The organism is Vibrio sp. B1ASS3, from assembly GCF_905175355.1.
Classification (GTDB): Bacteria; Pseudomonadota; Gammaproteobacteria; order Enterobacterales; family Vibrionaceae; genus Vibrio; species Vibrio owensii.
On the sequence record NZ_HG992742.1, the window covers coordinates 3,229,602 to 3,344,944 of the forward strand.

A 115,343-nucleotide genomic window follows, 5' to 3' on the forward strand; every position below is an offset into this window, starting at 1 on the left:
GATTATGAACTGGCGCGTAAATTTGCAGAACAGCTCGGCGTTAAGCTCGAGATCAGGCCCGCTTTCCGCCAAGCAGAGTTATTCCCTGCCTTGAAAAAAGGCGATATCGATATTATCGCAACCGGTTTAAACCAAACCTCTCAAGCGGTGCAACGCTTCCGTCCTGGGCCTGCTTACTACTATGTGAGTCAGCAAGTGGTTTACAAAAAAGGCCAGCTTCGTCCTCGTGATATCAACCAACTCATCAACTACCAAGAGTCGAAAGATGAGAAAGCGGGCGATGAAGAGACGAACGCAGGAGCCGAGACGCTACAAATCGTAGAACAGTCTCAATTTGTTCCAACACTAACGGCACTACAAAAAGAGCACCCAGAACTGCAATTTGAAATTGTTGGTGACGCAGATACTCGAGATCTACTGAAACACGTGTCGACGGGTGAACTGCGTTTTACCGTTACAGACTCTGTGGAACTGTCTTTGGCTCAGCGCCTTTACCCAGATCTAGCTTTGGCTTTTGAGCTAACCGAAGACCAACCCGTTTCTTGGTTCACCCGTCGTTCTGAAGATGAAAGCTTGTATGCCATGTTGATCGAGTTCTTTGGCAACATTAAGCAGTCCGGTGAACTCGCGACGCTAGAAGAGAAATACATCGGCCACATTGAAGCTTTCGACTACGTTGACACGCGTGCCTTTATTCGCGCCTTGGATAACACCTTGCCGAAATGGTCACCACTGTTCCAAAAATACAGTGAAGAGTTTGATTGGCGCTTGATTGCAGCCTTGGCATACCAAGAGTCTCACTGGAAACCAAAAGCGAAATCACCAACAGGCGTGCGCGGAATGATGATGCTAACGCTGCCAACAGCGAAGAGCGTTGGGGTAACAGATCGCCTAGATCCAGAGCAGTCTGTGCGTGGTGGTGTGGAATACCTTCGCCGTATCGTGGCTCGAGTGCCAGACTCAATCAATGAGCATGAGAAGATTTGGTTTGCATTGGCCTCTTATAACGTGGGTTATGGCCATATGATGGATGCAAGACGCTTAACGAAAGCACAAGGTGGCGATCCAAATGCATGGGCAGATGTGAAAGAACGCTTACCATTGCTACGTCAGAAACGCTTCTACAGCCAAACTCGATATGGTTATGCTCGTGGTGATGAAGCTCGTAACTACGTCGAAAATATTCGTCGTTACTACCAGTCGATCATTGGTCACGTCAGTCAGAAACCAGCGATTGATGAAGACACAGAAGACCTACAAGTGATCCCGCCACTCAGTCCAGATTTGTTAATTTCTGGAGCGGTGGAAACTATCTCCAGTACTGAGGAAAGTTCACCTCCAGAGGCGGAACAAACACCCGAACCAAAAGCAGAATAAACCTTTCGAAAATAGCGAGCTCACAGCTCGCTATTTTTTTATTGAGTCAACAGATAAAGTTATCTAGAATCCATTCTTTCGGGCTAATCTAGCTTGTGCTGCTCCTTGGTGCCTTACCAAGATTGGGCTCGCATAACAGAGAGGCTCTTTTGGTCACCTCTCCTCGAACTGATGCCACCTTCGTCCGTAAGCGTGCCTCATCAGAATGTCATCGATTGATAATAAATCAGACACTTTGCCATGCGAGTGTCGGAGAGTGTGTTCGTTGTCTGCAAGAGGTTCTGATAATGAGAAAACGCAGAGTGCAGTCAAAACGTTTGAATAAGACAGTGGCTGCTAACCGCCGTAAGCGCAAGCTTACGTGTATGAAAAAGAAAGTCAGTGCACGTAACCGTGTTTTCGTTCACCTAGTGAATCACTGAGAACTTAAAGCAAACATCTACTGCGAAGTAGGTGTTTGCTAAAGGCAACCAGTAACTAAAAGCCCAAGTCCCCCCGCCTTTAAGAAGCCTTTTCCTTAAACTATTCGCCTTTTGTTTCCTGTTCATCATCGTTCGCTTTTTGCGCTTGCTTCTTCGCTTTAATCTCTTTGCGACGACGTTTGAAAAACGCTTGTAACTGCGAGCGACATTCATCCTCTAGCAACCCACTTTCGACTGTCGCGTAATGATACGCCGCTTGGCTTTCGAACAAGTTTAATACCGTCCCTGCCGCACCGGCTTTTAAATCAGGTGCACCGTAAACGACTCGTTTCACTCGGCTATGTAACAGCGCACCAGCACACATTGGGCAAGGCTCTAGCGTGACATACAAAGTCGTATCAAGCAGTCGATAGTTTCCTAAAGCCTCTCCTGCTTTGCGTAATGTCTGGATCTCGGCATGAGCAGTCGCATCATGAGCACAAATAGAACGGTTCCAACCTTCCGCAACGATCTCTCCGTCTTTCACTAAAACAGCACCAACCGGCACTTCCCCTTCTGCTTCTGCTTGCTCTGCAAGCTCCATCGCACGGCGCATAAATAGTTCGTCTTGAGGGGAAAACTGAGAATCTGACAAAAGGAGGCTCCGGTATTTTGGATAGGTCGTAATTTAAAGTGGATTTTAACCTTCAAAGAGAGGAAGGGAAAGAGACGAGAGACGAGAGACGAGAGACGAGAGACGAGAGACGAGAGACGAGAGACGAGAGACGAGAGACGAGAGACGAGAGACGAGAGACGAGAGACGAGAGACGATTTCATTTTGTCTATTTACGGCAAACACTGTCAACGCCTTTTGAGTCATTGCATTTACCTCTAATATCCCAGCACATACCTCTCGATTCCTAGAACGAAGCGTTCCCGACTATCGAAGCGCAGCGTCCTGTAGAACAAAGTCCGTTCTTCGATTCCCGAAAACAAAAAAGCGCCAGTCTCTCAACCAGCGCTTTTTAAATTTACTTAATAACTTCAGCGTTCTTACATTGTGTAAGTGTATGGCGCTTGGATACCTAGAGGAATACCGAGCATCCAGTAAGCAACTAGGAAGATAGACCAACCGATTAGCATAGCAATCGAGAATGGCATCATTAGAGACGCTAGCGTACCGATACCTGTCGACTTCACGTAACGTTGACAGTAAACCACTACTAGAGGGAAGAATACCATCAGAGGTGAAATGATGTTCGATACAGAGTCACCTACACGGTAAGCCGCTTGAGATAGCTCAGGTGAGATACCTACAGCCATTAGCATAGGAACTAGGATTGGACCGATAAGAGCCCATTTCGCTGATGCAGAACCGATTAGAAGGTTTACAGAAGCCGTTAGAAGAATCATACCGATGATAGTTGCTTCACCCGGTAGGTTCATCGCTTTAAGACCTTCGGCACCGTATAGCGCTAGCATCGTACCGATGTTTGATTGCGCAAATGCAGATAGGAACTGCGCACAGAAGAACGACATTACAATGTATGCGCCCATCGTAGACATAGTATCCGCCATCGCTTTGATGATGTCGTTACTTGTCTTGAACGTGCCAGAAACGCGACCGTAAACGTAACCCGGAATGATAAACAGGATGAAGATCAACGGAACGATAGACTTCATGATCGGCGCAGAGAACGCTGTGATTTCACCTTCAGGTGAACGCAGTGCAGAGTTTTCTGGGATAAGCGCTACAACAAGAAGTGCGATACCTGCCATCATAGCCCAACCAGCGTAACGGAACGCTTTTGATTCAGTTTCAGTGAAAGAACCAAGATCTGGTGCTTTTTCTGCATCTTCATCAACAGGCGTGTTCGCTAGACGAGGCTCGATGATTTTCTCAGTTACGTACCAACCAATAGCAACGATGATTACTGAAGATAGACCAGTAAAGAAGATGTTCGCTAGAGGGTTAACCACGTACTCAGGGTCTAGAACCTGTGCCGCGGTTTGCGTAAAGCCAGCTAGTAGAGGGTCGATACCTGAAGGGATGAAGTTTGCAGAGAAACCACCTGATACACCCGCGAACGCTGCCGCGATACCCGCTAGAGGGTGACGACCTGCTGCGTGGAAGATGATACCACCAAGAGGAATAACTAGAACGTAGCCCGCATCCGCAGCTGTATGCGATACGATTGCTACAAGAATTAGCATTGGAGTAAGAAGTTTTGCTGGCGTGAAGTTCAGCATCTTCTTAAGACCAGTTGTGATGAAGCCAGAAGAATCGGCAACACCTACACCCAACATCGCTACAAGAACGATACCAAGTGGCGCAAAGCCAGTGAACGTTGTCACCATGTTAGCAAGGAAACTTGCTAGTGCTTCACCTGTTAGAAGGTTAGTAATAGTAAGAGCTTCGCCAGTTCGAGGGTTTAGAAGGTCGAAAGAAACATTCGACAAAAGTGCAGACGCAGCCCAAGTAATGATTAGTGCCCAGAAGAACAGAATCGCTGGATCAGGAATTTTGTTACCCGCTCGCTCGATAAAGTTCAGAAAGCGATCCATACCGCTCGGCTTCGGTGACGGTGCTTTATTTACTGCTTGGTTACTCATGAGTAACTCCATATGAATGATGTTGGTGCCATGGCCTATTTGAATAATTATAACGGCCTATTTTCAACCGAGCATTCTATTAAATAGTGATTAAGAAAGCACAAGGTTCTACGTTTTTTTCCATATTTGGAGACATATTTTGCAAAAAAGCCATATCAATTAAACATAAAAAAAACAGTAGCACACCATTCGCGTTAACAGTTGCAAAACCACCTGTTAACCACCGAAATTAGCAATAAAAAGCGTCAATATTAACGATAAAAGTAATTATAAGCGGAATATAAAACACCTCAGTTTTCGAACTCACTATACCGCGAAATCATAGTTTTCAATTCAACAGATTGTGTTTCCCCCATCCGGTCTTGCCAGCTAGAAGTAATGGTAATGGTTTTGAGTGAACCAGAAACTGTTGCCGCTGGAACTTCCCATTCCATAGTGTAAGCTCCCGCAGTAGAAGATCCTGTCACGATCGAAGCAAAAGAGGCACTAGAAATCGTAGAAAGCGCATCAGAAGCGCCGCGAGTTCGAAACCACTCGAGTTGATCTTCCGCTAAACGTAGCGCCTCAATACTGTGAATCGCATATTCTGATTTGCGTTCCATGTAGATTTGCAGCTTTGTCAGGCCAAGTGCACCGATGCCGAGTAGCAAGAATGAAATGAGCACCTCAATTAAACTAAAACCTTGTTGTTTAGAGATCATTCCAAGAGCCCTTTTTCCATTCTAGTTTCTTAATATATTTACTGCTTTTTTCACCATTGTAAGCAGGAACTAAAGAGCCATTTAGGATAACCGTTCGCTCTTCAGCATCTAAACCTAAGCCACCATCGAACTTTAAGGCACCATCTATCCGAAACGCATATTTATTGAATTCATTATCTATATCATGCTTTTGAAAGCTCAATGGAGTAACACCTATGTGAGTATTGGAGTCAAATAGGTCAATCCATGCCTCTTTTGCATTGAAACTAGAGCTCTTAGGCACATACTGATAAAGCAAACCATCAAAGAAACTCATATCGTTAGTATACAGAAGGCCATTGTGAACAATTAATTGGTTGGCATTTTCCACTGACTGAGTACTGGTCCCAAAAATGCTCCCCGAAATGGCACAACTACCTTCAACCCAAAAACGACGCTTTCCTGATGAGTAAGCATTTGAGAGTTTTGTATGACAACCATAAACCCAACCTTTTGGCGTATAAAGAGTGTTTGAGGCATCCAATACAAAGCCTTTACTATCTTCTCTTATTTCTTGTTTTAACTTCGCTACATTAGCCGCGGAGTATTCCATAGAGAAGAGATCTTCAAATACAGAGATATCTGTTACATCCTCTTGAATATCTTCATTTTTAACTGAACCTGTCCCAGGGTGACTTGGAGGCCTACTCACATCATATAAATTAGACCTGTGAGTTGGCTTGCAAGTAAAACTAGGAGCTCCTACAGGCCCTGAAGCATGGCTGCTATTAGAGCTATCTACTGTTAAAAAGTGTTCATCGGATCCACTAGGACTTGAAATAAAGTCAACTGAGCCCCCCGAAATAATTGAAGTACACGTGCTTTCTGTGAGCCCCCCGACAGCGTGGGGTACAAAGTGCATGGAGCCAGTAAGTTCAACGGAAGCACTGGTTTTTATTGTTGCACCAAGACCAGAACCCGAAGCCAAAATTGTCTTAAATGCAGTCAGGTTCGAGTCTGTTGAAGATACGAGGTAATCCGTTCCACTTTGCTTTTCAACAGAAACACTAGCTAGGCACCCCACAACAGAAATAGCACCAGAGACAGGCAGGGAAATTTGCTTGGTTTTCACATTTGAATAAGCACACTCCAATCCCCCTTCAGCACGCCAATGCTCTTGCCGCGCTTCAATTTGGTTATTGGCACGTTTGATCTGATAAAAAAGAGACTTGTAGCTACCAAGCGACATCATTAACGCTGCGACAAGTAATACACTGACAACCAGTAACGCTGCTGCACCTTGTTGTTTATTCATTATTGCCAGTTCCTTTGTTTCACCGTAAAGGACTGCTCGGTACGAGTACCCGTCGCATCTTTTAACTCTGTCCCCAATGTAACCGTCACCAGAGCACTCTTAGCATCCGTGTTTTCTAATACCTCACTCACAAGGTCAAACCGATTAACATGAATCGCTTTTTTGTCGAAGAGTGTGTTACACGTCCCTGTACCGGAGAGGTTAGCCACATCATTGATATCCCAGATAGTGGCTTGCTTCTTTTCACACACAAAGAGCGACTCTGGCGTACCATCTCGCTGTTCATACACCACGTTTTTATAAAGAGACGTGGCACCAGAAACCCCCACGTTATAAACGTATGCAATAAGCGCAGAGTCAGCACCACTAATGGTGTAAAGCGTGTTGCTAGCACCAGAGATCTTGACCGAGTTCTCATCGCTACCATCAAATCCTGCACGCTGAATATCGCTTTTCATCATCTGTAAAACACTGGCCGTACTTTGCAATAGCATCAGCTCCTTTGAGCGTTCCATCGCTACCTTCTGCCCACTGATATAAAGCGAGCCGACAATACCCAAAGAGATCAGCCCTAAAGAAGAAGCAATCATGAACTCAACGAGGCTGGCACCTTTTTGGTTAAACATATTCACCTCTTAAGAACACGTTGAGTAACCGAAGAACTCGGTATTGTTGCTATCGCTGCATACACGAACGCGAGCAGAAAGAGTATGGGAGATGAGTTTGAGTGCTTTTGCAGATTCCCCTACCGGATAGAATTTGATATTGCCGGAAGAAGGACGACCATGAACGTCGTCGAAACTGATTTGGTCGGAAGCGTAGTTAGGTGTAACAACGATCCCTTCATAAGGCGCTCCTGAAAAAGAGAACAAAACCGTCCCAGCCCCCTCAGTTCCGTTATCAGTAAGATCGATGCGCCAGTAACCATCATTAGATGAACTACCGGACATGATAAAGTGCGCCCACAGCCTCTCTCGGCGTAAAACAGCTTCTGATTTTCCCTGAATAACAAAACCATGCAGTTCATCGGCTAGGCGCTGCATTTTGTTGGTTTCAAAAACATTTTGGAAAGATGGTGCTGCCACCGCCAGTAAAACACTCATTACTGCGATGGTGATCAGAAGCTCCAACAACGTAAACCCGCGAGGCATTTCCCAAATTCCTATGCAAACGGCAAAAGCGCCGTAATTCATCTTGCGCAGATGCTATCACCTGAGAAAAATAGGCGGAAAAGTGAAAAGGAAACTACTCGTCATGATTCGAATTTCTCGTTGCAACGGATACAACAAACGATTTAGAGGGATGACATTGATCGAATTACTGATAGCCGTTGTGATCGTCGGTATCATTGCCGCTATCGCCTATCCGTCTTATAGCAACCACAGTATCACTGCCCATCGCACCGTTGCGATCAGTGATATTGCTCGTCTTCAATTGGAACTCGAAACGTCTTATGACGGGGGCTACGACTGGAGTGGATTGGTATCTGGTGGGCATTGTACGATCTGCGATTCAGACTCAGACCGCTTTTCATTTAATATCGTCAGTTCAGCGACTTTAGCGTATAGAATTGAAGCAACAGCCAAGTCTGATTTAGGACAAGACAACGACAGTTGCTTCACTGGCCAAGACAAAAAAATAACACTCACTTCAACCAACATTGAATCGCCAAGCGATTGTTGGAACTAGAGCGCATTTGCTTGAATCCATCAAGCTATCAAGCGCTAAATGCAAAAAAGCCTGCATTGTTGCAGGCTTTTTATTGGATTCAGTTAACCGCGCAATTAGCTGGTTAGGTCATCAAAGAACTTCTTCACACCGTTGAAGAAACCTTCAGATTTTGGTTTGTGCTTAGTCGCAGCATCGCCACCACAAGACTCATCAAACTCTTTAAGTAGTTCCTTTTGACGAGAGCTTAGATTAACAGGTGTCTCAACCACTAGCTTAACGATTAGGTCACCCACACCGCCGCCACGAACACCTTTCACACCTTTACCACGCATGCGGAACATACGACCAGTTTGCGTTTCTGTCGGTACTTTAAGGTTCACACGGCCATCTAGCGTCGGAACCTCAACTTCACCACCAAGTGCAGCCATCGCAAAGCTTACAGGCACTTCACAGTACAGGTTGTTACCCTCACGTTCAAAGATGTGATGCTCTCTCACGTGAACTTGTACATATAGGTCACCTGCTGGTGCGCCCATTTCTCCCGCTTCACCTTCGCCAGATAGACGAATACGGTCGCCAGTATCAACACCAGCTGGGATCTTAACGTTAAGTGTCTTAGTTTTTTGCTTACGGCCTTGACCATGACATTCGTTACATGGGTCTTTGATGATCTTGCCTTTACCGTGACAGGTAGGACAGGTCTGCTGTACAGCAAAGAAGCCTTGACGCATCTGAACTTGACCGTGGCCATGACAGGTACCACACGTTTCTGCTGAAGAGCCTTTCTTCGCGCCGCTACCATCACAGGTATCACAGTGAACAAGCGTAGGTACTTCGATCTCTTTTGATACGCCACGAACCGCCTCTTCTAGCGACAGTTCCATATTGTAACGTAGGTCTGCGCCACGTTGCGCACGTTGCTGACCACCGCCACGACGACCGCCGCCAAAGATATCACCGAACACATCGCCAAAGATGTCGCCGAAGTCAGCACCACCGCCACCAAAACCGCCGCCGCCGAAGCCGCCACCGCCTTGTTCAAAAGCAGCATGGCCGTACTGATCGTACGCCGCTTTCTTTTGAGGGTCAGTGAGAATTTCGTACGCTTCTTTTACTTCTTTAAACTTGTCCGCAGCAGACTCATCACCCTGGTTACGGTCTGGGTGGAATTTCATCGCTAGACGCTTGTACGCCTTTTTGATATCGCGCTCAGAGGCATCACGGCCTACGCCTAATACTTCGTAAAAATCACGTTTTGACATGTTCTTCGTCACCAATTAATTACTGCAAACGGCATGATTTACCGCTTGGTGTTTGTATCGTTCTAGGTAAGTGCACTCATTGCAAAATACTTAACTAGAAAGACAGCTTGGACAAACAGACGGGCGTAAGAGTTACCCCAAACGCCCGCACACAAAAGTCTTATCGACTCTAGGCGACCATAAGTCGCCTAGTTAGAAATATTATTTCTTGTCGTCTTTAACTTCTTCGAACTCAGCATCAACTACGTCGTCTTCTTTAGACTGTTGAGCGTCAGCGTCAGCACCTTGTGCTTGTTGCGCTTGAGCTTGTTGTTGAGCGATTTCCATTAGCTTTTGAGCTGCCGTCATTAGCGCTTGAACTTTAGCGTCGATCGCTTCTTTGTCATCGCCTTTACGTGCAGTTTCTAGCTCAGAGATAGCTGCTTCAATCTTCTCTTTCTCTTCTGCAGGTAGCGCTTCACCAGCTTCTTCTACTTGCTTACGAGTACCGTGAATCATTTGGTCAGCTTGGTTACGTGCAGTCGCTAGCTCTTCGAACTTCTTGTCCGCTTCTTTGTTAGCTTCTGCTTCTTGAACCATTTTCTCGATGTCTTCGTCGCTTAGACCGCCAGAAGCTTGGATAGTGATCTTCTGCTCTTTACCAGTCTGCTTGTCTTTCGCTGAAACGTGTAGGATACCATCCGCATCTAGGTCGAAAGTAACTTCGATTTGTGGCATACCACGTGGTGCAGCTTGGATACCTTCTAGGTTGAATTGACCCAGAGATTTGTTGAAAGACGCTTGCTTACGCTCACCTTGAAGAACGTGGATAGTTACCGCGCTCTGGTTGTCTTCTGCTGTAGAGAAAACTTGGTTCGCTTTAGTTGGGATAGTTGTGTTTTTCTCAACTAGCTTAGTCATTACGCCGCCCATTGTCTCGATACCTAGAGACAGTGGAGTAACGTCTAGTAGAAGTACGTCTTTAACGTCACCAGCAAGTACACCACCTTGAACTGCAGCACCCATTGCTACTGCTTCATCAGGGTTTACGTCGCGGCGAGCTTCTTTACCAAAGAACTCAGCAACTTTCGCTTGAACCATAGGCATACGAGTCTGACCACCAACTAGGATTACGTCAGTGATGTCGTTTACAGATAGGTCAGCGTCAGCTAGAGCAACTTTTAGTGGCTCAAGAGAACGTTGTACTAGGTCTTCAACTAGAGATTCTAGTTTCGCACGAGTCACTTTCACGTTCATGTGCTTAGGACCAGTCGCGTCTGCAGTTACGTAAGGTAGGTTTACGTCAGTTTGAGAAGTAGAAGAAAGCTCGATTTTCGCTTTTTCTGCTGCTTCTTTAACACGTTGCATCGCTAGTGGATCGTTCTTAAGGTTGATGCCTTGCTCTTTGTTGAACTCGTCTACTAGGTAGTTGATTAGACGCGTATCAAAGTCTTCACCACCAAGGTGAGTGTCACCGTTAGTTGCTAGAACTTCGAACGTTTTCTCGCCTTCAACTTCATCGATTTCGATGATAGAGATATCGAATGTACCACCACCAAGGTCGTATACCGCGATAGTGCGGTCGCCGCCTGACTTGTCTAGACCGTATGCTAGAGCAGCCGCTGTTGGTTCGTTGATGATACGTTTAACTTCTAGACCTGCGATACGGCCAGCGTCTTTTGTAGCTTGACGTTGAGCATCGTTAAAGTAAGCAGGAACTGTGATAACTGCGCCAGTTACTTCCTCACCTAGGAAGTCTTCAGCAGTTTTCTTCATTTTCTTCAGGATTTCAGCTGAAACTTGAGGAGCCGCCATTTTTTGGCCTTGCGCTTCTACCCAAGCATCACCGTTGTCAGCCTTAACGATTTTGTAAGGCATGATTTCGATGTCACGTTGAACTTCTTCGTCTTCAAAACGACGACCAATTAGACGCTTAATTGCAAATAGCGTGTTAGTTGGGTTTGTTACTGCTTGACGTTTAGCAGGTTGGCCTACTAGCGTTTCGCCGTCTGTGTATGCAACAACAGATGCGGTTGTACGCTCGCCTTCTGCGTTTTCAATTACGCGTGGCTTGTCACCGTCTAGAACAGCAACACAAGAGTTAGTAGTACCTAAGTCAATACCAATGATTTTACCCATCAGGCTATCTCCGAATAAATTCTATTTTCGTTTTGCTATATCCCCTATGTGGGGACGTAGAATCGGGTTTCAACCCTTGCTCACAAACAAAAATAATGTTGTTTGCTTCTCTTATGCCCAATAGATAAGGGCTGCAAATAGCTTTTCAAGGGAGAGAGCAAAAAAAATTGAAAAAAGTTGCGCAAAAGGTGGAGGCGGGATTCTCGAATCTCGGAGCGAAGCGTTCCATAGGAGGAAGTCCGTTCCCGAAGCAAAGCGTTTCTAAAAAGAAAAAGCGAGGCCCTAAGACCTCGCTTTAAATTCAATTCAATTCAATTCAATTCAATTCAATGAAAATTATGAACTACGCACTTGCTTGTGCTGGTTCAGCATCTACGATTTCTTCTTTACCAATCTCGCCTTCAGACTTAGCAACAATCGTGTTTACTGCTGTATCGCCGACTACGTTAGATGATGTACAGAACATATCGTTAATACGGTCAACCGCTGCAACGATTGCTAGACCTTCTGGTGGTAGACCCAATTGGTGAAGGATAACGCCAACCATTACTACGCCGCCGCCAGGAACACCGCCTGCACCAATAGACAGTAGCAGAACCGTGAAGCCTAGAGTCACTAGGTCAGATACCGCGATAGGCTGACCAAATGCGTTTGCACAGAATACCGCTGCGATTGCGATGTAGATTGAAGCGCCTGCCATGTTCATAGTTGCACCTAATGGTACACCAAAACCAGCTACCGACTTAGACACACCAATCTTGTCAGTAAGAGTACGCATCGTTACCGGAATCGTCGCATTTGAACTTGCTGTAGATAGAGAGAACAACACTTGCTCACGTGTCTTACGAGAGAACTCACGAGCAGAAATACCCGTGAACATTTGAACCGCTAGTGGGTAAACCACGAAGATCCAAAGCACTAGCATTGAAACCACAAGAGCAACATAACCTGCTACTGATGCAAGCGTGCCGGCATCCAAGGTTGCGCCAAGTTGAATCATCAGAGCAAACACACCGTATGGCGCTAGGCTCATCACTAAGCCAATCAGTTTCATCATGATTTCGTTCGCCATCTTAAAAGTACGAACCGCTGGGCCGCCTTTTGAATCAAGCGCTTGAATTGCAAGACCTGTCAGAATTGCCATAAAGATAATTTGTAGCATGTCACCATTTGCAAACGCCTGAACTGGGTTGCTTGGGACAATGTTCACAACCATAGAGAAGATGTCTGGCGTTTCTGTTGACTTGAGTGCCACAGAATCAGAGATCGTACCCGCAAGGTTTGCACCTGCTCCAGGCTGAACAATCATAGCAACAGTAAGAGCAGCAACGATCGCGACGACGGTATTCAAAATGTAAAGAGTAAAGGTTTTACCACCTAAGCGACCAAAAGAACGAATGTCTTTAAGCTCCACGATGCCACATACAATTGATACATAAACCAGAGGAACAACCAGAAGTTTAATCAGCGAAACGAACATGCCGCCCGCACCTTCTGCTGTACCTAAGATATAGGTATCAAAAATCGCAATACCGCTAAATAAGTACTGAATAGCTGTACCCAGCACGAGGCCGGCGAACAAGCCGATAAAAATCTTACTAGAAAGCGATTTATCCATCATAAATCTCCGAAATGTTGTGTTTGCTATTTATATTTTTATAGTTACATCTGCTGATTTTTACGGCAGACCTCGCGAATAATACACATCAGAGTTACAAAATAAAGACTTTCTTTACAAGAATGTTAATAAATAACATTAAAGGTAAATCACCAGATTCACATTCATATTCAGAATTTAATTTTGAAGGCAAGTCATAACAGACACTTATAGACACAGCATTCCATAAGTACGCAAGATAAAGAAAGGATATCCCCTATAGGAAAATTATTTCCCAATAAGAAAAACTTTGAAGGGGATCAAATTTCAAATTTATCGCATATTCAGAGGGGTGAATATGTTTGAAGGGATGTTTGAAACAAAAACGCCCGCTGTTTAATAGCGGGCGTTTTAATATATTTATATCAATGATTTAGATGATTACTTAGCAACCATAACCATTGCAGGACGAATAACTCGGCCGTTTAGCTCGTAACCTTTTTGCATCACAAACATTACTGTGTTTGATTCATGGTCAGGGCTTTCTTGAATAGACATCGCTTGGTGGAACTCAGGGTTGAATGCTTCACCTTCTGGGTTGATCTCTTTCAAACCGAATTTCGATACTGCGTCTACAAATGTCTTGTGTGTTAACTCAACACCTTCAAGAATTGGCTTAACCACTTCGTGCTCTGCATCCACAGCTTGGATAGCACGCTCTAGGTTATCGATAACTGGAAGTAGTTCTTCAGCGAATTTGTTCAGAGCGTACTTACGAGCTTTATCGATTTCTTGCTCAGTACGACGACGCATGTTTTCTACTTCAGCTTTAGAGCGAAGAACCGCATCTTGCTGGTCTTTCACTTTTGTCTCGCTAGACAGTAGTGCTGCTTCTAGTTGAGCAATCTTAGCGTCTTTCTCATCACCAATGTCTTCAAGTTCTGCTTCAGCTTCTTGCGCTGCCGCTTCTACTTTCTCAGCTTCTTCGATGATTTGATCAAGCTCTTCTTCTGTAACTTTGTTTTCTTCGTTGCTCATGATATCTCCAGAATTCAACTTAATGTCCTTAAAGCCACTCACGTTTTGTGGGCTTTAACCACATAAAAATTCGCATATTTAGGTAACTTGCCATTATTATGGGGATGAAGATTCCTGATTCAAGCCTCTTTAATGCGGAAATGCTATGAAAAACCCATGTAACGTGATCGCGATTATCGGAAAACCACGAGATCAGCAGGCAATTCAAACTCATAGAGAGTTATACGAATGGCTGACCTCTGAAGGTTACCAAGTCTTTATCGATGATCGCCTTGCTGCAATTTTAGACGAAATCCCGCAAAACCAGTTTGCTAGCCTTGTTGAACTGGGTAAAAACGCCGATCTCGCTATTGTCGTTGGCGGTGATGGCAACATGTTAGGTGCAGCTCGCATCTTGTCTCGTTTTGATGTGGCTGTCATTGGGGTAAACCGAGGTAACTTGGGCTTCCTGACTGACCTTGATCCTGATGACTTTAAAGAAGCATTGAAGGCCGTATTAAAGGGCGAATACATTGAGGAAGAACGCTTTTTATTGGAAGCAGAAATCCATCGTCACGGTCAAATCAAGAGTCACAACGCAGCATTGAACGAAGCAGTCTTACACCCAGGCCAAGTCGCGCACATGATTGAGTTCGAAGTCTATATTGATAATAGCTTCGCGTTCTCACTGCGTGCCGATGGGTTGATTGTTTCCACTCCAACAGGCTCTACAGCTTACTCTTTGTCAGGTGGCGGCCCAATTTTGTCACCAAGCCTAAACGCGATTTCTCTGGTGCCAATGTTCCCACATACATTGTCTAGCCGACCGTTAGTTGTGGATGGAAAACGTCGTATCAAACTGGTTGTTTCTCCAGAAAACCGCGGCACGCAAGAAGTGAGCTGTGACGGGCAAGTCTCTCTACCAGTGTCTCCAGGCGATGAAATCCATATCTATCAGAGCCCGAACGTTCTCAAGCTGATCCATCCGAAGGACTACAGCTACTATCACGTACTAAGAAATAAGCTTGGTTGGTCAAGCAAACTGTTTTAGCAATCAAGGTTGGTGTGAAAGCATCAACCTTTTTTCTTCTCTGCCATAAAAGCCTCTCGTGAAAGCCAAACGACATTCAATCAAGCAACGTTAAAATTAATTTTATAAATTTAGATCTTGTGTGCAAATTTTATACAAACCTTAACGCTCGAATTGAATGCTCGATGTCCGATGATATTCTCGCCACGAATAGAATATAAACTCTATTTCATACCAGTTATCTCAAAGGACGCATTATGAAAAAAACAATTATATTGTCCGCTCTCAGTACGTTAGCGCTTATGGGCTGCCAATCTGAGGAGGCAAAGGTTACCGATATTTCAAACGCAAAAGCCGAGGACATCACCAACACTAAACGAGCGTTGGCACAACAACTCAGTGAGAGCTACACCGACATAGAACCGATGCTGCGCAGAGACATCACCGCAGAGCACATCAATGTCCCTGTTTCTTCTTTTGTTGAACAAACTCCCCTATCGGCTTTCAGTAAACAACTTGTACAAGCCGATACACAAATTCGCTCATGGAAAGGCATTTCAGAATACTCAGAACAGCTTCTCGAAGTTCGCCTTGCAAATGAAGCGATGCTAGATGTATGGCAAGAAGGCAAAATTAGCCCGCTATTTGCTTTTGAGCCAAGTGGCGATGATGAGCAATGGCAGTACATCGAAGCGTACGATGTCTATGGTCAAATCCACCAGTTAGACGTTTATCAACTTCCTGACGTACCGGTTTTGGTTATTGATAACAATAGCTCTGCAGAACTCAAAGCTGGCCTGCAAGCTATGCAAGCAGAGATGAAAAGCTTAGGCCAAGCAACCATAGTCCAGCCATATCTATCCGATAACCAGCGAGCTAATGCCCCTCTTCTGGCCAGTGCAGCAAGCTCCACTCAACCAATTCAAACCACGCAACTTAAGAAGATTCGTCTTTCAGATGATCAAGAACCTTGGATCTCGGGCAAAGCAGAAATCTACGCCATCGTTACTGGCGTCAATCCAAGCCGTGACGAGCCAGCGTTAGATTTGGTCGAACTTCCATATTTGGATTACGACAATCAAGATTACTATCCGAACCAAATCATCATTCACTGGTCTCGTTACCGTTGGGGGGCGGCGGATATCGTCTTGATGGAGCAAGATGACGGCACCGATTACAAACAGTTAGCCAAGCTGCTTGTTCAGGTTGCAGAAGAAGTCCTGAAGGCAATTCCAGATCCAGAAGTACAGGCATACGCCATCATTCCTCAAATCACGAACAAAATTATCGATGCGATCCCTGATGGAGCACTCACCAACGATGATGATTTTGTCGATGTTTACTACACGCTGATGCAAGACACTTCTTATGTCGACCATCCAGGTGCTGGCGTCAACGCAGTGGTTACTTTAGAGCCGCTCACAATTAACCCAACTCGCCCGTAACTTGTTCAATTTAAATAGGTCGTTGCATTTTCTGCGACCTATTTTTCCCTTCTCCCTCACAAAAAATCGCTTCTTTGAGAAAAAATACCCAACCCACCTTTACTGTATAAAGAAACAGTATATACTGTTTTCTTATACAGTATTGTTCAGTTATACAGGTAAATAAAAATGCTGGCTCATCTAAGTGTTAATAATTTTGCGATTGTTAAATCTTTACAGCTCGAGCTTTCAAAGGGCATGACCACCATCACTGGTGAAACAGGCGCAGGTAAATCTATTGCAATTGATGCATTAGGTCTTTGTTTAGGCGGACGTGCCGATGCAGGCATGGTGCGACAAGGCGAAGAAAAAACAGAAGTCAGCGCAGCCTTTTTACTGGACAACAATCTACACGCAACGCGTTGGCTAGAAGATAACGACCTGCTGGATGGCAGCGAATGTATCTTGCGTCGCATCATCACTAAAGAAGGCCGCTCTAGAGCCTTCATCAACGGCAGTCCAGTCCCACTTTCACAACTCAAATCTCTTGGGCAGTTGTTGATCAACATCCATGGACAGCACGCCCATCATCAACTGATGAAAAGCGAGCATCAAATGGCCATGCTTGACCAATATGCAGGACATTTAAACCTACTCAAAAGCACACGCAGTGCTTACCAGCATTGGCGTCAGGCAGACAATAACCTTAAGCAACTAAAAGAGAACAGCCAGCAAAACCAGGCGCAAAAGCAGTTGCTTGAATACCAAATCAAAGAACTGAATGAGTTATCGCTAGGTGAAGAAGAATTTGCAGAGCTCGAGCAAGAGCACAAACGACTGTCCAATAGCGGTGAACTTGCCGCTACCTGCCAGCAAGCCATCGAACTTATTTACGAAGGTGAAGAAGTCAATGCGCTTGGTATTTTGCAATCGGCCAATCACTCCCTAATCCAATTAGCGGAATTAGATGAGAAATTAGCTGAACTACCAAACATGCTGTCAGAAGCAATGATCCAGCTAGAAGAAACCAAAAACGAACTTCGCAGCTACCTTGACGGCATCGATGTCGATCCAGGTCGCATGGCTTATGTCGAAGAACGTTTTTCTAAAGTGATGTCGATGGCTCGCAAACACCATGTGATGCCTGATGAGCTCTACCAACATCACCAAGATCTGCTAGCACAAATTGAAGCACTAGATTGCTCTGATGAACGCTTGGATGAATTAGCACAAGAAGTGGAACAGAAATACCAAAGCTTCTTAACTCAATCAGAAAAACTGCACAAATCACGCAGCCGCTATGCTAAAGAATTGAACAAGCTGATCACGCAAAGCATGCACGAATTAAGCATGGAAAAGGCCGTGTTCAGCATCGAAGTGAACAACGAAAACGCACATCCATCTCCACTAGGCATGGACAGCGTATGCTTCTTGGTTTCAACCAACCCAGGACAGCCATTACAACCTATCGCTAAAGTCGCGTCTGGTGGTGAGCTATCGCGTATCTCCTTGGCTATCCAAGTGATCACTGCTCAGAAAGTCGACACACCAAGCTTGATCTTCGATGAAGTGGACGTAGGTATCAGCGGCCCAACAGCTGCCGTAGTTGGCAAGATGCTGCGCAAACTAGGTGAATCGACCCAAGTCATGTGTGTTACCCACTTGCCGCAAGTTGCTGGTTGTGGCCACCAGCAGATGTTTGTCGCAAAACACACCAAAAGCGGCCAAACTGAAACGCAAATGCGCTCACTGGATGAAGAGCAACGTGTGGCAGAACTCGCTCGCTTACTTGGAGGTAGCCAAATCACTGACTCTACACTGGCAAACGCAAAAGAACTGCTTATTGCAGCTTGACGACTTAGCCTTAATAAGGGGATGAAATATGGATATCAGGACAGTCGACCATGAAAGCTGCTTAGATCTCATCCCCATTTTTACCGAATTAGAGCAGTACTACTTCAAAGAACAAGCAGCCACTGAAAAGGAGTTGGCACATTATCTCAAGTACAAAGTCTTTTCAGAGTACTCAGGCGTCAAAGTTATTGCTGCATACAGTAACGACACCATAATGGGATTTGCGACCTACACCGTGATGTTTCCTGCACCGAAACTCTCCGGGCAAATGTATTTGAAGGACCTATTCGTGTCCTCTTCTGCGCGAGGAAAAGGCGTAGGACTAAAGTTGATGAAATATCTCGCGTCTCTTGCTGTCAATCATGGTTGTCATCGATTAGATTGGACAGCAGAAAGCACAAATCCTACCGCAGGTCGGTTTTACCAATCGATTGGTGCTGAGCGAGTCAACGAGAAAGAATACTATCGCTTTTCCGGCGATACTCTACTTGAGTTTTCACAAACCAAATAACCGCTGAATTTTCTCCTTCATTGGCCGGACAAAAATGTCATCATTGTGCGTGACAAACTATCCAGCTCTCGGTTTAAGCGAGTTTGTGAGTCATGTTCTGTCATTTAGCGTGCAATATCAGCGAATAAATGCAACTCAACTCAAAATTCGTTGTCAGATTTCCTACCATACGACGCATAGCTTTTTACATCTGCGTCGAGCTTGTTTATTATCAGCGCAGTATTTTAAAGGTTACTAAGAAATTATTATGCAATTAAAGAAGTGGTTAGTTGCCGTACCATTAGCAATGACATTGCTGACAGGATGTTCGGTATTGGAGAGACTGGTTTATCGTATTGATATCAACCAAGGCAACTATGTAGAACAAAGTGCGGTTGATAAATTAAAGTTTGGGATGACTAAAGCACAGGTTCGCTACGTTCTTGGTTCACCTATGTTGGTTGAAAATGGCTACCCGAACACGTGGTACTACATTTACCATCACACACCAGGTCACGGTGATTCCGTGCAGAAAGATCTGATCGTTCAATTTAACGATCAAGGTACGCTGGCCGATCTAACTGGCGACTACCCGAAAAGCGATGCGTTTTACGAGAAGATTCAGTAAAAAACCTTTATTTTCGCAATATTCCTAAAGCCTCCTCATGGCTGTCTCTTGATCACAAGTCTAGTGATCAAGAGACAGCCCAGCTGGGAGGTTTTGTTTTATATTTACGAGCGTTATTCCGCTGATTTTCTCAAGGAGTTTGGCTTCCCGCCCGTCACAGGGTCTGCACTGCCTGCCACTTTTGCTTGCTCAGCTCGTTTACGGCGAATCTCTTTTGGATCCGCCAGTAATGGACGGTAAATTTCGATTCGGTCTTTGTCTCGAACCGTCGCATCTAGTCGAACGTTGCGGCTGTAAACGCCGACTTTATTCTTCTTCAAATCAATCTCTGGGTACAATTCAAGCACACCAGACTGACGAATAATCTCTTCAACCGTTGCTTGGTTATTTACAACCAAATTGAACACACGCTGCTCCTGAGGAAGTGCATACACCACCTCAACATGAATCATATCCGACTCAATACTCATAGCACTCGTACACCTGTTTCGCACGTTTAGTAAAAGCGTTTACCATGTTGCTGGTTAGCTCATTAAAGATTTTGCCAAAAGCCATCTCAATCATTTTGCTTGAGAATTCAAACTCAAGTTTCAGCTCAACTTTACAAGCCTGCTCATCAAGTGCGGTAAAGATCCATCCACCACGAAGGGTCTTAAAAGGACCATCCACCAGATTCATCATGATCGCTTGGCCAGGAATAAGTTCATTAGAAGTTGTAAACGTCTTGCTGATACCTGCTTTCGCCACGTCGACAGAAGCCACCATACCTTCGCCCGAAGACTCAATGATTCGTGAACCTGAACAACCAGGTAGAAACTCAGGATACTTCGAAACATCATTGACCAGTTCGAACATCTGCTCTGCACTAAAAGACACCAAAGCAGAACGGCTGATTTGCTTCATACACACTCCTATCGATACGCGTACAAGTTTAAGACTTGTGCCAATTTTACTTTTATTCGACGATAGCGCAAATAAAAGGATTTCCTAACGTATACCCAACCCGTATAATGAGGCCATTATGGTAAAGAAAAAATCAAAACAAAAAGCGGGTAGCAACACTATCGCGCTTAATAAAAAAGCTCGCCACGAATACTTCATTGACGATGAAATTGAAGCAGGCTTGGAGCTACAAGGCTGGGAAGTGAAAGCACTTCGCCAAGGTAAAGCCAATATCGCTGAAAGCTACGTTTTCATGCGTGACGGAGAGGCTTTTGTCAGCGGAATGACCATCACTCCTCTTAATCAAGCATCAACTCACGTTGTCGCAAACCCTACCCGTGTGCGCAAACTACTAATGAGTCGTCGTGAACTCGACAACCTTCTTGGTCGCATCAATCGTGAAGGTATGACACTAGCCGCGTTGTCACTGTACTGGTCTCGCTCTTGGGTGAAGATCAAGATCGGTGTTGCGAAAGGTAAAAAGCTTCACGACAAACGTACCGATCTTAAAGAAAAAGATTGGGCTCGTGAAAAAGCACGCGTGATGAAGAGTTCACTGCGTTAAACTTGACCACTTAGACGCATAGTACTGGACAGCCTAGGCTTTTCTGTTACTATGCCGATATTACCTCTGGGGCTGATTTAGGATTCGACGGGAATTCAGAAGTCTGAGGTGCATGCCGAGGTGCGGTAGGCCTCGTTAACAAACCGCAAAAAAATAGTCGCAAACGACGAAAACTACGCACTAGCAGCTTAATAACCTGCTCAGAGCTCTCTCGCCCTAGCTTCCGCACGTAAGACGGGGACCAACGAGGGATCAAACCCAAACGCGCTAGTCCGGATTCTCCCGCCTGAGAGATGAACGACGAATTTTAATTCAGGATAGTCATTTACTAGCGTGTCGGTTCGCAGGTGGATGGTGAATTTAAAGATCGACTAAGCATGTAGTACCAATGATGAAAGGTTTTCGGACGCGGGTTCAACTCCCGCCAGCTCCACCAAATACGCGTATCGGGACATCTCAGGATGTCCCGTTTTCTTTTCTAAAGCCTTGTAATACCTAGCATTGAGCGTCTCACACTATCTCATCGTGATTCACTTAATCTCTCTTCTTTAGTAACATCCTTTGCAACACCACAGAATTTAGTCACATTCTGTTGTTACATCGCAAAGGACAATAAAATGGCTAGACAAATCAAGCCCTTATCTACAACTCAAGTCGGCTTTGTTGCTTAAATCGATGGAACTAAATCTAGAAGCTACGATCTGATCGGCTACACCCATCAATCGTCGTAGCCTCATGCCTAAACCTCGTTACAAAACAACTAACTGGAAGCAGTACAACAAAGCCTTAATCAACCGTGGTTCTCTGACCTTTTGGATTGATGAGGAAACGATAGCTGAGTGGAAACAAAACAAACAAGGCAAGCGTGGTAGACCTCGCCGGTTCAGCGACTTAGCCATTACTACTGCACTGATGGTGAAACGCATTTTCTCTATGCCATTGAGAGCGCTACAAGGTTTTCTAGACTCTGTATTTAAGCTAGCTAATATCCCGCTAGTTTGTCCACACTACACCTGTATAAGCCGTCGAGCCAAGGAAGTTGAGATTTCATTTAAAACTAAAACCAGAGGTGCGATACAACACCTGGCAATTGATGCCACTGGCCTCAAAGTTTATGGCGAAGGTGAATGGAAGGCTAAGAAGCATGGTACTGATGGGAAGCGCAGAGTATGGCGTAAGTTGCATATCGCAGTAGATACGAGCACCCACGAGATAATCGCAGCAGAGCTGAGTTTATCGAACGTAACCGATGCCGAAGTGCTCCCCAACTTACTCAAGCAGACACGTCGTAAAATCATCGAGATATCAGGTGATGGTGCTTATGACACAAGGAGTTGTCACGATGCTATACGAATCAAGGGAGCAGTTCCGCTCATTCCGCCACGAGAAGGGGCAGCCTTCTGGGAGCAAGGACACCCTCGAAATTTAGCAGTAGGTTGCCAGAAGCTCTACGGTTCCAACGAGAAGTGGAAAAAGCGGTATGGCTATCATAAGCGCTCACTATCAGAGACAACAATGCATCGGGTGAAACAGTTGTTAGGTGGAAAATTAAGCTTAAGAAACTACAACGCTCAGGTTGGCGAAACTTATGCCATGATCAAAGCGCTGAACAAGCTAACAGGGCTTGGTATGCCTGAAACTCAGTATGTTGTTTAAGAAGCGTTCAACATGGGACTGCCATGTCTTCTCACCGAATTAAGCAACAAAGCCCTCTTTCATCTGAACATCTTGTTTACTGCTTTGAGAGCCTCTCAAAGCTTCTTTTCTATTTGTTTTATTTAAAGATAACGTTTGACCTTTATACATAATAAACATTCCAAAATACGTGATAGTTAATATATACAAATAAGTATCAAATAAAATTCAAATAGTAAAGCATTTAATTATGCCGCCAACAAATTAAATAATTAAACTAAAAAGTAGCACCATTTAGTAATATTGATCAGGTAATAAATCAAAATCAGTACATGAAACATTTAGGATCTAATTTTAGATTTAATAATTCTATTTTTTATGTTATAACTATTATAACCGTTATAACTATTATAAAGTTATAATTACATATAAGGAGTGAATGAAAAATTTGCATTCTATTAAAGAAATAAGCAGCCAATCGAGATAAATTTCTTCTGCCAAACTTGGCACATCGACTGCCAAGTTTGGCAAAGGTAAAGTGCGACCTAAAATTGAGCCTATTTTTACACCGCACTCATGCTGTGCAAAACTTAACCAACACCAAAAAGGCCGAATATCCTTTAAATTAAATTCATCACAAATCGTTTTTTACATAGGAAAAGTATATAGGCTTGAATATTTAAATAATTTACTCACAAATCAATGTTGAATACTGAATTAAAAAGTAATACAGAAAGTGTATTTAATTTTTATTTAACAATGGCGATGAACTGGCTTTATTACCAAATCATATCTTCTTTGGTTGCTACAACTGGCACATATTTCAAAGGTGCCATGGCTAAATATTAGTTGTAGTTGTAGTTGTAGTTGTAGTTGTAGTGATACTTGGATGACTTCTTCTATTTTTCCAACATCAAAATCCTATGTTATGATAAATCACCATAGCGAATTCGCTCCAAAATGGATAAAACGGCTTCTTTCCCTTCTGGCTTTTGTAGCATTTCTAACGGAGTCAAATCATCAAAAAACCATTTGGGCGTATTCAACCATTCATCTGCAAGTTCTTCTTGAACAAATAGATCTAAAACTATTTTCCTTATTTCACTGTTACTATCCATTTTCCCTTTATCCCTATCACGTTGTACGCGCAGCAAAGTTGTAGTTTAGAACTAGCTAGATGAGGCTATTTTGCCACGTGCTCTGATCATTGTCGAAAAAACCTAATGCCCGATACCCTTTTTCTCGCTTGTTGAACATCCTGAGCAACATTGGAATTTTTGTATCAATATAGTCGATCACTTTCACCTCCTCTTTTCCTTTGTAATCTCGCTGTATTCGTCCTACATATTGGGGGTATTCGTAAAATGATGTGTACGCAAGTCGATAACGCTGATACAGTTTAAAGGTGTTTAATTCGTAAAAGAGTGTGTATTGATGGCAAAAGAAATTACCCATAACGACTTATGTAAAAAAGCAGTTGGCTGGCTAAAGCGCTCGCATAGTGCTGGCGGTTGTGGATGCCCTAATGCGTTTTCAGAGGTGCAATCTGGTTCTAATGGTGGTGAAATTGTTGACGCGATCGGATTAAGAACCGCTTATGGAACTGAAACCATAGTCATAGAGGCAAAAGTTAGTCGTAGTGATTTTTTAGCAGATAGAAACAAGCCGTTTAGGGCTAACCCAGAATTAGGTATGGGTAATTTTCGATACTACATCTGCCCAGAGGGGTTAATATCTGAATCAGAACTTCCGAATAAATGGGGTCTTTTATATGTTGGTTTGAGAGGAAAGATAACCGTTGTTCGTGGTCATAGGTTAGGTAAAAGTTCTGATTGGAAGTTTGAATGCAATCGTGATGCAGAGCTTGGGATGGCTTCTCTACTTCTTGCAAAATCGGGGAACTTTGAACAGTTAAACGATGTTTTTCGATATAATCAACGACTTGAAAAGAAAGTAAAGGAGTTAGAGGCGAAGGTTCATGAACTTGAGTTCCCGAATAAAATGGAACAAATGATTAAAGGGCTTGAGGACTTAGCCGTATCTCAAAAACCTATCCCTCGCGTCTCTCGATAACCATGTTAAATCTCGAAAACCTAAAAGTGATTGAGCGTGAAGAATATGACGATCACTGTATATTCCACGCTCAATCTATATCCCCTAACCGCACTTGTTCCGAGTGCGGATCAATCAATACAGTAATCGTCGGCAAGGTAAACCAACCTTACAACGACACTCGTATGTACGGCAAAACCATCAAGATTCAATTCGATAGAAAGCGACTTCGCTGCAAGGATTGTAGCAAGACTCGCTTTGAACAATTGGACTGGCTCTCTAATGATTTTCGTATGACTAAACGAGCAGAAGACTACATCATGCGAATGTGTGGGAAAGTGTCGTTTACACATGTAGCCACTGAAATGGGTATCACCGAAGGCACTATACGTAACGTATTCGCCAACTACGTGGATATTATCGAAGGTAAGCACGATTGGCTTGCTCCTCGCGTTCTTGGTATCGATGAGACTCATTTCAGCAAGAAGATGCACCTTGTCATGACGGATATTGAGCGTAGAACCCTACTCGATATGCGTAAAGATAGATCTCAGGATGCCACTCAGAAAGCCATTATGAGGCTGAATGGATGGAAAGATATTGAGATCGTCTGTATCGATATGTGGCGACCGTATTACCGCGCTGTGAAACAGCTATTGCCTAATTCAGTTGTAGTTATCGACCGCTTTCACGTTGCCAAGATGGCTGGTGAAGCTATGGAGAAAGCACGTAAGGCGATACGAGCCGAACTATCAGACAAGGAGCGTAAGAAGCTCAAGAATGACCGAAAGATACTGCTTAAGCGTAGAGCAAACATCAAGGGCTTAAACGAGCTGGCGTCATTCCATTTCTGGACAGAGGAATACCCAACGTTGATGGAAGTGTATAACGCTAAAGAGGCTTTTCTCGATATGTGGGATATGCCTACCAGAAAAGAAGCTGAGGACTACTGGGAGAACTGGAAAGCAGTATCTACACCACCTGTCAGAAAATACTTCAAAGACGCCATACGAGCCGTTGATAACTGGCATGAGCCTATCTTTAATTGGTGGGACTATCCTTACACCAACGCAGTTACGGAGAGTCTGAACAACACAATCAAGGGTGTGTTTAGGAATGGTCGTGGTTATAGCTTTGAAGTGCTTAGAGCGAAGCTGCTTTACAACAAAGGCGGCTTGGAAGTGTCAATGAAGTCCTTGAACAAACCAACCCATGATCCACTGTTCGAATTGTTGAAGAAAGACGATCCAAAAGTAACAATGCATGGCTTAAGACATAGAGCCTTTAAAGCTCTGTTTAGAGACATGGTTACTTTGCTTGAAAAACAACCAAATACACACGAATAGGGTTTGTGAAGTGTGGGTATCAATTCTGTATGTTTATTAATCGATACTCACACTATTTCGAATACCCCATATTGGATTAACGAGCCTTTCCAAGACACAGGCAGCGCCAATATCAAAGTATCTAAGCGTGGAAGATCAAAACCCTCTCCTACAAAACGTCCCGTAGCAACAATGACCTGTGTACTGCCTAGCTTCGACATCACCTCTGCTTGCTGCTTTTTCTTCATCGAACCTACTAATATTTGGTGTGTGATCCCCACATCATTAAGCAAACCAGCAATGATATTGGCGTGATCTCTCCGCTCGGTTAACACGATCGGAACTCGGCCATTGGAGACCTCATTTTGAATTCCCTCAACAATGGTGGCGTTACGTATAGGGTGAAGCATTAACCAGCGATAAATCTCAGAAATATGAGGTTTAGGTTCATTCGAAGACAAATGTAATGGCACTTCGAGGTTCAGCTCTCGGCAATCTAGTACCTGAGCAAACTGGTTGTTACGGTCTGACTTTATAGTATGTCTTACTCTACCTGCTTGCATAAATATGATCGGTTGATGCCCATCTCGCCTTTCAAGTGTTGCACTAATCCCAACGACGTACTTAGCATGCGCTTCAGATAACACCTGCTCATATTGTGGTGCTGATAGATGGTGGCATTCATCCACAATGATTTGACCATATTCTTTCACCATTGCATGAACACTATTGTCGCTTCTGTTTATCAAACTTTGATAAGTCGCGATATCAACTTGTCCAGTCGGTTTCTTCTTGCTTCCTGTATATACGCCGATATCGATACCCTGAGTGAAAGCTTTTAAGCGCTCCTGCCACTGGTCAACAAGCTGCTTGTTATGCACCAAGACAAGTGTATTGACTCCTCGCCTTTGTATTAGACCAATTGCTGTTACCGTTTTACCAAAGGCTGTCGGAGCATGAAGAACACCAATATCATGCTGCATTAGCTCATCAATCGCTTTACTTTGCGCTGAGCGCAAAGAGCCAACAAATGTCATGTCCGTTAGCACCTGACCAGCAAAACGATTATCCGTAACTTGGAGAACAATCCCTAACTCTAAGCAAATAGCCTGTAAGTCATCCCAACACCCCCTCGGTAAGCTCAAGTAACCACTGTCTAATTCCGCCAAGCATATAAAACGCGCAATTCCGTTGGTCGACAAACGCAGCCCTTGGGCTTTGAAAAACTTTGGATTCGAAAAGGATGCCAATTTTTTAAACTGAGCAATTAGAGGATTCGGAACTTGGTTTATCGGTAAGTACAATCGATTGGCAAGAACGATGTCTAACGCCTTCGGTTTGTCTTGGATGGCAGCGCTTGTGTTCACAGTTCGTTCCCATGGCTTGATTGATGCGCCACCTTCACTATCATTTCGATGGTCAACTCTGCTTTCGAGAAGTAATTCTATTTTCTCAATAGGTAATCGTCCCGTCGACGCTAACACCTCCCATTGATCAGGGTATGGTGTAAAAGAGTGATCAACAAACACCGAGTTTCCATTTAAACGAGCTTGTTTTTGTAACGGCAAAGCAATCAGATTCCCAATTCCCCCGATAGGTAGCACGTCTTGATTGGGGAATAGGCGGTCATAGGAATCAAATGACAAAGCACCATGAATTTTCATGGCTTCATCAAGTAAATAGAACCCTAATTGCCGAGCTACTTTTGCGTCAGTCGCCAGTGCAAAGAAAATCCAGACATGTGCCCCCTGACCTGAGCGAGATCGTTCGAATAAACAATCGATGCCTTTTAGTTTGCACACTTCGACATACGCAAGAGAGGCTTCTTGCCAATCACTTTTATCAAAATCAACCGCTAGTAACCAACAGGTGTTATTCGCCAGCATAGGATACAAACCAATAACCTCTTTGCCAGTAAGGTGGGCATACATAGCATCGTCACCTAACGGCTTGAATGCTTGGTTGGGGCACTCCAAACACTTTACTTTAGGTTTACCGCATACACCTTGATGCCACTCGTTTTCGCAAGCAATCGCATAACCACTTCTGCCTTGTTGATTCTGCCACCTATGCGCATAGCATTGAGTATTGCCTTTAAAATAACTCTGATAGATAGACAGTTTTTGCTGGGGTGACATTTCACATGCAGCTTCCTTGTCAATCGCTTCCTGCGTCAATAGACGCTGCTTCTGCTGTTCAAGTTGAGCCAGCTCCTTTTTTAGCTCATGAATCTTTTGTTCAATTAGCTCAAGCTCATCCATATCTAGCCCCGACAATTACATCACTTTCATGCAGTTAATAATCGATTGTATAAAAGACAATACGAAAACAAAGGCACAATTCATAACCTATCTAACATATTTATAAAGCATTCTTGCCTAAAATCAGTACATACCGTCGCTAAATTGAGAGTTATTCACGTTTTGATGCTGCTTCAACATGTGCCTTTCGGCTTAAGAATCCAAGATCAGACATTCGTTGATGTCGCTGATGTTGTGCGAGGGATGAATTGCGGCTGTATATGCCCTTCTTGCCACACACCACTGATTGCGAGACAAGGTGAAGAAAAGCAATGGCACTTTGCTCATGCGAGCCGCAAGGTTGAAGGAACTGATAAAGAATGTGATTTTTCTTTTTTTGTTTCTGTGCGCATGATGGCGAGACAAGTGATAGAAACAGGTATATCTATTGTTCTTCCTGAGTACAGGAGTTCTCTGACAAAACAAGCGAAAGGAAAGCACTTCAAAGAAGATTTTTTGGTTGCTAAGTCATCTACCATCTTACTTGATAACGTCGATAAAGAAGTTTCATTTGAAAAATGTATAGTAGATGTAGTGGGTAGAGTCGGTGAGTTCACCTTTGTTATTTATTTCACTCACCCAAACCGTCCACTTCCAAGTGAATTGCTCACACCACATAACAGGCAATGCGGTGTGCTCGAAATCAAGTTGGATGATACACATCACCTATTTACACGCGATAAAGTGTCAGGGACTCGGCAACTGGACAAACTAAAAGATTACCTTCAAAACGATGTCGAATCTAAAGTGTGGGTATTTCATCCGCGCTATGCTCAATTGGAACAAGAAGCGACTGAGCGATTATCCTTAAAGGCATCTCAGTACACACCACCACCTACTCCGAGCTTTCGTAATGACCAATATCGTCATCGCAACCAGAGGAATTTCAACCTTCACCGCTCCGAATCATGGCAATCAACAACGAAAGCTATCCAGCCAGTACCTGTACCAAAACGTTCAGCTCAATTTGAGTGCATCATGTGTCAATGCCAGTGGCAAGTTACGCTACCTAGTACACCAATCTGCCCTAAATGCCATAGTCACCTATACGCAAGTGAGGTGTCATCAAGATAAGAATCACATAACACGTTCATTTAATTATTCTGTTCATTTTTTATGAACAAACCAAAAAAATGAACACAGCCAAATACTATTCTTAGTTTTTGATTCTCAAGACTAGCACTCTGAAAACAGATAATGAGTAGTTAAAGTTACATAATCAAACCAAAACCCACACAATGAGTAACAAAGGTGTCAAAGGCCTGATTAGTTACTTATATGGCCTAACATACAACGATAGTGAAGTAATCATTCACGCAGAATAATCCATTTCTATACCGACTCGCAGCGAACACCAATCAGCAAACCACTGTCTTTCATAGCAGACAAGTTAACTTCGTAATCGGTGGATTTAGCGTTGGCAGGGTTAGGCTTGAGATTGTTTAGAAATGCAGTGGTGAGACGTTGTAAGTTAATCAATTAACCTCCTGAATTTATAGGACTATTCAGGAGATCGATATGAGTTTCAAGGATGGTTTGTTACGAGATAAAAGTAAAGCTTCCAATCACCTCAAAGGCTCCGTTTTTAAGTAAACTTCGTGTCTACCAAATGCGGAAAATCGGCTATCTTCCTTGCTAAATACGTAGCCATTTCTTTCAAGCTCGCCAGTCATCCATTGATAAGTAGCAAACGCTGAAACTAATCCTAAAACAATGCATATCCCAATGAAAAAATTACAGAAGCTTTGTCCTTTACTTCCCCATACTACATCGGCTTTTTGTCCCGTATACAATGAGATCGCAAACGCAGCACATATAATAACGACTAATCCTAAAGCCCCTACTGGCATCCATAGAGCATAAACATTTATATCTATTACTTTTTGAAAGCTAGTAATATCACTTATGGTTTTAAAGACTAAATAGATACTGTATAGCCAAGCACCTCCCAAGGAAGATAAAAGAATGCATCCTGAAATGGCTACTTTTGTACGATTAACGTTAGTCAACTGTCGCATTTTTTAAAGATCCCACTACTTTGTCAGAGATTGCCCACTCTTCAAATATCTTATCAACAATGATAGATACAACAATAGCTAAGGTTACATAAACAAAACAAAATCCACACAATGACTAGTAAAGGTGTCAAAGACGTGGTTAGTTACTTATATGGTATAACATACAACGATAGTGAAGTAACCATTCACGCAGAATAATCCATTTCCATACCGACTCGGCAGCGAACACCCGTCAGCAAACCACTGTCTTTCATAGCAGACTAGTTAACTTCGTAATCGGTAGACTTAGCGTTAATAGGATGGGCTTGAGATTATTTAGAAGTGCAATAGTGAGTCGTTGTAATTTGCTCATTTAACCTCCTGAATGTCTTGGGCTATTCAGGAGGTTAATATGAGTTTCAAGGGTGGTTTATTACGGTTGTTGTTCACATAAAGATGGCGATACTGCGTATGTACGACTAGAGTACCTTAACGTTGTTTCACTAGCATTTTGACATTCAAAGTACCCTTTTATATTGCTCTGGATCTCTTGATAGGTGATATAGGTTAATGCAGGAGCGATAACTAGAATAATAAATAACAAAACCTTCTCTCTAAATATAGGGAAAGGCGAATTGAAAGTAAGCGCTAATGCTCCACTGAGAGAGCAGAGTCCTACAAAAAACACTGCATACGCAGCCCCTATATTTATAACTCCACTAACTTTAACAACATCACCAAAGTCTTGCGTGGCTAAAATATTTTGATAGCAAAAGAGCCCTGACAAAACAACAGTGATAATTATCACTACTACCTTCAAATACTTCAAATCTTTTCCAATTACTGAGGCTGACATAACTCATGAGATATTGCGTAAGTACGACTGGAATATCGAAGAGAAAATTCCCTCGCATCCTCACACTCGACATATTCCTCAATATTAGATTGAATATTCGTATACGTGATGTATGTGGCACTTGGTGTAATCACTAGAAGCAAACCATACACAACGTAGTTCCAATTAATCTCTGGTAGCTTCCCCCCCATGAGTAAACATGAAGACTTCAAAACGACACATATGGACAGCAAAAGCATGCCGTATGCACCCGCGATATTCATAAAACCATCAACAGTAACTACATCACCAACACTCTGAGCTATTGATACATAGCCTAAGCTTGCATCAAAACAAACTACTGCTAAACCGCAAAAAAATAGAATTAAAAGGATATTTTTCACATCGTAACCTTCATAAGCGCATCAGAAATTGAGTAGGTATAACCATTCAGGTTATCCACATAATCTTCGGCTTGTTCCTCTGCTAAGTTTTTTAGTTCGTCAAGTAAACCATCATATGCTTGGTTTACTTTGTTACCGATCATGTAGGATGCAATTACAAATATTAGTCCTGACGCTAGAATTGACGTAACACCAACACCGACAACGACAGCAGCAGTTACAGCAGTAGAAACAGCCAACGACGTCACGCCTTTCACAATATCATACGCAGAATTACCAACAAACTCCGACAGCGTCGCTTCATCACGTAGGATGTAATCTACAGCATTGATGCCCACAGCAAACGCTACCTCTAAGCCTACATTTACTCTGACAAAACTTTTCGCAGCTTGAAGATCTTTTATGCCCAAACCCATCTTGATCACCTGCGGGTTATTGGCTTTCCACTTATAACCTTGCATGATCGTTTGCTGATGGAAACGGAAGTTCTTAATGATGAACCAGTCAACACCATCAATCTTTTTAACAACAGCATGAACCCCGACACCGCCTAGCCCTTGAGCTGTTTTAAAAGCATCATACGATCCTTTACCAACGCCAATGACATAAGTTTTTAAGTCATCTGAGAGCTTCTTACCACCAAACTCTTTGTATTTGTTCTGCAAGAGTTCGTAAGCTTCTTCCGAGGATAAGACTGCAATACTTGTAATCGGTTTTGTGTAGATTACATCGAGCTCTTTTTCCCCTTCCTTCGCTAGTGGATTGTATGGCGGCCAATATGAATTCTCTGGACTAACAACGGGCGTTGACGCAGTCTTAGCTAACTCTTGATTCATAGATTGAAGCGCAGGACGTGAACCGTCAGGAGTTTTAGGCGAAACATTCACAAGGGGATTACGAACCATTCTAGGGTTAACTGCCTTTGCCCTTTCATGTTCATACAAAGCAACAGCTTCATCATAACTCACACCATATTCATTATTCTGCCAAGTCATTGAGTGCCTTGGTGGAAATGGATACCCCTTGCCATCATGGGAATTGGGATCCACAACTTTCTTTGGAGTATCTCGATTTACGGGATTACGTCTAATGTGCTGATCTTCTTCACTTTGAGCATGGAACGCTTCAATAGCCTCATCATAGCTCATTGAAGCATCACGCCAGTACCAGTCATGGTGCCTAGGTGGGAAAGGGTAATTAAAGTCGTAGTGATGTTCTCGCTCTGACTTTAGAGAGGGATTCGAGTCTTCCATAGCAAAACGTTTCATTGGTTACTTTTTTATTCATAGCATTATATGAAACACTGACGCCCAAAGAGCGCCTAAAGGCACGGGCTAAATAACTATTTAACCTGTCATTTCACCTAAAACTAAAGATTTGTGATATTTGTTCACATTATTTACCACATTAACGATGACCCAGAGGGGAATGTATGACTCCATTCTATTAATTCATCAACAAATTAGGTTGTTATAGTCATTTAGCTCCTATGAATATTCAAAGGATAGTACGCTTAGCTTTTTCCTCAATACAATGGGAATGACTAGCTCTTAATTAGCAGTAGGTATACTGTACACAAAGGCCACATTTACAAACTCATCAGGTGGAGAAATTGAAATTTTACGCAGTATCTGATTTGCACTTGGATTTACACGGTATCCATCGGAGCTTTTGGTATGACTTCGATCATGACGCTGTTTTGATTATTGCGGGTGACACCGCCAATGCGCTCAATGGCATTACGTATGTAAAAAATGTTCTTTGCTCTTACTTCAAAGCCGTTATCCTCATTGCGGGGAACCACGAGTGGTACGGTAGTAAAAGTAAATCTTACCGTTCTGGCTATCTGCACAAACAAGATTCAATAAGCTCCCCTGACAGCAGGTACTCCCCAATAGCAAAGCTTAAAGTGCACAGTGACACAACTGCGAACTTGTTTTTTCTTGACAATGAGTCAATTGATTTAGATGGATATACCATCTATGGCGGCACTCTTTGGTTTCCTATCCACACATACTCGCCTGGACTAATAGATACGTACTCAGAACTGATGAATGATACAAAGTACATCAGCAATCAAATGATTGAAGAGCAGCACAAGGCATTCATTAACAACTTTCCAAGGAAAGTTGATATAGCAATATCTCATCATCTCCCATCAAAAGAAGCTTTTGCTGTCGAGCAAAATGCCAGCAGCGATTATGCTCCGTACTACCAAGCTGGTTTGAGCGACGAACTGATCTCTAAAGCACGATACTGGATTGCAGGTCATCAACACGATCCAGTGGAAAAGATCATTGCGGGCAGTACCACTTTCATTTGTAATCCAAAAGGCTCTATCCCACTAAAACCAGGAAGCTTGAAGATCAAGGCATACTACCTTTAAAGGAAAATTTTCCATTTGATTTATGAAAGCCTTTGGCTTTCTCCTCCCAACCATTCTTTGTTTGTTCATTGATTACCTCCATTTAATTTTAACGCCATAGAAAAGTGAACAATTACAATGCATTACCTGCAAGCGTCAATATCTGTTGAGCCAGCCCTGCTTTTGCTAAAGACTAGCTTGTCCAGATTGACATTTGCTTATACTAAGTATGAAGCATTCACCATATACTCATTACTGCGCCTCGCTCCCCTACATAATCATATGCACACCAAAATTCACTTTTACGCGCATTAAAATGTAAAATAAAACATTTTTATGCGCATTAAAATGTTTAACCTTGCATTTTATCGCGCATTTTTATGTAATAAGCATCGAACATGAAATCGCTATCACTAAGGTGGCTAGATGAAACGAACATTGCTTGAAAACCTACTCACCTGGAAAGGCAAGCCAACTAGGAAACCTCTACTGATTGACGGAGCTAGACAAACTGGCAAAACATTCTTATTGCAGGAGCTATTAGGAAGTACATTCGAAAATGTCCTAAGGATCGATTTTTTAGAGAGTCCTGAGTTAATGGAAGCTTTTGCTGGATCTTTAAATCCTGATGACATCATCACCAATATTGAACTCTTAACAGGGCAAACCTTCGAACCATCTACAGATCTACTTATTTTAGATGAAATTGGTGAGTGTCCTAGAGCGGTTACCGCACTTAAATACTTTGCAGAAAAGGCTCCCAAAGCTTATGTTGCTGCAAGTGGTTCCAATATTGGATTGCTCACCTCCTTCCCTGTTGGAAAAGTTGAACAGCACAACTTAAGGCCACTGACTTTCAGGGAGTTTTTGTGGGCATCTGGAGAGAAAGCTCTTCAAAAAGCGTTTGACCAAAAGCTGAGTTCTTCTGCGGCTCATTCCAAGTTAATCGAATTGCTAACTGATTATTACTTCGTTGGCGGCATGCCTGAAGCCGTAAACTCATGGTTCGCAAACTCTCAACTCAGTATCATTGACCGAATTGAAGCCGTCTCTGAAGTCCATCGAAACTTAATTGAGGGCTACATGCGTGATTTCGGAAAATACTCTGGAAAAGTAGATGCGCAACTCATCGAGTCTGTATTTAGAAGCATCCCAGCCCAGTTATCTTCGGTATTCGATGACTCCGTTAAACGATTCAAATTCAAAGGCGTTCACGAACGCAAATCTCGATATGCTGAATATGAAAGTGCGATCACATGGCTTCACAAGTGTCGACTTGCGCTAAAGAATCATCCTATTGAAGGACAACCTCGTTCTCCTTTAGCTGCTTATCAGAAGGAAAATGCAGTTAAATTATTTCTATTTGATGTAGGCCTGTTGAACCATATGCTCGGCACGGGTTACCGTGAAATCAAACAGCAAGGCTATGAATACAAGGGATATGTCGCAGAAAACTATGTTCAACAGGAAATCGCCGCACTAGGTATTGAACCAAGTTTCTCTTGGGGAGACGCAAGGGCTGAGATAGAGTTCATAATCGCTGATGACCTAGGCCGTATTGTGCCTGTAGAAGTAAAGAGCGGTAAGCGAACCCGAGCAAAATCATTGCAGTCTTACATCGAAAAGTGCAAGCCCCACAAGACGATCAAACTTACAGGCACTCAAGGCTCTCCAGCAACAGAGAAAGAGCACATAGTGATGCCACTTTACTACACTGAATACTTACTTGATCACCTAAGAGATCTAGATAAAAGCTAAGTGAGTAAGAACATACTCATTAATACCGAAGAATCCATGATATGGGCAATATTTGGCTCATATCATTTAAACAAAGTGTTCAAACCTTTGGGTCTAAGAGTTGGTCTGATACTGTCCTCATCGAGTATGCTAAACTCATTGCTCGACAGTAATAAATCACCTGTTGATGAATAACCATCACATGTGGTTTTAAGATTATTTTGCTATGATTAACACTGGCTTTAATAGCAAAAAGTTATATTTGGACGGGGGTTCAGTTCCTTTTGCAGTAGGAAATTGATGTAACATTTGATGCTACACCAAATTGGTAACACCAAGCTAATTAGCTGAATCTTAAAATATTGACACATTGGTTCAACTCCCGCCAGCTCCACCAAACGTTTGGAAAGGGCCAACTCGAAAGGGTTGGCCCTTTTTGTATCTGCTGTCTCGTCCTGAAATGTGTTTACACATTGAGGACTAATTATGACAACTTCAAATACATCCTACATTAAGCGCACTCAGCGTGATTACACACTAGGCTTTAAATTACAGGTCGTTGATGCCGTGGAAAAAGGCGAAATGACCTACAAACAAGCGCAAGCTGTTTATGGTATCCAAGGTCGCTCAACCGTTTTAACTTGGCTAAGAAAGCATGGAAAAATGGATTGGACGCATAACCCAAGGAAGAACGCCATGTATAAAACTACAAAGCCGAATGAGTCACCCGCTCAAAAAACCAAACGTCTTGAAAGAGAACTCGAAGACGAGCGGATAAGAAACCTGTTCTTGAATGAAGTCGTCGATATTCTTGACTCTGAGCATGGGACAAACCTGAGAAAAAAGTATCTTGCCAAGGAGCGAGAAGCCTTCAAAAACAGAAAGGGCTCAGTTTAGCCAGAGTCTGCCGCTTATGTGGAATATCGAGACAAAGTGTTTACCAAAGAGAGAAACGAACAACTGCGCGGAAAATAGAAATCCAACCAGTAAAGGAAATGGTCCTAGAGTTGCGCCGTTATATGCCTCGAATTGGAACGAGAAAGCTACACTTTTTACTCAAACCAAAGCTGATAAGGGCTGGCATTAAACTGGGTAGAGATGCACTTTTTGACTACTTACGTCATGAAAGGCTTCTTATTCGACCAAAGCGCAGCTATACAAAGACAACCAACAGTCGTCATTGGATGAAAAAGCATCCTAACTTGCTTCAGGAGTTTAAGCCTAGTCGCCCCGAAGAAGTATTAGTCAGTGACATTACTTATGTTCAATCAGACGAAGGCGTCCATTACTTGTCACTCGTGACAGATGCATTTAGCCGTAAAGTTATGGGATATGAATTGAGCAATGAGATGAAAGCAACCGATGTTGTAAAGGCATTACGTATGGCGATAAAAGCTCGCCAATATCGGTGTCCATGTATTCATCATTCAGACCGAGGGCTCCAATATTGCTCAAGCGTCTACCAAACGCTGTTAAAAGTTGGCGATATAAAACCATCAATGACCGATGGATATGACTGTTATCAGAACGCGTTAGCTGAGAGGGTCAACGGGATACTAAAGCAAGAGTTCTTATTTCATAGGAGTCGGAATATCGAAGAGCTCAAACAGCTAGTAAAGCAGTCCGTTAGTATCTATAACAATATGAGGCCGCACCTTAGTCTCGGGATGAGAACCCCAAATGAGGTGCATGAAAAAAGCCAACTGCTGGGGCAGTTGGCTTAGTGTAAAACTGTCAACGTATTTTAGGACGAGACATGCAATTTGTATCTCCCCCTCAACTCATCGCTTTGATTCCTAGCCAAAATCTCTTAGTCTGTGGTTAAGCATTCATCAATGGACATGAGCTCATGCTAAAAGGCAGTGAATACCCTTCTATTCGTGCACTTCGAACCTTTGTTGCGGTTGCTAACCAACTGAGTTTTTCTAAAGCGGCAGAGAGTTTGTGCGTAACTCAAGGTGCCGTGAGCAAACAGATTGCGACGCTAGAACAACTGGTTGGGCTGCCTTTAATTCAGCGTGGTATCAATGGTATTGAGCTCACCGAAGAAGGAAAACGTTACTTACCCAAGGTGACTGAAGCGTTGGAGATCATCCAACATGCGACGGCGAGCTTAATTCAAACCGACACAGAGCAAGAGTTACTGGTGGTGGATGTTACGCCTTCTTTCGCCAGTTTGTGGTTGGTGCCAAACATTGATGCATTCCATCAAATCCATCCTGATATCCGCGTTAAAGTTCGCACCAGTGATGGTCCAATAAATCAGCTAGACGTAGACAGCGACATCACCATCCGTTGCCTTCCTCTTTCTAGTCACTACGAACATGGTCGATTGTTGCGTCAAGAAACGCTGCTGCTAACGGGCTCATCAAGTTCTTCAACATGTAACGACAAACAGTCCATTACGGATTTCGCATTTATTCCTCAAACGACACGCCCGCAGTTGTGGGAGCAGTTCAAACTAGAACAATCTCTGCAAAGCGCGATTCATTATCACCCCGTCGGTCATGAGCATTTCTATCTTTCTTATGAAGCGGTCAAGCTCGGCAAAGGGCTTGCTCTCCTGCCTGATTTTATGGCGCAGCAGGCGATGTCGAGAGGTGAGGTCTACCACATCCAACAACTGAGTATGCATAGCCATTATGGCTATTACGTATTTGTGCCGAACTATCGTCTCGCAGCGCGAAAAGTATCGCTGTTCAATGATTGGCTATTTACTCAGCTTGGAGATGCGTCGATTAAGTAACGACTCCGCTTCAATTTTTCAAACTGTGGTTGAAGCCGGCACATCTAAAGATATTCGCGTTACACTGAAGGGGTTGCCAACTGTAATGAGGGTTTATGACGTTATCTCCTGCCTTTCTGCGTAAAATCTGGTACTCCCCTTCTATCAACCTTGGTTTGCGTGCCACCAGCGCGATTGTTCTGTTCATGGGGTTGGGTGTGTTATTCAACCAAATCAATCTCGCCATGACGGCTTTAATGACCATGCCCGCAGCATTGATAAGTGGTTTAGACACTGCCGGTCCTAGACGCTGGACACGCTTTGCGATTACCGCTTTCACGTGGAGCATTACGCTCATCATCAGTTATGCCCTGCTGAATATGGGCTTACCACTGTGGCTGACTTACGGCGCGATGGGAGCAGTATTGGCGAGTACAGCAGTGAATGGTCCGTTTTGGGGACGTCTTGGCATGTCGAGCTTACTGATCGCGGTCGTGAGCTTGTCGCTGCATAATTCCAGTGCGGTAGTGGGCCTCTATCCTATGTTGGTGTTGGGGCCACTCACTTTTGCGCTGTTCAGTTGGCTTTGGTTTGCCTTATGGAAACATTACGCACTGCGTGTTTGTCTTTCTGCGATTTACGAGACGCTAGCGGACTACATTCAATATCGCCAAGCTTTTTTACTTGGAAGCGAAAACGATGCCCCGAAGCGGCGCATCAAATATCAGTTGATTGAACTGTTTCAGCAAGCTCTGCAATCAGAATCTTTTCGCTCGAAACATGAAGACGCCAACTCTCTGCGTCAGGCTTTGTTTTTGGCGCTCGATACGTTTGAAGTCGTCTTGAGCAGCCATACCAGCAACCCTGATCTGCTCAAGCAATTTCAATCCAGTAAACCGAAACGAGATCTGCTCTTGGTTTGGAGCCAACACTGTCAGCAAAGATTAAGGCACAAAGCCAAGCAGCTTTTGCATAACACGCATGAAGAGATGGAACACTTGAGCTCACTAGAACAGGAAGCTCACGATTTGATTGAGTCGGTGAAGCTAGAAGACCAACCTCGCTTTCGCTACTGGGCATACGCGGTCAAGCATATTTCTCGTCGTATTGAGCTTAATGAACCCGCTTATGAACGCTCCTTTGAGGTGCAACCATTCGAGCTGTCTTTTCGTTTACCGAGTCGAGGCAACCCGATTTGGCGCCATGTGACTCGCGTTGGTTTGATGTTTGCTCTTGGAGCAGGGATTGCCGAATACTTTGAATTGATTCGCCCGGATTGGGTGTTGATTTCCATGTTGATGGTCATTCAGCCAAGTTTCTTGGCAACCCGAAGTAAAACTTGGCAACGCTGTTTAGGTACAGCGCTTGGGGTATTGTTCGCCACCTCATTGATTCACCTTGGTGTTCCAACGACCATTCTGCTTGCATTGATCGCAGTTCTATTACCTGTCGCAATGCTCAATATTATGCGTCATTACTCGCTGGCGATTGGCTGTATTACCGCACTGTTAATTTTGGTTTATCAGACCATGGCACACCAAGGGCTCGACTTTGCCGCTCCGCGCCTGATAGACAATGTCGTCGGTGGCGCAATTGTCTTGCTCGGTTATGGCTTATTGTGGCCGCAGTGGCGAGGTAAGGAGATTCATACCCAAGCATTAAAAGCACTCGATAGTTCAAAAAGCTTATTTGTGTACTGCTATGAGCAGTTACAAGTCGACACTGAGCAACGTGATCATATGGCGCTCACTAAGCAACGTGCCGCTATGCTCACTGCCGAAAGCGACCTTGAACTGATTTACAACGAGATGCAGCAAGAGCCAAGGCACACTCGCGCCGATCCGCATTATTACGAAGATATGTTGAGCCATTATCGCTTGTTGAGTCACTACCTCTGCTTGCTGATCCCTCTAGTTAGAGCGGGCACCCACTACCAAGGCTCACTCCAAGTCGAACGTCTGATTCATGATGCGATGGATGCGTTGGTCGGTACGATTCGTGACAATCGCGTGCATGAGCTTCCTGCACTGAGCAATAAAACCGATGCCGATCATCCCTCCTCACCGGCTGGTCAACGCTCTGTCGAAGAGATCATCTGGTTAGCATTGATGACCATTAAACAAATGCACGACTTAGTAAGGCGTAACCTAAAAGACTAAATACGCAGCACTATTATCAACGGCGTGTCAGATTTTACTGACTGAGAACAACGTCGATTGACCAAGCTAACTAACAGGAGTATCACTCCAGCTTCGTTCCACTTTTGTTAGAGGAAAGCGTTTGGAACACATAAATGAATTATTGATGGCGATGAAGCCGCTGCTTGAGCAATATGGTTATCTCGCGCTTATCGTCAGCATCTTTCTTGAAGGCATTGGTATTCCGATGCCGGGGCAATCGCTGATGATTGCGGCGTCTATCATATCATCCGAGCATGTCATGAACCTTAGCTTGGTGATGATAGTCTCTTGGTTGAGTTGCTTTTTTGGCAACACTTGCGGCTACCTGATTGGTTATTACTTTGAAGGTTGGTTAGACAAGAAAGGCTATATTTCTGGCCCCAAAATGCAGAAGCTACAAAGTACGATTCAGAAGTATGGCCCTGCTTGTTTGGTTGTTAGCCGCTTCGTGGAAGGAATGAAGCAGTTTATGCCGCTTGCTTGCGGTATTGCTAAGATGCCGCGCAAAGAGTTCTTATTAGGTAACGCGCTTGCAACCACCATTTGGGTTGCCGTGTTCAGTTTGCTCACCAACTTCGCGTTTGAGCATTTAAGCGTCCTTAGCCAGTTCTATACCGATCATCGCTACGTGGTTTGGTCTAGCGCAGCACTGCTGTTCTCACTGATGATCTTCGCGCTTCTCAAACGAAAAAAAGCGTAAATACTCTACACAAGTAAAATTCTACAAAGGCTCACAGTATCAATAAGATATGTTATGTGAGCCTTTTTTCTTGGTCTTTTCGATTAAAAATAACCAGCCATTTAGACGTCTAGACGTTGACAAGTCTTTGGTGTCAGATTAGTCTGCTCGCCTTATTTATTGATTATGTTGTCGTTCACATGTCTGGTTCTAAAAATTCTAATAAAGCAATCGCACCATCAGCGGTCGCACTTTTACCTTTAGTGCTATTCCTTGCGCTGTTTATTGGCGTGGGTACTTACTTATCTTTGCAAGGCGTTGATTTCGCGTTCTACCAATTACCAGCGCCTATCGCGGTATTGCCTGCGGTGATCCTTGCGCTCATCTTAAGCAAAGACAAACTCAATCGTTCTATCGAGCACTTTATGCGTGGTGTAGGTCATCAAGACATCATCGCAATGTGTATGATCTACCTGCTTGCTGGTGCCTTTGCTGCGGTAGCAAAAGCGTCTGGCGGCGTAGATGCGACTGTTAACCTTGGTCTATCTGCGATTCCAACTAGCATGATCTTGCCGGGTATCTTCCTGATTTCTGCGTTTATCGCGACGGCAATGGGCACCTCAATGGGCACCATCGCTGCAGTTGCGCCTGTTGCTCTGGGTATTGCTCAATCGGCAGGTATGAGCCTTCCATTGACTGCTGGTGTAGTACTTAGCGGCGCAATGTTTGGTGATAACCTTTCGATCATCTCAGACACCACCATTGCGGCAACACGCTCTCAAGGCTGTGAGATGAAGGACAAATTCAAAGAGAACATCCGTATCGCACTGCCAGCAGCACTGGTGGCGCTTGTGATCTTCGCCTTCAACAGCACAGCGACTCAAGTACCAGAAACTGGTCCTATTGAATGGTTGAAAGTGCTGCCATATGTGACGATTCTTATCCTTGCTGTGTCAGGCATGAATGTGTTTGTCGTGCTTACTATTGGTATCGTTTTGGCGGGTGGCGTGAGCTTGTCTTCTATCGATGATTACGGTCTAACCAACTTCGCACAAGACATCTACTCTGGCTTTGGCAACATGCAAGAGATCTTCCTACTATCCATGCTGATTGGTGGTCTGAGTGAGCTTATGCGTCGCCAAGGCGGTCTCGCGTTCCTGACTAACCTAGTGAGCGGCATCATCCGTACGTTTGGTTCTAGCCACTCAAAAGAAGCAAACGGTCGTGCAAGCGAACTAGGTATTGCTGGTCTGGTTTCGATGGTAAATACCTGTACCGCTAACAACACGGTTGCCATCATCGTATCAGGTAGCGTGGCTCGTCAGCTGGCAGAAGAGAACAACGTATCACCACGTCGCTCTGCAAGTTTGTTGGATATCTTCTCGTGTGTTATCCAAGGTGTATTGCCATACGGTGCGCAGGTTCTACTATTGGGCTCGGTATTTAACCTTTCTCCACTAGAAGTTGTTGCGAACTCTTACTACTGTTTCGCACTTGCAATTGCAGCAATCGTAGCGGTGTTTATCAAGCATCCGGCACGCCAGTCTATCCCTCAGACTGAAAGCTTAAAATAAATTTGAAGAAGGCTCCGATTGGAGCCTTTTTGTATCCGTGACTAAATGGAATCTCGAAAACTCTCCGCATCATGCAGTGGTACACCGAGTAATTCACTGACCTCTTTTAGTCGTTGGACTTGTTCTGCATTGCTTTTTGCAAGTTGACCATTCGAACTCAAATGGTTGTTCTCAAAGCCTACCCGAACATCCAATCCCAGAAGCATTGCATGGGTTAAACAATCTTGCTCTCTCGCGCCAAACGCGCACACGGCACATCTAACGTTCTCTTCGATAAAGCGCTCCAAATGCAATGCCCGTAAATCCCATGGCGAAGATTGTTGAGCCTCATGATATCGACCAAGTACCACTAACGCGTGTTGGTTGTGCTTTGGTAAAACGCCTCGCTCTCGTAGGGAGAAATAGCGCTCGATGTCTGCCTGATCATACAAAATGATTTGACTGAGAATGCCCTGAGCAGCGACCCAATCAAAAAAGACAAAACCTTGCTCCTCACTCTGCTCATCAGGAATCAGTTCACGCAAAGCAAAGGAAGCGGCTTCTGGTTTTACCGCTTTGATCAGCGCCATTTGCTGTTGTGGTAAATACATCCCAACAGCCTCAGTCGTGAGCTGAACAATCATCGAATCCCCCACAGCAGCTTTCACCGCGTGGTAGATTTCTAAATTGTCATTAACCTCTAGAGAATGCCTGCCTTGCGTATCCCTCGCGTGCAAATGGATCATGGTAGCCCCTGCTGTTTGACATGCTTTCGCCTCGGCAACCATTTCTTCAATAGTTATCGGCAATTGATCATGGTCTTGCTTAGTTTTTCTCGCCCCATTGGGCGCAACAATAATCGCGATTCGAGCTCTTTTAGTTTGGGAGTTCACTGCCATTTCTGCGACACCTCTCTAAGTGTACGAGTGAGCTTTTCCACCAGCTCGTCAATGTGGCTTCGTTCGATGATAAAAGGCGGTGCAAGAAGGATATGATGCCCATTTACACCATCAATCGTGCCGCCCATTGGGTAGCACATCAGTCCATTTTTCATCGCTTGTTGCTTGATCTTTTTGTCTGCCAAAGTTGAATTAGGCAACGGTATTTTACTTACTTTGTCTGCGACAAGCTCAATGCCAAGAAACAGCCCTTTACCACGAATATCCCCAACATACGGGAAGTCTGAAAGTGCTGACTCGAGCTCTCTTTTTAACATTGATCCTTGTTGATTGACGGCTTGCAGGAGCTTTTGGTCACCAATAGTCTGAATGGTTGCAACGGCGGCTGCGCATGCAACAGGGTGCGCCATAAAGGTATGCCCATGCTGAAAGAAACCGCTACCAGACGCGATCGCTTGATAGACTTTATCGTTGGCAACAACGGCTCCGATAGGCTGATAACCCGCCCCTAACCCTTTCGCCATACAGACTAAGTCTGGGACGGCTTGCTCTTGTTCAAAAGCAAAAAAGCTACCGCTGCGCCCAACGCCACACATCACCTCATCCATGATCAGCAGCACATCATAGCGATCGCAAATCTCTCGTATTCGTTTGAAGTAACCTTGAGTGGCAGGCACTGCGCCCGCTGTTGCGCCAACTATAGGCTCCGCAACAAACGCCATGACGTTATCCGCGCCCAGTTCTAAAATCTTAGCTTCAAGCTCATTGGCGGCTCTCAGTGAATAATCGAGTTCTGACTCATCTTCTCTTTGACAACGATAGGCATAACACGGCGCAATGTGATGGCTTGGGTGCAAAATGGGTTTAAAAGGCTCACGCCGCCATTCGTTACCACCAACAGCCAACGCACCAAGTGTATTACCGTGGTAGCTTTGTTGGCGGGCAATAAACTGCTTTTTCTCAGGTTTGCCACATTCCACAAAGTATTGCCTTGCCATCTTTAGTGCAGATTCAACCGCTTCAGAGCCCCCACTGACTAAGTAGACGTGATTGAAGTGTGATGGCATTTGCTGGCAAATCAACTCAGCCAACTGCTCACTTACTTCACTAGTAAAAAAGCCCGTGTGAGCAAAAGGCACTTTTTCGATTTGGTCGAGCATGGCTTGTTTAACAGCTTGGTGGCTATGCCCAAGGTTTGAAACAGCAGCACCGCCGCAAGCATCGAGGTATTGGTTGCCTTGATTATCGAACAGATAAACCCCTTCCCCTCTGGCGATAGTGGGCAATTTGGCGTGGCAATGACGGTGAAACACGTAAGACATGAGCGTCCCTTCCTAGTGACTATTTTCTAAGCATAGTCAGTAAGATGAGACTTATACGCAAGGTAAGAAAAGTACACCATCATGAGCATTTGGAATACCGTAACCCAAATACTCAAAAATCATTATAAATAAGTACCTTATAGAAATAAGGCCAGCTTTTAGTAAGGCTGGCCTATGGGTAACCCAAAGCTTTGTTAGAAAATATAATTACGCGTTCAGCGCTTGTTCTAAATCAGCCAAAATATCATCGACATGTTCAATGCCGACAGACAAACGAATCATCTCTGGAGAAACGCCCGCTTGCTTTTGCTCCGCCTCACTCAACTGTCGATGTGTAGTTGATGCAGGATGACAAGCAAGCGACTTCGCATCACCAATGTTCACCAGTCGCTTGAATATCTTAAGCGCATCGTAAAAACGTACACCTGCCTCGTAACCATCTTTTAATCCAAACGACAAAATCGCCGACGGCTTACCTTGCATGTACTTCTCTGCCAATGGATAGAACTCAGAATCTGGCAAACCTGCGTAACTTACCCAACTCACTTTATCGTGCTGGCTTAAGTATTCCGCTACTTTGAGTGCGTTTTCAGTGTGTCTCTCCATACGCAGCGACAGCGTTTCCAGCCCCTGCATCAACATAAACGCATTCATCGGTGACAAAGCAGAACCAGTATTACGCAAAGGAACGGTGCGAGCACGGCCAATAAACGCTGCCTCTCCAAATGCCTCGGTGTAAACCACACCGTGGTAAGAAGGTTCAGGCTGATTAAATACTGGGAAACGATCTTTGTGCTGTGCCCAAGGAAACTTGCCCGAATCAATGATGATGCCACCTAATGTCGTACCGTGACCACCAACATACTTAGTCAGCGAATGCACCACGATATCTGCACCAAATTCGATTGGTTTACATAGCACAGGAGTTGCGACTGTATTGTCGACAATCACAGGCACGCCCTGCGCATGAGCCAGCTCAGCAACACGTTCAAGGTCGATGATATTGCCAGCCGGATTACCAATGCTTTCACAGTAAACCGCTTTGGTATTCTCATCGATAAGCTCCGCGAGACTTTCAGGTTTGTCATCCTTGGCAAAACGTACCTCAATACCTTGGTTCGGCAACATATGCGCAAATAAAGTGTAGGTGCCACCGTATAACTGAGGGGTAGAAACGATGTTATCGCCGGCTTGTGCGAGCGTAAGAATGGCATAGTTGATTGCCGCACTGCCTGCACTGACAACCAAACCAGCAATACCGCCTTCTAGTGCTGCCATACGTTTTTCCAACACGTCATTGGTTGGATTCATAATGCGGGTGTAAATATTGCCTGGAACTTCAAGGTTAAAGAGATCGGCACCATGCTGAGCATTATCAAACTCATACGCGACCGTCTGGTAAATCGGTGTCGCAACTGATTTGGTTGTTGGGTCGGTTTCGTAGCCAAAATGGATCGAGAGTGTTTCGTCTTTCATGCATCTTCCCTGAACTATTGAGTGAATGGTTATTCTTTTATATTGCCGATTTTTTCAGCAAAGAAAAGCTGTTTGAGTCACATTGAAGGGATTGGACTTTATTCAAGTCAGACGGAAATAAAGAGAGAACAACAAGGCTTTTCCGCATATGAAAATCATTGACTAGACTTATTCAATAATCACAAGGCTAGGATAATATAATGAAAACAATCACATCATCGATGCTCAGCGTCTGCTGTGTACTTTTCACGTTCTTTGCTCAGGCTGAAGAAGCTTTCCCCCTCGCACCTCCCGATCTCTCTAGCCCTCAAAAAGCACTCACAAGCTTTGAGACTTTGGTTTCACAAGCGAATCAGCAGCTGACAGAAATCATCGAAGATCCAACCCAAAATACCGAACCAAACCGACAAAACATCTATGCACTTTTCGACAAAGCCACTCAAGCCTTCGATCTGTCTGAAGTGCCTGAATCTGGCCAAAATCGAGTTGCTATTGAATCGGTCATGTTGATGAAAGAAATTCTCGACCGAGCCCCGCCTTTGGACTTAACACTCATTCCAGATAGCAACACACTGGATCGCTGGCAAATACCAGATACGGGTTTGGAGCTGATCAAACAAGCTGATGGACAGTATCGTTTCTCAGAACAAACCGTGCATGGGCTTTACAGTGATTACTTGTTGGTAAAGCATCTACCCTCTCATTCAGGCGCGGACTTGGACTACTACCAGTATTATTCGCTAAGCGCAGGACGATTGATTCCACCAACATGGTTTCACATCGTAGAAACATTACCAAGCGTATTTATGCTTGAATATGGAGATCAAGCGATATGGCAATGGCTAGGCTTGGTTCTTTCTCTTTCTCTAACCATCTCCGTACTTGCTTTGCTCTATAACCATATTCACTCTCCGATTTTGAAAGCCATATGTGCCGTAATCACTTTGAGTGGTTTTCTCTATCTCGCAGACTATCAACTCAACTTAACTGGCATACTGATGTCGACGCTTAACGTCATCATAGAACTCATTTGTTGGCTATTACTCAGTCAAGTGGCTTATCTATTGATTTACAAAACTTGCCGTTTATTAATGAGTAAGCAGCGCACGAATACCACGCTTCGCCAAAGTCTGACCCAAATTATTGGCACTTTATTAGGTTCAATGGCAGCCATTGCTTGTCTTGGTTATGGTTTGAATCGCTTAGGTGTCCCTGTTTATGGCATCGTGACAGGCTTGAGTTTAGGGGGCATGGCAATCGCACTCGCTATCCGTCCAACTATGGAGAACTTAATCGGCGGGGTTATCTTATTCCTAGACAAATCGTTATCGGTTGGTGATTACTGCCAAATTGGCAGTCAGTCAGGAGTTATCGAACAAATAGGTGTGCGTTCAACACGAATTCGAGCGAAAGATCGAACACAAATCACCATTGCCAATGGTGACCTTATTAAGCGAGAGATCATCAACTACAGCCGTCGTGACCGATATCCTTTCAAAGCGACTATCGGGCTACGCTATGAGACTAGAATGTCTCAATTGCAGAGCATTACAGAGAAAATCACGTCCTTACTCAAAGAGCATCCCGATGTTTTAGATTCTCCTCTTCGCGTTCATTTTAGTGCCTTCAATGCTTACAGTCTGGATATTGAAATACTCGCTCATTTGAACACCACAAATAGAGAGACATTCCTCAACTTGCAGCAAGAACTTCTTATCTTGATTGATAAGATCATTGCCGCTGAAGGCGCTCAATTTGCTTTCCCTTCAAGTACCACATACCTCGCCACAGATACTTTACAGCCAGCAGTCACACCCAAGACCGTTCAAGCAGTCCCTCAAACATAGAGATCTAAAAAACCGCCTCGAATGAGGCGGTTTTATATTGAAGACTAAAAGCTAGTTTTTAGTGCGGCTTTTACTGCTGTATTTAGTTTGCCTAAAACCAGTTCGAATACCCAACGGATAAAGGAGAAAGTGAATTTAATCGCAATTTGGGCAACCTTACCTGCAAACACCAACATATGACCAAGTAAGCCTTTTACGCGAGAGGCAAAATCACTAGAAAGCTCTGAGATTTTTACCATTGAGCGCGCCATCGCATCATAGATAGTTGCAATTGCAGCACCGCCACTTTGTAATGCAAAAACTGTTGCCGCAAAGCCTCCATCAATCAACAGTGTCAGGATTGCCGCTGATATCTTATCTGCCCAATCAGCAGAAGGTTTCGCTTGCAATCGATTCTCGTAATTCAGAACAACACGCTTAAAAGCTGAATTCGCTTTTTGAAGCCCTAGGCTATCCCACGTTGCTGATTGTGTGTAAGAGCTATATTCCGACATAAAATGCGCGCTAGGAAGCAGTCCCTGAGCACGATTTAATATGTACTCTGAACCATCATAAGGCACATGATAAAAAGGCCACACTGGCGCTTTGGTCACTGGGTCTGCACCATTCACACAACGAAAATGGGACGATATGCGCGAAGATGAGTTAACAGAAAACGACTTCATTCCCACTCTTGGTGAGCCAAAGGTGTACAAATTCACTTTTCCTTTAAACTCAGGGGAAGCCGATATCCAATTTGCAGCTAAAGTGGCAAGTGCGCCACCTAAACTGTGTCCAACACAATGAATAGTGCCATTACCCATAACCGGATTATCACGCAGAAAGCGAGTTAGGCCTTTTTTCATAGAATAGAAAGTCGTTTGAAACCCAGAGTGAACGATCTCTCCTGTCCCCGTTCCTTTTCCACTACAAGTTAAGTCGGTGATTCCATCAGCTAATCCTGCGGTGCCTCTAAAAGCTAGGACTAAGTCGTTCTTGTGACTCTGACTTTTTCCTTTTCCCAACAAAGCAAATCCAGTTTCAGGACGAAAGAAAAAACCACCAGATGTACCGACTTCTACTTTCGAAAAACTAAAGTGATTATCAACTACAGCAGGCAGTTTCACACGTTCAAGATTATGCTTAACTTCATAAGCAATAATGCTTAGCTCACTAGCCATTAAAGGAGAAATAGCGCTCATTTATAACTCTTCCTTGATCTTGCTTTTTAACACATGGGTATCAGTCGTTTCATCATATTCGTATGTATCAATTTTCTGATTGTTCCAATCACATACAGAATGAACAGGTGTGCGCCTATTACTATCAGAATATATTTCAACCTCATGAATTCGCTTACTGTTTGATAATTCACAATCTACGTTCATTAGCATCCAACGCAGTGATTCCGCACCTTCAGTTGGTACCCATGCGCCCCAGATCTCTTTCTTTTCAGAGTCGCAATCGACACAGATGTTTTGATAGACCTTCAAACTACCTCCAAAGAGATCTCCAGGAGCACTAGAACGAACAACGATCCGTTCGAAAGAAAACTCTCCTAGTTCATTGGTCTGAACTTCGTCGGTTAAGGTTTTGCCTTTTTTGTACCCTTCATAATAAAGCTCTCGATGAACCGTTAACCCCGCCTGTGGCACGCCATCAAGCTTGATAACACCACGCACATCCGGAGACATTTCCACATCGTATTTTTTAAACGGCCAAAACATTGCACTTGCTCCTACCGAAAATAGAGCTAGGGCCAACATAAGAGAGATTCTTTTAGCCATAGTCTTTCTCATCCATTGATTAATTTTTGGATGATATGGAAAAAGAAGACAGAGTGAGAGGAGTTAATAAACGAGAGACAATTTGTGGGAAGCAATTCGAAGTATCATGTAATTAAGAAATTTATTTTTATTATTTCTTAAACACTTGTGCCAATTATCTCTCTACATTGATGATTGGACTTGCTGTAAAAGCCAACGTCTAAATCGTGCTGTAGGCTCACTTTTGGTATTAATAATCAGGTAGTATCCTGCGTTAGCATCCACAGGTTCAAATGGCGAGACTAAGCGACCGCTTTCAAGTTCATCTTCCACCAATGCCATACGTGCCATTGCTATCCCCACTCCAGCTTCGGCAGCAGACATTGCCATATCCGTACGATTAAAAAAGTGCCCTACCTCTGTTTTGAAATCGAACCCCATGCTTGATGCCCAGTACAGCCATTCATAGTCACGCGGAGCCTTTTCCCATGGCATAGCATCGTGCAGTAACGTCGCATCTCGCCATTGTTCTGGTGACGCTTTAAGAGTTTTTAGCCACCTATGATCCTCAAGGTATTTTGGGCTCATCACCGGTAGAAGTTGCTCATTGAGAATCCGCTCAGCGCTTTTATCTCGATAGGGATGAGAACCGTAGTCTATCGCAACGTCATAGTCCTTTAGCTCACTATTCACTAGTGCTCCCTCGGCAAAAATCTGCACTTGGAGATCGGGGTTTTCAAGATGAAAGCTTTCGAGGCGTGGAACTAACCATTTAAATGCAAAGGAAGGCGTCAGCTTGAGGCGAATTTCATTGTGGGGCTTTTCAATTTGCAGCTCTTTAATTGTCTTTCCTAGTTCGGAGAAGTGAAATTGTGAGGATTGAGATAACTGCAATCCTTTAGGCGTCAGTCGAATTCCGCGCGAGTGGCGTTCAAACAAAGTAAAACCGAGCTGTTCTTCTAACTGAATAATTTGCTGGCTGATCGCCCCTGTCGTTAGGTGCAATGCCTTTGCAGCACTGGTAAAGCTGCTGTGTTCCGCCACTTGGCTGAATAGCCACAATCCGCTAACGACACTACTTTTCATCCTTAAGCCTATAGTTTTTCTAAACGCTGGATGTAATTTATATCGATTGTTAACAAAAGGTAAAGAAGAGAAACTGCGCCACATCGAAAATGTGTGGAGCGCATCAATGGAAGTCATCGTAATAGGCAGTGGTGTTATCGGCTTAACCTCGGCTTGGTATTTATCTCAGGCAGGCTATCAGGTGACCGTGATCGATCGCCAACCAAGTAGTGCGATGGAAACCAGCTTCGCTAACGCCGGACAAATCTCTTATGGTTACTCTTCACCATGGGCTGCGCCGGGGGTTCCACTCAAAGCCATAAAGTGGCTTACTGAAGAGCATGCACCACTCAAAATAAAACCGTCTCTTAGCCCGGAGCTTATCCGCTGGGCAACGCAAATGGTGTCGAACTGCACTTTGTCCCGCTATCAAATCAACAAAGCCCGAATGCTCTCTATCGCCAATCATAGCCGCGCGTGTTTGGAGCAGTTGCGCCGTGACCATGCGATTGAATACCAAGGGCGGCAATTAGGCACCTTGCAAGTATTTCGCTCTCAACAGCAGCTCGATGCCATAGAGAAAGACCTTGAGTTGTTAGAGCAAAGCGGTACACGTTTTCAGTTAATGGATATCGAACAGTGCATCAAGCAAGAGCCAGGATTGGCATTAGTAAAAGAAAAATTGGTCGGTGGGTTATATCTACCTGATGACGAAACGGGTGATTGTTTTCAGTTCTGTCAGCAGTTAACGGAGCTAGCAAAAGCCCGTGGCGTAACGTTTGAATTCAATACGGAGGTGAGCAATTGGGTTACTGTAGGCAAAAAGATCATGGGTGTCCAAACGGACCGTGGCTTGTTTAAAGCAGACCCGTTTGTCCTTGCCTCTGGCAGCTATTCTACAGCGTTACTCAAACAGCTTGAGATCGACATTCCTGTTTATCCCGTCAAAGGATATTCACTGACGGTGCCAATTGAATGTGAGCAATTTGCGCCACGTTCTACCGTCATGGATGAAACCTATAAGGTCGCAATGACGCGTTTTGATGACCGCATTCGCGTCGCAGGAACCGCAGAGCTTGCTGGCTTTGATCCTTCGTTATCGCAAAAACGCAAAAATACGATTGAAATGGTGATTCGAGATCTGTTTCCGCAAAGCGCCGATTTTACTCAAGCCGAGTTTTGGAGTGGATTTCGTCCTATGACACCCGATGGTACGCCCATTATTGGGACAACACCTTACGAGAATTTATTTACGAACACAGGGCATGGCACGCTCGGCTGGACTATGGCTTGTGGCTCAGCACAGATACTAACAGACGTCATTATGAACGCTGTTCCCAAAGTGACAAATCACTCAGAATTGAACCTGAGTCGTTACGCCTAAACACCTGCAAACCATTTCAAACAGTGTATTACTCCACAAGTTGAATAGCATTCAGAAGATATGACTTTCATATCTCGCAGCACATTTTCATGACAATGTGCTGCATATTCAATCAATTCATTGTTATTTCCAATAAAAACCACACAGATACATAACAAGAACCAATTTTTAACAATATTTAACCATTCTGTGCCCACCATCACGCTACAAGGGATTTTTAGTTAAAAAGGTTAACAATTACATTACAAAAAAGGGTAATGTGTTGTACGAAAAACAACCACAACCATAACAAACAGGGAAAATACTCATGCAGTCATTAGTTGATTTTCTGAATGGAATTATCTGGAGTCCGGCACTGATCTATCTGTGTCTTGGCGCTGGTTTGTTCTACTCGATCATGACGCGCTTTGTGCAGATTCGTCACTTCTTTGAAATGTGGCGCTTGCTACTTAATGGTAAGAGTTCAACCAAGGGGATTTCATCATTTCAGGCTTTGGCCGTTTCACTATCTGGCCGTGTAGGTACAGGTAACATTGCAGGTGTTGCTGCCGCTATCGGCTTCGGTGGCCCTGGTGCAGTATTCTGGATGTGGGTTGTTGCCTTCTTTGGTGCAGCAACGGCATACGCAGAATCAACACTCGCACAGATTTATAAAGAAGAAGACGAAGGCGAATTCCGTGGCGGTCCAGCTTACTACATCGAAAAAGCAATGGGTCAGAAGTGGTACGCATGGATCTTCGCTATCGCAACCATCTTTGCATGTGGTGTTCTACTTCCTGGCGTTCAATCGAACAGTATTGGTAACGCAGTAGAAGCAGCATTTGGCTCAGGTGACATGATTGAAACCGCTATTGGTACCTTCAGTTTCGCTAAAATTTTCACTGGTACGGTTGTCTGTGTCATTCTTGCCTTCATCATTTTTGGTGGCGTAAAGCGCATCGCGAACTTCACTCAAATTGTGGTTCCGTTCATGGCGCTGGCTTACATCATCACGGCTTTCGTTATCATCCTACTTAACATCGGTGAGATTCCACGCATCGTTGGCATGATCATTGGTGATGCATTTACACCAATGGCAGGTATTGGTGCTGCGATTGGTTGGGGTGTAAAACGTGGTGTTTACTCTAACGAAGCAGGTCAAGGTACTGGTCCTCACGCAGCAGCAGCGGCAAGCGTTGATCACCCAGCACAGCAAGGTCTTGTTCAATCATTCTCAATCTACATCGATACACTGCTAGTGTGTTCAGCAACGGCGTTTATGATTCTTATCACTGGCGCATACAACGTTCACGGTGCAGTAGAAGGCGCGTTCCTAGTACAGAACCTTCCAGCGGATATCGGTGCGAATGGCCCTGTGTTTACGCAAATGGCGATTGAGAGTGCCCTACCAGGCGTAGGTAAGCCATTCATCGCAATTGCGCTATTCTTCTTCGCCTTCACAACAATTCTGGCGTACTACTACATCGCAGAAACCAACATTGCGTACATCCGTCGCACTGTGAAAGTAAACGGTCTGATGTTTATCTTGAAGGTCATTCTTATCTCAGCGGTATTCTACGGTACGGTTAAGACAGCGAATCTTGCGTGGGCAATGGGTGATGTGGGCGTAGGTCTAATGGCATGGCTGAACATTGTCGGCATTCTGATCATCTTCTTCATGTCGAAGCCTGCACTAAAAGCACTGGCTGACTACGAAGAGCAACAGAAACGTGGTGTGACCGAGTTTACGTTCAACCCAGTAGCGCTTGGCATTAAAGGCGCGACTTACTGGGAAGAGAAGTACAAGCGCAAAACAGGTAAAGCACCAACCGCAGACAGCGATACAACAGAAACGGTAGAGCAACCATCTACCTAATGCTTCACTTAGCATCCTCCCCCAATGGGTTGGCAGGTATATAAGAAAAAGCAGTGGTCCGAACAACGGACATTAAAAAAGGGTTAGCCAGTGGCTAACCCTTTTCTTTTGCATTCAATTCGAAGCGATTATGCAGCGATTTCTTGCGTAGCAACTTGTGGCTTTTGCTTTTCACCAACAGGAAGTACGGTACGGCCGTATTCGTTGTTTAGTACTTGAGCCATTGCAAAGTAGATTGCGCTCGCGCCACAGAAGATACCTTCGAAGCCTGCGATAGTGCCGATCAGCTCGCTACCAGTGAAGTCACGTGCCGCTAGTAGGAAGAACAGGATAGTAAGAGAACCGAATACTACTTGCTTTGCTACTGGGTAGCATAGAGAGCCAATGAACATGAAACCAGTGAAGATACCCCATAGTAGTAGGTACCAACCCATGAAGTGTGCAGGGCTTGCTGGAAGACCCATGTAAGGCATTACGATTAGACCAACTAGTGTTAGCCAGAATAGACCGTAAGAAGTAAATGCAGTCGTACCGAACGTGTCACCACGCTTGAAGCACATCATGCCAACAAGTACTTGGCTTAGACCACCGTAAAAGATGCCCATAGCCAGAATCATAGAATCCATTGGGAAGAAACCTGCGTTGTGGATGTTTAGCAGGATGGTAGTCATACCAAAACCCATTAGACCTAGTGGCGCTGGGTTAGCCAGTTTTGTAGACATGTACATTACCTTTTCAAAAATGTTGATAAAAATTGCGCGCGAATTTTAATGGACTCAAAAACAAAAGAGAAAAGACGTTATTGAAAACTTAGATTGCACAAATAAGCAACCAAACGAATAAAAAAAGACCCTGCTAAAAAGCAGAGTCTTTATAGATAGTTAGACTATTTATTGTTCAATTACTGGCAAGAGATCTCATCCCAGAACCAATTGCTCTGTGTCGGTGATTCCCATACACCCGGTCCATTTTTCGCGATAAAGCATTTGCCTTGATAAGTCACTTTGTCGCCATTAGCCACTTGAGTCACACCTGGTTCCCATGCAATAAAGTCACCCGATACTGGTGGTTCAGTAACCGGAGGCTCTGTCACTGGCGGCTCGGTAACAGGTGGTTCTGTTACAGGAGGCTCAGTCGTTGGCGGTTCAGTCGCTGGTGGCTCTGTTGGCGTACCTGAGACCAATTTCCAAGGGTCACCTTTAGTAGGCTCATTGCCTTGTGACCACCACTTCGCTTCATATACCGCCCCCTTGTAAGAGACTTGGTCGCCCGTGTTATAAACCTTGCCTGCATCCCATGCAGCTACACCGCCTACAGGAGGGTCAACCGGATCGACTGGGTCTAATTTATCGACAACGCGAACTTCAGGCCAACCTGCATGAGATTGGTAGAAGTTAGTAATACACTTCTCGTAATCACCAGCAACCAGCGCGGAATACGCGGTTTGGAAGCCAACCAACTCACATTCAAATGAGTGACCGCCTGGGCGATCTGAGTAGTACTTCCAGTTGCCGTCCCAGTTGGTGTAAAGCACGTCAGTGGCACCGTTAAGGTTTAAGCTACCGTAAGGCGTTTGTTGCCAACAGGTATTGGTTTCATCAGCTTCGATAGGAATCAGATAGTGCGCCGCTAGACCTTCCCAGTAGCGAATGCGGTTAACTGGCTGACCTTTGTCTTTGTTTTGCTCACCACATTCAATACCGCCGTTGATGACGTTGATGGTGGTACCAAAGCCGTAGCCAATGCCCGCATCAATTTCACGCTGAGATGGTACCCAAGTACGATCAATCACGTGTAGCATTGCAGGTTTTGGCGCTTGAGGCGTTAAGAAGAACCAAATTGCAGAAGCTAAGTTCAACCATGAGTCAGCGACTAAGCCCGGATTTTTCAGCAATACCGATGCATCGCCATCGAACATCACTTCAGAGAACGCGCCGTAGTTAAAGTGGTAAGAAAGCTGTTTTGCACCACGACCGAAATACCCCTGACCAGGTTCACAAGGCCAACGCTTATTTTGCCAATCGTTCTGACCACAGCCTGTGGTGTAGCCTTCTTGACCTTCAGACCATCCCATTTCACGCACATGAACCAATGCTTGTTGCCACTCTTCAAGTGCAAGCGGGTTGTCAGATACGTTATCAACCGCAATGTGACCACCGGTTTCCTGAGCAAAGTGTGCGAATGCTGTCACGATGGATTTCTTACAAATCGCGTCTGAATCACGCCCATCTGTGTACTCACCACAGAATGCAGGGAACTTACCGATCGCACGCAAGAAACGTGTGTACGTATATTCTGGTGCCGCCATCTGAGTAAGGAAATTCCATTCGCTCTCAGGGAAGACACGTTCAACTCGCTTAACGTTTTCCGGATTACTTGCTGCTCCTGGAACAATTGCTTCAACAACCGTATTTGGACGAGTCTCTAGCGCTTGTGACCAAATAGCATACATAGGGTCAGAGGTTTTACTTTGCTCCATAGCTTGGATGTCGCCACGAGCAATCACGTAACCATTTGGGTTTTGTGGATCAGGTTGGATATTCATGCTGGCATGAGCTTGTGCAGCGAGTACACAACCCAATGCGAGAGGCAGATGTTTGAGTGCAAACATGTCTAATCTCCGTATTTAACAATACAATATACAAGGAATAACTAGACACATAGTGGATCATGTAGAAAAAACGCCGAGTGAAGTGAATTAATTCTGCGACGCAAATTTCATAAATAAATACTGTTACACAGCGGGTATCACAAAAACTGTTACCTCGACTCAAAAGAAAACGGGGGATACTCCCCCGCTCTCATTTATTGCTATTGCTCTGCTGTTGCTTGCTCTAACGTCGGTGAAGATTGCTGCTTAGAGAGCACCAAGTAAATGGCGAACTGCGCGACTATTGCCACCAATACAATTACAGGAGAAACCATTACTCCTGCCACTAGAAAGCTTGTCAGGGCGATAGCGCCGTTGAGTACCGCATAAGGCAACTGGGTTCTAAAGTGCTCATACTGCTCACACCCCGCTCCTGTAGAGGACAAGATGGTGGTTTCTGAAATTGGCGAACAGTGATCACCAAATAAACCGCCAGATAGCACCGCACCGATGCACACCAACAATGGCGCATCAATCGCGACTGCGGTTGGAATGACCAATGGCATCATGATGGCAAAAGTCCCCCACGAAGACCCTGTGGCAAAAGAGATAATACCTGCCAATAGAAAAGCCACGGCAGGCAATAACCAATATGGGAAGCCGGCTTGTGCTTGCTCTGCAATGTAGGCCGCTGCGCCAAGCTCTTTACCGACAGAACTCAGTGACCAAGCCAGCACCAAGATCACCGCAACGGACATCATGTTCGACATCCCTTTTAGGTAAACCTGAATGCCATCAGAGAGCTTTCTCACGCCATAAAACGCCATCAAACTAATTAGGGTAATTGCAGCAAAGAAATACGCCGACGACAGTGCAGCACGGAATGTTGAGCCTGCTACTTTCTGAAATGGAAAACCATGAGGCACTAAAATCGAGCAAAGCACGACTAACATGACAAGCAGCGGTGCCCAAACAAAACTCGTTTTTGCATTTTTATGCTCAAACACATTCAGTGAATCTTGCACTTTTCCAAAATCAGAACCCTGCTCTGCAAGCTGCTCAGCTTTCGCCATTGGTCCAAAATCCAGTTTGAAGAAAGAGACAATCGGCACAATCGCGATCGCTAAAAAGGCATAAAACTGGTAAGGAATCGCGCCAATAAAGGCATCCCAATCACTGATACCCACATCCAGTGCAGCAAACTCTTTTTGAATCAGGCTCATGATGTAAACGCCCCAACCGATGAAAGGGATGAGGATCGCCACGGGAGATGAAGTTGAATCGATGATAAAGGCTAGTTTCTGGCGAGAGACTTTCAGTTTATCAAAAAGAGGACGAAAGACAGGGCCTACAATCAACGGTGTACCAAGGTCTGAAAAGAAGATCACTACGCCGCCAAACCAAGCAGAAAGCTGCGCTTGGCATTTGCTTGCAACCCACTGAGTGACCTTTTTAGCGAACGCCACGCCACCGCCAGATTTCTCCATCAAGGCAACAAAGCCACCAATGAAAACCAATAGAAGGATGACGCCCGCATTGTAACTGTCAGTCAGTTGCGGCAACAGGTAACTTTTCATCAGTGCGCTAAACGAATCGAGCGGACCTTTGTCAACGAATGTGCCTTCTAACATAGCCACACCGCTAACAACGCCAGCAAAAAGACCGACAACAACGTTTCTTGTAGTTAGCGCGAGGACTAACGTAATAATGATGGGGATGAGGGAGGTAACTTCTGCCTGTTCCATAGCAATACCAACTTTAATATTTAAACACCAAAAATGAATATACATTCAACAATCTCGCATGTATATATTTTCTAATAAAAAAGTTGAGACCTGCGTTCACACTTTTCAGGCATAAAAAAACCAGCCCGAAGGCTGGTTTTCAATTTGGTATATCTAACAGGAAATTATTCCCATTCGATTGTCGCTGGCGGCTTACCAGAAATGTCGTAAACCACGCGAGAAATACCGTCAACTTCGTTGATGATACGGTTAGAAACCTTACCTAGGAAGTCGTATGGTAGGTGTGCCCAATGCGCAGTCATAAAGTCGATAGTTTCTACCGCACGTAGAGATACAACCCAATCGTACTTACGACCATCGCCCATTACACCTACAGAGCGAACTGGTAGGAATACCGTGAACGCTTGAGATACTTTGTTGTATAAGTCTGCAGCGTGTAGTTCTTCAATGAAGATAGCGTCTGCACGACGTAGCAAGTCACAGTACTCTTTCTTGATTTCACCAAGAACACGAACACCTAGACCAGGACCCGGGAATGGGTGGCGGTAAAGCATGTTGTACGGAAGACCAAGCTCTAGACCGATCTTACGAACTTCATCTTTGAACAGCTCACGTAGTGGCTCAACAAGACCCATTTCCATGTCATCTGGAAGACCGCCCACGTTGTGGTGTGATTTGATCACGTGCGCTTTACCAGTCTTAGATGCAGCAGATTCGATAACGTCTGGGTAAATCGTACCTTGAGCTAGCCATTTCGCGTTTTTCAGCTTCTTAGACTCTTCATCAAATACGTCTACGAATACGTGACCGATTGTCTTACGCTTCTCTTCTGGATCCGACTTGCCTTCAAGTGCTTTTAGGAAGCGATCTTCAGCATCAACTTTAATGATGTTTAGGCCGAACTTGTCGCCAAACATATCCATTACTTGCTGACCTTCGTTCAGTCGAAGAAGACCGTTATCTACGAACACACACGTTAGCTTGTCGCCGATTGCACGGTGAACCAGCATCGCTACTACCGATGAATCAACACCACCAGATAGACCTAGGATAACTTCGTCGTCACCCACTTGCTCTTTAATACGAGCAACCGCGTCTTCGATGATAGATTCAGAAGTCCATAGACGCTCACAGCCACATACGCCAAGAACGAAGTTCTCTAGCATTTGTAGGCCGCCTTTCGTGTGCGTTACTTCTGGGTGGAACTGAACGCCGTAGTATTTCTTCTCTTCGTTCGCCATCGCAGCGTACGGACATGTGTCTGTCTCACCGACTTTCACGAAGTCAGCAGGAATTTCTACTACTTTGTCACCGTGGCTCATCCACACGTCTTGAGTTAGCTCAAGATCTTTAAATAGTGCAGATTCACCAGACACTTTAACTTGTGCGTAGCCGAATTCACGTTCTGTAGAACCCGCTACTTTACCACCTAGCTGCTCAGCCATAGTTTGCATGCCGTAACATACACCTAGTACTGGCACACCAGAGTCAAATACGTATTGAGGAGCGCGTGGAGAGTTATCTTCCGTTACGCTTTCTGGACCACCAGATAGGATGATACCGTCTGGATTGAATTCACGAATATCCGCTTCTTCAACGTCCCAGCTCCACAGTTCACAGTAAACACCGATTTCACGTACACGGCGCGCTACTAGCTGAGTGTACTGAGAACCGAAGTCCAAGATCAGAATACGTTGGTCATGAATATTTTTAGTCATTTTGAGCAGTCTTATAAGCTAGGTTATTAAAACGGAGGCGAGTGTACTCGCCTCTTATTAATGCTTCAAGGAAAAAAGCAAACGTTTACGTCGAGTGTATAGGTTTTATTTTTACAACAGTAAAATTAACCGCGACGGTAGTTTGGAGCTTCCTTAGTGATTTGAACGTCGTGTACGTGTGATTCAGCCATGCCCGCACCAGAGATACGAACAAATTCAGCTTTAGTACGCATATCTTCAATCGTTGCAGAGCCAGTAAGACCCATGCTTGAACGTAGACCACCCATTTGTTGGTGTACGATTTCTTTTAGACGACCTTTGTATGCAATACGACCTTCGATACCTTCTGGTACTAGCTTGTCTGCTGCATTGTCAGACTGGAAGTAACGGTCAGATGAACCTTGAGACATCGCACCAAGAGAACCCATGCCACGGTAAGACTTGTAAGAACGACCGTTGTAAAGAATCACTTCACCCGGTGCTTCTTCTGTACCTGCGAACATTGAACCAACCATCACACAAGATGCGCCAGCCACGATTGCTTTACAGATGTCACCAGAGAAACGGATACCGCCGTCAGCGATAACTGGAATGCAGAATGAGTTCGCCACTTCCGCTGCGTCTGCGATTGCTGTTACTTGAGGAACACCAACGCCCGTTACGATACGAGTAGTACAGATTGAACCAGGGCCGATACCTACTTTCACCGCGCTAACACCCGCTTCGATAAGTGCTTTAGCACCAGCTCCTGTCGCAACGTTACCGCCGATGATGTCTAGATCTGGGTAAGCAGCGCGAGTTTCGCGGATGCGGTTTAGTACACCTTCAGAGTGACCGTGTGAAGAGTCGATAAGTAGAACGTCAACACCCGCTTCAACTAGAGCAGCAACACGCTCTTCGTTGCCAGCACCTGCACCAACGGCTGCGCCAACACGTAGACGACCGCGCTCATCTTTACATGCGTTTGGTTTACGTTCTGCTTTGTGGAAGTCTTTCGCAGTGATCATACCGGTTAGTTGGAACTCATCGTTCACAACCAATACTTTCTCAACGCGTGCTTCGTGCATCTTCTCTTGCACTTCTTCACGTGTTGCACCTTCTTTTACTGCTGCAAGGTTTTCTTTTGCTGTCATTACTGAAGACACTTTCTTAGAAAGCTCAGTAACAAAGCGCACATCACGACCAGTGATAATGCCTACAAGCTCGTTGTTCTCTGTGATTACAGGGAAACCAGCGAAGCCGTGTTTTTCAGTTAGAGCTACCACGTCAGCGATTGTCGCTTCAGGGTTTACCGTTACTGGGTCAGAAACAACGCCAGCTTCAAACTTCTTAACTTTACGAACTTCAGCAGCTTGCTGCTCAATAGACATGTTTTTGTGGATAAAGCCAATGCCACCCTCTTGCGCTAGCGCGATAGCTAGACGAGCTTCAGTAACAGTGTCCATAGACGCTGAAATCATTGGGATGTTTAGGGTGATGTTCTTGGTCAACTGAGTGCGAAGATCAGCTGTGTTTGGGAGAACAGTGGAGTGAGCTGGCACGAGTAGTACGTCATCGAATGTCAGCGCTTCTTTGGCAATTCTTAGCATTTGCAATATCTCACAATTAGAGGAGTAGAAAGAACAATCCAATCTCATCGTTTCGCATAATGAGGGTAACCAATTTTAGGTTGTTGGCTACATTTGGATTAGATATTGCGGAGGGATTATACGGTTAACGCAATCGCTTGACCACAAATTTTTTAATTTTTTTTCTTGCAATTACCCCCTTGCTATGTATTATATTGCCGCTAATTTCCATACTCACGTCTACGGAATTAGCTGTGCTCTCCCAGACCAATCAAAACATCTTCACGGTTTCTCGTCTCAATGCCGAAGTGCGTCTGCTGCTCGAAAACGAAATGGGGATCGTCTGGCTTGTCGGAGAGATATCCAACTTCTCAGCTCCCGTCTCTGGTCACTGGTACCTCACTCTTAAAGATTCTCGCGCTCAAGTTAAATGTGCCATGTTCCGTGGTAACAATCGTCGCGTCACTTTCAAACCTGCTAACGGCAATCAAGTATTAGTTAAAGCACGTCTGTCTCTGTACGAGCCACGTGGTGACTATCAATTGATCATCGAAAGCATGCAGCCAGAAGGTGATGGTCGTCTGCAACAAGAGTTCGAAGCACTTAAGATGAAACTGGCAGCAGAAGGTTTGTTTGCTCAAACCAACAAGCAGCCTTTACCTGAGCACCCAAAACGCGTTGGTGTGATCACCTCAAAAACTGGTGCAGCACTGTACGACATCTTAGACGTATTGAAACGCCGTGATCCTTCCCTACCCGTGGTGGTTTACCCGACCATGGTGCAAGGTGAAGAAGCGGCCATTCAAATTGCGCAGGCAATCGGCCGTGCAAACAGTCGTGACGAATGTGATGTATTGATTGTTGGTCGTGGTGGCGGTTCGTTAGAAGACCTTTGGTGCTTTAACAACGAAGTCCTTGCTCGCACTATTGCTGCAAGCCAAATTCCGATCATCAGTGCAGTTGGTCATGAGGTTGACGTGACAATTGCTGACTTTGTAGCGGACATGCGAGCGCCGACTCCATCAGCGGCGGCTGAATTGGTAAGTCGCGATAACAGCCACAAAGATCAAGCTTTGGTGACTCGCCAACATAAGCTAGCCAGTGCAATGCGTTACTACCTAGCGCAACAAAAACAGCAATCGGCTCAACTGATGCACCGCTTAGAGCGCCAGCATCCAAGCTATCAATTGCAGCGCCAGACGCAACAACTTGATGAGTTGGACATACGCCTACAACGCGCAATGCAACGATTCATCACAACGCGCCAACAAGCTGTTGAGCGTAAGCATCATCGCCTACAACTGAACTCACCAGTAAAGCGCTTGGCTGAGCAGAAGTCGAAGCTTGATCGAGTCGAGCAAAAATTGCTGGATGCGATGGACCGCAAGTTACTGACCATGCGCCATCAACTGGCAATCGCGGCAGAGAAACTAGATACGGTAAGCCCACTGGCAACGCTAAAACGTGGCTACTCGATTACTCAAACTGAGCAAGGCCAGGTTGTAACTAAAGCGAAAGATGTAAAAACGGGCGACGTTTTAGTCACCCGCTTATCTGATGGTGAGCTTCGCTCAACCGTTAATTAACTGACTTTCTGAAACTCAAATCGAACACGTGATTTCGATTTGAGTTCATTACAACTGTTGCAGAAATAGTTCGCCGCACCACAAGCTTGTAGCTTTTCTAGTTCAGCATCGCAATCTGGACAAAATCCCACTTTCTTATAATCCGACTCACATTGATTGCAGTGGTATTGACCTGTCCACTCCAGCTCAATATCACATGTTGGGCAAATATTTGGTTGCATGGCTACCCCTAAAAACTTCTATTTACTGACTCACAGTCTAATCATACGGCAATCTTGTGCTTTGATCTTAATCACGCACGTTTAGCACGCTTGTTTTGATACATCGCCACATCCGCTTTTTGAATAAGCTCTTGCAATACTGCACGCTCACTCATGGTACTCCAAGCGGCACCGATACTGGCTTTTACTTTGTATTCCTCTAACTGGCATACTTGGTTAAGCTCTTGAACTAAACGGGTTGTAAAGTTTTGGTATGTATCCAAATCATGAAAGCAGCTGAAACCCACAAACTCATCGCCACCATAACGCCCTATCACTGAACATGAACGGAACGCTTGCTTTAAATGCTCAGCCACCAGCACCAAAACTTGGTCTCCTGTCTCATGCCCAAAGCGATCGTTGATGTACTTAAACTCATCGATATCAACGAAAAAGCATCCCACTACAGCGCTGCGTGCACATTTGTGGTTGATCTTGCGATCGACTTCGGTCAAAAGTGCACGGCGGTTAAAGCAGTGCGTCAGTGGATCGCGACTGGCGTGAAAATGAAGTTGTTCTTCTAGGCGATACTTCTCTAAGGCTACCGCATATAAAGCGGCTAGCATTTCGAGCACTTCGAGTTCATAAGGATGAGGTTCAGAAGGTGTATTGCTGTAAATGGCAAATGTCCCAAGCACATGGCCATCCGAAGCAATAATAGGCACAGACCAGCATGCACGGAGTTGAGCTTGTTGAGTCAGCTCAAGGAAAGCGGCCCAGTTAGCGTGATGATCAATATCACTAACGACCACGGTTTGCTTTAAGAATGCAGCAGCGCCACATGAGCCAATATCAGGTCCAATAGGGACGCCTTCAATCGCTTGATTGTAGAAATCAGGTAAGTGTGGGGCAAACTCCAAATGCAGTGTGTTGGTATCGGGGTGCAATCGTAAAATGGAAGCTTGCCTCTTCCCAAATAGGTGTTCACTTAACTTGATAACCTCATGGTTGAGGCTATCGCGTTCCATTCCCAGAGCAAGCTTACCTAAAAGACGATTGACTGCTCGGTGAGCATCTAACAGTCTATCTTTGTCCATTGTGCCGTATTCATATCGTTATTATGTTAATTAGCCTGAAATATAATAAATCTATTAATATGACACAGGTAACTAACTCACATTATGCGCACGCGACACTATAAAAGATCGAATGCTGATCTTCGGATATTTCCCTTTTGATCAGCGATCACCCCTTAAAAGAATATTTATATAACCACATACCGAAAGCATAAGTTACATATTCTGTCTCTCAATTTTAATCAGAATTAAAAACTACACTTTCGAACAAAAAACCACATAAACAGGATTTAATAAAAAGATCAGAATCCAAATTTAGCGTCTTACATCGGTGTGCATTTCGATAGTTTGTGAGTCTATTTCCACTAGTGTGACATGGATAGAACCGAAGTCACTCAAATGGCTCGCATGCGTTCCCCCACAAGGGATGACAGCGATTTCACCTTCACCTAAATCACATTGCCAATAACGTGAATCCGTGAGGTGTTCCCCATGGCAATCGACAGTGATCGCAACATCTCTTTTTAGCCAATCCCCCAACAGAACATTCACCTGTTGTTCGATGCTTTTTAGGTCAGACAGCATATCTGCACTGTTTAACCCTCTTTTGCGGAGTGTTTTACCTAAACGGTAGGTATCCAGACATTTATCTGGGGTAACAAAACTGGTTTCTTGCGCATAGCTGTTGAAATCGTAGTTACCATGCGGGTCTTTGCGGTCGGCATCTTTACGCCAATAGTTCTGCGCCAGCACCTTATTGAGTGCAAGGTATGCGATGTGCCCTGCGCTATGACCGCGACTTAGAGACAGTTGATATTCTTTATCTACTTCCAGCAACGCAATATCACCAGTATCAAACGTATCGGTGAATGGCAAGACATGCACGACAACAAACGCCCACCCTTCCGTATCACGTTTTACCGGAATAGCTTGGCCAACATATAACTCTCCGCTTGCTAGTTCTACAGCACCCACTTGGCAGTCAACCACATCAAAGCTCTTACCATTCACCGTCATCGTGCCTTTATCTGCTGGGTGATCAGGCCAAATATGGCTAACGGGATGAAAAGGCGTGACATCAGTAACAACGTGGGTAGCTTCTGATGTAGATTGAACAAATTGTACGTGCGCCTCTAACTGCCAAGTTTGATGACAGAAACGCGTCTTGGTTGCTGTGATTGTCATGTGTTGATTACTTCTTATGAAAGCTTTGAATAAAAAAATACCCAAGTCGAAACTTGGGTATTCATAAAATCTTAGGCGATTACTTGTTGCGGTTCTTCACTGCAGACATCATACGTTTACGCTTACGCTCTTGAGAAAGAGTCAGCTTGCCACCACGGTTTTCGTACGGGTTATCGCTGTTCTGGAAGTTAATACGGATTGGTGTACCCATGATTTCCAGAGACTTACGGAAGTAGTTCATCAAGTAACGCTTGTACGAATCAGGTAGATCGCGAACCATGTTACCGTGAACAACCACGATTGGTGGGTTGTAACCACCCGCGTGTGCGTATTTAAGCTTAATACGACGGCCACGAACCATAGGCGGTTGGTGATCGTCTGTTGCCATCTTCATGATACGAGTAAGAACAGATGTACCTACACGTGTCGTTGCCGACTTGTACGCTTCTTGAATCGATTCGAACAAGTGACCAACGCCTGTACCGTGAAGCGCAGAGATAAAGTGAATACGTGCAAAATCAACGAAACCTAAACGGCGGTCGAGCTCTTTCTTCACGTTCTCTTTTACATCGTTATCCAGACCATCCCACTTGTTTACTGCTAGTACGATTGAGCGACCAGCGTTCAATGCGAAGCCAAGTAGGCTAAGATCTTGGTCAGAAATGTTTTCACGAGCGTCGATAACCAATAGAACCACGTTTGCGTCTTCTACGGCTTTCAGCGTTTTAACAACAGAGAATTTCTCTACTGTTTCATTGATACGACCACGACGACGAACACCCGCAGTATCGATGAGAACATACTCACGACCATCACGCTCCATTGGGATATAGATTGAGTCACGTGTTGTTCCTGGCATGTCGTATACCACAACGCGTTCTTCACCAAGGATACGGTTAGTCAGTGTTGATTTACCAACGTTTGGACGACCGATAATAGCCAGTTTGATTGGCTGGTCTTGCAAACGCTTGAACTCGGCTTCTGCGTCTTCTTCGGTGTAATCTTCAACCGCTAGCTCTTCATCTTCGAATTCAGTCAGATCTTCAATCTCACCTTCTTCAGATTCACTTGCCAGTAGATCATCAAAGAATGGCGCTAGAGCACGCTCAAGTAGCGCAGTTACACCACGACCGTGTGCTGCTGCGATTTGGTACATGTCGTCAACACCAAGCTGCCAGAAATCGGCACAAGCGGCGTCAGCATCAATACCATCGATCTTGTTTACCACCAGCATTGCTGGCTTTTCGATTTTGCGCAGGTGCGCGGCAATCGCTTCATCCGATGGTGTTAATCCAGCACGACCATCAACAAGGAATAGCACAACGTCCGCTTCGTCAATCGCTGCTAACGATTGCTGTGCCATTTTTGTTTCTACGCCTTCTTCTGTGCCATCAATACCACCGGTATCGATAACGATGAATTCGTGTTCTTCGCCAAGACGAGCTTGGCCATATTTACGGTCTCGCGTTAGGCCAGGGAAGTCCGCAACCAACGCGTCACGTGTGCGTGTCAATCGGTTAAATAGTGTAGATTTACCTACGTTCGGACGCCCTACTAGAGCAACAACAGGTACCATAACAACCTCTACAATAATCTTTCTTCTGTAGTTATAGGTAACGACTTGCTCGATGCCAAATCAAACCAGCTTTTTACCTATAACCACGTCAGGAATAACGGTTAATAATTAATAATTTCAAACAACAAAACGGCTCCTAACTGTTACCAGCCAGGAGCCGAATGTGAATTATATCACGATATTATTCGTTAATGGTTAGTTTCTTTACATCGCCATTGCGAGTGGTAATCACGTAACCATCAGACAACAACGTCGGGCCAACAGCAAAACCACTGTCATCGACGTATTGTTGTGCAACGAATTCGCCCGTTGAGCGGTCAATCCAGTGTAGGTAACCCAATGTATCACCTACCACTAGGTAGTTATCAACGATGACTGGCGCTGTAAGCTGGCGGTATTCCAACTTGCTGTTTTCCCACAACTCTGTACCACTGCGAGCATCAACTGCCACGACGTGATCTTTCTCAGTGATAACGAAGATACGGCTGCCATCTGTCGCTAAATCATTTGCAGATGAGTAGTTACGCTTCCAGATTGGGTTTGCACTACGCAAATCGATAGCGATAAGCTGACCGTTGTAACCCACGGTGAAAAGAGTGCCGCCCAGTACAATCGGTGAAGAGTCTACGTCAACAAGACGGTCAATTTCGGTCGCACCTTTTGGTGTACCTACTGGTTGTTGCCAAATCAATTGACCACGTTCAACAATCGCCGCCGCTAGTCGGCCATTTGCCGTACCCCAGAAAACACCACCACCAATCGCTGTCGGAGTACTATCACCGCGCAACGTTAGGTTTGGAACTTCTGTGCTCAATGCCCAGCGCTGTTCACCTGATGCTTCATCCAGTGCAATCAACATACCGCGACTGGTGTTCACGATGATCATGCCTGAGTCAGCGACTGGTCTCGCCAGCACTTCACCACCGACTTCAATACGCCAGTTGATTTCACCTGTTTCTTGGTCAAGTGCAATCACTTCGCCATTTTCAGAGCCGATGTACAGGTTACCGTAAGCGGCAGTAATACCACCAGAAAGACGCGCAATCACATCTTCTTCTAGATCGGTTTGCCACTTTTGCTTGCCATCTTCCGGAACCAGCGCTTTCACTAGACCATCACGGCTTGCAACGAACAAGGTATCATTTGCTACAACAGGCGACAGTTTTGAGAAGTAATGACCAACACCATCACCAATCGATGCTGTCCATTTCGCACTTGGCGTAAACTCACTGTCTACCTGAGGTAGTGGAGCCATAACGATAGTATCTTCTTCGCTAGCACAACCAGCTAGAATTCCCACCGTCAATGCCCCTAATAAGGCTTTCTTAAAGACTCTTTTCATCCAATGCGGTCCTTATTTCGCCAGGTCGTCCAATTTCATTTGTAGCGTTGGGCTAGCATCTGCAGCTTGCTGAGCTTCAGTGTACGCCGCGTATGCTGCTTCTTTGTCACCTTGACGAAGAGCAATATCACCACGCTGTTCAGCAATACGACCAGTCCATGCTGCATCTGTCACTTTATCTAGTTCTGCGTTTGCTGCGTCAAAGTTGCCCATTTCAGCTTCAATGCGCGCAATACGGTAGCTAATAAGTGGAGATAGCGCGGCATCTTTGGTGTTGCTTTGAGCCCACTTCAGTTGCTCAAGTGCTGCTGAAAGATCTTTCGCATCCACTTGTACTTTCGCTAGCTGAAGTGCTGCAAGTACTGAGTACTCTTTAACTTCGTTTGAGTCGATGAACGCTTGAATGTCCGATTGTGCGTCTGCACCTTTGGTTTGCAGAGCGTTCATTACTGTTGTGTAGCTTTGAGAAGCTGCTTCACTTGCCTGAATCACAGAATCCTGGTAGTAACGCCAGCCAAATAGACCACCTAAACCAACAACCGCACCGATGATGACGGCTTTACCGTTTTCCTTCCACCAGTCTTTAATGGCTTCAACTTGTTGTTCTTCAGTATCGTAAAGTTCCACTTCCTGTCCTCTTAAAACATGTAAATGGCAGCGAGGCTGCCATTGTCCCTATTTCGTCGAAAGGCTCCTATCTTGGGAGCCTTGGTATTACGAATTAGGATTTAATCTTTAGCTTATTAAAAGACTTAAATCAGTGCTGCGATCTTCTCAGCAACTTCTGCTTGGTTGTAAGTCTCTTGCTCACCACCCACCAAGTCTTTTAGTACTACGGTGTTTTCTGCAACTTCATTTTCGCCCAGAACCAATGCTACTACAGCACCAACTTTATCTGCGCGCTTAAACTGTTTCTTGAAGTTACCGCCACCGAAGTGACTCATAACACGAACGCCTGGAATAGCTTCACGAAGCTGTTCTGCTAGCTTCATACCAACCATCATTGTGCCTTCGCCTGCTGTCACAACGTAAACATCTACACTGCGACGAACGTCTGTTAGCTCTAGTGTTTCTAGCATCAGAACAAGACGCTCTAGACCCATAGCAAAGCCAACTGCTGGTGTTGCACTACCACCCAATTGTTCTACAAGACCGTCGTAACGACCACCGCCACATACTGTGCCTTGAGCACCTAGGCTCTCAGTGATCCACTCAAATACCGTGCGGTTGTAGTAATCCAGACCACGAACTAGACGCTCGTTAACTGTGTATTCGATACCTGCAGCGTCTAAAAGTTCACATAGACCTGAGAAGTGTGCTTTAGATTCTTCACCTAAGTACTCAGAAAGACGAGGGGCATCACCTAAAATAGCCTGAACGTCAGGGTTCTTCGTATCCAGAACTCGCAATGGGTTCGTGTGCATACGACGCTTACAATCTTCGTCTAGCACATCGATATGTTGCTCAAGGAATGCAACCAGTGCCGTGCGGTAGTCTGCGCGATCTTCTTGAGAACCGATAGAGTTAAGCTCAAGACGAACATGTTCATTGATACCCAGCTCACGCCATAGACGTGCTGTCATCATGATAAGCTCAGCATCAACATCTGGACCATTTAGACCGAACACCTCAACACCACACTGGTGGAATTGACGGTAACGACCTTTCTGCGGACGCTCGTGGCGGAACATAGGCCCCATGTACCATAGACGTTGTTCGTCACGGTTAATCAGGCTGTTTTGAATACATGCACGTACACAACCCGCCGTACCTTCAGGGCGAAGTGTTAGGCTGTCTCCGTTACGATCATCAAAGGTGTACATTTCTTTTGAAACGACATCTGTCTCTTCACCAACCGCGCGGCTGAATAGGTTTGTTTCTTCAACGATTGGCATGCGCACTTCGTTGTAGCCGTATGTGCTCACAGTACTTTTTACTGCGTTTTCAAGTTTCTGCCACAGCGGAGACTGAGTTGGAAGGCAGTCGTTCATGCCTCGGATTGCTTGGATTTTCTTTGCCACAATTATTACCGTCGCTTAGTAACCCGAGCACACTTAGCGTGCTCAAGCTATGAGATTAATCTTCTTGTTTGATATCGATGCGGTTAGCTTGGTCTAATACAGACGCTTTCGCACGGATTTTCGCTTCTAGCTGGTTCACTAGATCATCGTTGTCGAAACGCTCTTTCTGACGCTTGCCGTCTTCGTAGAATGCGCTCTTCTTATTGCTGCCTGCTAGACCTAGGTGTGAAACCTCAGCTTCACCAGGGCCGTTTACGACACAGCCGATGATAGACACATCCATAGGTGTGATGATGTCTTCTAGGCGCTCTTCCAGCGCGTTTACTGTGTTAATCACGTCGAATTCCTGACGTGAACAGCTTGGACAAGCAATAAAGTTGATACCACGTGAGCGAATACGCAGAGACTTAAGAATATCAAAGCCAACTTTGATCTCTTCTACCGGATCTGCCGCCAACGAGATACGTAGCGTATCACCGATACCTTCTGCCAAAAGCATACCAAGACCAACCGATGACTTCACAGCACCAGCTCTTGCACCACCTGCTTCGGTGATACCTAGGTGTAGTGGCTGGTCAATCTGTTTTGCCAATAGGCGGTATGAATCCACCGCAAGGAATACATCCGACGCTTTCACACTGACTTTAAACTGGTCAAAGTTAAGGCGGTCTAGATGATCCACGTGACGCATCGCCGACTCTACCAATGCTTCTGGCGTTGGCTCACCGTATTTCATCTGCAGATCTTTTTCCAAAGAGCCGCCGTTAACACCAATACGGATTGGGATGTTTTTGTCACGGGCACAATCAACAACCGAGCGAATACGCTCTTCGTTACCGATGTTGCCTGGGTTAATGCGCAAACAGTCGACACCGTACTCTGCCACTTTCAGGGCAATACGGTAGTCAAAGTGGATGTCCGCCACTAGAGGTACAGACACTTGCTGTTTGATGAGCTTAAAGGCTTCCGCAGCATCCATGGTAGGGACAGAAACACGTACAATGTCTGCACCCACTTTTTCTAATGCTCGGATTTGTGCGACTGTGGCTTCCACATCAGTCGTGCGAGTGTTTGTCATTGACTGTACAGCAATTGGTGCACCATCACCAATTGGCACATCACCCACATAAATACGCGTCGATTTACGACGAATAATTGGAGATTCGTGTTGCATAATATTTATAACGGTAAAGTGAATCTAGCTACTTTGCCTGAAGTATACCCAGAAAGGTCGACAGGTTCACTTGCAAATGTCATTGTTACGCCTTCAGGTGCGCCTAATATCACTTTAAAAGGTGCTTTTCCGGCAAGTTCTACGTCTTGACCCGGTTTACGAGTGCCGCTAACCAGAGTTTTGCCGTTTGCATCTTTTACTTGAATCCAACAGTCTGCTTTGAACTTCATCGTTAGCAGCGTCATACCTTCTGGTACAACTGGAGCCGCAGGCTCTTCTGTTTCTTGTGCATCCTCAATCACCGCTACCGGTTCTTGAGCCGCTTCCTCAGTCACTTCTTCTGTCGCGGCAGCAACAGGCTCAGTTATATCACCTGCAGCGCTCATTTCCATATCCGCTTGAGAAACCACAGCTGGCGCAGCCGATACAGGTGCAATCTCTGCAGGCGTGCTTGCGATAAGTTCATCTGCGCTCATCTGATCGATGTCAGCGTCATCAGCAACTTGTTCTGTTTCTGCGGTCTCTGCACTTAACTGAGCAAGACTGTTCTCTTGTTGGTTTTGCCACCACCACGCACCAGAAATACCAGTGATAACGATCGCAATCGCCCAAGTTAACAGCATAATGCGGCTGTTATGTTTCTCGTGTTTAGTTTTACGAGAGAAGCTCTGCATTTCTGTTTCTTGTGGCTTAACATGCACTTCAGATGTTTGCTCTAAAGCTGCCAAAACAATCTTTTCATCGAGACCAACAAGTTTTGCATATGAACGCAAATAGCCACGAGTGAACGTGGTGACTTGTTGTTCCTCAAATCGATTGTTTTCAATATCTTCAATAACAGAAACGCGAAGTCTAAGGCGATCAGCAACGTGCTTCTGAGTCATGCCTAGAGATTCGCGTTTATTTTTTAGCAACGTGCCTGCTTCCATCGAAAGCGGCACTTCATTGGTTTTTTCGTGTTCTGTCATAATGGCGGTATTTAATCTGTTTGGTGGCTAACACGGTTATTTATTTTCGTTTTTGTTCTAATCAAGCCTAACTTAAAGATAGCTAGCCTAAACGTGTTAACCAAAATAATCTTTTAGAAATTCTCAGTGTACAAAGTAAGAATGCTCGTTTTGCAATGGTTCAGCAAAGCGTATTGGAAAAAATACTGAGAATTGTCAGTGTCGTAGTTATATTTCACTTACCATGATAAGCGAATGTTTAACGAAGACAAAAACTCTTTGCTCTCAAATTAACAGATAGCTCAAGCTTTTGTCCAAAAATTGACACAACAAAACGAAATTAGCGCCAATAAGTCTGTAACCATCGGATTACAATTCGCACGTGACAAACAAAATAGCCAGAGCATAGGCTCTGGCTATTTTTTCTATTCTCTGTGAATTACACTGCTTTCACGTCAATGGTTTCTGCACCACGCGCCGCTTTTAGCGCTGCTGTACGTTTGGTTCGGTCAATAACATCACCGACTAACTGACCACACGCAGCATCAATATCATCACCACGTGTTTTACGAACCGTTACGGTGTGGTCATATTGCATCAATGTTTTTTGGAAACGGTCAATACGCGAGTTGCTTGGTTTCTTGTAAGGAGAACCTGGGTACGGGTTAAACGGAATCAGGTTGATCTTACATGGCGTTTCTTTCATTAGCTCCGCAAGTTCACGTGCGTGGTCCATGTCATCGTTCACATGATCAAGCAGAACGTACTCAACCGTGACTTTACCGCGGTTCGCATTTGAAGACGCAATGTAGCGACGTACAGACGCTAAGAAATCTTGGATATCCCAACGGTCGTTGATTGGCATGATTTCACTACGCAGCTTATCGTTTGGCGCATGCAGAGAGATCGCCAATGCGACGTCAATCTTACCTGTCATCTGATCAAGACCAGAAACCACACCTGAAGTTGATACAGTAACGCGACGCTTAGAAAGACCAAAACCAAGATCATCAAGCATGATTTCTAGCGCAGGGATAAGGTTCTTCATGTTAAGAAGTGGCTCACCCATACCCATCATCACTACGTTAGTGATTGGGCGACGACCGGTTTCTTTTTGCAAACCGATTTCACGTGCAGCACGCCATACCTGACCGATGATTTCAGATACTTTTAGGTTACGGTTGAAGCCTTGTTGAGCAGTTGAACAGAACTTACATTCCAATGCACAACCTACCTGAGAAGACACACACAATGTCGCGCGATCATCTTCAGGGATGTATACCGTTTCTACGTCTTGATCGCCCACTTTCATCGCCCACTTAATCGTGCCGTCTGAAGAGTGTTGCGCTTCTGCTACCGTCGGTGCTTTGATTTCACACTTGTGTTGCAGTTTTTCACGTAGCTTCTTGTTGATGTTCGTCATATTGTCGAAGTCATCAACACCGAAATGGTAGATCCACTTCATAACCTGATCCGCACGGAACGCTTTTTCGCCTAGCTCTTCCGCGAAAAATTGACGCATGCCCTTGCGATCAAAGTCGAGTAGATTGATTTTTTCAGTGGTCATGTTGCCTCTCAATGACTGAAACAAGAATAAGGGCGCGAATTGTACAGCCTTTATGCAGTCACAACAAGGGTTCTAAAACCTTGAGTTTGCTAAGGCATTAAAATCTTAATGATTAAATTTTAGCCAACAATTTATCACCCTTTCCCACTGGTAAGCAGATAATAAAAAGCCCCGGAAAAGTCCGAGGCTTAAAAATCAAATTAATACAAGATTAGCGAGGGCAAATCTCTGACTCTGGGAAAAAGTACTCGATTTCACGAGCTGCTGATTCTGGGCTGTCTGAACCATGAACAGAGTTATGACGCATGCTCAGTGCGTAATCCGCACGGATTGTACCGCATGCCGCTTCTTCTGGGTTTGTTTTACCCATTAGCTCACGGTAACGAGCGATGGCATCTTCACCTTCAAGAACCTGAACCATGATAGGACCAGATGTCATGAACTCTTTCAGTGCAGGGAAAAAAGGTTTGCCTTCATGTTCTGCGTAAAAACCGCTCGCCTGTTCTTCTGTCAGATGAACCATTTTTGCAGCAACGATACGTAGACCTGCTTTCTCAATGCGGTGGTAAATTTCACCAATCAGATTGCGTTCTACAGCGTCAGGCTTAACAATTGAAAACGTTCTTTCTAGAGCCATAAGGTTTCCTTTTTGTACTTGTAATAATAGTTTTATATGAGTGACTTGCGTCTCTCTTAGTTATACCAGTACAGACAGGGTGTCTGCACTGGTAAAAGTCTTATTTTGCGGCTTGTTCGTTCAGGAAACGAGCAAGTGTGCGAACACCCATACCTGTCGCACCTGCCGCCCACTTATCAGACGCTGACTTACGGTACGTACCTGCGCAATCGAAGTGCAACCAACCTTTCTTGTAGTCTTCAACGAAGTAAGACAAGAATGCCGCAGCTGTACTTGCGCCTGGCGAGTAATCACCAGAGCTGATGTTAGATAGGTCAGCAAAGTTTGATGGCAGCATACCACGGTGGAAATCAGCAAGAGGCAGTGGCCATAGGCCTTCTTTCTCTTGATTCGCCGCCGTTAGCGCTTGATGTGAAAGCTCATCATCAAAGCTCATTAGTGCATGGTAGTCGTTACCTAATGCATTCTTTGCTGCGCCCGTTAGGGTTGCACAGTCAATGATAAGCTCAGGGTTTTGTTCACTTGCGTAGATAAGACCATCAGCAAGAACCAAACGGCCTTCTGCGTCAGTGTTCATGATTTCTACTGTCTTACCGTTTTTGTAAGTGATGATGTCGCCAAGTTTAAGTGCACGACCAGAAACCATGTTCTCCGCACAACAAAGGATCAACTTCACACGCTTATTAAGACCACGAAGAATAGCAAGACCAAGACCGCCAGTAATCGTACCTGAACCGCCCATATCCGCTTTCATTGCTGTCATGAAGTTTGATGGCTTCAAGCTGTAACCACCGGAATCAAAGGTGATACCTTTACCTACTAGACATGCAAAGACTGGTGCGTTTTCATCACCTGTTGGGTTGTAATCAAGTTGCAGCATCGCCGATGTACGCTCAGAGCCACGACCTACTGCGTAAATGCCTTCCCAACCTTCTGAAAGCAGATCTTTATCTTTAACGATACGAGCCGTTACTGTGCCTTGTGGTGCGATTGATTTGATGAATTCAGCCGCCATGGTTGCCAATTGACGTGGCGCCACTTCTTCAGCTGTTTTGTTGATGATATCGCGAGTAAAGTCCGTAGAGGTGATACGAGCGTGTAGCTCTGCTTGGTCTTGCTCAGAAAGCTCAACCCACTCTAGCGTACCGTGTTTTTTCGGGTTGCGGTAACCTTGGTGGAATGCCCAAACGCTCTCCAAATCCCAGTTGTCACCAGCAAGTAAAATTGAACGAATTCCTTGGCCATCGAGTTGACGCGCTGCACGTTGAATCGCACCAAGATCGTGACCTTCACCTAGGTGAATGGTTGTGCCATTCTCAGCGAAAGAAAGCAGTGCTTTGTCGCCCCAATGTGGTGCCGCTGGTTCTTGGCTAAGAAATACAGACATCTGTGTAGACATGGTTTCTCCTTGTCTTATAACGGCGTTGCCTACGCCTCTTCTTTTTTGATAACTAACGGATGTTAGCATTATGTAGGGTAAAAATGTCAACTTGATAAAAAAACGGACCTAAAGGTCCGCTTTTTTTAGTGAGAATTGTTAACTCTGCTGCGTTTTACCGCCGAATCGAGCATTAATCCGCTTCGTCCATCCAGCACAGTATGACCGCCTCAAGAATCTTTTCATTAGAACGGTTTGGCTCATCGTCAAACTCATCTAATTCCATGATCCATTGGTGGAGATCGGTAAAACGCACGGTTTTAGGATCGACATCTGGAAACTTGTCACAAAGCTCAATCGCGATGTCGCGAGAATCTGTCCATTTCATTGCTCATCTTCCTTATGCTTCGCCCCATATTGGGGAGATAGTATTAATGATCTTCTGACGCGTGGTTTAGTGTGTATTTTGGAATCTCTACAACCAAATCTTCGTCTGCAACTTTAGCCTGACAACCAAGACGAGACTCAGGCTCTAGACCCCATGCTTTATCAAGCATGTCATCTTCTAGCTCTTCACTCTCTTCTAACGAGTCAAAACCTTCACGAATGATCACGTGGCAAGTTGTACATGCACATGATTTTTCACATGCATGTTCAATACCGATACCGTTTTTTAGTGCAACATCTAGAACAGTGTCACCAGTGTTTGCTTCCAACACTGCACCTTCTGGGCACAAATCTTCGTGCGGTAATACAATAATCTTAGGCATAACTACTTATCTCTTATATATCATTAACTGACTGACCTGACAGTGCAGCTCGAATTGATTTATCCATACGGCGCGACGCAAAATCTTGGCTTGCTTTGTCGGTATCTTTAATGCCTTGCTCGATGGCATCGGCATCTTCGCCATTACGCAGTTCAATCAGCGCTTCAATTACTTTGATTAAATCTTGCTTTTCTTGCTCAGACAGCAGTTCATCGCCATCCGCTTGCATTGCTGCGATCAAACCTTCAATTACACGATCCGCTTCTACACGCTGCTCAGCTAAAGCGCGAGCTTGCATGTCTTCTTTCGCGTAAGTCATCGAATCACGCAGCATATTTGCTACTTCATCATCACTTAGGCCGTAAGATGGCTTCACTTGAATCTCAGATTGAACACCAGTGCTTTTTTCCATTGCCGTAACAGACAATAGACCGTCGGCATCCACTTGGTACGTCACACGAATGTGCGCAGCACCCGCAGCCATAGGAGGAATGCCTTTTAATGAGAAGCGAGCCAGTGAACGACAGTCTTCAACCATTTCACGCTCACCTTGTACGGTGTGTACGCTCATCGCTGTTTGACCATCTTTAAACGTCGTAAATTCTTGTGCGCGAGCCACTGGGATAGTGGTGTTACGAGGAATAATCTTCTCAACCAAGCCGCCCATGGTTTCGATGCCAAGAGACAGTGGAATCACGTCAAGGAGCAGCATTTCCGAGTCAGGTTTGTTACCCGCTAGGATATCAGCTTGAATACCCGCGCCGATTGCAACTACTTCATCTGGGTTAATGCTGGTCAGTGGTGTACGGCCGAAGAATTCGCCTACCATTTCACGTACGAGCAATGTGCGGGTTGAACCGCCAACCATAACTGCTTCAAGTACATCTTCCGCATCTACATCCGCATCTTTCAGCGCACGGCGGCAAGACATCAGGGTTTTCTTCACTAGCGGACGAATCAAATCCTCGAACTGCTCGCGAGTCACTGAACCTTTCCAACCAAATACATCAACATTAACGCTGTCTTGCTCAGAGAAAGCAATCTTCGTCGCCGTTGCAATATTCAATAGTGCACGGTTTTTCTCAGCAGAAAGCGGCGCTTCTAATCCCGCTTGCTCCATCAGGTAATCCGCTAGTAGGTGGTCAAAATCATCACCGCCTAGTGCAGAGTCGCCACCGGTTGCTAATACTTCAAATACGCCTTTCGACAAACGTAGGATAGAGATATCGAACGTACCACCACCTAGATCGTAAACCGCAATCACGCCCTCTTGACCAGAGTCTAGCCCGTAAGCGATCGCTGCCGCTGTCGGTTCGTTAAGCAGACGCAGTACATGAAGACCTGCCAATTTCGCTGCATCTTTTGTACCAGCACGTTGAGCGTCATCAAAGTAAGCAGGAACAGTGATAACCACGCCAGCTAACTCACCACCTAGCGTATCTTCAGCACGTTTACCTAACGCTTTAAGAATGTCGGCAGACACTTCAATCGGGTTTTTGTCACCTTGAGCGGTTTGCAGAATTGGCAGACCGTTGTCGCTTTCTTTAAATTGGTAAGGCAAAGATGGGTAGCGAGCTTGAATGTCTTTCAATGAACGGCCGATCAAACGTTTTACCGAGATAATGGTGTTTGCTGGTTCTTGCTCTGCTTTTGCTTTGGCATCGTAACCAACTGACGCTGAATCTTGCGTGTAGTTCACCACTGACGGCAAAATGCTTCGGCCTTGCTCGTCTTTCAGCGTGGTCGCGTCGCCACTGCGTACAGAGGCAACCAAAGAGTTGGTGGTACCTAAGTCGATACCCGCTGCTAACTTGTGCTCATGAGGTGCCGAGCTTTGGCCCGGTTCTGCGATTTGAAGTAGTGCCATGATGGGTCCTTGTCGCGCTAACTAGCCGAGGAGCTTGTCTTCAACCAGTTCAATTTCGTTTTTTAGCTTGGCAATGAATTTGAGTTTACGAACTCGGTCAGCGGCTTCAGCCCAAAGACCTTGGTCAAGTTCTTGCTCTACACTTGCCAAATGCTGTTTGTACATCTTGCTGACCTTAGAGTCGAAGTCAAAAAGCGCTGATTCCGGATCAGAGCTGCCAGCAATGTCTTCCAGTTCTTCACGCAGTTCCATTTGCTCCATTAGGAACATAGGGTCTTGCATAGTTTGTTGCTCACCACGAATTTCTGTGCCGTTTTCTGCCAGAATGTATTCAGCGCGAGAGATAGGATGCTTAAGCACTTGATATGCATCGTTGATTTGCGCTGCTTTTTGAACAGCCATCAAACGGTCGCGCTCTGAGGCAGTAGCAAAGTTATCTGGGTGGAAGCGTTTTTGTAGTTCTCGGAACTGAGAAGAAAGAAGGCTACCATCCAGCTGAAACTGACTTGGTAGCCCAAATAATTCAAAGTGATTCATTAAGATCGGGTCCTAGTAAAGCCTTCTGGACTCGTTTGCCCAGAAGGACAGTCAATTAGACGTTGAAGCTTTCACCACAACCACATTCACTTTTTGCGTTAGGGTTGTTGAATTCAAAACCTTCATTCAACCCTTCCTTAACGTAATCCAACTCAGTACCGTCTAGGTATACCAAGCTTTTCTTATCAATGATGATTTTCACTTCAGACAGTTCAAAAACTTCATCTTCTTCGTTTAGATCATCCACAAACTCAAGAACGTAAGCCATGCCGGAACAGCCTGTCGTCTTCACTCCAAGACGCAAACCGATACCTTTGCCTCGGTTATCTAGGAATGCTTTTACGCGACTCGCCGCTGATTCTGTCATTGTGATGGCCATACTGCACCTTAGTCTGTCTAAATTACGTTTTGGAATGGGAGCGTTTAAGGGCTCCCATTATATACGGAATAATTATTCCTGGTGTTTTTTCTTGTAGTCAGCAACCGCTGCTTTGATTGCGTCTTCCGCTAGGATTGAGCAGTGTACTTTCACTGGTGGAAGCTCTAGCTCTTCTGCAATCTCAGAGTTTTTGATAGATGCCGCTTCGTCAATAGACTTGCCTTTTACCCACTCAGTTACTAGTGAGCTTGAAGCGATTGCACTACCACAACCGTATGTTTTGAATTTCGCGTCTTCAATGATGCCTTCTGGCGTCACTTTGATTTGAAGCTTCATTACGTCACCACAAGCTGGCGCGCCAACCATGCCGCTGCCTACTGATGGGTCTTCTTTATCGAACGAACCAACGTTACGTGGGTTCTCGTAGTGATCAATTACTTTTTCGCTGTATGCCATGATAAATTACCTCGAATCCTCTATTCAGTCCGTGAGATTAATGGTGAGCCCATTCAACAGTGCTCAGATCAACCCCTTCCTTGTACATATCCCATAGAGGAGACATGTCGCGTAGCTTAGTCACTGCAACGCGGATTTGTTCAATTGCGTAATCAATTTCTGCTTCAGTCGTGAAACGACCAAATGAGAAACGTACTGAGCTGTGTGCTAATTCGTCGTCTAGGCCAAGAGCACGAAGAACGTAAGATGGCTCTAGGCTCGCTGATGTACAAGCACTACCAGAAGATACTGCTAGGTCTTTTAGTGACATCAGTAGTGATTCGCCTTCTACGAATGCAAAGCTCACGTTTAGGTTGTGTGGAACACGCTGTTCTAGGTCACCGTTTACCGTTACTGCTTCTAGATCTTTAACGCCATCTAGAAGACGGTTACGAAGTGCTAGTGCGTGATCGTAATCTTTTTGCATGTCTTCTTTTGCTACACGGAACGCTTCACCCATACCCACGATTTGGTGAGTTGGAAGTGTACCAGAGCGGAAGCCACGCTCATGACCGCCACCGTGCATTTGCGCTTCAAGACGGATGCGAGGCTTACGACGTACGTAAAGTGCGCCAATACCTTTAGGACCGTATACTTTGTGCGCAGACAGTGAAATAAGGTCAACTTTCATTTCTTGAACGTCGATTGGCAATTTGCCTGCAGACTGTGCAGCATCCACATGGAATACAATCTTACGTTCACGACATAGTTCGCCGATTGCGGTGATGTCTTGGATCACACCAATCTCGTTGTTAACGTGCATGATTGAAACCAAAACAGTGTCTTCACGCATTGCTGCTTGAAGTTTGTTTAGGTCAATCAGACCGTTTGATTCTGGCTCTAGGTAAGTCACTTCAAAGCCTTCGCGCTCTAGTTGACGACATGGGTCAAGAACGGCTTTGTGCTCTGTTTTACAAGTGATTACGTGTTTACCCTTCTTAGAGTAAAAATGAGCAGCACCTTTAATCGCAAGGTTGTCTGACTCGGTCGCACCTGATGTAAATACGATTTCGCGTGGATCTGCATTTAGAAGGTCAGCAATTTGCTCACGAGCAGTATCTACAGCTTCTTCTGCCTGCCAGCCGTAACGGTGCGAACGCGAAGCTGGGTTGCCAAATGTGCCATCCATTGTCATGTACTGAACCATTTTTTCAGCAACACGAGGATCTACTGGACATGTAGCGGAATAATCAAGATAAATCGGCAGTTTCATTCTCTACTCCAATGTAAAATGCAGACCGCTAAGAGCGGACGTTTACACCGATGGGCGCGGCGGTTGTATTTTTGTTTGATAACCCATGAGTTACCGCCAGATCAATGTCCTGACGATCAGAAATTTGTAAGACTTCGTTGTCTGTCATTAGCTCACCGAGCGTAATGTTATTCAAGAAGTCACTAATGCGAGAGCTTAGGTCACGCCATAGGGTGTGAGTTAGGCAACGTGTACCGCCTTGGCAATCTCCTTTACCTTGACATTTAGTTGCATCAACTGACTCATCAACCGCTGCGATTACTGTACCAATCGCGATACTATGCGCCTCTGCTCCTAGGCGGTAACCACCACCTGGGCCACGAACGCTGGCTACAAGACCTGCTTTACGCAGTTTTGAAAAGAGCTGCTCTAAGTAAGAGAGCGAGATACCCTGACGCTCTGAAATATCAGCAAGAGGGACTGGGTTTTGTTGCGAGTGCAGTGCCACGTCCAGCATGGCTGTCACCGCATATCTTCCTTTAGATGTAAGTTTCATTCCACACCGTATCCACATGGTTTGTAATGACAAGGATATTCCCATACCTGACTATTTTGGTCAAGTATTTATTTGACTAATTTAGTCAGGTATTCATCCCTACACCTGAAGTGGTTATTATTTGTTCAGAGTTTCTTTTCAATCGCAGTCAAAACACCGCGTAAAATGTTCAACTCTTGCGCCTCTGGTCTTGCTCGTGAGTACAAGCGGCGTAGCTTATTCATCACCTGACCTGGCTGTTCTTTGTTAATAAATTGGGTCTCCACCATCACCTTTTCAAGGTGTTCAAAGAACATTTCTAGCTCTTTATGACGTGGATATTCTTCAGGCTCACTTGGTGTGTATTGGCTTTGCTCCAAGTTGAGATGTGCAACGCGCACCTCATAACTCAAGGTTTGAACCGCCATCGCCAAGTTTAGCGAGCTGTATTCAGGGTTAGCAGGGATACAAACATGGTAGTGGCACTTCTGCAATTCATCGTTAGTTAGGCCAGTTCTTTCGCGGCCAAATACCAACGCTACTGGATGCTTTTGGCCTTCAATAGCGAACTTTTCACCACATTCACGAGGTTCAAGCATTGGCCACTCAAGTGTGCGTGAGCGAGCACTTGAACCGACCACAAGACCACAATCTTCAATGGCTTCATCAAGCGTACTTACTACGGCTGCATTTTGTGCAATGTCACCAGCACCAGCGGCAAGAGCAAGTGTTTGCTCATCCACTTCACATTGCGGATCAACTAATACAAGTTGGCTTAAACCCATAACTTTCATTGCTCGCGCAGCGGAGCCAATGTTGCCTGAATGAGAAGTTCCGACGAGTACGATTTTTACTTGATCCAACATCTGTATTTGCTACCTAAATTAAAACCGAAGGATGTTACCATAATTTTTTTACACACCCTAGGGTGAAGCAGGTTTCTATTCGCATTCTCATCAATTGTTTTCTTCTCTAGCGAGAGAGATATCACGGCGAACTCTTCTTGCGAACAAAAAATAACCACTTCCCTTTTCCCTTGACTCTGGTATACTCGCCGCCGCTTTAAATTGTTCTTTAACATCCGTTGGGAAATTCGTATGCATCCAATGCTAAACATTGCTATTCGCGCTGCGCGAAAAGCAGGCAATCATATTGCTAAATCATTAGAAAACACAGATAAAATTGAATCTACGCTAAAAGGCACTAATGACTTTGTTACTAACGTAGACAAAGAAGCAGAAGCTATCATTATCGATACTATCAAGCACTCTTACCCAGAGCACTGTATCGTTTCTGAAGAAGCTGGTCTTATCGAAGGTAAAGATAAAGACGTACAATGGATCATCGACCCAATGGATGGCACTAATAACTTTGTAAAAGGTTATCCAACTTTCGCAGTATCTATCGCGGTTCGCTTCAAAGGTAAAACTGAAGTAGCTTGTGTATACGATCCAATGCAAAACGAGCTATTCACTGCACAACGCGGTGCTGGCGCTCAACTAAACAACGCTCGTATCCGTGTTACTCAACTTAAAGACCTACACGGTACTGTTCTAGCGACTGGTTTCCCATTCAAACAGAAGCAACACTCTGAATCTTACATCAAGATCGTAGGTTCTCTATTCACTGAGTGTGCTGACTTCCGTCGTAGCGGTTGTTCTGCTCTTGACCTATGTTACGTGGCTGCTGGCCGTGTAGATGGTTACTTCGAGCTAGGTCTAAAACCTTGGCAAATGGCTGCAGGCGAGCTTATCGCTCGTGAAGCTGGCGCAATCCTAACTGACTTCGCTGGCGGTACTGACTACATGAAGTCTGGTAACATTGTTGCTTCTAGCGCTCGTGGCGTGAAATCTCTTCTTAAGCACGTTCGCGAAAACGGCAACAGCGCGATCCTTAAGTAAGATTCTAAAGTCATGCTAAGCCCGTCACGCTGATGACTTTTGAATAGCCCCGCTCATTGAGCGGGGCTAATTATATGGTCCGCCTCACTCTCAAGCCCTACGCTTAGAGTAGGCTCTCAGAACGAGGTGAACCATATGTCTACCATTCACATCTTAGGTATCGATTTAGGCAAGCACTGCTTTCATGCGGTTGGTAACAATCACACTGGCAAAGACGTTATTCGCCGTAAGTTTAGTCGAATCCAACTACTTCGTTTCTTATCTGTACTTGAACCTACCATCATCGCTTTTGAAGCCTGTGGTGGTGCTCACTGGCTTGCGAGAAAGTGTGAAGCCTATGGGCATCGAGTTCGACTTATCCCGCCTCAATATGTAAAACCTTACGTCAAAGGTAACAAGAACGACTTTATTGATGCAGCTGCGATAGCAGAAGCAGCGAGTCGACCAAGCATGAGATTTGTCTCTGCCAAGTCAGAGGAAGCTCAGGTAATCGCAGCTATCCATCGAGTGAGGGATGGTTATATCAAAGAACGAACGGCTTGTATGAGCCGAATTGGAGCAATACTACTTGAGTTTGGGCTGAGTTTTCCTAAAGGCCATGCCAAGATGAAAGCGCTATTTCAGTGGTTGGCCGAGCAAGATATAAAACTACCACCGAGTCTGGTCGCTGAGTTGCTCTCGATTCATGAGCACTATAAATACCTAAATGAGCAAGTATCTACTCAAGATAGAAAACTGAAAGCAATTACTGAAAATAATGAAAATGCCGAGCTTTTGAAGAGTATTCCTGGTATTGGTGATTTAACAGCAACGCTGTGTGTGGCTAATATCAGTTCTCCTTCAAACTTTGGTGGAGGTCGCGAGATGGCCGCATGGCTAGGACTCGTTCCAAGGCAGTATTCAACGGGTGGCAAATCAAAGTTATTAGGCATGAGTAAACGAGGGAACAAACACCTTCGCGCTCTATTTATACATGGAGCGAGGTCCGTGCTATCTAGGATAGAAACAACAGGAAAAGTGTTTGGAGATTGGTTAGTCAATTTACGAGCAACAAAGCCGTTTAATGTAGTGGTAGTCGCACTTGCCAATAAGCTAGCAAGAATAGCTTGGGCGGTGTTGTACCACCGCCAAGCTTTTAAGGCTGTATAGCCATAACCAAGTTTGCAACGCCAATGAACGTGATGACAAAAACGGTCGATCGGCCAGATTAGTAACCTGATACAAAAAATAGCACCTAGTTGCTTTGGGGCTTTTAAGGATAATCTGGCGCGGATATCATCGTGGAGCGGGAAGTTAATGTTCCCAACGTGGACTCCGAATACATTAGCGCAAACCAACTCCGTTATTACTAAATTGTAGTTGCAATAACGGGGCGGACCATACATTTTTATATCTGAAATTCATTAACCGATTCAAACGGCACTTATACAAGTTTCTTCAGACATAAAAAAACCGCTGACTGCTCAGCGGTTTTTGTTTTCGGTCCTCAATCTGCCTTATGGCATCTCGTCGAACTCTGCACCTTCTTTTTCTACTTGAGGTGGCATCAAGTGCTCTTTCTGGATACCCAGTTTCAGCGCTAGTGCTGATGCTACGTAGATAGAAGAGTAAGTACCTACCGTGATACCAAGTAGAAGTGCGGTTGCGAAGCCGTGAATCATCGCACCACCCTGCATGAACAGTGCAATTACTACGAACAAGGTTGTACCCGACGTAATCAATGTACGGCTCAATGTTTGAGTGATTGACGCATCCATGATGTCTGAAGGTTCACCCTTACGCATCTTACGGAAGTTTTCACGAATCCGGTCGAATACAACGATGGTATCGTTGAGCGAGTAACCAACAACCGTGAGTAGCGCCGCTACGATGGTAAGGTCAACTTCGATTTGCATAAGTGAGAAGACACCCAGCGTGATAATGATATCGTGTGCTAGTGCCATTACCGCACCAGCCGCTAGACGCCATTCGAATCGCATCGATACGTAGATCAGGATACAGATCAGCGATACAAGAATCGCTAGACCGCCCGCTTCTGTTAGCTCATCACCAACGTTTGGACCTACGAACTCAATACGACGCATTTCTACGCTTTCGCCCGTACCTTCTTTGATAGCACCAATGATTTGGTTACCTAGTGTTTCACCAGACATATCGTCACGAGGACGAAGACGAACCATTACATCGCGAGCACTACCAAAGTTTTGTACTGTCGCATCGCCGAAGCCTTTTGAATCTAGTGCTGCACGAATCTCTTCAAGGTTTGCAGGTTGTTCAAAACCTACCTCGATAAGCGTACCGCCAGTAAAGTCCAGGCCCCAGTTCAACCATTTGGTTGATAGCGTGAAGATAGAAGCAGCGATCATAACGATAGAGAATACGAACGCGACTTTCGACCAACGCATAAAGCCGATCGTGTTTTCTGCTTTTAGAATTTGAAACATATTAATTCCCAGCCTTAGATCGACAATTTATCAACGCGTTTGCCACCGTAAATCAGGTTCACGATACAACGTGTACCCACAATAGCGGTGAACATTGAAGTTAAGATACCGATAGATAGTGTTACCGCGAAACCTTTCACCGCACCTGTACCCACTGCAAATAGAATGATTGCTGTGATAAGTGTTGTGATGTTCGCATCGGCAATGGTACTGAATGCGTTCGCGTAACCTTGGTGAATCGCTTGTTGTGGACTGCGTCCATCTCGAAGTTCTTCACGGATACGCTCAAATATCAGCACGTTCGCATCGACCGCCATACCGACGGTTAATACAATACCGGCAATACCTGGCAGCGTCATGGTAGCACCTGGAATCATCGACATAACACCAATGATAAGAACCAAGTTGGCCATCAACGCGATGTTAGCAATCAGACCGAAGCCACGGTAGTAAAGCAGCGTAAACAGCATTACCGCAACCATACCCCAGATACATGCTTGGATACCCATATCGATGTTTTGCTGACCCATTGATGGACCAATGGTACGTTCTTCAACGATAGAGATAGGTGCGATCAGTGCACCAGCACGTAGTAGAAGTGCTAGGTTGTGCGCTTCTGCTGCAGAGTCGATACCTGTGATACGGAAGTTACGACCAAGAGCCGATTGAATCGTTGCTTGGTTGATGACTTCTTCGTGCTTATCAAGGATAACTTTGCCTTCAGGCGTACGACGACCACTGTCTTTGTATTCTGCAAATACGGTAGCCATTAGCTTACCGATGTTCTTCTTAGAGAACGCAGACATCTTGTTACCACCTTCGCTGTCTAGCGAAATGTTAACTTGTGGACGACCGTATTCATCAACACTTGAGCTTGCATCGGTGATGCTTTGACCACCAAGAATAACGCGCTTCTTAAGCACAACTGGACGACCATCACGGTCCATCTTGATTTCGCTACCTGCTGGCGCGCGACCATTTGCCGCCGCTGATAGGTCAGCTTTATCGTCAACTTCGCGGAACTCTAGTGTTGCCGTAGCACCTAGAATTTCCTTCGCACGAGCTGTGTCTTGAACACCAGGTAGTTCAACTACGATGCGGCTAGCACCTTGACGTTGAACCAGTGGCTCAGCAACACCCAGTTCGTTTACACGGTTACGAAGAATCGTGATGTTTTGTTCAACTGCGTAGTTACGTATCTCTTGTAAACGTTGCTCGGTAAAGGTGGCAATCAACGCGTAACGACCATTAGAATCAGAGTCGACAAAGTTCATGTCTGGGTGATTCTTTTCTAGCGTTGCTTTCGCTTCCGCTAGTTGCTCCTCGTTACGTAGCAATACTTCCACACCTTCTGTACCAGAAGGACGGATTGCACGGTAACGGATCTTAGCTTCACGAAGTTCGCTACGGAAAGCTTCTTCTTGTTGACCAACCAACTTCTCCATCGCCGCGTCCATGTCGACTTCCATTAGGAAGTGAACACCACCACGTAGGTCAAGACCTAGTTTAAGTGGCGACGCACCGATTGCTTCTAGCCAATCTGGCGTAGCAGGAGCAAGGTTTAGTGCAACAATTTTATCTTGGCCAAGCGCTTCGCTGATGATATCGCGGGCACTGATTTGAGTGTCAGTGTCATTGAAACGAACAAGGATTGATCCATTCTCGAGAGCAATGGATTTATGAGAGAGTTGCTCTTTATCAAGAGCTTTGGTGACAGCATCCAGCGTTGACATATCTACAGAGGCGCCACGCGCCCCTGTAACTTGAATAGCCGGATCTTCACCGTAGATATTTGGAAGTGCGTACAACGCAGCGGTGATGATGGCAAAAAATACCATCAAGTACTTCCATAATGGATAACGGTTTAGCACAGCGAGGATCCTTTAGCTGTTTTATAGAGACTTCAGCGTACCTTTTGGTAGCACTGCAGTTACGAAGTCTTTCTTGATTACAACTTCATTGTTTGCGTTTAGCTCAATTGAAATGAAATCGTTGTCTTCAGCAATCTTAGTGATTTTACCCACTAGACCACCGCTTGTTAGAACTTCATCACCTTTGCCCATAGAAGACATTAGGTTCTTGTGTTCTTTAACACGCTTAGATTGTGGACGGTAGATCATGAAGTAGAAGATCACCGCGAACATGCCTAGCATGATTGGCATTTCAAAACCGCCGCCTGCTGGTGCGCCTTCTGCTGCTGCGTGAGCTTGAGAAATAAACATTAAAACATCCTCATTATATTTTATTGATAATCCAACAAGTTGGGCTTTCGTAATTTAGATTCAAGTTTGAGAGTGAGTAATAGAGATCACCTTCTCAAAAATAACGTACGTTAGCCTACTTTATTAGCAAAAGCCTCTGGCAACATGCCAAAGGCTTTAATTCTTTTAATCTGTCAATTACTGCTCTTTTGCCAGCGGTGGTACTTCACGACCACGACGCTCATAGAACTCAGTAACGAACTCATCGAAACGATCTTCATCAATCGCCTTACGAATGCTTTCCATCAGACGCTGGTAGTAGCGCAGGTTGTGGATAGTGTTCAGACGAGCACCTAGGATTTCGTTACAACGCTCTAGGTGGTGAAGGTACGATTTGCTGTAGTGCTGACAAGTGTAACAGTCACAATGCGGATCTAGCGGAGTTGTATCCGTTTTATGTTTCGCATTACGGATCTTGATCACACCACCAGTCACAAACAGGTGACCATTACGCGCGTTACGCGTTGGCATTACACAGTCAAACATGTCGATACCACGACGAACACCTTCAACCAAATCTTCCGGTTTGCCTACGCCCATTAGGTAACGAGGCTTGTCTTCTGGAAGTTGTGGACATGTGTGCTCAAGAATACGGTGCATGTCTTCTTTCGGTTCGCCTACTGCAAGGCCACCAACTGCGTAACCATCAAAGCCGATTTCCGTCAGGCCTTTGATAGACACATCACGTAGATCTTCGTAAACACCACCTTGAACGATACCAAATAGGTTGTTCGGGTTTTCTAGCTTATCGAAGTGATCACGTGAGCGTTGTGCCCAACGTAGTGACATTTCCATCGATTTTTTCGCTTCGTTGTGTGTCGCTGGGTATGGCGTACACTCGTCGAAGATCATTACGATGTCAGAACCTAGGTCCTTTTGGATTTCCATCGACTTTTCAGCGTCCATGAAGATCTTGTCACCGTTTACAGGGTTACGGAAATGTACACCTTGCTCAGTGATAGTACGCATCTTACCTAGACTGAATACTTGGAAACCGCCTGAATCAGTAAGAATAGGACCTTGCCAGTTCATAAAATCGTGCAGGTCACCGTGCATTTTCATGACTTCCTGACCCGGGCGTAGCCATAGGTGGAACGTGTTACCAAGAAGAATTTCAGCACCTGTGCCTTTTACTTCTTCAGGAGTCATACCTTTAACAGTACCGTAAGTACCTACCGGCATGAATGCTGGTGTTTGAACTGTGCCACGTTCAAAGGTCAGTTGACCACGACGCGCAACACCGTCTTTTTTCTTAAGATCGAATTTTAACTTCACGAAGCCTCCGGTTGTCAGAGAAACAGTCTGACATTAAGTTCAGAGCTTTTAGCTCTATGAGGAGCGGTCGCCTTCCATGCGAGATGCAGAATAACTGATTATTCTGCTTCCTAGCTTACTGCTAGCACTCGTAAATTGTTTGCGTTCAGCTCAATGCTGAACATAAGAGATTCCCTACTCGCTCACTCTATGGAATGACGGAGTTTGAGTGCCTCATTCATCGAATGACATATTAGGCTCTCAAAGCCAACGTTTGTCATTCCTGAATCGAGGTACGAGATGTCAGGAATCTCTCAAAGTAATCTATACAGTTTTCTTTTTGATGAACATTGAATCGCCATACGAGAAAAAGCGGTACTTGTTCTCTACAGCGTGCTTATACGCGTTCATTGTATTGTCATAACCTGCAAAAGCGCTCACTAACATGATTAGCGTTGACTCTGGCAGGTGGAAGTTAGTGATTAGACAATCCACTAACTGATATTCGTAGCCTGGGTAGATGAAGATCTCGGTATCACCAAAGAAAGGAACCAACACTGTTCCCTTCTTAATCGCATCTTGCGCTGCGCTTTCTAGCGAACGTACCGATGTTGTACCCACTGCGATAATACGGCCACCACGCGCTTTCGTCGCATTAATTGCATCGACGACTTCCTGAGGTACTTCAACATACTCAGCGTGCATGTGGTGCTCATGGATATCATCCACTTTTACTGGCTGGAAAGTACCTGCACCAACGTGCAAAGTCACATACGCAAACTCAGCGCCTTTGGCTTTGATCTTCTCAAGCAAAGGTTCATCAAAATGAAGACCTGCTGTTGGAGCAGCTACTGCACCCGGCTTTTCATTATAAACCGTTTGGTAACGCTCTTTATCAGAGTCTTCATCTGGGCGGTCAATGTAAGGTGGAAGTGGCATGTGACCGATCTCTTCCAGTACCGCTAATACGTTTTGTTCTGCGTTAAACTTCAGCTCGAATAGTGCATCATGACGAGCCACCATTTCCGCTGAATATTCGTCGTTCTCACCGATAAAAATAGTCGAGCCTGGCTTTGGAGATTTAGAGCAGCGAACGTGCGCTAGAATACTCTTCTCATCAAGTACTCGTTCTACAAGCACTTCAAGCTTACCGCCTGACTCTTTGCGACCAAACATACGTGCAGGAATCACTCGAGTATTGTTGAATACCACTAAGTCACCCGGTTGTACTTGATCTAGTACATCGGTAAACGTGCCATCGGTTAGCTCACCGCTGTTGCCATCCATTTGCAGTAAACGGCTTGCAGTGCGCTCTGGCTGAGGGTAACGAGCAATAAGCTCATCGGGTAAATCAAAGTGAAAATCTGATACTTGCATGTTACTAATCTTTAGTCGTGGTTTCTTATGTCGTGATGGAAGTCGAACTGATTCTGTCACAAACAGACGACGAGTTTTTCGCAGCCGACTAGTATATTGTCCGTGCGAGCAATAGCAAGAAAAGAGATGTGAATTATTGTAATCATTTGCGCTGTTTTGCTCTAAAGCGCATCTATTTTTGTGCTGAATTATTCGCCAGTTGATTTACCGCAAAAAAGTCGCGGTTATAGCAGTAAAAACAGGTTTAGCTCTCAAACTCAGTCGAAGAAAATTACTATATTTAAAGAGCAAAGAATAATAACTCAGGAGGCAGCCATGATTAAGGTAGAAGAAATGATGACGCGTAACCCTCATACGCTTCTTCGCTCTCACAATCTCGCCGATGCAAAAAGCATGATGGAAGCGCTCGATATTCGCCACGTTCCAATCATTGACTCAGATAGAAAACTACTCGGCGTCGTATCTCAGCGAGATGTACTCTCCGCTCAAGAATCCAGCTTACAAAAGCTCCCAGAAAGCCAGTCTTACACACTCAACACGCCACTTTTCGATGTGATGAAAACCAGCGTAATGTCGGTTTCCCCGCAAGCTGGCCTAAAGGAAAGTGCGATTTACATGCAAAAACATAAAGTCGGTTGCTTGCCTGTGGTGGAGAAAGGTCATTTAGTTGGCATCATTACAGATAGTGACTTTGTCGCGATTGCGATTAACTTGCTTGAGCTTCAAGAAGAAGTTGAGCCCGAGGAAGTCGATTAATCACATCGATGTCATCACGCTAAATCAACTGCCCCTATAAATATGTAGCTCTTGATAGCGTGATGATGCTTGCTAATCGTTACGCAAGATTTCAGGTCGACGAGACACCGCTTGCAATGAAGGGTGACTTCTAACCGACAACGTAGGCTCTAGTAGCACCAAGCGCTGCGCCAACTCTCCTTGCTGAATCGCTTCAATCATCATATCAAAACCCAATAAAGCAATTTTTCTAATTGGCTGTTTAATACTTGAGAAACCAAGAGACTGAGCAATAAAGGTGTCATCAAAACCTATGATGTCGACCCTATGACTCACCTTTTGCTCTTGCAGTGCATTGTGCAAATGGCTGGCAGAAATATCATCGGAGCAAAACACTGCCTCGATAGGCTGATTGTTTTGAGTGATCCACCTTTCAATGTAATCACGTAAAGAGTCGGAATCATACGGAGCAAGAACCGATTCCATTGGCAACTCTTTCCCTAGCCTAGACAACTCGTTTTGATAACCGATCAGTCGATCAGACTTTGTATCACTGGCTCCGATGTAACCCAGCTTCCGATAGCCCTGCTGAACAAAGTGTTTCGCAGCTAGCTCTCCGCCATGCTGATGATGAGTACCAATACTAATGGTGCCGGGTGCGGTTGCTGTCAGCAATACCACCGGAAAAGGCAACGCTTTCAATGGCGCTAAGTGTTCCTCTTTCAGTGATCGAGGGACAAGAAATACCCCATCCACTTTGTGATTAATACACTCAGACAAAAAGGTCTTTTCTAGCTGAAGGTTATTGCGGCTATTAAACAACAGTAAGCTGCGGCCATGCTTGTACGCTTCCTCTTCCAATACATCGACCAGTTGTGAAAAAAACGGGTTAGACATATTGCGCACAATGACGGCAAACAGTTTGGTTGGCTTTTTGCGCTTCTGCGGAGGCTTTTGATAATTCAGCTCTGTCATCGCCAACTCTACCGCTTGCTGTGCTTCAACAGAAACACGCTCACTACCATTAAGCACTCTAGACACCGTAGCAATAGAGACTCCTGCCTTTTTGGCTACATCACGAATCGTCATTGCTCTTTCATCCAAACTTTCTATAAATCGACGTCATATATTAACCCTCATCATGTAACAAGACTTTGTGTTACATCACAACCTATTCTCTATTTGTTCAAAATGCCGTCAAATTGAGTGAATAAAAGTGCGGCGCTATTTTCACCCCTTATCAAGCTCTCTATGATTTCTTCAACCCAAGGTTATTAGGTAAGTAACGTGCAAGAACAAAAATATAAAACCATCAACACGGCAACGGCATTAGATAATAAAAAGTTTGAAGAAATAAAATCAAACACTTTATTTCGCCCATTATTTCATATTAGCCCACCACACGGGTTATTAAATGACCCCAATGGTTTTTGTTATTTTAATAACCAATATCACTTATTTTACCAATGGTTTCCATTTGATACTTACCATGGAATGAAACATTGGATGTATTTAACCTCTGATGATTTATTAAATTGGACAGAGCATGGTTCAAAAGTAACCCCATTAGAAAGTTATGAGTCTCATGGTGCTTATTCAGGTGGCGCTATGGTTGAAAATGACTGCTCTTACCTATTCTACACCGGTAATGTTAAGCGCGGTGATGAACGCGATGCCAACCAATGTTTAGCGATCTTAGATAAAAACAATCAGGTGACTAAGCACGCTCTAAATCCGGTGATTGAATCGGTACCAGTTGGCTACACCGGCCATGTGCGCGATCCAAAAATCGTTAAACGTGGTAGCCGCTACTTTATGCTGCTAGGCGCTCAGCGAGAGTCCGATTTAAGTGGTGAGATCATCGTGTACCAATCGGCTGACTTGCTCAACTGGGAACTCAAAGGGACGCTGGATATTCAAGTCAATGGCGACTTTCTTGATGCCTACATGTATGAGTGCCCTGATCTTCTGGAAGTCGATGGTCATGATGTACTGATCTTTTCTCCACAAGGCGTGACGGCTGATGGAACCCGATTCCATAACAAGTTCAATGTTATTTACTGCTTGGGCCGAGTGGATTTCGATCAGCTCACGTTCACCGTCAACCATTGGGATGAACTCGACCGCGGTTTTGATTTCTATGCGCCGCAAACCATGGCCAATGCACCAGAAAAACAAACACTGATTGCGTGGGCAGGGACAGATGACCACTTGCCTAGCGAACAACAGGGTTGGATTAACTGCTTGACGCTCACTAGAGAACTAGCCGTTGAAAATAGTCGATTAATTCAACGACCAAGCATTATTAATTCCGATTCATTAATAAAACAAAATGGATATCAATCAAAACATCAAGGAGTTGAACTAGAAAGTTTATCTTTTTCTCTAGAAGTTAATAACTTATCTAATGAGAAGAATATAACCATTTCTTTGAACACACAAAGTGGTAAAGAGTTAACGCTGACTATCAATAATAACACCATTACTTTAGATAGAGCGTTATATGACCATCATACCCAAGATTGGGAGTATGGAAATAAACGTCAACACCAAACAGACTACGACATTAATAATATTCATTTAATTTGCGATCAAAGCATTATTGAAATTTATATTAATGATGGCCGAGATGTATTTACCTGTCTTTTCTTCCCTGAGCAAGAAAACCACCAGCTAACTATATCGACTGAAAAAGGTGCAGACCTCGATACCCAGCTAACCTACCTTACAATATAATAAAGTGGTGAACAGAATGAATTATGACGCTACCGTAAACGAGATACTGGATAGTATCGGGGGCCTAGACAACATCCGCAACGCTGAGCATTGTGCTACGCGCCTGCGCCTCATCCTTAAAGACAATGACAAGGTCAATACTGATAAAGCCAAAGAGATTAACCAAATCAGCGGTTACTTTTATCAGTCAGGCCAACACCAGTTCATTATTGGTACTGGCAAAGTTTCTCATGTCTATGATTCGCTCAAGCGTGCCTTGGGTGGCGAGTTTGAAACTAGCGACTTCAAAAAGGACGCGTTTGCCGATATGACAGCAAGCCAAAAAATCGTTCGTACTCTAGCTGATATTTTGATCCCGCTGATCCCAGCGCTGGTCACCACCGGCTTATTGATGGGTTTACGTGGCATGATGCTGCACTCAGGCGTTAACTTCTCACCAGAGACACTTGCGCTGTTTAGCATGCTGACCGACACCGCCTTTGCCTTCTTACCCGTTTTAATCGCTTATTCTGCGGCAAAGAAATTTGGAGGCAATGCCATTATCGCCATTGTTGTGGGCTTGATGATGGTTGCACCGCAACTGCCTAATGCTTGGGTGGTCGCCAATGGTGGTGCAGAGCCGATGATGGTCAATCTGCTTGGTATCAACTTCCCACTGGTCGGTTACCAAGGTACGGTACTACCTGCAATCTTTGCTGGTTGGTTTGCCTCTTACTTAGAGCGCAACCTACGCCGCTTTATTCCAGCCAGTATGGACTTAGTCTTTACGCCATTTTTGACCATCACTATTGCTGTGTTCGTCATCCTGTTCGGCTTTGGCCCAATCCTACAAACCATTGAACACGGCTGTACATCACTGGTGCGCATGGCTCTCGACCTACCACTTGGTCTAGGTTACATCCTTTATGGTGCTGTACAGCAGATGATCGTTATCACAGGTTTGCACCACGCACTAGGTGTAATTGAAATCGGCCTACTGAATGAAACAGGTGTAAACCCACTTCAGCCACTAGGTACGGCTTCAATGGCTGGTCAATTTGGTGCAGCTATCGCGGTGGCAACGCTACTAAAAGACAAGATCAAGAAAGGTAATGCTTACAGCGCCTCTATGTCGACACTGTTTGGTATCACTGAACCGCTACTCTTTGGTGTAAACCTTCAATACGGCAAAGTGTTTATGTTTGGTATGGCCGGTGGCGCCGTGGGTGGCTTAGTGACTTACGTGCTAAACATCAGTGCAACTGGTATGGGCATCACCTTCATTCCGGGTATCTTACTTTACTCGCAATCATTAACAGCAGTTTTAGGCTATCTAACGGTTATTGCGAGTGCGTTTGCGACCGCTTTTGTCCTGACTCGCATCTACAACCCGGTAAAAAATAGTCAACAACCATAAATTCGTTGGTGCACCGCCCCCTAGGTGCACCAATGACCTAGCCCATCTTGCTATGCTCCGATGGGCGCCTTTGTAAGGAACGAATCATGAACAAAGTTTGGCTCACCGGTGATGCTGTGGTGGATCTGATTCCAGATAGCGACCATACCTACCTAAAATGCCCAGGTGGCGCACCAGCTAACGTCGCCGTCGGTATTGCACGCCTGGGTGGTAATTGTGCCTTTTTTGGCCGAGTCGGAGATGATCCTCTGGGCCGATTTATGGCGAATGTGCTTAACAAAGAAAATGTTGATACAACAAGCCTCAAACTCGACCCTGAGCAACGAACCTCAACCGTGATTGTTGACCTGGACGATCAAGGCGAGCGTTCGTTTACCTTTATGGTCAAGCCAAGTGCAGACCAATTCACTCAGCTAGTTGATATCCCCTCATTTGAGGCAAAACAGTGGCTTCACTGCTGTTCGATTGCCCTTGCCAACGAGCCAAGTCGCTCAACGACCTTAGCAGCAATGAAAGCACTGAAAGAGACAAACGGCTTTGTCACTACGTTATGAAGTGTGGCAGCAGCCGCAAGAAATTCGTCCCGTTGTGATGAGTGCGATAAAACTGGCCGACGTGGTTAAGTTTTCAGAAGAAGAGCTGCTCTATTTAACGGAGACTTCATCTCTTGATGAAGGGTTAACAGAGCTAGCTCAATACTCGATTCCACTGGTACTCATCACCCTAGGAGAAAATGGCGCACTAGCGATCGTTAACGGTCAGCAACACCAGATCGATTCCATACCTGTCAACGTTGTCGATACGACAGGAGCTGGAGACGCATTTGTCAGTGGCTTACTTGCCTTCCTCTCGCAGAATGATGATTGGCAGCAAGAAGCTAAAATAATTGAAGCGGTTCGTTGGGGCAATGTCTGCGGCGCATTGGCAACCACGAAAAAAGGCGCAATGAGTGCATTACCCGATCGCTCACGACTGCTCTCTTATCTTGGCCATTAACTCCATAAATTGCTGATATCTACTGCGTTAATGTCAGCAATTTCCCTATATCTTCAACCACTTACCTTCTAACCTATTGACTTATTTTGATTTCCTTGTTTCAAAATCAGCAGAATCCAAATATCCCCATTATAATTTACTTATAATTATATCAATCAAGTTGTACATATCGTCAGTTCAAACCTAATTCTCACCTAAGCCAAACAGGGACATTGGTATGAGCCTTAAAAAACTATTAACTCTAGGGTTTGGGGTAATCCTAGGCCTAATTTTGATCATTTCCGTCGTTGCTTCACTGCGCTTTTATCAATCAAGTGACGGTTTCAACACCTATCGAGCTCTTGCATTAACTAGTGTTTCCACCGGTAGAATTCAAGCCAATATTCTAGAGGCTCGCCTCGCAGCGCTTAAATACATTAAAAATAATGACACCGCGAATATTGCAGAGCTAGATAAGCGCATCACCACCTCAATCAGCTTAATTGAAGGCGTCCTTGACTCACACCTAGACGATTTACATAAATCAGATTTTGTCTCGATTGAAAATCAGCTCAAGCAATATAAAGACAGCTTTAATCAGGTCATCCAGTTAGTCAACCAACGCAATGCATTAGTTAAGGATCAACTCGACCCTGCTGGCCTAAATATGCGTAAGTCGGTAACGGAGATTATGAACCGAGCGGCAACTGAAGATGACTTAGACGTGGCAATCAGCGCAGGCACCTTACAACAACACTTATTGCTGTCTCGCCTCTACGCATCTAAGTTTCTAACCAGTAATTCGCAAAGTGATGCTGAGCGAGCAGAAAAAGAGTTTTCACGGGTTGCCGAGCTGTCCAATAAAGTTGAGTCTCAGCTGATATCAGCGCAACAAATTTCAAACCTAAAAGCATTTCAACAATCTTTCGAACAATATCAAACTACCTTTGCCGAAGTGGTTCAAACCATCAACGACCGTAATGAGATTATCTCTGGAACCTTGGATGTGATGGGGGCCTCCGCTGCACGAACAATCGAAGAGATAAAACTCGCCACCAAGGATACGCAAGACTCCGTCGGCCCTGAAATGGTCGAACGCTTTGCCAGTGCGCAAGTGACCTTGATTGTTCTTTCTATCATAGTGATCATCAGTGCAATGGGTATCGCTGTCGCTATCTATCGTAGCGTGCTGAAAGTGGTTGGTGGGGAGCCTAGCCAGATCCAAGAAATGGTTGCTGAAGTGGCCTCTGGTAACCTCTCTACTCAAATCACCACCACTGGTAATGAAACTGGCATCTACGCCAATATTCTACAGATGCGCCAAGAGCTACGCCGAATCATCGAAGGCTTCCATCAAATATCTGATAACGTTTCCTCTTCATCTATGTCCTTAACTGGCATCATGACTGAAACGGAAAATAATGCTCAACAAGAGCTAAGCCAAGTTGAACAGATCGCAACCGCCATCAATGAGCTATCAAGCACAGCTTCAGAGGTGAGCCAAAATGCGGCAAACGCAGAAACAGCCGCTAACGATGCGACGAATAATGTGGTTGAAGGCGGCCGAATTCTAGACTCTTCCGACGAGGTCTCACAGAAAGTCGATAGTTCGATTGAAGAAACGTCGAAGATCGTTAATCAATTGCAAGAGTACTCGGTTGAGATCGGTACGGTGGTTGAAGTGATTAATTCCATTTCAGAGCAGACCAATCTACTCGCGTTGAATGCAGCAATTGAGGCTGCCCGTGCAGGTGAGCAAGGTCGAGGCTTTGCGGTGGTAGCAGATGAAGTCCGTTCATTAGCAGCGAAAACGCAACAATCGACGGTTGATATCCAAGAGATCATTTCGCGCTTACAAGCCCAAGCTAAAGACGCTAATCAATATATGCAGTCTAACTTAACCCTTGCAGAAGATTCACGTAAATACAGCGAACAGCTTCGCTCTGCGTTTTCTTCAATCACCGACTCCGTGTCACTGATTTCAGATATGAATACACAAGTGGCAACAGCATCAGAGGAGCAGTCAGGTGTTACTCAAGACATCTCAGAAAATGTATCTCAAGCGTTTGATCTGGTGAACAAAAACGTATCCGGTATCGAAGACAGTAAACGAGCCAGTGACGAGCTATCTAATCTGGCAGTGAAACAAAAAGAGCTGTTGAACTTCTTTAAGCTTTAAGTAAAAAAGAGCGGCGAAAGCCGCTCAAAAGCATGTCAAAGTTTATGCCTAAACAGAATATCCATACCCAAAGTCTAGTGAGCCAAAGCCTGCGTATTATGGCTCACTAGATGCGGTACTAATGGCTAGGGATTCTTAGAATTGGTCTTCTTCGGTTGACCCCGTCAATGCAGTCACTGAAGAGTTACCACCTTGAATCGTGTTAGTCATCTTATCGAAGTAACCTGTACCCACTTCTTGTTGGTGAGCTACGAAGGTATAACCTTTTTCTGCCGCTTGGAACTCAGGACGCTGAACTTTCTCAACGTAATGACGCATGCCTTCGCCTTGTGCGTAAGCGTGTGCCAGTTCGAACATGTTGAACCACATGTTGTGAATACCCGCTAGCGTGATGAACTGGTACTTGTAGCCCATGTTAGCCAGTTCTTGTTGGAACTTAGCAATGGTTTCTGCGTCTAGGTTCTTCTCCCAGTTGAATGAAGGCGAACAGTTGTATGCCAACAGTTGGTCTGGGTACTCTGCATGAATCGCTTCTGCAAACTTGCGTGCTTCTTCTAGACATGGCGTTGCTGTCTCACACCAGATTAGATCCGCATATGGCGCGTAAGCTAGACCACGAGAGATAGCTTGGTCGATACCTGCACGTACACGGTAGAAACCTTCTTGAGTACGCTCACCTTCGATGAAGTCTTTATCGTATGGGTCACAGTCAGATGTTAGTAGGTCTGCTGCGTTTGCATCGGTACGTGCGATTACTAGTGTTGTCGTACCAGCAACGTCCGCTGCTAGGCGAGCCGCGACCAGTTTTTGCACTGCTTCTTGAGTTGGAACCAGTACTTTACCGCCCATGTGACCACACTTCTTCACGGATGCCAGTTGGTCTTCAAAATGAACACCTGCCGCACCTGCGTCGATCATCGATTTCATTAGCTCGTAAGCGTTCAATACACCACCAAAGCCTGCTTCCGCATCCGCTACGATTGGTAGGAAGTAATCAATACCGCCTTCGTCTTCTGGCGACTTACCTGCTGACCACTGAATTTGGTCTGCACGACGGAATGAGTTGTTGATACGTTTTACTACCGATGGTACAGAATCTACTGGGTACAGAGATTGATCTGGGTACATCGTCGAAGCGGTATTGTTGTCCGCCGCTACCTGCCAACCTGATAGGTAAATAGCTTCAATACCTGCTTTTGCTTGCTGTACGGCTTGACCACCCGTCAGTGCACCAAGACAGTTTACGTAGCCTTTCTTTGAACTACCGTTGACCAGTGACCAAAGTTTGTCAGCACCACGTTGTGCGATTGTGTTCGCAGGCACCATAGAGCCACGCAGTTCTACCACTTCTTCTGCTGTGTAAGTACGCTTTACGTTTTTCCAGCGTGGGTTGGTTGCCCAATCTTTTTCCAGAGCTTCAATTTGTTGGCGGCGAGTTAAGTTAGTCATTGGTCTATCCCTCTTATAATGTGCACTTGTGCATGTGCGTTGAGTTTTCCGTTCTCAGGCAGTACATCCTTATCTGCCTCGAATCCTTCACGTATTGGTTAAATAAAAATGTATTAGTTAAATAAATTGAGTGTTCTAAATCTTTGGGTTAATCCAAGTAGTCATAACCTGGAATGGTTAAAAAGTTGGTCAGTTCATCACTGGTGGTGAGCCTTGCCATCAAGTCTGCTGCTTCTTCAAATCGACCTGCTTGGTAACGCTGCTCGCCAATTTCTTGCTTCACGACTTCAATCTCTTCTTTCAGATAGAGTTCGAACAGCTCTTTAGTGACCTTCAATCCGTTGTCGAGCGACTTGCCGTGTTGAATCCATTGCCAGATAGAGGCACGGGAGATTTCTGCCGTTGCTGCGTCTTCCATCAGTCCGTAAATCGGCACACAACCGTTGCCAGAGATCCAAGCTTCAATGTATTGCAACGCAACGCGGATGTTATGACGCATACCCTCTTCTGAGCGTTCACCCTCGCACGGTTCAAGTAACTCTGCGGCGGTGATTGGTGCGTCTTCTGAGCGGCTCACATCCAATTGGTTGGTGCGCTGCCCCAGTGTGGCACTGAACACTTCCATTGCGGTGTCTGCCAACCCCGGATGAGCAACCCAAGTACCGTCATGACCATTGTTAGCTTCTAGCGATTTATCGTTGTGGATCTTATCCAGTACTTTTTGGTTTTCTTGTGGGTCTTTAGCCGGAATAAAGGCTGCCATGCCGCCCATCGCAAATGCGCCACGTTTATGACAAGTACGCACCAATAATCTTGAGTAGGCGTTGAGGAATGGTTTGTCCATCGTCACTACTTGGCGATCCGGAAGTACGCGATCTGGGTGGTTTTTCAGTGTTTTGATGTAGCTAAAGATGTAATCCCAGCGACCGCAGTTCAAACCAACGATGTGCTCTTTCAGAGAGAACAGAATCTCATCCATTTCGAATACGGCTGGTAAGGTTTCAATCAGCACTGTCGCTTTGATGGTGCCAGTATCCAAACCGAAATACTCTTCGGTGAAATGGAACACTTCGCTCCACCACTTAGCTTCATGATGCGATTGCAGTTTCGGAATGTAGAAGTAAGGACCGCTTCCCTTTTTCAGTAGCGCTTTGTAGTTGTTGTAGAAGTACAGAGCGAAATCGAATAGCGCACCTGGAATGATCTGACCGTGCCACGTTACGTGTTTTTCTTTTAGATGCAGTCCGCGAACACGGCAGATCAACACCGCTGGGTCTTCTGCCAGCTGATAGTGTTTGCCATTGCCAGGGTTGGTGTAACTGATGGTGCCATTAACAGCGTCGCGCAGGTTGATTTGACCATCCAGCACTTTACTCCACGCAGGGGACATCGAATCTTCGAAGTCTGCCATGAACACTTTTACATTCGCATTCAGTGCGTTAATCACCATCTTGCGATCAGTCGGTCCTGTAATCTCCACTCGGCGATCTTGCAGATCTTGCGGGATTCCAAGGATCTTCCAGCTTCCTTCACGAATGTCTTGTGTCTCTGGTAGAAAGTCTGGCAGTTCACCAGCGTCGATGCGTGCTTGCTTCTCTTCTCGTGCTTCCAGCAACTGTTCAACACGTCCGGCAAATTTTTCACACAATAGAGATAAAAAGGTTTGGGCTTCAACAGGGAAAATTGCTTGATGTTCAGGAGCAACGACTCCATTCACCTCAAGCATGCCTTGGGTTTGCTTTAGTTGTTGCGTTTTTTGTTCTGTCTGAGCAAGCATAATCATTCATCCTTAACGTGCTTTATCCATCTTGGGCAGTCAGCCTAAAGCTACATTTGTAAGTTATGAACAACAAATTACATCCTTCGATTTGGTGTTCACTTCGCTTCGTTGTGTCTATACCTTGCGCAACCTGAATTGCTTTTTCAATCTAGACATAAGTCTTACAAGCCTTTAATTAAGCTAACTCAACAAAGGTTTAAGCGAAACCCCTCAAGTAAACAAAACGTTAAATTCAAAGTTTTATTCGGTATCAAACAAGTGTTTGATTTTTGGGTTCGATTTGTAAGTTATTACGTAATTAAATTACATTAATTTTACAGGTTATTTTTGAATTCAAACAAGCGTATGAATAGTAAGGCAGGAGAAAAATCCTTGTATTCACAAGGGCTAGGAAGAGGAAATTAAACGCGACTTAAACGCGTTACACAGGCAGTTGTGTAAAATTAACATTGTGAAATTTCACTATTTTATGAAAGCTTCATGAAAGTTCATCTGTAAAATTTTACAAGTCAAAGTTCACGCGCAGAATAAAATGCTAAAAAGCGCACTATTTCTAGTGCGCTTTTTGATATTAGATCGGGAGTAGCAGGCTAATACTAATAGCTAAAGCAGTTCAGAGACGACTTCTGCCAATTGATTGAAAGTGTTTGATCGTGACGAGCTCGGACGCCAAACCAAACCAATATCGCGATACGCTTGCTGGCCGGGAGGGTCGATTACCACTAAGTTCTGGTTATGTAGCAAACCATGATCAATCGCCATTTGCGGAATAAACGTGGTGCCCAGACCATTCGCCACCATCTGCACTAAGGTATGAAGACTGGTTGCGGTGAATGGGTTGATCTTCTCTTTGTCCGTTAGCTTACATGCTGAAACCGCGTGCTCTGTAAGACAGTGCTCTTTCTCTAACAAGAAGACGGATTCATCTGGCAAGTCTGCATAACGGATCGGTACAGGTACGGAATCCGCTTGATTGGCGCTGATCACCATACGGAATGGGTCTTGCCCCACCACTCGACTTTCCATTCCCTCTATTTCTACTGGCAGAGCCAGAATCAACACGTCCAACTCACCATGGCGAAGTGCTTGCAGCAAGTTAGTCGTCGTATCTTCTCTTAATAGAAGGTTTAATTGAGGGAAGCGGTAGTTCACCTCTTGGACAAGGTCGCACAATAAGAAAGGAGCAATGGTCGGAATACAGCCTACTTTAAGCTGCCCTTCCATATCATCGCCTTGGCATAAACGCCCCAGCTCAACAAGATCTTGCCCTTTGGCGAGAAGTTCTCGACCATGCTGCACCACCATCTCACCAGCTTGGGTGAAAACCAATGGGCTTTTTTTATCTTTCTTTTCGTAGAGCGGGCAACCAATCAACTCTTCAAGGTTTTGGATGCCTTTACTTAAGGTAGATTGACTGACAAAACAACGCTCAGCAGCATCACTAAAATGTCGAGTTTCGTGCAGAGTGACCAAATAGTGTAACTGCTTCAAGCTAGGCCATTTATTCATAATTCTATTTGTATCTATTGCTGTTCCAGTGATCGAGATAATAGTTTCGGTGTTATCGCTTTTTTCGATGAACTCAATCTATTTATTTCGCTTTTTTCAATACTACAATCTGTACTATAGTTTGTCTCGCACAAACACGGACCAAACCTAAATAACTGAATGTAGGTTTGGAGCAAACCAAAATTTTTAGGAGCAAAAAAATGGTACTAGTAGGTCGTCAAGCCCCTGACTTTACTGCAGCAGCTGTTCTAGGTAACGGCGAAATCGTTGAAAACTTCAACTTTGCAGAATTCACTAAAGGTAAGAAAGCAGTAGTATTCTTCTACCCACTAGATTTCACTTTCGTTTGCCCATCTGAGCTAATCGCATTCGACAACCGTCTAGCTGATTTCCAAGCTAAAGGTGTTGAAGTAATCGGTGTTTCTATCGATTCTCAGTTCTCTCACAACGCATGGCGTAACACTGCTATCGAAGATGGCGGTATCGGTCAAGTTAAATACCCTCTAGTTGCTGACGTTAAGCACGAAATCTGTAAAGCGTACGATGTAGAGCACCCAGAAGCAGGCGTTGCTTTCCGTGGTTCTTTCCTAATCGATGAAGACGGTCTTGTACGTCACCAAGTAGTTAACGACCTACCACTAGGTCGTAACATCGACGAAATGCTACGCATGGTTGATGCACTAAACTTCCACCAGAAGCACGGCGAAGTATGTCCTGCACAATGGGAAGAAGGTAAAGCAGGTATGGACGCATCTCCAAAAGGTGTTGCAGCGTTCCTATCTGAGCACGCAGACGACCTAAGCAAGTAATAGACACTGCCGCCCAAGCTCAACGGGCGTGTTGGTTGGATGTATATATAAAGCAAAAAGCTATAGCGGAAAAACCGCAAACGCCAATCAGTCTAAGTAAAGTCATAAAAAAGCCCAGAGTTCGCTCTGGGCTTTCTTTTTATTTGCGCTTTGGAAAAGCAAAAGAGGCAAGCATCACGCAAAAAGTTTACCTCTATTTCCCTCGGTCTCAGTACAGATTCTCCCCTTTCGTCCTGCTAGTATTTGCTGTAATTACAATAATTCAGGACAACCTCGTGAATACTCAACTTGAAGTCTGTATTGATAACATTGAATCTCTCCACAACGCAATTGCTGGCGGTGCAACCCGCATCGAACTCTGCTCTTCACTTGCTTTGGGTGGCTTAACCCCAAGTTATGGCTTTATGCAGCAAGCAGCTAAACGCTCTACTATTCCGGTTTACGCGATGATTCGCCCTCGCCAAGGCGACTTCTTCTACAGTGAGGAAGAGATCGAAATGATGCGTTGGGATATTGAAGCCGCTAAACAAGCAGGCTTGAATGGTGTCGTGCTCGGCGTGCTCACTCAAGACGGCGACATTCATATGCCGTACGCAACGGCACTGTGTGAATTTGCTCAAGCGCTTGGCTTAGGCGTGACTTTCCATCGTGCCTTTGACCAGTGTCGTGGCGCTGAAAAAGCTTTGGAAGAAGTGATCAGCTTAGGCTGTGAACGTATTTTGACTTCCGGCCTTGCACCTTCTGCACCGCAAGGTATCGATGTGCTTAAAGCCTTAGTTGAGCAAGCGCAAGGACGCATTGCGATCATGGCGGGCGCCGGTGTGAATGCGGACAATGTTGGCCAGATCGTTGAGCAAGCCAAAGTCACCGAAGTGCATTTATCTGGCAAGACAACTCGCCCTAGTCACATGACCTTTATTGCCGAGCAAAGCAAAATGGGCGCTGCCGATGTGGATGACTTTTCGATTCCTGTCACCAACACCGATGCTATCGCGAACATGGTAACAGCTCTCAATTAAGCGCTTTCAAATCCCGTCTTTAGTTATTGAGTGCTAACATATTGATAACTAAGGACGAGAGGAAACATGGCGAAACTAAAGAAAAAGGAATACGAAGAAGCACTAGAACAGCTGCAAATTGAGTTGGTTAAGCTCCAAGAGTGGGTCAAACACAAAGGGCTTAAAGTCGTGGTACTTTTTGAAGGACGTGACGCCGCTGGCAAAGGTGGCACCATCAAACGCATCACTGAAAAACTCAACCCTCGTGTCTGCCGTATCGCAGCCCTTCCCGCCCCAACAGAGAAAGAAAAAACACAATGGTACTTCCAGCGCTATGTGGCACACCTACCTGCTGCTGGGGAAATCGTGCTGTTTGACCGCAGTTGGTACAACCGTGCTGGCGTAGAGAAAGTCATGGGCTTTTGTACCCCAGATCAATATGAAGAGTTTCTCCGCTCTTGCCCGGAGTTTGAACGCATGCTGCAACGCTCTGGCATCATCTTAATTAAGTACTGGTTTTCGGTCTCCGATGAAGAGCAAGAAAAGCGTTTTCTAGAACGTATCAATACCCCAATCAAACGCTGGAAGTTCAGCCCGATGGATTTGGAATCGCGTAATCGCTGGGCAGAGTATTCAGAGGCAAAAGACAAAATGTTTGCTTACACAGACACTAAACACTGTCCTTGGTGGGTAGTGCCTTCTGATGATAAAAAGAAAGCACGTTTGAATTGTATCAGCCACTTGCTCAGCCAAGTAGAATACGAAGAGCTCGAACATCCGGTGATTGAACTGCCAGAACTGAACAAAGAAGGGTATGTTCGTGCACCTATCGACGATCAAACCTTCGTACCCGACAAATATTAGAGATGTACCATGGCGAAAGACCTGTTTCACACCCTTGACCTGAATCTGCTCAAGACCTTTATGATTTTGATGCAAGAGAAGAACATGCGTAAAGCCTCTCAGCGCTTGTTCGTCTCTCAACCTGCTATCAGTCAAGCGCTACAAAAGCTGCGTAATCACTTCGATGACGAGCTGTTTGTAAAAGTAAAAACAGGTCTTGAACCGACACCTTTCGCCGAATCTCTCGCCAACGATATTACGCCGCACCTCGATGGTTTAGCAGCCGCAGTTAATCGCTCTCATCAATTTGATCCTGCTGAAGTGGACAACAAAATTCGAATTGCATTGGCACCAATTACGATGACTTGCTTGCCCGGTTTCCTCTTCGAACAAATGAGAGCGTTAGCCCCTAACGCTCAACTTGAATTAGTTGGTTGGTCGAACAGCACGGTTGATGAGATCTTGAAAGGTGAAACACTGATGGGAGTAAATTACGAGTTACTTCTAACCAACAAAGAGATCTACACGCCGAAGCTATTGGATTTGAAAGGGCGTATTTTTGTCCGTGAAGATCACCCAATCACCAAGGCTCATGTTGAACCTCATGATCTTGGCGGATACCCAATCGCTTCTTTGATTTCCCCAGGGTGGAACGACAAGTTCAGTTACGCGTCTGAGCTTCTAACCGAAATGGGCGTTGAACACAGCATTGGCTTTCGCTCAGAAATGGTCTCTGCAATACTTGATGTCGTCAAACACACGGACATGTATTTACCTCACTCCAATTTACTTCCGGTTGAGCAATTTCCGGGATTAAGAGCCGTTGACGTCACGATTGATGGTCAACCACAAATGAAGTCTATTCACGCTCATATGCATGTGAGAAACCGGAATAATCCACTCGTCAGTTGGCTCGTTAGCCTTATCCAACAAGGTTTAACAATACAAGCTAACAAGCCTTAACCTGATAAGAAATTGTTATCACCAAAATAATTAGACCTGCTTAGTCATAAAAAATACTTCTCAATAAGATAGCCCTGCTTCAAAGGGAATTTAGAAAGAGCGATTGCTTACAGTAAGGATGCTGTTCCTCGTTTACTTATTGAGAGTTCAGACATGACAAATAAACTTGTAAAGCTTACTGCTGCTAGTGCCCTTCTTGCTTCTTTAAGCTCATTCGCAGGCCATATTCCAGATCGCCCAAACCCAGACACTCCAACCAACCCAATTCAAGGGGTACCAGAGCAACCGGTTTTGCCTGAAGTTGATAACGGTGTTCCTGGTGTGCCAGATCGTCCACGCCCAGATTCATCGCCAACACCACCAATTGAAGCGGCACCTGAACATCCAACGCTTCCAGAAGTCGATAATGGCGTTCCTCATGTTCCGGATCGTCCAACGCCACAGCTGCCATCAAACCCTATCGAAAATAATCCGACGGACGATCGTCTTAACCATTTAGAAGGCTTAGCAGCAGAATACGATTACCGCCTAAACCAACAAGCAGAACAAATGGATGGTATTCGCGCAAGTCTACATGCTGTCACCAACGCTCGTCCTTATGCGACTCATGGCGAACTGGCCATCGGTGCAGGTGTTGGCTTCTCAGGTAGCAAAGAAGCGGTCGCGGTTGGCGGTGCTTACGGCCTAACAGACCAAGTTAGTTTATCAGGTACCTTCCACTACGAATCATCAGGCAAATATTCTTCATCTGACGTTGCTGGCGGCGTTGGTGTCCAAATCAGCTTTAAGTAAGCACACGTTCATTCAGTAAGTCCATTTGCCAAGGAAGGCATCTTTTTAGGTAGAACTATGAAACGCCCCCTTTCTCTTATTGCCCTGATTATCACACCGCTTTCAGCCCAAGCTTCTGGTGTATTTATTTCTCCAGAAGTGAAAGTTGGCTCGTTTCGTGGCGCTGGTATTCAATTTGGCACCAATGATGTCGCTGGCTTTGATGCGCTCTATTTTGATTACTCTCGAGTGACCTACACTAATGGAAACTTTGATGAAACCATCGATGCTTATCGCATTGGTTTTCAACACATGTTTGACCACCAGCCACAAATGGGCTTTCAAGCCGCCTTGGTATAGCCAGTTATGACGGGACTAACAAAGAAGAAAGAAGAGATACGACAGGACTGAGCATCGGTGGTGCTTATGTGTATCAGGTGAATCCGATTCTCTCAGTCAGGGCAGGAGCGGATTTGGATATCTTTAAAGACTACAAAACCCACACGTTTACCGATACGGCAATCAATTTCTCTGTGGGTTTTGGTCTGCGGTTATAAGGTTATTTCAGTACGTCATCGATGCTTTGATCACCTAGATGGCGTACATCTTTTCCTTTCACGAAGTAGATAATGTATTCACAGATATTTTGGCAACGGTCACCCACGCGTTCAATGGCTCGCGCCGACCACATCACTTGCAGAATATGTGGAATGTTTTTCGGGTCTTCCATCATGTAAGTCATCAACTGACGAATCACCGCTTCGTATTCCGCATCCAACTTATCATCAAGCTTGTGTACTTCTGCTGCGGCTTCTACGTCCATACGCGCAAAGGCATCGAGCACTTGGTGAAGCATTTGGATTGCTTGACGGCATAAAGGCTCTAACGAGACTTGGAATTGGCGCTCTTTCGATGATGGGCTTTCAATCGCCACATAGGCAATACGTGTTGCAACATCACCAATGCGCTCAAGATCTGTGATGGTCTTAATGATAGCCATGATCAAGCGTAAGTCTTTTGCTGTAGGCTGACGCTTAGCAATGATGCGAGTACAAGCGTCATCAATCGACACTTCCATCGCATTAACTTTGTGATCATCACGCACAACTTTACGCGCCAGTTCGATGTCTTCCTTGTGCAAGGCTTGAATAGCATACGACAACTGCTGTTCTACCAAGCCTCCCATGGTGAGTACATGGGTACGAATCGATTCTAGCTCTACGTTAAATTGTCCTGAGATGTGACGTCCAAAGTGCATGGCTTTCCTTTTAATCCTTGAAAGGTCGCGGCTTAACCGTAACGACCGGTAATGTAATCTTCGGTTTGTTTCTTCATTGGAGAGGTGAAGATCGAATCCGCATCCGAGTATTCAATCAACTTACCCATATGAATGAACGCAGTGTGGTCACTGACGCGCGCCGCTTGCTGCATGTTATGGGTAACGATAACCACAGTATATTGAGTCTTGAGCTCGTTGATAAGCTCTTCAATAGTTAAAGTTGAGATTGGATCCAACGCTGATGTTGGTTCATCCAATAATAGTACTTCTGGCTCAATCGCGACGGCGCGAGCAATCACCAAACGTTGTTGCTGACCACCAGAAAGTCCAAATGCGTTTTCATGTAGACGATCTTTTACTTCGTCCCATAATGCCGCAGAACGCAGTGAACGCTCGACCGCATCGTCCAACATGCGACTGTTCTTCACACCTTGTAAACGAAGACCGTAAACCACGTTTTCGTAAATCGACTTAGGGAATGGGTTTGGGCGCTGGAATACCATGCCTACTCGGCGACGCAGCGTTGCCACATCCACACTTGGGTTGTACACATTCTTCCCGTGCAAACGTACTTTACCTGTCACCTTACAACCTTCGACTAAATCGTTCATACGGTTGATACAGCGCAGCAATGTGGATTTACCACAACCGGACGGTCCGATGAATGCGGTTACGCGCCCTTTCGGGATACGCATGGTGATATCATGCAGCGCCTGAGCCTGACCATAGAAAAGATTAAGGTTCTCGATCGAGATAGCCGTTTGTTCATCCGTCAGGTTGTGCACATCCAATGGCGGCTCATAACCTAATGTATTATCAAAGTTAAACATGCTTAATCTTGTCCTAAAGTTCGGTATTTCTCTCGCAGATTATTACGAATACTGATTGCTGTTAAGTTTAGTCCGACAATAACCGTCACGAGTAAGAAGGAAGTCGCGTAAACTAACGGACGCGCAGCTTCGATATTCGAGGTCTGGAATCCAACATCGTAAATGTGGAAGCCTAGGTGCATAAACTTTCTGTCTAAATGCACGTAAGGGAATTGCCCATCGACCGGTAAGCTCGAAGCTAATTTCACGACCCCCACCAGCATCAATGGTGCTACCTCACCCGCAGCGCGAGCAATCGCAAGAATCAAACCAGTGATTATCGCAGGGGTAGCCATAGGCAAAACCACACGCCACAAGGTCTCAAACTGTGTTGCACCCAAGGCTAACGAGCCATGACGAACTGAACTCGGAATACGGGTTAAACCTTCTTCTGTGGTGACAATCACCACCGGTAGCGTCAAGACCGCTAGCGTCAATGCCGACCACAACAGCCCCGGCGTACCAAAGGTTGGAGCGGGTAATCTCTCAGCGTAAAACAGGTTATCGATAGAGGCACCAATGGTGTAAACAAAAAAGCCCAAACCAAATACGCCGTAAACAATAGAAGGAACACCGGCAAGGTTAATCACCGCAATACGGATCACTCGAGTTAGGGCATTGTTCTTAGCGTATTCATGCAAATAAATCGCCGCAACCACACCCAATGGCATCACGATGATCGACATGATGATAACCAAGAAAACCGTACCGAAAATCGCGGGGAAAACACCACCTTCTGAGTTCGATTCACGAGGATCTTCGGATAAGAACTTCCAAACCTGTTTCCCCCAATGGGCAACTTTTTCAGGCAGTGACATTTGGTTTGGATACCAGTAGTCCAAAATGTCTTCTAATGGAATCGAAACTTGAGTCCCAGTCATATCTTCGACAATCAGCGCATAATCAGAGAAGCCCAAACGCAGTCCATCAAGCTGCATGTCTAGCTTGGCTAACTCTGCTTCAATTTCTGCTTTACGCTGACTGTTGTTTGCTAAAAACTCTTCAGTGATGGTGTCGTTAAGCTCGTGCTTACGTTTATCTAAGCGAAGCTGCTCTAACTGCCATCCCAAGTCTTTTACTTGGTCATCCACCAGCATGTCGATTTCGTGATGCAAGGTTTCGGCATCATCGAGCTTTTGCTCCAAAAGCGTTTGAATGTTGTTTTCGTAACGCGTGTTACCATCTTGGAAGGCAACAAACTTACCGAAGAAGTAGCCACCGCTGCTGCGTTCAATCACTGCCCATTCGCCCGGCGTAGTTGGATCATCCAACTGCATTCTCAACACAGAAATAAAGTCCGCTGGGTACAATTCACGGTTGGCAATTTTGATGTTTAGGCGCGTCGCAAACTCTTCGTCATCCGCGAGTTTATTCGCCGCTTCTTCTGGTAGGTAACTTCTTGGCACAAAGCTGCGCTCGTAAACCTGACCAACCAGAATCGAATTTTCATGCAGCACTTCGCCCTGCACCGGTGTCAGTGCAGCAACATTCCATTGATAAAGTGGCGCCGGCCAGAAGTAAGTAAGCCCCTTCCAGCCAATCAATAGCAATAACCCGAGGACAGAAAGCAGACTGATGCTTACCGCTCCCCCAGTTAACCAAATCCAAGGTGCGCCAGAACGAATCCAATTTAACACGCTATTACTCGCTCTTTCGTTAACTGATTACAACGCACGATATTTATCTCTTAGTCTTTGACGAACCCATTCCGCCAAGGCGTTCACCGCAAAGGTGAAGACAAACAAAATTAATGCCGATAGGAACAACAATCGGTAGTGCGAACTGCCTACTTCCGACTCTGGCAATTCAACCGCAATGGTCGCCGACAAGCTACGCAAGCCCTCTAGTACGTTCCAATCCATTAATGGCGTATTACCCGTCGCCATTAATACAATCATGGTTTCGCCCACAGCGCGACCAAGTCCCATCATGATTGCCGAGAAGATCCCCGGACTGGCTGTCAGCAGAACCACATAAATCAGGGTTTGCCATGGCGTAGCGCCAAGTGCTAATGAACCATCCGATAAGTGTTTCGGCACAGAGAAAATCGCATCTTCGGCAATGGTGAAAATCGTTGGAATAACCGCAAAGCCCATAGCCAAACCAACCACCAGCGCGTTACGTTGGTCAAAGCCAATGCCATGGTCAGTCAGAAACAAGCGCATGTCCCCGCCAAAGAAGGCTTGCTCAAGCATTGGTGATACCCACACACCCAAACCGATCAACAGCAGAAGCAAAGGCATCAATACCAAAGCATGCCACCCGTTAGGAAGGCGATTACGTATCGGTTGTGGGATCAGCGCCCATAGGCCACCCATCACCATGGTGCTCAGAGGCAAAACAAACAACATCACCACCACGGTAATCAAATGGTCTTCCACAATCGGGGCGAACCAAAGTCCGGCAAGGAAACCGATGATAACCGTAGGCAAAGCTTCCATTAACTCGATTGATGGCTTCACCACACGGCGCATACGTGGTGACATAAAGTAAGCGGTATAAATTGCGCCCAGTACAGCCAGCGGTACCGAGAACAACATCGCGAACATTGCCGCCTTGATGGTACCAAACGCAATTGGCACTAAGCTGAATTTCGCCTCGAAGTCATCACTGGCTGAGGTAGATTGCCACACAAATTCGGGCTCTGGGTAACCTTCATACCAAACCTTTTGCCATAAGGAGGACAGAGAGACTTCTGGGTACGGGTTATCAACAAACGCGACATTTAATTCGTCGTTTTGCCATGTGATCAAGTAGCGCTCGTTATTCGACATTCCTGCCATCACTGGCGCTTGTTTGTAGGCACGTTTAAACAACACCAACTTCTCACTGGTGGTGTAGTGGCTTTGCAACGTACCGTTGGTGTAAAAGCTGTAGAAACCTTTGCGGTGTGAATCGGGAAGTAAATACTTCAGCTCAGACGCCAATTTAAAGTCACGAATGTGAGTCAAAGTTCGCTGGTCGCCCTGCAACGTATCAAACCATTGCGATACACGCCCATCGTTATGCGTAACAAGCAGGGAATACGCCCCAGCCAACAAATCCATCGTTCTCACTGAGTGCTTTTTATCACCCTGAGTCAAATCGATCACTTCACGCACTGAAAACTTGTTGTCACCTTTCACCAAGACAATCAGCTCTGATCCATTTCTCAAGTAAAGGTTATTGCCATCTGGCGTCAGCAACATTTGGTCTGGCGCATCAAAACCTGAAGAGAAGGTGTAATCATGGGTAACAGGTGATGCATCTAACAGTTGAGGAACCTGCCAACGCGCTTTTATTACGCCGCTTTGTGTTTGCCAAACAAGGGTTGGAGCTTGCGTGGAAGTACTAAAAACAAACTTCTTAACTGGATCGGATGCATCTGTCAGTTGCATGTCCATTGAAGTTCGAAACGGCACGACTTCTGGTGGGCGAGTGTTTTCGCGCAGCGTTGCGTTAAATTCTGGCTTGAAGATGTGCGCTTTGCCTTGGTCATCAACCAAACCATACCACCCTAACCCTGGCGCAGACTGAGAAAATGCCACTGGGTTGTTGGCTATCTGCTGAGTGTACAACGCAGGCTTGCTGGAATCATCGAGAGGAAGAAAACGCACTTCACCGGATTGTGTTAACACCAGACCGATTTGAGAGTAATCATCAACGGAAATTGCGAGTGGCTTCCCGCTTTGGGTAGCACGAGCGGCATAATTGGTTTCGATCTCTGCATCAGAAAACAGAGGAATGATCACCATTGCAAGGTAAACGAAGATCAACACAAGAGCAGCAAGAACGCCTACACCACCGGATGTCACTGCAAATCGAACCAAACGATCTTTGATCAATCGTTTTTTATCTTTTTCCTGCAATGAAAACTCGGCTTGTGCCATTGATCTCTCTACCCTTTTTGACTTAGTACTAGAATATGTCGTTAAGATGACAATTATATTACAGATCACATTAAACAACTGAAAAGAATACAACTCTTATGCAGACCGTGTTATGAAATAAATCTGTAACGTAAACCTCATAATGTTCAGGCTCATCTTTTTTTATCCCACAGATGAGTGCGGATTTACTTCATTTTAGGCTAGGTAAGGTTATGAGCGCAGAAAAACTCTATATAGAAAAAGAACTTAGTTGGTTGTCTTTTAACGAGAGAGTATTACAAGAAGCCGCTGATAAAACCGTCCCCCTAATCGAACGTATTCGTTTTCTAGGGATCTTTTCCAATAACTTAGATGAGTTCTACAAGGTTCGCTTTGCAGACGTAAAACGTCGGATCTTGATCAACCAAGAACGAGGTGGAAGCGATAACTCTAAGCACTTGTTAACTAAGATGCAAACCAAAGCATTGAGGCTGAACGAACAATTTGATGAACTGTAC

Annotated in this window: 100 protein-coding genes, 1 other RNA gene and 1 pseudogene (2 of these 102 cut by a window edge); 38 read left to right on the forward strand and 64 right to left on the reverse strand. The window is 45.0% G+C overall.

The features are described 5' to 3' along the window. Positions 1-1,377: the 3' portion of a membrane-bound lytic murein transglycosylase MltF gene (gene mltF, locus KJB05_RS14650; protein WP_208444828.1), read on the forward strand. It extends 195 nt beyond the left edge of the window; 1,377 of the gene's 1,572 nt are visible here — the last part of the coding sequence; its start codon lies off the left edge, out of view; it ends in the stop codon at positions 1,375-1,377. A 522-nt stretch (positions 1,378-1,899) separates the two neighbouring features. Here mltF and tadA read toward each other — a convergent pair. From tadA to KJB05_RS14680, 6 genes are all read right to left on the reverse strand, one after another. Then, complete coding sequence (tadA, locus tag KJB05_RS14655; protein ID WP_208444829.1) at positions 1,900-2,433, reverse strand: tRNA adenosine(34) deaminase TadA; 534 nt, start codon at positions 2,431-2,433, stop codon at positions 1,900-1,902. A gap of 398 nt (positions 2,434-2,831) precedes the next feature. Continuing rightward, positions 2,832-4,391: an AbgT family transporter gene (locus KJB05_RS14660; protein ID WP_005440222.1), complete on the reverse strand. Its 1,560-nt coding sequence runs from the start codon at positions 4,389-4,391 to the stop codon at positions 2,832-2,834. A 290-nt stretch (positions 4,392-4,681) separates the two neighbouring features. Next, positions 4,682-5,092, reverse strand: a complete 411-nt coding sequence (locus KJB05_RS14665; RefSeq protein WP_208446244.1) for a prepilin-type N-terminal cleavage/methylation domain-containing protein — start codon at positions 5,090-5,092, stop codon at positions 4,682-4,684. Then, positions 5,082-6,386: a hypothetical protein gene (locus KJB05_RS14670; RefSeq protein WP_208446245.1), complete on the reverse strand. Its 1,305-nt coding sequence runs from the start codon at positions 6,384-6,386 to the stop codon at positions 5,082-5,084. The genes KJB05_RS14665 and KJB05_RS14670 overlap by 11 nt, the downstream gene beginning before the upstream one ends. Then, positions 6,386-7,012, reverse strand: a complete 627-nt coding sequence (locus KJB05_RS14675) for a pilus assembly protein PilW (RefSeq protein WP_208446246.1) — start codon at positions 7,010-7,012, stop codon at positions 6,386-6,388. Before KJB05_RS14675 ends, KJB05_RS14670 begins: the two co-directional genes overlap by 1 nt. 9 nt (positions 7,013-7,021) lie before the next feature. Continuing rightward, positions 7,022-7,537 carry a GspH/FimT family pseudopilin gene (locus KJB05_RS14680; protein WP_208446247.1) on the reverse strand — a complete coding sequence of 172 codons (516 nt, stop codon included), beginning with the start codon at positions 7,535-7,537 and terminating at the stop codon, positions 7,022-7,024. Between the two features lie 103 nt (positions 7,538-7,640). Here KJB05_RS14680 and KJB05_RS14685 point away from each other — a divergent pair, with 103 nt between their 5' ends. Beyond that, positions 7,641-8,075, forward strand: coding sequence for a prepilin-type N-terminal cleavage/methylation domain-containing protein (locus tag KJB05_RS14685; RefSeq protein ID WP_208446248.1), 435 nt, complete (start codon positions 7,641-7,643; stop codon positions 8,073-8,075). Between the two features lie 95 nt (positions 8,076-8,170). Here the strand turns inward: KJB05_RS14685 and dnaJ are convergent, their stop codons facing one another. From dnaJ to grpE, 4 genes are all read right to left on the reverse strand, one after another. Continuing rightward, a complete protein-coding gene (gene dnaJ / locus KJB05_RS14690) occupies positions 8,171-9,319 on the reverse strand; it encodes a molecular chaperone DnaJ (RefSeq protein ID WP_005440230.1) in 1,149 nt (382 codons plus the stop codon). Positions 9,320-9,520: 201 nt separating this feature from the next. Then, on the reverse strand, positions 9,521-11,437 hold the full coding sequence (gene dnaK / locus KJB05_RS14695; protein ID WP_005440231.1) for a molecular chaperone DnaK: 1,917 nt from the start codon (positions 11,435-11,437) through the stop codon (positions 9,521-9,523). Between the two features lie 343 nt (positions 11,438-11,780). Continuing rightward, complete coding sequence (locus KJB05_RS14700; protein ID WP_009705607.1) at positions 11,781-13,055, reverse strand: dicarboxylate/amino acid:cation symporter; 1,275 nt, start codon at positions 13,053-13,055, stop codon at positions 11,781-11,783. 420 nt (positions 13,056-13,475) lie between these two features. Then, entirely contained in the window at positions 13,476-14,072 is a 597-nt protein-coding gene (grpE, locus tag KJB05_RS14705) for a nucleotide exchange factor GrpE (RefSeq protein WP_039841837.1), read from the reverse strand. Positions 14,073-14,217: 145 nt separating this feature from the next. Between grpE and nadK the strand changes: the two genes are divergently transcribed. From nadK to bamE, 5 genes are all read left to right on the forward strand, one after another. Beyond that, positions 14,218-15,102, forward strand: coding sequence for an NAD(+) kinase (gene nadK / locus KJB05_RS14710; RefSeq protein WP_005440235.1), 885 nt, complete (start codon positions 14,218-14,220; stop codon positions 15,100-15,102). A gap of 236 nt (positions 15,103-15,338) precedes the next feature. Further along, positions 15,339-16,526: a DUF3103 domain-containing protein gene (locus tag KJB05_RS14715; RefSeq protein ID WP_208446249.1), complete on the forward strand. Its 1,188-nt coding sequence runs from the start codon at positions 15,339-15,341 to the stop codon at positions 16,524-16,526. Between the two features lie 168 nt (positions 16,527-16,694). Continuing rightward, on the forward strand, positions 16,695-18,359 hold the full coding sequence (recN, locus tag KJB05_RS14720) for a DNA repair protein RecN (RefSeq protein WP_208446250.1): 1,665 nt from the start codon (positions 16,695-16,697) through the stop codon (positions 18,357-18,359). A 28-nt stretch (positions 18,360-18,387) separates the two neighbouring features. Beyond that, positions 18,388-18,870 (forward strand): GNAT family N-acetyltransferase, encoded by a 483-nt coding sequence (locus KJB05_RS14725; RefSeq protein WP_208446251.1) that lies wholly within the window; start codon positions 18,388-18,390, stop codon positions 18,868-18,870. 247 nt (positions 18,871-19,117) lie between these two features. After that, entirely contained in the window at positions 19,118-19,477 is a 360-nt protein-coding gene (bamE, locus tag KJB05_RS14730; protein ID WP_005440242.1) for an outer membrane protein assembly factor BamE, read from the forward strand. A gap of 113 nt (positions 19,478-19,590) precedes the next feature. Here bamE and KJB05_RS14735 read toward each other — a convergent pair whose 3' ends face one another. After that, a complete protein-coding gene (locus tag KJB05_RS14735) occupies positions 19,591-19,947 on the reverse strand; it encodes an RnfH family protein (protein ID WP_039841841.1) in 357 nt (118 codons plus the stop codon). Further along, complete coding sequence (locus KJB05_RS14740; RefSeq protein WP_208446252.1) at positions 19,937-20,380, reverse strand: SRPBCC family protein; 444 nt, start codon at positions 20,378-20,380, stop codon at positions 19,937-19,939. The genes KJB05_RS14735 and KJB05_RS14740 overlap by 11 nt, the downstream gene beginning before the upstream one ends. Before the next feature lie 118 nt (positions 20,381-20,498). On the opposite strand from KJB05_RS14740, the gene smpB reads away from it, so the two are divergent. The 3 genes from smpB to KJB05_RS14755 all read left to right on the forward strand — a co-directional run bounded on the left by smpB (position 20,499) and on the right by KJB05_RS14755 (position 22,640). Then, positions 20,499-20,984 carry an SsrA-binding protein SmpB gene (gene smpB / locus KJB05_RS14745; RefSeq protein ID WP_005440253.1) on the forward strand — a complete coding sequence of 162 codons (486 nt, stop codon included), beginning with the start codon at positions 20,499-20,501 and terminating at the stop codon, positions 20,982-20,984. A 68-nt stretch (positions 20,985-21,052) separates the two neighbouring features. Continuing rightward, positions 21,053-21,420, forward strand: a transfer-messenger RNA (tmRNA) gene (ssrA, locus tag KJB05_RS14750). A 299-nt stretch (positions 21,421-21,719) separates the two neighbouring features. Continuing rightward, positions 21,720-22,640, forward strand: a complete 921-nt coding sequence (locus KJB05_RS14755; RefSeq protein WP_213053073.1) for an IS5 family transposase — start codon at positions 21,720-21,722, stop codon at positions 22,638-22,640. Between the two features lie 905 nt (positions 22,641-23,545). Here KJB05_RS14755 and KJB05_RS14760 read toward each other — a convergent pair. Beyond that, positions 23,546-23,737 carry an MbcA/ParS/Xre antitoxin family protein gene (locus tag KJB05_RS14760; RefSeq protein ID WP_208446530.1) on the reverse strand — a complete coding sequence of 64 codons (192 nt, stop codon included), beginning with the start codon at positions 23,735-23,737 and terminating at the stop codon, positions 23,546-23,548. 316 nt (positions 23,738-24,053) lie between these two features. Between KJB05_RS14760 and KJB05_RS14765 the strand changes: the two genes are divergently transcribed. Further along, positions 24,054-24,692, forward strand: a complete 639-nt coding sequence (locus KJB05_RS14765) for an adenylosuccinate synthase (protein ID WP_208446517.1) — start codon at positions 24,054-24,056, stop codon at positions 24,690-24,692. A 2-nt stretch (positions 24,693-24,694) separates the two neighbouring features. Then, a complete protein-coding gene (locus KJB05_RS14770; protein ID WP_208446516.1) occupies positions 24,695-26,017 on the forward strand; it encodes an ISL3 family transposase in 1,323 nt (440 codons plus the stop codon). A gap of 47 nt (positions 26,018-26,064) precedes the next feature. On the opposite strand, the gene KJB05_RS14775 is transcribed toward KJB05_RS14770, so the two are convergent. After that, a complete protein-coding gene (locus tag KJB05_RS14775; protein WP_244142931.1) occupies positions 26,065-28,257 on the reverse strand; it encodes a DEAD/DEAH box helicase in 2,193 nt (730 codons plus the stop codon). Positions 28,258-28,422: 165 nt separating this feature from the next. Here KJB05_RS14775 and KJB05_RS14780 point away from each other — a divergent pair, with 165 nt between their 5' ends. Next, complete coding sequence (locus KJB05_RS14780; protein WP_208445228.1) at positions 28,423-29,370, forward strand: competence protein CoiA family protein; 948 nt, start codon at positions 28,423-28,425, stop codon at positions 29,368-29,370. 258 nt (positions 29,371-29,628) lie between these two features. On the opposite strand, the gene KJB05_RS14785 is transcribed toward KJB05_RS14780, so the two are convergent. The 5 genes from KJB05_RS14785 to KJB05_RS14805 all read right to left on the reverse strand — a co-directional run bounded on the left by KJB05_RS14785 (position 29,629) and on the right by KJB05_RS14805 (position 32,800). Continuing rightward, entirely contained in the window at positions 29,629-29,775 is a 147-nt protein-coding gene (locus tag KJB05_RS14785) for a hypothetical protein (protein WP_244142929.1), read from the reverse strand. Between the two features lie 86 nt (positions 29,776-29,861). Next, on the reverse strand, positions 29,862-30,314 hold the full coding sequence (locus KJB05_RS14790) for a hypothetical protein (protein WP_208445227.1): 453 nt from the start codon (positions 30,312-30,314) through the stop codon (positions 29,862-29,864). Between the two features lie 412 nt (positions 30,315-30,726). Further along, positions 30,727-31,122, reverse strand: coding sequence for a hypothetical protein (locus KJB05_RS14795; protein WP_208445226.1), 396 nt, complete (start codon positions 31,120-31,122; stop codon positions 30,727-30,729). Positions 31,123-31,133: 11 nt separating this feature from the next. Further along, positions 31,134-31,532, reverse strand: coding sequence for a hypothetical protein (locus KJB05_RS14800; protein WP_213053085.1), 399 nt, complete (start codon positions 31,530-31,532; stop codon positions 31,134-31,136). Further along, the gene (locus tag KJB05_RS14805; RefSeq protein WP_208445225.1) at positions 31,529-32,800 is read right to left on the reverse strand and encodes a hypothetical protein; all 1,272 of its coding nucleotides are present in this window, start codon (positions 32,798-32,800) and stop codon (positions 31,529-31,531) included. Before KJB05_RS14805 ends, KJB05_RS14800 begins: the two co-directional genes overlap by 4 nt. 344 nt (positions 32,801-33,144) lie before the next feature. On the opposite strand from KJB05_RS14805, the gene KJB05_RS14810 reads away from it, so the two are divergent. The 7 genes from KJB05_RS14810 (at position 33,145) to KJB05_RS14840 (ending at position 42,792) form a co-directional block, all read left to right on the forward strand. Continuing rightward, positions 33,145-33,918, forward strand: a complete 774-nt coding sequence (locus KJB05_RS14810) for a metallophosphoesterase (protein WP_208445224.1) — start codon at positions 33,145-33,147, stop codon at positions 33,916-33,918. A gap of 405 nt (positions 33,919-34,323) precedes the next feature. Further along, the gene (locus KJB05_RS14815) at positions 34,324-35,655 is read left to right on the forward strand and encodes an AAA family ATPase (protein WP_128811517.1); all 1,332 of its coding nucleotides are present in this window, start codon (positions 34,324-34,326) and stop codon (positions 35,653-35,655) included. Between the two features lie 465 nt (positions 35,656-36,120). Next, positions 36,121-37,358 (forward strand): IS3 family transposase gene (locus KJB05_RS14820; protein ID WP_208445223.1). Its coding sequence is split into 2 segments (ribosomal slippage): positions 36,121-36,493 and positions 36,493-37,358, totalling 1,239 coding nucleotides; the frame shifts between segments, so codons are not numbered across the junction. A 125-nt stretch (positions 37,359-37,483) separates the two neighbouring features. Then, positions 37,484-38,380, forward strand: a complete 897-nt coding sequence (locus KJB05_RS14825) for a LysR family transcriptional regulator (protein ID WP_208445222.1) — start codon at positions 37,484-37,486, stop codon at positions 38,378-38,380. A gap of 95 nt (positions 38,381-38,475) precedes the next feature. Beyond that, positions 38,476-40,518, forward strand: coding sequence for an FUSC family protein (locus tag KJB05_RS14830; protein WP_208445221.1), 2,043 nt, complete (start codon positions 38,476-38,478; stop codon positions 40,516-40,518). Between the two features lie 145 nt (positions 40,519-40,663). After that, positions 40,664-41,239, forward strand: coding sequence for a DedA family protein (locus tag KJB05_RS14835; protein ID WP_005440257.1), 576 nt, complete (start codon positions 40,664-40,666; stop codon positions 41,237-41,239). A 179-nt stretch (positions 41,240-41,418) separates the two neighbouring features. Beyond that, on the forward strand, positions 41,419-42,792 hold the full coding sequence (locus KJB05_RS14840) for a Na+/H+ antiporter NhaC family protein (protein WP_208445220.1): 1,374 nt from the start codon (positions 41,419-41,421) through the stop codon (positions 42,790-42,792). A 41-nt stretch (positions 42,793-42,833) separates the two neighbouring features. Here the strand turns inward: KJB05_RS14840 and KJB05_RS14845 are convergent, their stop codons facing one another. From KJB05_RS14845 to KJB05_RS14855, 3 genes are all read right to left on the reverse strand, one after another. Continuing rightward, positions 42,834-43,670 carry a 3-keto-5-aminohexanoate cleavage protein gene (locus tag KJB05_RS14845; RefSeq protein WP_208445219.1) on the reverse strand — a complete coding sequence of 279 codons (837 nt, stop codon included), beginning with the start codon at positions 43,668-43,670 and terminating at the stop codon, positions 42,834-42,836. Further along, on the reverse strand, positions 43,661-44,992 hold the full coding sequence (locus tag KJB05_RS14850; RefSeq protein ID WP_208445218.1) for an aspartate aminotransferase family protein: 1,332 nt from the start codon (positions 44,990-44,992) through the stop codon (positions 43,661-43,663). The genes KJB05_RS14845 and KJB05_RS14850 overlap by 10 nt, the downstream gene beginning before the upstream one ends. Positions 44,993-45,199: 207 nt before the next feature. Continuing rightward, the gene (locus tag KJB05_RS14855; RefSeq protein WP_199459336.1) at positions 45,200-46,468 is read right to left on the reverse strand and encodes an O-acetylhomoserine aminocarboxypropyltransferase/cysteine synthase; all 1,269 of its coding nucleotides are present in this window, start codon (positions 46,466-46,468) and stop codon (positions 45,200-45,202) included. A 200-nt stretch (positions 46,469-46,668) separates the two neighbouring features. On the opposite strand from KJB05_RS14855, the gene KJB05_RS14860 reads away from it, so the two are divergent. Continuing rightward, positions 46,669-48,315, forward strand: coding sequence for a mechanosensitive ion channel family protein (locus KJB05_RS14860; RefSeq protein ID WP_208445217.1), 1,647 nt, complete (start codon positions 46,669-46,671; stop codon positions 48,313-48,315). A 44-nt stretch (positions 48,316-48,359) separates the two neighbouring features. On the opposite strand, the gene KJB05_RS14865 is transcribed toward KJB05_RS14860, so the two are convergent. The 3 genes from KJB05_RS14865 to KJB05_RS14875 all read right to left on the reverse strand — a co-directional run bounded on the left by KJB05_RS14865 (position 48,360) and on the right by KJB05_RS14875 (position 51,146). Then, complete coding sequence (locus tag KJB05_RS14865; RefSeq protein ID WP_208445216.1) at positions 48,360-49,496, reverse strand: lipase family protein; 1,137 nt, start codon at positions 49,494-49,496, stop codon at positions 48,360-48,362. Continuing rightward, on the reverse strand, positions 49,497-50,081 hold the full coding sequence (locus KJB05_RS14870; RefSeq protein ID WP_208445215.1) for a DUF6795 domain-containing protein: 585 nt from the start codon (positions 50,079-50,081) through the stop codon (positions 49,497-49,499). It abuts the gene before it with no gap. A gap of 162 nt (positions 50,082-50,243) precedes the next feature. Then, on the reverse strand, positions 50,244-51,146 hold the full coding sequence (locus tag KJB05_RS14875; protein ID WP_208445214.1) for a LysR substrate-binding domain-containing protein: 903 nt from the start codon (positions 51,144-51,146) through the stop codon (positions 50,244-50,246). 106 nt (positions 51,147-51,252) lie between these two features. On the opposite strand from KJB05_RS14875, the gene KJB05_RS14880 reads away from it, so the two are divergent. Next, positions 51,253-52,509, forward strand: coding sequence for a D-amino acid dehydrogenase (locus KJB05_RS14880; RefSeq protein WP_208445213.1), 1,257 nt, complete (start codon positions 51,253-51,255; stop codon positions 52,507-52,509). Between the two features lie 307 nt (positions 52,510-52,816). Further along, entirely contained in the window at positions 52,817-54,364 is a 1,548-nt protein-coding gene (locus tag KJB05_RS14885) for an alanine/glycine:cation symporter family protein (RefSeq protein ID WP_005440270.1), read from the forward strand. A 128-nt stretch (positions 54,365-54,492) separates the two neighbouring features. Here the strand turns inward: KJB05_RS14885 and KJB05_RS14890 are convergent, their stop codons facing one another. From KJB05_RS14890 to guaB, 5 genes are all read right to left on the reverse strand, one after another. Next, positions 54,493-55,086, reverse strand: coding sequence for a GPR1/FUN34/YaaH family transporter (locus tag KJB05_RS14890; protein WP_009705589.1), 594 nt, complete (start codon positions 55,084-55,086; stop codon positions 54,493-54,495). A gap of 179 nt (positions 55,087-55,265) precedes the next feature. After that, the gene (locus tag KJB05_RS14895; RefSeq protein WP_208445212.1) at positions 55,266-56,975 is read right to left on the reverse strand and encodes a glycoside hydrolase family 19 protein; all 1,710 of its coding nucleotides are present in this window, start codon (positions 56,973-56,975) and stop codon (positions 55,266-55,268) included. A 200-nt stretch (positions 56,976-57,175) separates the two neighbouring features. Further along, positions 57,176-58,699 (reverse strand): Na+/H+ antiporter NhaC family protein, encoded by a 1,524-nt coding sequence (locus KJB05_RS14900; RefSeq protein WP_208445211.1) that lies wholly within the window; start codon positions 58,697-58,699, stop codon positions 57,176-57,178. Between the two features lie 164 nt (positions 58,700-58,863). Next, positions 58,864-60,417, reverse strand: coding sequence for a glutamine-hydrolyzing GMP synthase (guaA, locus tag KJB05_RS14905; protein ID WP_005440283.1), 1,554 nt, complete (start codon positions 60,415-60,417; stop codon positions 58,864-58,866). Between the two features lie 125 nt (positions 60,418-60,542). Further along, the gene (gene guaB / locus KJB05_RS14910) at positions 60,543-62,006 is read right to left on the reverse strand and encodes an IMP dehydrogenase (RefSeq protein WP_208445210.1); all 1,464 of its coding nucleotides are present in this window, start codon (positions 62,004-62,006) and stop codon (positions 60,543-60,545) included. Between the two features lie 233 nt (positions 62,007-62,239). On the opposite strand from guaB, the gene xseA reads away from it, so the two are divergent. Next, complete coding sequence (gene xseA / locus KJB05_RS14915) at positions 62,240-63,571, forward strand: exodeoxyribonuclease VII large subunit (protein ID WP_208445209.1); 1,332 nt, start codon at positions 62,240-62,242, stop codon at positions 63,569-63,571. On the opposite strand, the gene KJB05_RS14920 is transcribed toward xseA, so the two are convergent. The 21 genes from KJB05_RS14920 to trmJ form a co-directional block, all read right to left on the reverse strand. Next, complete coding sequence (locus tag KJB05_RS14920) at positions 63,568-63,792, reverse strand: zinc ribbon domain-containing protein (protein WP_033006191.1); 225 nt, start codon at positions 63,790-63,792, stop codon at positions 63,568-63,570. The genes xseA and KJB05_RS14920 overlap by 4 nt on opposite strands. A 71-nt stretch (positions 63,793-63,863) precedes the next feature. Further along, a complete protein-coding gene (locus KJB05_RS14925; protein ID WP_039841889.1) occupies positions 63,864-64,868 on the reverse strand; it encodes a sensor domain-containing diguanylate cyclase in 1,005 nt (334 codons plus the stop codon). 294 nt (positions 64,869-65,162) lie between these two features. Further along, positions 65,163-66,032 carry an alanyl-tRNA editing protein gene (locus tag KJB05_RS14930; RefSeq protein WP_208445208.1) on the reverse strand — a complete coding sequence of 290 codons (870 nt, stop codon included), beginning with the start codon at positions 66,030-66,032 and terminating at the stop codon, positions 65,163-65,165. 79 nt (positions 66,033-66,111) lie between these two features. After that, positions 66,112-67,608 (reverse strand): ribosome biogenesis GTPase Der, encoded by a 1,497-nt coding sequence (gene der / locus KJB05_RS14935; RefSeq protein ID WP_005440296.1) that lies wholly within the window; start codon positions 67,606-67,608, stop codon positions 66,112-66,114. A gap of 181 nt (positions 67,609-67,789) precedes the next feature. Then, on the reverse strand, positions 67,790-68,950 hold the full coding sequence (gene bamB / locus KJB05_RS14940; RefSeq protein WP_208445207.1) for an outer membrane protein assembly factor BamB: 1,161 nt from the start codon (positions 68,948-68,950) through the stop codon (positions 67,790-67,792). Positions 68,951-68,962: 12 nt separating this feature from the next. Then, positions 68,963-69,577, reverse strand: coding sequence for a YfgM family protein (locus KJB05_RS14945; protein WP_171371408.1), 615 nt, complete (start codon positions 69,575-69,577; stop codon positions 68,963-68,965). A 125-nt stretch (positions 69,578-69,702) separates the two neighbouring features. Beyond that, positions 69,703-70,971 (reverse strand): histidine--tRNA ligase, encoded by a 1,269-nt coding sequence (gene hisS / locus KJB05_RS14950; protein ID WP_208445206.1) that lies wholly within the window; start codon positions 70,969-70,971, stop codon positions 69,703-69,705. A 55-nt stretch (positions 70,972-71,026) separates the two neighbouring features. Then, complete coding sequence (gene ispG, locus KJB05_RS14955) at positions 71,027-72,145, reverse strand: flavodoxin-dependent (E)-4-hydroxy-3-methylbut-2-enyl-diphosphate synthase (protein WP_005424674.1); 1,119 nt, start codon at positions 72,143-72,145, stop codon at positions 71,027-71,029. Positions 72,146-72,150: 5 nt separating this feature from the next. Continuing rightward, positions 72,151-73,113, reverse strand: a complete 963-nt coding sequence (gene rodZ, locus KJB05_RS14960; protein WP_208445205.1) for a cytoskeleton protein RodZ — start codon at positions 73,111-73,113, stop codon at positions 72,151-72,153. A 418-nt stretch (positions 73,114-73,531) separates the two neighbouring features. After that, entirely contained in the window at positions 73,532-74,659 is a 1,128-nt protein-coding gene (locus KJB05_RS14965; RefSeq protein WP_005440310.1) for a bifunctional tRNA (adenosine(37)-C2)-methyltransferase TrmG/ribosomal RNA large subunit methyltransferase RlmN, read from the reverse strand. Positions 74,660-74,870: 211 nt separating this feature from the next. Next, the gene (ndk, locus tag KJB05_RS14970; protein WP_005440311.1) at positions 74,871-75,296 is read right to left on the reverse strand and encodes a nucleoside-diphosphate kinase; all 426 of its coding nucleotides are present in this window, start codon (positions 75,294-75,296) and stop codon (positions 74,871-74,873) included. A gap of 100 nt (positions 75,297-75,396) precedes the next feature. Beyond that, on the reverse strand, positions 75,397-76,695 hold the full coding sequence (gene pepB, locus KJB05_RS14975) for an aminopeptidase PepB (protein WP_009705579.1): 1,299 nt from the start codon (positions 76,693-76,695) through the stop codon (positions 75,397-75,399). Positions 76,696-76,867: 172 nt separating this feature from the next. Then, the gene (gene iscX / locus KJB05_RS14980; protein WP_009705578.1) at positions 76,868-77,062 is read right to left on the reverse strand and encodes a Fe-S cluster assembly protein IscX; all 195 of its coding nucleotides are present in this window, start codon (positions 77,060-77,062) and stop codon (positions 76,868-76,870) included. 43 nt (positions 77,063-77,105) lie between these two features. Next, a complete protein-coding gene (gene fdx / locus KJB05_RS14985) occupies positions 77,106-77,444 on the reverse strand; it encodes an ISC system 2Fe-2S type ferredoxin (RefSeq protein ID WP_005424889.1) in 339 nt (112 codons plus the stop codon). A 13-nt stretch (positions 77,445-77,457) separates the two neighbouring features. Beyond that, a complete protein-coding gene (hscA, locus tag KJB05_RS14990) occupies positions 77,458-79,311 on the reverse strand; it encodes a Fe-S protein assembly chaperone HscA (protein ID WP_208445204.1) in 1,854 nt (617 codons plus the stop codon). Between the two features lie 21 nt (positions 79,312-79,332). Next, entirely contained in the window at positions 79,333-79,848 is a 516-nt protein-coding gene (gene hscB / locus KJB05_RS14995) for a co-chaperone HscB (RefSeq protein ID WP_009705577.1), read from the reverse strand. 55 nt (positions 79,849-79,903) lie between these two features. Next, positions 79,904-80,227 (reverse strand): iron-sulfur cluster assembly protein IscA, encoded by a 324-nt coding sequence (iscA, locus tag KJB05_RS15000; RefSeq protein ID WP_005440317.1) that lies wholly within the window; start codon positions 80,225-80,227, stop codon positions 79,904-79,906. Between the two features lie 72 nt (positions 80,228-80,299). Further along, entirely contained in the window at positions 80,300-80,683 is a 384-nt protein-coding gene (iscU, locus tag KJB05_RS15005; protein WP_005424883.1) for a Fe-S cluster assembly scaffold IscU, read from the reverse strand. A gap of 37 nt (positions 80,684-80,720) precedes the next feature. Then, positions 80,721-81,935 carry an IscS subfamily cysteine desulfurase gene (locus KJB05_RS15010; RefSeq protein WP_039984950.1) on the reverse strand — a complete coding sequence of 405 codons (1,215 nt, stop codon included), beginning with the start codon at positions 81,933-81,935 and terminating at the stop codon, positions 80,721-80,723. A 28-nt stretch (positions 81,936-81,963) separates the two neighbouring features. After that, positions 81,964-82,470, reverse strand: coding sequence for a Fe-S cluster assembly transcriptional regulator IscR (gene iscR / locus KJB05_RS15015; protein WP_027726597.1), 507 nt, complete (start codon positions 82,468-82,470; stop codon positions 81,964-81,966). Positions 82,471-82,595: 125 nt separating this feature from the next. After that, entirely contained in the window at positions 82,596-83,315 is a 720-nt protein-coding gene (trmJ, locus tag KJB05_RS15020; RefSeq protein ID WP_061010843.1) for a tRNA (cytosine(32)/uridine(32)-2'-O)-methyltransferase TrmJ, read from the reverse strand. Between the two features lie 231 nt (positions 83,316-83,546). Between trmJ and suhB the strand changes: the two genes are divergently transcribed. Both suhB and KJB05_RS15030 read left to right on the forward strand, forming a co-directional pair. Continuing rightward, entirely contained in the window at positions 83,547-84,350 is an 804-nt protein-coding gene (suhB, locus tag KJB05_RS15025) for an inositol-1-monophosphatase (RefSeq protein WP_005440321.1), read from the forward strand. A 135-nt stretch (positions 84,351-84,485) separates the two neighbouring features. Beyond that, entirely contained in the window at positions 84,486-85,499 is a 1,014-nt protein-coding gene (locus KJB05_RS15030) for an IS110 family transposase (protein WP_213053086.1), read from the forward strand. A 347-nt stretch (positions 85,500-85,846) separates the two neighbouring features. On the opposite strand, the gene secF is transcribed toward KJB05_RS15030, so the two are convergent. The 5 genes from secF to queA all read right to left on the reverse strand — a co-directional run bounded on the left by secF (position 85,847) and on the right by queA (position 91,686). Beyond that, the gene (gene secF / locus KJB05_RS15035; protein ID WP_005440322.1) at positions 85,847-86,794 is read right to left on the reverse strand and encodes a protein translocase subunit SecF; all 948 of its coding nucleotides are present in this window, start codon (positions 86,792-86,794) and stop codon (positions 85,847-85,849) included. A gap of 14 nt (positions 86,795-86,808) precedes the next feature. Then, positions 86,809-88,665: a protein translocase subunit SecD gene (gene secD / locus KJB05_RS15040; protein ID WP_080637354.1), complete on the reverse strand. Its 1,857-nt coding sequence runs from the start codon at positions 88,663-88,665 to the stop codon at positions 86,809-86,811. Positions 88,666-88,686: 21 nt separating this feature from the next. Next, positions 88,687-89,016, reverse strand: coding sequence for a preprotein translocase subunit YajC (gene yajC / locus KJB05_RS15045; protein ID WP_208445709.1), 330 nt, complete (start codon positions 89,014-89,016; stop codon positions 88,687-88,689). Positions 89,017-89,193: 177 nt separating this feature from the next. Further along, positions 89,194-90,330: a tRNA guanosine(34) transglycosylase Tgt gene (gene tgt / locus KJB05_RS15050; RefSeq protein ID WP_208445710.1), complete on the reverse strand. Its 1,137-nt coding sequence runs from the start codon at positions 90,328-90,330 to the stop codon at positions 89,194-89,196. A 303-nt stretch (positions 90,331-90,633) separates the two neighbouring features. Next, complete coding sequence (queA, locus tag KJB05_RS15055; RefSeq protein WP_208445711.1) at positions 90,634-91,686, reverse strand: tRNA preQ1(34) S-adenosylmethionine ribosyltransferase-isomerase QueA; 1,053 nt, start codon at positions 91,684-91,686, stop codon at positions 90,634-90,636. A gap of 315 nt (positions 91,687-92,001) precedes the next feature. Here queA and KJB05_RS15060 point away from each other — a divergent pair, with 315 nt between their 5' ends. Continuing rightward, positions 92,002-92,442: a CBS domain-containing protein gene (locus KJB05_RS15060; protein ID WP_208445712.1), complete on the forward strand. Its 441-nt coding sequence runs from the start codon at positions 92,002-92,004 to the stop codon at positions 92,440-92,442. 72 nt (positions 92,443-92,514) lie between these two features. On the opposite strand, the gene KJB05_RS15065 is transcribed toward KJB05_RS15060, so the two are convergent. Beyond that, positions 92,515-93,510, reverse strand: a complete 996-nt coding sequence (locus KJB05_RS15065) for a LacI family DNA-binding transcriptional regulator (RefSeq protein WP_208445713.1) — start codon at positions 93,508-93,510, stop codon at positions 92,515-92,517. 198 nt (positions 93,511-93,708) lie between these two features. Here KJB05_RS15065 and KJB05_RS15070 point away from each other — a divergent pair, with 198 nt between their 5' ends. The 4 genes and pseudogenes from KJB05_RS15070 (at position 93,709) to KJB05_RS15085 (ending at position 99,707) form a co-directional block, all read left to right on the forward strand. After that, positions 93,709-95,157, forward strand: coding sequence for a glycoside hydrolase family 32 protein (locus tag KJB05_RS15070; RefSeq protein WP_208445714.1), 1,449 nt, complete (start codon positions 93,709-93,711; stop codon positions 95,155-95,157). 16 nt (positions 95,158-95,173) lie between these two features. Beyond that, on the forward strand, positions 95,174-96,553 hold the full coding sequence (locus tag KJB05_RS15075) for a PTS transporter subunit EIIC (protein WP_208445715.1): 1,380 nt from the start codon (positions 95,174-95,176) through the stop codon (positions 96,551-96,553). An 86-nt stretch (positions 96,554-96,639) separates the two neighbouring features. After that, a pseudogene (locus KJB05_RS15080) lies at positions 96,640-97,549 on the forward strand (aminoimidazole riboside kinase). Between the two features lie 217 nt (positions 97,550-97,766). Continuing rightward, positions 97,767-99,707: a methyl-accepting chemotaxis protein gene (locus KJB05_RS15085; protein WP_208445716.1), complete on the forward strand. Its 1,941-nt coding sequence runs from the start codon at positions 97,767-97,769 to the stop codon at positions 99,705-99,707. 135 nt (positions 99,708-99,842) lie between these two features. On the opposite strand, the gene aceA is transcribed toward KJB05_RS15085, so the two are convergent. From aceA to KJB05_RS15100, 3 genes are all read right to left on the reverse strand, one after another. Then, on the reverse strand, positions 99,843-101,156 hold the full coding sequence (gene aceA / locus KJB05_RS15090) for an isocitrate lyase (RefSeq protein ID WP_208445717.1): 1,314 nt from the start codon (positions 101,154-101,156) through the stop codon (positions 99,843-99,845). A 148-nt stretch (positions 101,157-101,304) separates the two neighbouring features. Then, a complete protein-coding gene (gene aceB / locus KJB05_RS15095) occupies positions 101,305-102,933 on the reverse strand; it encodes a malate synthase A (RefSeq protein WP_005424786.1) in 1,629 nt (542 codons plus the stop codon). A gap of 606 nt (positions 102,934-103,539) precedes the next feature. Beyond that, on the reverse strand, positions 103,540-104,445 hold the full coding sequence (locus tag KJB05_RS15100) for a hydrogen peroxide-inducible genes activator (RefSeq protein ID WP_005440336.1): 906 nt from the start codon (positions 104,443-104,445) through the stop codon (positions 103,540-103,542). Between the two features lie 200 nt (positions 104,446-104,645). Here KJB05_RS15100 and KJB05_RS15105 point away from each other — a divergent pair, with 200 nt between their 5' ends. The 6 genes from KJB05_RS15105 (at position 104,646) to KJB05_RS28715 (ending at position 109,189) form a co-directional block, all read left to right on the forward strand. Continuing rightward, positions 104,646-105,254, forward strand: a complete 609-nt coding sequence (locus tag KJB05_RS15105; RefSeq protein ID WP_005424820.1) for a peroxiredoxin C — start codon at positions 104,646-104,648, stop codon at positions 105,252-105,254. A gap of 275 nt (positions 105,255-105,529) precedes the next feature. Beyond that, positions 105,530-106,273, forward strand: a complete 744-nt coding sequence (locus KJB05_RS15110; protein WP_208445718.1) for a copper homeostasis protein CutC — start codon at positions 105,530-105,532, stop codon at positions 106,271-106,273. 66 nt (positions 106,274-106,339) lie between these two features. Beyond that, positions 106,340-107,116, forward strand: coding sequence for a polyphosphate kinase 2 (ppk2, locus tag KJB05_RS15115; RefSeq protein WP_020194977.1), 777 nt, complete (start codon positions 106,340-106,342; stop codon positions 107,114-107,116). Positions 107,117-107,125: 9 nt separating this feature from the next. Further along, the gene (locus tag KJB05_RS15120; RefSeq protein WP_199453328.1) at positions 107,126-108,058 is read left to right on the forward strand and encodes a LysR family transcriptional regulator; all 933 of its coding nucleotides are present in this window, start codon (positions 107,126-107,128) and stop codon (positions 108,056-108,058) included. 153 nt (positions 108,059-108,211) lie between these two features. After that, on the forward strand, positions 108,212-108,850 hold the full coding sequence (locus KJB05_RS15125; RefSeq protein WP_208445719.1) for a YadA C-terminal domain-containing protein: 639 nt from the start codon (positions 108,212-108,214) through the stop codon (positions 108,848-108,850). Between the two features lie 57 nt (positions 108,851-108,907). Next, positions 108,908-109,189 carry a hypothetical protein gene (locus tag KJB05_RS28715; RefSeq protein WP_244142949.1) on the forward strand — a complete coding sequence of 94 codons (282 nt, stop codon included), beginning with the start codon at positions 108,908-108,910 and terminating at the stop codon, positions 109,187-109,189. A 199-nt stretch (positions 109,190-109,388) separates the two neighbouring features. On the opposite strand, the gene phoU is transcribed toward KJB05_RS28715, so the two are convergent. From phoU to KJB05_RS15150, 4 genes are read right to left on the reverse strand one after another with little or no spacing between them, the layout of a single operon-like run. Then, complete coding sequence (phoU, locus tag KJB05_RS15135) at positions 109,389-110,087, reverse strand: phosphate signaling complex protein PhoU (RefSeq protein WP_005440349.1); 699 nt, start codon at positions 110,085-110,087, stop codon at positions 109,389-109,391. 32 nt (positions 110,088-110,119) lie between these two features. Beyond that, entirely contained in the window at positions 110,120-110,938 is an 819-nt protein-coding gene (gene pstB / locus KJB05_RS15140) for a phosphate ABC transporter ATP-binding protein PstB (protein WP_208445720.1), read from the reverse strand. Between the two features lie 2 nt (positions 110,939-110,940). Beyond that, positions 110,941-112,614 carry a phosphate ABC transporter permease PstA gene (gene pstA / locus KJB05_RS15145; protein ID WP_208445721.1) on the reverse strand — a complete coding sequence of 558 codons (1,674 nt, stop codon included), beginning with the start codon at positions 112,612-112,614 and terminating at the stop codon, positions 110,941-110,943. A 27-nt stretch (positions 112,615-112,641) separates the two neighbouring features. Then, positions 112,642-114,846: an ABC transporter permease subunit gene (locus KJB05_RS15150; protein WP_017188513.1), complete on the reverse strand. Its 2,205-nt coding sequence runs from the start codon at positions 114,844-114,846 to the stop codon at positions 112,642-112,644. Positions 114,847-115,058: 212 nt separating this feature from the next. On the opposite strand from KJB05_RS15150, the gene ppk1 reads away from it, so the two are divergent. Continuing rightward, positions 115,059-115,343, forward strand: the start of a protein-coding gene (gene ppk1 / locus KJB05_RS15155; RefSeq protein WP_187992494.1) for a polyphosphate kinase 1. The gene runs 1,806 nt beyond the window's last position; 285 of the gene's 2,091 nt are visible here — the first part of the coding sequence; the start codon lies at positions 115,059-115,061; the stop codon falls past the right edge of the window.

Coding starts and splice junctions, on each gene's coding strand:
- KJB05_RS14660 (WP_005440222.1), bottom strand. CDS start 4,391: ATGAGTAACCAAGCAGTAAATAAAGCACCGTCACCGAAGCCGAGCGGT.
- KJB05_RS14665 (WP_208446244.1), bottom strand. CDS start 5,092: ATGATCTCTAAACAACAAGGTTTTAGTTTAATTGAGGTGCTCATTTCA.
- KJB05_RS14670 (WP_208446245.1), bottom strand. CDS start 6,386: ATGAATAAACAACAAGGTGCAGCAGCGTTACTGGTTGTCAGTGTATTA.
- KJB05_RS14675 (WP_208446246.1), bottom strand. CDS start 7,012: ATGTTTAACCAAAAAGGTGCCAGCCTCGTTGAGTTCATGATTGCTTCT.
- KJB05_RS14680 (WP_208446247.1), bottom strand. CDS start 7,537: ATGCCTCGCGGGTTTACGTTGTTGGAGCTTCTGATCACCATCGCAGTA.
- KJB05_RS14685 (WP_208446248.1), top strand. CDS start 7,641: ATGATTCGAATTTCTCGTTGCAACGGATACAACAAACGATTTAGAGGG.
- dnaJ (WP_005440230.1), bottom strand. CDS start 9,319: ATGTCAAAACGTGATTTTTACGAAGTATTAGGCGTAGGCCGTGATGCC.
- dnaK (WP_005440231.1), bottom strand. CDS start 11,437: ATGGGTAAAATCATTGGTATTGACTTAGGTACTACTAACTCTTGTGTT.
- KJB05_RS14700 (WP_009705607.1), bottom strand. CDS start 13,055: ATGGATAAATCGCTTTCTAGTAAGATTTTTATCGGCTTGTTCGCCGGC.
- grpE (WP_039841837.1), bottom strand. CDS start 14,072: ATGAGCAACGAAGAAAACAAAGTTACAGAAGAAGAGCTTGATCAAATC.
- nadK (WP_005440235.1), top strand. CDS start 14,218: ATGAAAAACCCATGTAACGTGATCGCGATTATCGGAAAACCACGAGAT.
- KJB05_RS14715 (WP_208446249.1), top strand. CDS start 15,339: ATGAAAAAAACAATTATATTGTCCGCTCTCAGTACGTTAGCGCTTATG.
- recN (WP_208446250.1), top strand. CDS start 16,695: ATGCTGGCTCATCTAAGTGTTAATAATTTTGCGATTGTTAAATCTTTA.
- KJB05_RS14725 (WP_208446251.1), top strand. CDS start 18,388: ATGGATATCAGGACAGTCGACCATGAAAGCTGCTTAGATCTCATCCCC.
- bamE (WP_005440242.1), top strand. CDS start 19,118: ATGCAATTAAAGAAGTGGTTAGTTGCCGTACCATTAGCAATGACATTG.
- KJB05_RS14735 (WP_039841841.1), bottom strand. CDS start 19,947: ATGAGTATTGAGTCGGATATGATTCATGTTGAGGTGGTGTATGCACTT.
- KJB05_RS14740 (WP_208446252.1), bottom strand. CDS start 20,380: ATGAAGCAAATCAGCCGTTCTGCTTTGGTGTCTTTTAGTGCAGAGCAG.
- smpB (WP_005440253.1), top strand. CDS start 20,499: ATGGTAAAGAAAAAATCAAAACAAAAAGCGGGTAGCAACACTATCGCG.
- KJB05_RS14755 (WP_213053073.1), top strand. CDS start 21,720: ATGCCTAAACCTCGTTACAAAACAACTAACTGGAAGCAGTACAACAAA.
- KJB05_RS14760 (WP_208446530.1), bottom strand. CDS start 23,737: ATGGATAGTAACAGTGAAATAAGGAAAATAGTTTTAGATCTATTTGTT.
- KJB05_RS14765 (WP_208446517.1), top strand. CDS start 24,054: ATGGCAAAAGAAATTACCCATAACGACTTATGTAAAAAAGCAGTTGGC.
- KJB05_RS14770 (WP_208446516.1), top strand. CDS start 24,695: ATGTTAAATCTCGAAAACCTAAAAGTGATTGAGCGTGAAGAATATGAC.
- KJB05_RS14775 (WP_244142931.1), bottom strand. CDS start 28,257: ATGGATGAGCTTGAGCTAATTGAACAAAAGATTCATGAGCTAAAAAAG.
- KJB05_RS14780 (WP_208445228.1), top strand. CDS start 28,423: ATGCTGCTTCAACATGTGCCTTTCGGCTTAAGAATCCAAGATCAGACA.
- KJB05_RS14790 (WP_208445227.1), bottom strand. CDS start 30,314: ATGCGACAGTTGACTAACGTTAATCGTACAAAAGTAGCCATTTCAGGA.
- KJB05_RS14805 (WP_208445225.1), bottom strand. CDS start 32,800: ATGAAACGTTTTGCTATGGAAGACTCGAATCCCTCTCTAAAGTCAGAG.
- KJB05_RS14815 (WP_128811517.1), top strand. CDS start 34,324: ATGAAACGAACATTGCTTGAAAACCTACTCACCTGGAAAGGCAAGCCA.
- KJB05_RS14825 (WP_208445222.1), top strand. CDS start 37,484: ATGCTAAAAGGCAGTGAATACCCTTCTATTCGTGCACTTCGAACCTTT.
- KJB05_RS14830 (WP_208445221.1), top strand. CDS start 38,476: ATGACGTTATCTCCTGCCTTTCTGCGTAAAATCTGGTACTCCCCTTCT.
- KJB05_RS14835 (WP_005440257.1), top strand. CDS start 40,664: ATGGCGATGAAGCCGCTGCTTGAGCAATATGGTTATCTCGCGCTTATC.
- KJB05_RS14840 (WP_208445220.1), top strand. CDS start 41,419: ATGTCTGGTTCTAAAAATTCTAATAAAGCAATCGCACCATCAGCGGTC.
- KJB05_RS14845 (WP_208445219.1), bottom strand. CDS start 43,670: ATGGCAGTGAACTCCCAAACTAAAAGAGCTCGAATCGCGATTATTGTT.
- KJB05_RS14850 (WP_208445218.1), bottom strand. CDS start 44,992: ATGTCTTACGTGTTTCACCGTCATTGCCACGCCAAATTGCCCACTATC.
- KJB05_RS14855 (WP_199459336.1), bottom strand. CDS start 46,468: ATGAAAGACGAAACACTCTCGATCCATTTTGGCTACGAAACCGACCCA.
- KJB05_RS14860 (WP_208445217.1), top strand. CDS start 46,669: ATGAAAACAATCACATCATCGATGCTCAGCGTCTGCTGTGTACTTTTC.
- KJB05_RS14865 (WP_208445216.1), bottom strand. CDS start 49,496: ATGAGCGCTATTTCTCCTTTAATGGCTAGTGAGCTAAGCATTATTGCT.
- KJB05_RS14870 (WP_208445215.1), bottom strand. CDS start 50,081: ATGGCTAAAAGAATCTCTCTTATGTTGGCCCTAGCTCTATTTTCGGTA.
- KJB05_RS14875 (WP_208445214.1), bottom strand. CDS start 51,146: ATGAAAAGTAGTGTCGTTAGCGGATTGTGGCTATTCAGCCAAGTGGCG.
- KJB05_RS14880 (WP_208445213.1), top strand. CDS start 51,253: ATGGAAGTCATCGTAATAGGCAGTGGTGTTATCGGCTTAACCTCGGCT.
- KJB05_RS14885 (WP_005440270.1), top strand. CDS start 52,817: ATGCAGTCATTAGTTGATTTTCTGAATGGAATTATCTGGAGTCCGGCA.
- KJB05_RS14890 (WP_009705589.1), bottom strand. CDS start 55,086: ATGTCTACAAAACTGGCTAACCCAGCGCCACTAGGTCTAATGGGTTTT.
- KJB05_RS14895 (WP_208445212.1), bottom strand. CDS start 56,975: ATGTTTGCACTCAAACATCTGCCTCTCGCATTGGGTTGTGTACTCGCT.
- KJB05_RS14900 (WP_208445211.1), bottom strand. CDS start 58,699: ATGGAACAGGCAGAAGTTACCTCCCTCATCCCCATCATTATTACGTTA.
- guaA (WP_005440283.1), bottom strand. CDS start 60,417: ATGACTAAAAATATTCATGACCAACGTATTCTGATCTTGGACTTCGGT.
- guaB (WP_208445210.1), bottom strand. CDS start 62,006: ATGCTAAGAATTGCCAAAGAAGCGCTGACATTCGATGACGTACTACTC.
- KJB05_RS14920 (WP_033006191.1), bottom strand. CDS start 63,792: ATGCAACCAAATATTTGCCCAACATGTGATATTGAGCTGGAGTGGACA.
- KJB05_RS14925 (WP_039841889.1), bottom strand. CDS start 64,868: ATGGACAAAGATAGACTGTTAGATGCTCACCGAGCAGTCAATCGTCTT.
- KJB05_RS14930 (WP_208445208.1), bottom strand. CDS start 66,032: ATGACAATCACAGCAACCAAGACGCGTTTCTGTCATCAAACTTGGCAG.
- der (WP_005440296.1), bottom strand. CDS start 67,608: ATGGTACCTGTTGTTGCTCTAGTAGGGCGTCCGAACGTAGGTAAATCT.
- bamB (WP_208445207.1), bottom strand. CDS start 68,950: ATGAAAAGAGTCTTTAAGAAAGCCTTATTAGGGGCATTGACGGTGGGA.
- ispG (WP_005424674.1), bottom strand. CDS start 72,145: ATGCAACACGAATCTCCAATTATTCGTCGTAAATCGACGCGTATTTAT.
- rodZ (WP_208445205.1), bottom strand. CDS start 73,113: ATGACAGAACACGAAAAAACCAATGAAGTGCCGCTTTCGATGGAAGCA.
- KJB05_RS14965 (WP_005440310.1), bottom strand. CDS start 74,659: ATGACCACTGAAAAAATCAATCTACTCGACTTTGATCGCAAGGGCATG.
- ndk (WP_005440311.1), bottom strand. CDS start 75,296: ATGGCTCTAGAAAGAACGTTTTCAATTGTTAAGCCTGACGCTGTAGAA.
- pepB (WP_009705579.1), bottom strand. CDS start 76,695: ATGTCTACACAGATGTCTGTATTTCTTAGCCAAGAACCAGCGGCACCA.
- iscX (WP_009705578.1), bottom strand. CDS start 77,062: ATGAAATGGACAGATTCTCGCGACATCGCGATTGAGCTTTGTGACAAG.
- fdx (WP_005424889.1), bottom strand. CDS start 77,444: ATGCCTAAGATTATTGTATTACCGCACGAAGATTTGTGCCCAGAAGGT.
- hscA (WP_208445204.1), bottom strand. CDS start 79,311: ATGGCACTACTTCAAATCGCAGAACCGGGCCAAAGCTCGGCACCTCAT.
- hscB (WP_009705577.1), bottom strand. CDS start 79,848: ATGAATCACTTTGAATTATTTGGGCTACCAAGTCAGTTTCAGCTGGAT.
- iscA (WP_005440317.1), bottom strand. CDS start 80,227: ATGGCCATCACAATGACAGAATCAGCGGCGAGTCGCGTAAAAGCATTC.
- iscU (WP_005424883.1), bottom strand. CDS start 80,683: ATGGCATACAGCGAAAAAGTAATTGATCACTACGAGAACCCACGTAAC.
- KJB05_RS15010 (WP_039984950.1), bottom strand. CDS start 81,935: ATGAAACTGCCGATTTATCTTGATTATTCCGCTACATGTCCAGTAGAT.
- iscR (WP_027726597.1), bottom strand. CDS start 82,470: ATGAAACTTACATCTAAAGGAAGATATGCGGTGACAGCCATGCTGGAC.
- trmJ (WP_061010843.1), bottom strand. CDS start 83,315: ATGTTGGATCAAGTAAAAATCGTACTCGTCGGAACTTCTCATTCAGGC.
- suhB (WP_005440321.1), top strand. CDS start 83,547: ATGCATCCAATGCTAAACATTGCTATTCGCGCTGCGCGAAAAGCAGGC.
- KJB05_RS15030 (WP_213053086.1), top strand. CDS start 84,486: ATGTCTACCATTCACATCTTAGGTATCGATTTAGGCAAGCACTGCTTT.
- secF (WP_005440322.1), bottom strand. CDS start 86,794: ATGTTTCAAATTCTAAAAGCAGAAAACACGATCGGCTTTATGCGTTGG.
- yajC (WP_208445709.1), bottom strand. CDS start 89,016: ATGTTTATTTCTCAAGCTCACGCAGCAGCAGAAGGCGCACCAGCAGGC.
- queA (WP_208445711.1), bottom strand. CDS start 91,686: ATGCAAGTATCAGATTTTCACTTTGATTTACCCGATGAGCTTATTGCT.
- KJB05_RS15060 (WP_208445712.1), top strand. CDS start 92,002: ATGATTAAGGTAGAAGAAATGATGACGCGTAACCCTCATACGCTTCTT.
- KJB05_RS15065 (WP_208445713.1), bottom strand. CDS start 93,510: ATGACGATTCGTGATGTAGCCAAAAAGGCAGGAGTCTCTATTGCTACG.
- KJB05_RS15075 (WP_208445715.1), top strand. CDS start 95,174: ATGAATTATGACGCTACCGTAAACGAGATACTGGATAGTATCGGGGGC.
- KJB05_RS15085 (WP_208445716.1), top strand. CDS start 97,767: ATGAGCCTTAAAAAACTATTAACTCTAGGGTTTGGGGTAATCCTAGGC.
- aceA (WP_208445717.1), bottom strand. CDS start 101,156: ATGACTAACTTAACTCGCCGCCAACAAATTGAAGCTCTGGAAAAAGAT.
- aceB (WP_005424786.1), bottom strand. CDS start 102,933: ATGCTTGCTCAGACAGAACAAAAAACGCAACAACTAAAGCAAACCCAA.
- KJB05_RS15100 (WP_005440336.1), bottom strand. CDS start 104,445: ATGAATAAATGGCCTAGCTTGAAGCAGTTACACTATTTGGTCACTCTG.
- KJB05_RS15105 (WP_005424820.1), top strand. CDS start 104,646: ATGGTACTAGTAGGTCGTCAAGCCCCTGACTTTACTGCAGCAGCTGTT.
- ppk2 (WP_020194977.1), top strand. CDS start 106,340: ATGGCGAAACTAAAGAAAAAGGAATACGAAGAAGCACTAGAACAGCTG.
- KJB05_RS15120 (WP_199453328.1), top strand. CDS start 107,126: ATGGCGAAAGACCTGTTTCACACCCTTGACCTGAATCTGCTCAAGACC.
- KJB05_RS15125 (WP_208445719.1), top strand. CDS start 108,212: ATGACAAATAAACTTGTAAAGCTTACTGCTGCTAGTGCCCTTCTTGCT.
- KJB05_RS28715 (WP_244142949.1), top strand. CDS start 108,908: ATGAAACGCCCCCTTTCTCTTATTGCCCTGATTATCACACCGCTTTCA.
- phoU (WP_005440349.1), bottom strand. CDS start 110,087: ATGCACTTTGGACGTCACATCTCAGGACAATTTAACGTAGAGCTAGAA.
- pstB (WP_208445720.1), bottom strand. CDS start 110,938: ATGTTTAACTTTGATAATACATTAGGTTATGAGCCGCCATTGGATGTG.
- KJB05_RS15150 (WP_017188513.1), bottom strand. CDS start 114,846: ATGGCACAAGCCGAGTTTTCATTGCAGGAAAAAGATAAAAAACGATTG.